Origin of the sequence: Myroides odoratimimus (assembly GCF_004337635.1) — a bacterium.
GTDB lineage: Bacteria > Bacteroidota > Bacteroidia > Flavobacteriales > Flavobacteriaceae > Flavobacterium > Flavobacterium odoratimimum.
In genome coordinates, this window is the sequence record NZ_CP037427.1 from 1,856,616 (window position 1) to 1,971,958 (window position 115,343).

General features: G+C 34.3%; 89 protein-coding genes, 2 tRNA genes, 3 rRNA genes and 1 pseudogene (2 of these 95 cut by a window edge). 63 read left to right on the forward strand and 32 right to left on the reverse strand.

The window, feature by feature from the left end; translation table 11 throughout:
- From rsgA to E0Z07_RS08545, 4 genes are all read left to right on the forward strand, one after another.
- Nucleotides 1-326, forward strand: the final stretch of a protein-coding gene (gene rsgA / locus E0Z07_RS08530; protein ID WP_006257232.1) for a ribosome small subunit-dependent GTPase A. Its footprint begins 640 nt before the window's first position; only the last 326 of its 966 coding nucleotides appear in the window; its start codon lies beyond the left edge, outside the window; its stop codon occupies nt 324-326.
- 83 nt (nt 327-409) lie between these two features.
- The gene (locus tag E0Z07_RS08535; protein WP_006257231.1) at nt 410-2,308 is read left to right on the forward strand and encodes a DUF3858 domain-containing protein; all 1,899 of its coding nucleotides are present in this window, start codon (nt 410-412) and stop codon (nt 2,306-2,308) included.
- Between the two features lie 5 nt (nt 2,309-2,313).
- Nucleotides 2,314-4,293 (forward strand): DUF3857 domain-containing protein, encoded by a 1,980-nt coding sequence (locus tag E0Z07_RS08540; RefSeq protein ID WP_006257230.1) that lies wholly within the window; start codon nt 2,314-2,316, stop codon nt 4,291-4,293.
- A gap of 151 nt (nt 4,294-4,444) precedes the next feature.
- Nucleotides 4,445-6,412: a hypothetical protein gene (locus E0Z07_RS08545; protein ID WP_006257229.1), complete on the forward strand. Its 1,968-nt coding sequence runs from the start codon at nt 4,445-4,447 to the stop codon at nt 6,410-6,412.
- 84 nt (nt 6,413-6,496) lie between these two features.
- On the opposite strand, the gene E0Z07_RS08550 is transcribed toward E0Z07_RS08545, so the two are convergent.
- From E0Z07_RS08550 to E0Z07_RS08565, 4 genes are read right to left on the reverse strand one after another with little or no spacing between them, the layout of a single operon-like run.
- Entirely contained in the window at nt 6,497-9,307 is a 2,811-nt protein-coding gene (locus E0Z07_RS08550; protein ID WP_006257228.1) for a M16 family metallopeptidase, read from the reverse strand.
- Nucleotides 9,307-10,512, reverse strand: coding sequence for a DUF4929 family protein (locus tag E0Z07_RS08555; protein WP_006257227.1), 1,206 nt, complete (start codon nt 10,510-10,512; stop codon nt 9,307-9,309). The genes E0Z07_RS08550 and E0Z07_RS08555 overlap by 1 nt, the downstream gene beginning before the upstream one ends.
- Before the next feature lie 10 nt (nt 10,513-10,522).
- Nucleotides 10,523-11,890, reverse strand: a complete 1,368-nt coding sequence (locus E0Z07_RS08560) for a RagB/SusD family nutrient uptake outer membrane protein (protein ID WP_006257226.1) — start codon at nt 11,888-11,890, stop codon at nt 10,523-10,525.
- Nucleotides 11,890-14,910 (reverse strand): SusC/RagA family TonB-linked outer membrane protein, encoded by a 3,021-nt coding sequence (locus E0Z07_RS08565; protein WP_006260565.1) that lies wholly within the window; start codon nt 14,908-14,910, stop codon nt 11,890-11,892. Before E0Z07_RS08565 ends, E0Z07_RS08560 begins: the two co-directional genes overlap by 1 nt.
- 639 nt (nt 14,911-15,549) lie before the next feature.
- Here E0Z07_RS08565 and E0Z07_RS08570 point away from each other — a divergent pair.
- Nucleotides 15,550-15,903: a hypothetical protein gene (locus E0Z07_RS08570; protein WP_006257224.1), complete on the forward strand. Its 354-nt coding sequence runs from the start codon at nt 15,550-15,552 to the stop codon at nt 15,901-15,903.
- A gap of 737 nt (nt 15,904-16,640) precedes the next feature.
- Here the strand turns inward: E0Z07_RS08570 and E0Z07_RS08575 are convergent.
- Together E0Z07_RS08575 and E0Z07_RS08580 are read right to left on the reverse strand one after the other, a co-directional pair.
- Complete coding sequence (locus E0Z07_RS08575; protein ID WP_006257223.1) at nt 16,641-17,141, reverse strand: hypothetical protein; 501 nt, start codon at nt 17,139-17,141, stop codon at nt 16,641-16,643.
- A 228-nt stretch (nt 17,142-17,369) separates the two neighbouring features.
- The gene (locus E0Z07_RS08580; protein WP_006257222.1) at nt 17,370-18,701 is read right to left on the reverse strand and encodes a metal-dependent hydrolase family protein; all 1,332 of its coding nucleotides are present in this window, start codon (nt 18,699-18,701) and stop codon (nt 17,370-17,372) included.
- Between the two features lie 198 nt (nt 18,702-18,899).
- Between E0Z07_RS08580 and dtd the strand changes: the two genes are divergently transcribed.
- From dtd to E0Z07_RS08620, 8 genes are all read left to right on the forward strand, one after another.
- Entirely contained in the window at nt 18,900-19,352 is a 453-nt protein-coding gene (gene dtd, locus E0Z07_RS08585; RefSeq protein ID WP_006257221.1) for a D-aminoacyl-tRNA deacylase, read from the forward strand.
- Nucleotides 19,352-19,555 (forward strand): hypothetical protein, encoded by a 204-nt coding sequence (locus E0Z07_RS08590; RefSeq protein WP_006257220.1) that lies wholly within the window; start codon nt 19,352-19,354, stop codon nt 19,553-19,555. The genes dtd and E0Z07_RS08590 overlap by 1 nt, the downstream gene beginning before the upstream one ends.
- Before the next feature lie 2 nt (nt 19,556-19,557).
- Nucleotides 19,558-19,884 (forward strand): nucleotide pyrophosphohydrolase, encoded by a 327-nt coding sequence (locus tag E0Z07_RS08595; protein WP_006257219.1) that lies wholly within the window; start codon nt 19,558-19,560, stop codon nt 19,882-19,884.
- Between the two features lie 7 nt (nt 19,885-19,891).
- On the forward strand, nt 19,892-21,118 hold the full coding sequence (locus E0Z07_RS08600; RefSeq protein ID WP_006257218.1) for a 3-phosphoshikimate 1-carboxyvinyltransferase: 1,227 nt from the start codon (nt 19,892-19,894) through the stop codon (nt 21,116-21,118).
- A gap of 135 nt (nt 21,119-21,253) precedes the next feature.
- Nucleotides 21,254-22,303: a tRNA preQ1(34) S-adenosylmethionine ribosyltransferase-isomerase QueA gene (gene queA / locus E0Z07_RS08605; protein WP_006257217.1), complete on the forward strand. Its 1,050-nt coding sequence runs from the start codon at nt 21,254-21,256 to the stop codon at nt 22,301-22,303.
- A 153-nt stretch (nt 22,304-22,456) separates the two neighbouring features.
- Nucleotides 22,457-23,734 carry a kynureninase gene (gene kynU / locus E0Z07_RS08610; RefSeq protein WP_006260566.1) on the forward strand — a complete coding sequence of 426 codons (1,278 nt, stop codon included), beginning with the start codon at nt 22,457-22,459 and terminating at the stop codon, nt 23,732-23,734.
- Nucleotides 23,735-23,866: 132 nt separating this feature from the next.
- A complete protein-coding gene (locus E0Z07_RS08615; RefSeq protein ID WP_006257215.1) occupies nt 23,867-24,952 on the forward strand; it encodes an agmatinase family protein in 1,086 nt (361 codons plus the stop codon).
- A 305-nt stretch (nt 24,953-25,257) separates the two neighbouring features.
- A complete protein-coding gene (locus E0Z07_RS08620; RefSeq protein WP_006260568.1) occupies nt 25,258-26,592 on the forward strand; it encodes an FAD-dependent oxidoreductase in 1,335 nt (444 codons plus the stop codon).
- Between the two features lie 44 nt (nt 26,593-26,636).
- Here E0Z07_RS08620 and E0Z07_RS08625 read toward each other — a convergent pair whose 3' ends face one another.
- The gene (locus E0Z07_RS08625; RefSeq protein ID WP_006260569.1) at nt 26,637-28,169 is read right to left on the reverse strand and encodes a helicase HerA-like domain-containing protein; all 1,533 of its coding nucleotides are present in this window, start codon (nt 28,167-28,169) and stop codon (nt 26,637-26,639) included.
- A gap of 339 nt (nt 28,170-28,508) precedes the next feature.
- Here E0Z07_RS08625 and E0Z07_RS08630 point away from each other — a divergent pair, with 339 nt between their 5' ends.
- From E0Z07_RS08630 to E0Z07_RS08670, 8 genes are all read left to right on the forward strand, one after another.
- Nucleotides 28,509-29,348, forward strand: coding sequence for a MotA/TolQ/ExbB proton channel family protein (locus tag E0Z07_RS08630; protein ID WP_006257212.1), 840 nt, complete (start codon nt 28,509-28,511; stop codon nt 29,346-29,348).
- Nucleotides 29,349-29,429: 81 nt separating this feature from the next.
- A complete protein-coding gene (locus E0Z07_RS08635; protein WP_006257211.1) occupies nt 29,430-30,059 on the forward strand; it encodes an ExbD/TolR family protein in 630 nt (209 codons plus the stop codon).
- A gap of 18 nt (nt 30,060-30,077) precedes the next feature.
- Nucleotides 30,078-30,617 (forward strand): ExbD/TolR family protein, encoded by a 540-nt coding sequence (locus E0Z07_RS08640; protein WP_006257210.1) that lies wholly within the window; start codon nt 30,078-30,080, stop codon nt 30,615-30,617.
- 23 nt (nt 30,618-30,640) lie between these two features.
- Nucleotides 30,641-31,495 (forward strand): energy transducer TonB, encoded by an 855-nt coding sequence (locus E0Z07_RS08645; RefSeq protein WP_006257209.1) that lies wholly within the window; start codon nt 30,641-30,643, stop codon nt 31,493-31,495.
- A gap of 334 nt (nt 31,496-31,829) precedes the next feature.
- Complete coding sequence (locus E0Z07_RS08655) at nt 31,830-32,786, forward strand: PstS family phosphate ABC transporter substrate-binding protein (protein WP_006260571.1); 957 nt, start codon at nt 31,830-31,832, stop codon at nt 32,784-32,786.
- A 34-nt stretch (nt 32,787-32,820) separates the two neighbouring features.
- Nucleotides 32,821-34,476 carry a tetratricopeptide repeat protein gene (locus E0Z07_RS08660; RefSeq protein ID WP_006257207.1) on the forward strand — a complete coding sequence of 552 codons (1,656 nt, stop codon included), beginning with the start codon at nt 32,821-32,823 and terminating at the stop codon, nt 34,474-34,476.
- Nucleotides 34,477-34,592: 116 nt separating this feature from the next.
- Nucleotides 34,593-35,225, forward strand: a complete 633-nt coding sequence (locus tag E0Z07_RS08665; RefSeq protein WP_006257206.1) for a 7-carboxy-7-deazaguanine synthase QueE — start codon at nt 34,593-34,595, stop codon at nt 35,223-35,225.
- Between the two features lie 39 nt (nt 35,226-35,264).
- Nucleotides 35,265-35,669: a DUF2059 domain-containing protein gene (locus tag E0Z07_RS08670; RefSeq protein ID WP_006257205.1), complete on the forward strand. Its 405-nt coding sequence runs from the start codon at nt 35,265-35,267 to the stop codon at nt 35,667-35,669.
- 47 nt (nt 35,670-35,716) lie between these two features.
- Here the strand turns inward: E0Z07_RS08670 and E0Z07_RS08675 are convergent, their stop codons facing one another.
- A complete protein-coding gene (locus E0Z07_RS08675) occupies nt 35,717-36,427 on the reverse strand; it encodes a class I SAM-dependent methyltransferase (RefSeq protein ID WP_006257204.1) in 711 nt (236 codons plus the stop codon).
- A gap of 63 nt (nt 36,428-36,490) precedes the next feature.
- Here E0Z07_RS08675 and E0Z07_RS08680 point away from each other — a divergent pair, with 63 nt between their 5' ends.
- Nucleotides 36,491-36,988 (forward strand): YkgJ family cysteine cluster protein, encoded by a 498-nt coding sequence (locus tag E0Z07_RS08680; protein WP_006257203.1) that lies wholly within the window; start codon nt 36,491-36,493, stop codon nt 36,986-36,988.
- A 3-nt stretch (nt 36,989-36,991) separates the two neighbouring features.
- Here E0Z07_RS08680 and E0Z07_RS08685 read toward each other — a convergent pair whose 3' ends face one another.
- The 7 genes from E0Z07_RS08685 to E0Z07_RS08715 all read right to left on the reverse strand — a co-directional run bounded on the left by E0Z07_RS08685 (nt 36,992) and on the right by E0Z07_RS08715 (nt 48,427).
- Nucleotides 36,992-37,198 (reverse strand): hypothetical protein, encoded by a 207-nt coding sequence (locus E0Z07_RS08685; protein WP_006257202.1) that lies wholly within the window; start codon nt 37,196-37,198, stop codon nt 36,992-36,994.
- A gap of 110 nt (nt 37,199-37,308) precedes the next feature.
- Nucleotides 37,309-38,070 (reverse strand): LytR/AlgR family response regulator transcription factor, encoded by a 762-nt coding sequence (locus tag E0Z07_RS08690; protein ID WP_006260572.1) that lies wholly within the window; start codon nt 38,068-38,070, stop codon nt 37,309-37,311.
- 137 nt (nt 38,071-38,207) lie between these two features.
- Nucleotides 38,208-39,536 (reverse strand): RagB/SusD family nutrient uptake outer membrane protein, encoded by a 1,329-nt coding sequence (locus E0Z07_RS08695; RefSeq protein ID WP_006260573.1) that lies wholly within the window; start codon nt 39,534-39,536, stop codon nt 38,208-38,210.
- Between the two features lie 13 nt (nt 39,537-39,549).
- On the reverse strand, nt 39,550-42,909 hold the full coding sequence (locus tag E0Z07_RS08700) for a SusC/RagA family TonB-linked outer membrane protein (protein WP_006260574.1): 3,360 nt from the start codon (nt 42,907-42,909) through the stop codon (nt 39,550-39,552).
- 33 nt (nt 42,910-42,942) lie between these two features.
- A complete protein-coding gene (locus tag E0Z07_RS08705) occupies nt 42,943-45,534 on the reverse strand; it encodes a zinc-dependent metalloprotease (protein ID WP_039328893.1) in 2,592 nt (863 codons plus the stop codon).
- A gap of 105 nt (nt 45,535-45,639) precedes the next feature.
- Nucleotides 45,640-47,151: a histidine kinase gene (locus E0Z07_RS08710; protein WP_006260576.1), complete on the reverse strand. Its 1,512-nt coding sequence runs from the start codon at nt 47,149-47,151 to the stop codon at nt 45,640-45,642.
- Nucleotides 47,152-47,209: 58 nt separating this feature from the next.
- On the reverse strand, nt 47,210-48,427 hold the full coding sequence (locus E0Z07_RS08715) for an exo-beta-N-acetylmuramidase NamZ family protein (RefSeq protein ID WP_006260577.1): 1,218 nt from the start codon (nt 48,425-48,427) through the stop codon (nt 47,210-47,212).
- Between the two features lie 7 nt (nt 48,428-48,434).
- Between E0Z07_RS08715 and E0Z07_RS08720 the strand changes: the two genes are divergently transcribed.
- Complete coding sequence (locus tag E0Z07_RS08720) at nt 48,435-49,670, forward strand: ABC transporter permease (protein WP_016650225.1); 1,236 nt, start codon at nt 48,435-48,437, stop codon at nt 49,668-49,670.
- Nucleotides 49,671-50,120: 450 nt separating this feature from the next.
- On the forward strand, nt 50,121-50,612 hold the full coding sequence (locus tag E0Z07_RS08725; RefSeq protein ID WP_006260579.1) for a hypothetical protein: 492 nt from the start codon (nt 50,121-50,123) through the stop codon (nt 50,610-50,612).
- A gap of 233 nt (nt 50,613-50,845) precedes the next feature.
- On the opposite strand, the gene E0Z07_RS08730 is transcribed toward E0Z07_RS08725, so the two are convergent.
- Both E0Z07_RS08730 and E0Z07_RS08735 read right to left on the reverse strand, forming a co-directional pair.
- A complete protein-coding gene (locus E0Z07_RS08730) occupies nt 50,846-51,457 on the reverse strand; it encodes a DJ-1/PfpI family protein (protein ID WP_006260580.1) in 612 nt (203 codons plus the stop codon).
- 102 nt (nt 51,458-51,559) lie between these two features.
- A complete protein-coding gene (locus E0Z07_RS08735) occupies nt 51,560-52,564 on the reverse strand; it encodes a GlxA family transcriptional regulator (RefSeq protein WP_036496596.1) in 1,005 nt (334 codons plus the stop codon).
- 270 nt (nt 52,565-52,834) lie between these two features.
- On the opposite strand from E0Z07_RS08735, the gene E0Z07_RS08740 reads away from it, so the two are divergent.
- The 11 genes from E0Z07_RS08740 (at nt 52,835) to E0Z07_RS08790 (ending at nt 70,403) form a co-directional block, all read left to right on the forward strand.
- The gene (locus E0Z07_RS08740; RefSeq protein WP_006260582.1) at nt 52,835-55,663 is read left to right on the forward strand and encodes a TonB-dependent receptor; all 2,829 of its coding nucleotides are present in this window, start codon (nt 52,835-52,837) and stop codon (nt 55,661-55,663) included.
- A 12-nt stretch (nt 55,664-55,675) separates the two neighbouring features.
- A complete protein-coding gene (locus E0Z07_RS08745; RefSeq protein ID WP_006260583.1) occupies nt 55,676-56,899 on the forward strand; it encodes a DUF4876 domain-containing protein in 1,224 nt (407 codons plus the stop codon).
- 10 nt (nt 56,900-56,909) lie between these two features.
- Nucleotides 56,910-58,439 carry a DUF6850 family outer membrane beta-barrel protein gene (locus E0Z07_RS08750; RefSeq protein WP_131540565.1) on the forward strand — a complete coding sequence of 510 codons (1,530 nt, stop codon included), beginning with the start codon at nt 56,910-56,912 and terminating at the stop codon, nt 58,437-58,439.
- A gap of 202 nt (nt 58,440-58,641) precedes the next feature.
- Complete coding sequence (locus E0Z07_RS08755) at nt 58,642-59,637, forward strand: IS110 family RNA-guided transposase (protein ID WP_006258619.1); 996 nt, start codon at nt 58,642-58,644, stop codon at nt 59,635-59,637.
- 164 nt (nt 59,638-59,801) lie between these two features.
- Complete coding sequence (locus E0Z07_RS08760) at nt 59,802-60,932, forward strand: cytochrome-c peroxidase (protein WP_006260585.1); 1,131 nt, start codon at nt 59,802-59,804, stop codon at nt 60,930-60,932.
- A 305-nt stretch (nt 60,933-61,237) separates the two neighbouring features.
- Complete coding sequence (locus E0Z07_RS08765) at nt 61,238-63,979, forward strand: TonB-dependent receptor (RefSeq protein WP_006260586.1); 2,742 nt, start codon at nt 61,238-61,240, stop codon at nt 63,977-63,979.
- A 4-nt stretch (nt 63,980-63,983) separates the two neighbouring features.
- On the forward strand, nt 63,984-65,216 hold the full coding sequence (locus E0Z07_RS08770; protein ID WP_006260587.1) for a DUF4876 domain-containing protein: 1,233 nt from the start codon (nt 63,984-63,986) through the stop codon (nt 65,214-65,216).
- A gap of 12 nt (nt 65,217-65,228) precedes the next feature.
- Nucleotides 65,229-66,758: a DUF6850 family outer membrane beta-barrel protein gene (locus tag E0Z07_RS08775; RefSeq protein WP_006260588.1), complete on the forward strand. Its 1,530-nt coding sequence runs from the start codon at nt 65,229-65,231 to the stop codon at nt 66,756-66,758.
- 28 nt (nt 66,759-66,786) lie between these two features.
- Nucleotides 66,787-67,932 carry a cytochrome-c peroxidase gene (locus E0Z07_RS08780; RefSeq protein ID WP_006257183.1) on the forward strand — a complete coding sequence of 382 codons (1,146 nt, stop codon included), beginning with the start codon at nt 66,787-66,789 and terminating at the stop codon, nt 67,930-67,932.
- Nucleotides 67,933-68,175: 243 nt separating this feature from the next.
- On the forward strand, nt 68,176-69,921 hold the full coding sequence (locus E0Z07_RS08785) for a nuclease-related domain-containing DEAD/DEAH box helicase (protein WP_006266396.1): 1,746 nt from the start codon (nt 68,176-68,178) through the stop codon (nt 69,919-69,921).
- Nucleotides 69,922-69,968: 47 nt separating this feature from the next.
- The gene (locus E0Z07_RS08790; protein ID WP_006262895.1) at nt 69,969-70,403 is read left to right on the forward strand and encodes an FKBP-type peptidyl-prolyl cis-trans isomerase; all 435 of its coding nucleotides are present in this window, start codon (nt 69,969-69,971) and stop codon (nt 70,401-70,403) included.
- A gap of 224 nt (nt 70,404-70,627) precedes the next feature.
- Here the strand turns inward: E0Z07_RS08790 and E0Z07_RS08795 are convergent, their stop codons facing one another.
- Nucleotides 70,628-71,503 carry a helix-turn-helix domain-containing protein gene (locus E0Z07_RS08795; RefSeq protein ID WP_006257180.1) on the reverse strand — a complete coding sequence of 292 codons (876 nt, stop codon included), beginning with the start codon at nt 71,501-71,503 and terminating at the stop codon, nt 70,628-70,630.
- A gap of 525 nt (nt 71,504-72,028) precedes the next feature.
- Here E0Z07_RS08795 and E0Z07_RS08800 point away from each other — a divergent pair.
- On the forward strand, nt 72,029-72,343 hold the full coding sequence (locus E0Z07_RS08800) for a winged helix-turn-helix transcriptional regulator (protein ID WP_006257179.1): 315 nt from the start codon (nt 72,029-72,031) through the stop codon (nt 72,341-72,343).
- Here the strand turns inward: E0Z07_RS08800 and E0Z07_RS08805 are convergent.
- Nucleotides 72,329-72,856 (reverse strand): GNAT family N-acetyltransferase, encoded by a 528-nt coding sequence (locus E0Z07_RS08805; RefSeq protein ID WP_131540566.1) that lies wholly within the window; start codon nt 72,854-72,856, stop codon nt 72,329-72,331. The genes E0Z07_RS08800 and E0Z07_RS08805 overlap by 15 nt on opposite strands.
- 264 nt (nt 72,857-73,120) lie before the next feature.
- On the opposite strand from E0Z07_RS08805, the gene brnQ reads away from it, so the two are divergent.
- Nucleotides 73,121-74,446 carry a branched-chain amino acid transport system II carrier protein gene (gene brnQ / locus E0Z07_RS08810; RefSeq protein WP_006257177.1) on the forward strand — a complete coding sequence of 442 codons (1,326 nt, stop codon included), beginning with the start codon at nt 73,121-73,123 and terminating at the stop codon, nt 74,444-74,446.
- Nucleotides 74,447-74,501: 55 nt separating this feature from the next.
- On the opposite strand, the gene E0Z07_RS08815 is transcribed toward brnQ, so the two are convergent.
- Nucleotides 74,502-75,443, reverse strand: a complete 942-nt coding sequence (locus E0Z07_RS08815; RefSeq protein ID WP_006257176.1) for an MBL fold metallo-hydrolase — start codon at nt 75,441-75,443, stop codon at nt 74,502-74,504.
- 110 nt (nt 75,444-75,553) lie between these two features.
- Entirely contained in the window at nt 75,554-75,895 is a 342-nt protein-coding gene (locus E0Z07_RS08820) for a cupin domain-containing protein (RefSeq protein WP_131541085.1), read from the reverse strand.
- Nucleotides 75,896-76,072: 177 nt separating this feature from the next.
- On the opposite strand from E0Z07_RS08820, the gene E0Z07_RS08825 reads away from it, so the two are divergent.
- The 10 genes and pseudogenes from E0Z07_RS08825 to E0Z07_RS08870 all read left to right on the forward strand — a co-directional run bounded on the left by E0Z07_RS08825 (nt 76,073) and on the right by E0Z07_RS08870 (nt 85,961).
- Nucleotides 76,073-77,068, forward strand: a complete 996-nt coding sequence (locus E0Z07_RS08825; protein ID WP_006266400.1) for an LLM class flavin-dependent oxidoreductase — start codon at nt 76,073-76,075, stop codon at nt 77,066-77,068.
- Nucleotides 77,069-77,117: 49 nt separating this feature from the next.
- Entirely contained in the window at nt 77,118-77,660 is a 543-nt protein-coding gene (locus tag E0Z07_RS08830) for a hypothetical protein (protein ID WP_131540567.1), read from the forward strand.
- Between the two features lie 1,104 nt (nt 77,661-78,764).
- A 16S ribosomal RNA gene (locus tag E0Z07_RS08835) occupies nt 78,765-80,282 on the forward strand.
- Between the two features lie 80 nt (nt 80,283-80,362).
- Nucleotides 80,363-80,436: transfer RNA gene (locus tag E0Z07_RS08840), tRNA-Ile, on the forward strand.
- Between the two features lie 91 nt (nt 80,437-80,527).
- Nucleotides 80,528-80,601: transfer RNA gene (locus E0Z07_RS08845), tRNA-Ala, on the forward strand.
- 119 nt (nt 80,602-80,720) lie between these two features.
- A 23S ribosomal RNA gene (locus tag E0Z07_RS08850) occupies nt 80,721-83,614 on the forward strand.
- A gap of 111 nt (nt 83,615-83,725) precedes the next feature.
- Nucleotides 83,726-83,835 (forward strand): 5S ribosomal RNA (gene rrf / locus E0Z07_RS08855).
- The 16S, 23S and 5S rRNA genes sit together here with 2 tRNA genes alongside, the layout of an rRNA operon.
- Before the next feature lie 155 nt (nt 83,836-83,990).
- Nucleotides 83,991-84,848 (forward strand): annotated as a pseudogene (locus E0Z07_RS08860) (TraB/GumN family protein).
- An 80-nt stretch (nt 84,849-84,928) separates the two neighbouring features.
- Complete coding sequence (locus tag E0Z07_RS08865) at nt 84,929-85,369, forward strand: RNA polymerase sigma factor (protein WP_233446029.1); 441 nt, start codon at nt 84,929-84,931, stop codon at nt 85,367-85,369.
- On the forward strand, nt 85,356-85,961 hold the full coding sequence (locus E0Z07_RS08870) for a hypothetical protein (protein ID WP_131540569.1): 606 nt from the start codon (nt 85,356-85,358) through the stop codon (nt 85,959-85,961). Before E0Z07_RS08865 ends, E0Z07_RS08870 begins: the two co-directional genes overlap by 14 nt.
- A gap of 40 nt (nt 85,962-86,001) precedes the next feature.
- Here E0Z07_RS08870 and E0Z07_RS08875 read toward each other — a convergent pair whose 3' ends face one another.
- From E0Z07_RS08875 to E0Z07_RS08885, 3 genes are all read right to left on the reverse strand, one after another.
- On the reverse strand, nt 86,002-87,954 hold the full coding sequence (locus tag E0Z07_RS08875) for a heavy metal translocating P-type ATPase (protein WP_131540570.1): 1,953 nt from the start codon (nt 87,952-87,954) through the stop codon (nt 86,002-86,004).
- Nucleotides 87,955-88,049: 95 nt separating this feature from the next.
- Complete coding sequence (locus E0Z07_RS08880; RefSeq protein ID WP_006257167.1) at nt 88,050-89,372, reverse strand: MATE family efflux transporter; 1,323 nt, start codon at nt 89,370-89,372, stop codon at nt 88,050-88,052.
- Nucleotides 89,373-89,484: 112 nt separating this feature from the next.
- The gene (locus tag E0Z07_RS08885; RefSeq protein WP_006257166.1) at nt 89,485-90,195 is read right to left on the reverse strand and encodes an OmpW/AlkL family protein; all 711 of its coding nucleotides are present in this window, start codon (nt 90,193-90,195) and stop codon (nt 89,485-89,487) included.
- Nucleotides 90,196-90,423: 228 nt separating this feature from the next.
- Here E0Z07_RS08885 and E0Z07_RS08890 point away from each other — a divergent pair, with 228 nt between their 5' ends.
- Entirely contained in the window at nt 90,424-90,780 is a 357-nt protein-coding gene (locus E0Z07_RS08890; protein WP_006262905.1) for a CoA-binding protein, read from the forward strand.
- A 46-nt stretch (nt 90,781-90,826) separates the two neighbouring features.
- Here E0Z07_RS08890 and E0Z07_RS08895 read toward each other — a convergent pair whose 3' ends face one another.
- Nucleotides 90,827-92,329 carry a sodium:solute symporter gene (locus tag E0Z07_RS08895; RefSeq protein WP_131540571.1) on the reverse strand — a complete coding sequence of 501 codons (1,503 nt, stop codon included), beginning with the start codon at nt 92,327-92,329 and terminating at the stop codon, nt 90,827-90,829.
- 166 nt (nt 92,330-92,495) lie between these two features.
- Here E0Z07_RS08895 and recR point away from each other — a divergent pair, with 166 nt between their 5' ends.
- From recR to E0Z07_RS08940, 9 genes are all read left to right on the forward strand, one after another.
- On the forward strand, nt 92,496-93,116 hold the full coding sequence (gene recR, locus E0Z07_RS08900; protein WP_006257163.1) for a recombination mediator RecR: 621 nt from the start codon (nt 92,496-92,498) through the stop codon (nt 93,114-93,116).
- Nucleotides 93,117-93,717: 601 nt separating this feature from the next.
- The gene (locus tag E0Z07_RS08905) at nt 93,718-93,951 is read left to right on the forward strand and encodes a FeoA family protein (protein ID WP_006257162.1); all 234 of its coding nucleotides are present in this window, start codon (nt 93,718-93,720) and stop codon (nt 93,949-93,951) included.
- A gap of 24 nt (nt 93,952-93,975) precedes the next feature.
- Complete coding sequence (gene feoB / locus E0Z07_RS08910) at nt 93,976-96,153, forward strand: ferrous iron transport protein B (RefSeq protein ID WP_131540572.1); 2,178 nt, start codon at nt 93,976-93,978, stop codon at nt 96,151-96,153.
- A 266-nt stretch (nt 96,154-96,419) separates the two neighbouring features.
- Nucleotides 96,420-96,950, forward strand: a complete 531-nt coding sequence (locus E0Z07_RS08915; protein ID WP_006257160.1) for a hypothetical protein — start codon at nt 96,420-96,422, stop codon at nt 96,948-96,950.
- Nucleotides 96,951-97,377: 427 nt separating this feature from the next.
- The gene (locus tag E0Z07_RS08920) at nt 97,378-97,878 is read left to right on the forward strand and encodes a hypothetical protein (RefSeq protein WP_006257159.1); all 501 of its coding nucleotides are present in this window, start codon (nt 97,378-97,380) and stop codon (nt 97,876-97,878) included.
- Between the two features lie 45 nt (nt 97,879-97,923).
- Complete coding sequence (locus tag E0Z07_RS08925) at nt 97,924-98,430, forward strand: hypothetical protein (RefSeq protein WP_006257158.1); 507 nt, start codon at nt 97,924-97,926, stop codon at nt 98,428-98,430.
- Nucleotides 98,420-99,367 (forward strand): DUF6175 family protein, encoded by a 948-nt coding sequence (locus tag E0Z07_RS08930; protein ID WP_006266410.1) that lies wholly within the window; start codon nt 98,420-98,422, stop codon nt 99,365-99,367. The genes E0Z07_RS08925 and E0Z07_RS08930 overlap by 11 nt, the downstream gene beginning before the upstream one ends.
- A gap of 8 nt (nt 99,368-99,375) precedes the next feature.
- On the forward strand, nt 99,376-100,311 hold the full coding sequence (locus tag E0Z07_RS08935) for a hypothetical protein (protein WP_131540573.1): 936 nt from the start codon (nt 99,376-99,378) through the stop codon (nt 100,309-100,311).
- Between the two features lie 21 nt (nt 100,312-100,332).
- Complete coding sequence (locus tag E0Z07_RS08940; RefSeq protein WP_006257155.1) at nt 100,333-101,724, forward strand: hypothetical protein; 1,392 nt, start codon at nt 100,333-100,335, stop codon at nt 101,722-101,724.
- Nucleotides 101,725-101,807: 83 nt separating this feature from the next.
- Here E0Z07_RS08940 and E0Z07_RS08945 read toward each other — a convergent pair whose 3' ends face one another.
- Together E0Z07_RS08945 and E0Z07_RS08950 are read right to left on the reverse strand one after the other, a co-directional pair.
- Nucleotides 101,808-102,473: a SanA/YdcF family protein gene (locus tag E0Z07_RS08945; protein WP_006257154.1), complete on the reverse strand. Its 666-nt coding sequence runs from the start codon at nt 102,471-102,473 to the stop codon at nt 101,808-101,810.
- Nucleotides 102,474-102,525: 52 nt separating this feature from the next.
- Nucleotides 102,526-103,773: a DEAD/DEAH box helicase gene (locus tag E0Z07_RS08950; protein ID WP_006257153.1), complete on the reverse strand. Its 1,248-nt coding sequence runs from the start codon at nt 103,771-103,773 to the stop codon at nt 102,526-102,528.
- 202 nt (nt 103,774-103,975) lie between these two features.
- On the opposite strand from E0Z07_RS08950, the gene E0Z07_RS08955 reads away from it, so the two are divergent.
- Entirely contained in the window at nt 103,976-104,575 is a 600-nt protein-coding gene (locus E0Z07_RS08955; RefSeq protein ID WP_006260605.1) for a hypothetical protein, read from the forward strand.
- Nucleotides 104,576-105,057: 482 nt separating this feature from the next.
- On the opposite strand, the gene scpA is transcribed toward E0Z07_RS08955, so the two are convergent.
- Genes scpA through udk form a run of 4 tightly spaced genes read right to left on the reverse strand, consistent with a single transcriptional unit; the run spans nt 105,058 to nt 109,533 of the window.
- Complete coding sequence (gene scpA / locus E0Z07_RS08965; protein WP_016649853.1) at nt 105,058-107,187, reverse strand: methylmalonyl-CoA mutase; 2,130 nt, start codon at nt 107,185-107,187, stop codon at nt 105,058-105,060.
- Nucleotides 107,188-107,190: 3 nt separating this feature from the next.
- Nucleotides 107,191-108,561: a methylmalonyl-CoA mutase subunit beta gene (locus E0Z07_RS08970; RefSeq protein WP_016649852.1), complete on the reverse strand. Its 1,371-nt coding sequence runs from the start codon at nt 108,559-108,561 to the stop codon at nt 107,191-107,193.
- 22 nt (nt 108,562-108,583) lie between these two features.
- Nucleotides 108,584-108,907 carry an FtsB family cell division protein gene (locus E0Z07_RS08975; protein ID WP_006257148.1) on the reverse strand — a complete coding sequence of 108 codons (324 nt, stop codon included), beginning with the start codon at nt 108,905-108,907 and terminating at the stop codon, nt 108,584-108,586.
- Nucleotides 108,908-108,924: 17 nt separating this feature from the next.
- Nucleotides 108,925-109,533 (reverse strand): uridine kinase, encoded by a 609-nt coding sequence (udk, locus tag E0Z07_RS08980; protein ID WP_006257147.1) that lies wholly within the window; start codon nt 109,531-109,533, stop codon nt 108,925-108,927.
- A gap of 800 nt (nt 109,534-110,333) precedes the next feature.
- Here udk and E0Z07_RS08985 point away from each other — a divergent pair.
- The 5 genes from E0Z07_RS08985 to E0Z07_RS09005 all read left to right on the forward strand — a co-directional run bounded on the left by E0Z07_RS08985 (nt 110,334) and on the right by E0Z07_RS09005 (nt 114,967).
- Complete coding sequence (locus tag E0Z07_RS08985; protein ID WP_006260609.1) at nt 110,334-111,161, forward strand: siderophore-interacting protein; 828 nt, start codon at nt 110,334-110,336, stop codon at nt 111,159-111,161.
- Nucleotides 111,162-111,208: 47 nt separating this feature from the next.
- On the forward strand, nt 111,209-111,673 hold the full coding sequence (locus E0Z07_RS08990) for a hypothetical protein (RefSeq protein WP_225581509.1): 465 nt from the start codon (nt 111,209-111,211) through the stop codon (nt 111,671-111,673).
- 475 nt (nt 111,674-112,148) lie between these two features.
- Nucleotides 112,149-113,468 (forward strand): aspartate kinase, encoded by a 1,320-nt coding sequence (locus E0Z07_RS08995; protein ID WP_006260611.1) that lies wholly within the window; start codon nt 112,149-112,151, stop codon nt 113,466-113,468.
- 12 nt (nt 113,469-113,480) lie between these two features.
- A complete protein-coding gene (gene lysA / locus E0Z07_RS09000) occupies nt 113,481-114,647 on the forward strand; it encodes a diaminopimelate decarboxylase (RefSeq protein ID WP_006260612.1) in 1,167 nt (388 codons plus the stop codon).
- 83 nt (nt 114,648-114,730) lie between these two features.
- On the forward strand, nt 114,731-114,967 hold the full coding sequence (locus E0Z07_RS09005; protein WP_006257142.1) for a hypothetical protein: 237 nt from the start codon (nt 114,731-114,733) through the stop codon (nt 114,965-114,967).
- Nucleotides 114,968-115,045: 78 nt separating this feature from the next.
- On the opposite strand, the gene E0Z07_RS09010 is transcribed toward E0Z07_RS09005, so the two are convergent.
- A protein-coding gene (locus E0Z07_RS09010) for a hypothetical protein (protein WP_006257141.1) crosses the window boundary here: on the reverse strand, nt 115,046-115,343 show its 3' portion. 182 nt of this gene lie beyond the right edge of the window; 298 of the gene's 480 nt are visible here — the last part of the coding sequence; its start codon lies beyond the right edge, outside the window; its stop codon occupies nt 115,046-115,048.

Here is a 115,343-nt window from a genome sequence, read left to right on the forward strand (position 1 = left end):
GACAGCATACTACGACATTCGCAGAGATGTTTGACTTATCATTTGATGCTAAGATTATTGATACTCCAGGTGTTAGAGGATTTGGTGTGGTAGATATGGAACCACAAGAAGTAGGTGACTATTTTCCTGAGTTTTTTGCTTTAAAGGATCAGTGTAAGTTTAATAATTGCTTGCATAGAGAGGAGCCATACTGTGCTGTAAAGGACGCATTGGATAGAGATGAATTAGCTTGGTCTAGGTATAAGACTTATATTCAGATTCTAGACGGAGAAGAAGAACATTATCGAACAGATATATATAAAGATGGAAAGAACCAAGACGAATAGTCTTGGTTTTTTGTTTTTATTTTGTATTTTATTAAGTTTTTTTTAACGTATATTGCGTGGTATAATTTAATAACTAAAAGAGAATGAAAACTAAGTATCTATTGCTATTTTTATTCATATACTTTTCTGCTTTATCACAAGATAACTACAATGTATCTAAGATAGAGCAAGATTTTATAGATAATGCATATACAGTCATAAATGAGAATATTGTAGACTTACAAATTTTTTCTATTGATAAATATACAATCAAGACAAGGAAGGTCGTAACTGTTTTCTCTGAGAAAGGTCTTAGTAGCCTTGATTTTAGTGAGATTTATGGAAGAAGTAATAAGATAAAACAGATTCAAGTTACTCAACTAGATGCTCAAGGTAAAATAGTTAAAGTATTCAAACAAAAAGATTTTAAAGACTATTCACTTAGTCAAGGAATGGCTATTACTGATATAAGGGTTCTTACTTTTGAGTTTAGACCAGTTCAGTATCCTGTAATATTTATATATGAGAGTGAAATAGAATCTCGTAACACTGCTTTTTTGCCAAAGTGGCAACCTATACAATATTTTTCTGAGTCGATTTTACTTTCTACTTTTTCTATAGAGAACAGTAGTGGTATTGTCAGTACTCCCTTGCTATACAATCCTGACTTTACGAAGATTACTAAAGTTGATCAAGGAAATAAAGTTACCTATACTCTCAAAGATTTTAAGGCAGTGACAAGTGAGAGTAATATGCCAAGTTCTAATAAGCTTTTGCCAAGTGTAGTTGTTACTTTAGGACAGGTCTCACTAGAGGGAATAAAAGGAGAGTTTACTAATTGGGAACAATTGGGTAATTGGTATTATCACAATTTTATTAAAGGAACAGAAGCTTTAACTCCGGAGACAATTAAGAAGGTAAATGAACTGACAGCAAATTTCACAGATGATATGGCTAAAGCTAAGGTACTTTATGAATATATGCAGAGCCATACACGTTATATCAGTGTACAGTTAGGAGTAGGAGGTTGGAAACCTATGTTAGCTAATGATGTTAAGAGATTAAATTATGGAGACTGTAAAGGGCTTAGTAACTATTATCGTGCCTTATTAAAAGTAGTAGGAATAGAGAGTTATCCAGTGGTGGTCTATGGTTCATCTAGTTCAATAGATATAAGAGAAGAGTCAGTTTGCCTTCAAGGCAATCATATGATTATAGCTATTCCTCTTAAGCAAGGCGGTTATCAATGGGTGGAGTGTACTAATAATCAACTGCCTTTTGGGTATATAGCTGGCTTCACAGATGATCGTCAGGTATTAGTAGTGAAGGAGAACGATAGTGAAATCGTGAAAACTAAGGCGTATACTAGAGACGAAAGCACACAGATCAGTAAAGGAATTTATTCTCTTAAAGTTAATGGAGATATAGAAGTTGCTTTAGATATTACATCTAAAGGAGGGCAGTTTGATAATAGAGTAGAGATGTATTATGCCAATTCCAGAGATAGGGAAAAGTATTATAAGCAAAGATTCTCTTCTTTTAATATTAATGAGTTTAAGGAGATTAATCTAAGTATTGATAATAATACAACATCGTTTGATGAGAAGTTCTCCTTTACAGGTGCTAAGTATGCAACTAAATTAGGAAATAGATTAGTGTTTTCTATTAACGGATGGAATGTAAGTAATAGTAATTTAAGTAATAGTAAGAATAGAAAACAACCATTGTATATCAGTTCTTCTTGGAAGGATGAGGATGTAGTAGAACTAGAGATTCCTGAAGGATATGTAGTGGACAATCTTCCCGAAAATGTCAATCTAAATACTAAGTATGGTGACTATAAAGTGACTTATCAGGTGCGAGACCAGAAGATATATTACACTCGTTTAAGCAGTGCAAATGAAGGATTATTTACTGTAGAAGATTATGATTTATATCGCAAGTATAAAGAAGAGATTCAAAAAAATGACCAAGCAAAAATAGTGTTGAAATTAAACCAATAAGGGTTATGAGAAAAGTATTACAGTTTACCATCAGTTGTTTAATTTGTGTGTGTACATATACTACACAGGCGCAGAACTTTTTAGGAAAAGTCACTGTTGAAGAATTACAAGAGACAGTAGATAAAATTGATCCAGAGGCTGAAGCTGCTGTTCTTAATGAGTATGGACGTGTATATTTTGATTATATTCCTAATGTTGGATTTAAGTTGGTTAGAGAAGTAAGTCGTAAACTTAAGATATATAAGAAAGAAGGACTGTCTTTGGCAGATTTTCAAGTTTCTTATTATATTGGGAATAAAGTGCTTGAGTCTGTGCGTATAAACGATGTATATACTTATAACTTGGTTGATGGAAAAGTACAACGAACTAAGATAAAGTCAAGCGCTATCTTTGACGAAAAACAAGACGAGAATTGGAAAACAAAGAAAGTCGTTGTACCAGACGTACGTGAAGGCTCTATAGTAGAGTATAGTTATACTGTGACTAGTGACTATTTTAGTTACATTCCCTCATGGGATTTTCAGAGAAGTATCCCTATTCATAGTACTGTATATGAGATTAAGATACCTGAATATTTTATTTATACTTCTAGAATAATGGGTGAAGCTAAAATCGATTCAAAGAAAACATCGGAGAAGAAGAGACTTTATCTTTCTAATGATAGAGGACCACAAGCACCATATTTTGAGTATACAGAATCTACAGGTATTTATAGTACAAGCAACGTAAGTTCATTAAAAGAGGAACCTTTTGTATCTAATATAGACAATTATCGATCTAGTCTTAAACACGATTTGTCAATTATTCGTTTTCCTAACGAGAAACCGAAGAATATATCGCTTAATGAAGGTGATTTAGTGAAGTCTATCTATGAGAATTCTTCTTTTTCAGGGCAGTTTAAGATGGATAAACCACTGAGTAAATTAATCAACTTAGAAGAGTATAAGAATCTAGATAATAAAGCGAAAATAGAGAAAGTATTAGCAAAAACTAAAGACATAATCTCATGGAATAAGAAGAATGGTTATTATTCAGAAGATTTAAAGAAAGCTTTAGAACAAAAGACGGGTAACTATGCTGATGTTAACTTTACTCTACTTACGATGTTGCGTTACGTAGGGATAGAAGCATATCCTATCTTAGTTAGTTCTATAGAGAATGGTATTAGTATATCACTACAGAAAACTTCTTATAACAGAGTGATTGTAGGAGCCATGTTAGATGGACAGGTTATTCTATTAGATGCTACAGAGAAGTACGGTAGCTTAAATGTGATTAGAGTAAATAATCTAAATTGGAAGGGACTAATGATACAGGACAAGGATAAATTTAAGGAAATCGATATGATACCTAATTTTTATTCTGTTACTTCGGAGAATTATACATTAAGTATTAATGAAAATGGAGTAACTATAGGAAGAGGAACAGAGCAATATAGAGATTATTCTGCATTATGGCTTCGAAAAGATATGGAAGGTAAAGGTGATGATGCGATAACTAAGATTTTTGAAGAAAGTTTTGACAATGTTGAGGTGGGAAATATAAATGTACAAGAGAAAGAGAATTCATTAATGCCCTTATCTGTAAGATTTGGTATGTCTAAGAAAGATGGATGTACAGTAATAGGAAATGAGCTATATGTCAAGCCGAGCATATTTTATAATTATAGAACGAATCCTTTTACTGCAAAAGAGAGAAAACTTCCTATTAATTTTATTTATCCTTTAATTTATATCTATAAATTCTCAGTAATTATACCACAAGGATATGAGATAGAATATTTACCAGAAGCATTAGATTTAAAAGATGATGAAATAGAGTTGGGGTTAGATTATAAAATACAGAAAGAAAACAATAACGTTACTTTCATTATACAATTTACAAGAGGAAGTTTTATAGAAGCAAAGAACTATTCTAAAGTGCAAACATTCTACACAAAGATGTTTGAAAAGTTAGAAGACCAAATAATATTTAAAAAGAAGTAAATTAAAACCAAGACGAGTAGTCTTGGTTTTTTTTATGTATTTAAAGTAGTAGTCTGATTAATTAAGAATCTTTTTGGTGTAAGTCCTCTTGCTATGTTGTATAATTGTGGTAAATTTTGACTTTATAATTACTACCACAAAAAATAAGATAATGAATAAAATAGCCTGTTTTTTATTTGTATTAATATGTTGTCTACAGACACCTTCTTATGGACAAGATTTCTTAGGAAAAGTAAAGCCAGCTGAATTAGCAGAGCTAAGTAATACCTCTTTCGTTAAGGATAAAGCGGTCATACTACAAGAAGAAGTTAGAGTAGATTTTGAATATTCTGATGAATATGGTTTTAGAGTGAATGAGACTGTATCACGTAAAATCAAATTATATGATGAGGTAGCTAAGGAAAAGTTGAAGTTCGTGGTTCCTTATGCACCTAAAGGATACGCAAGAGAGGATATGACTATTAATGTATCTAATATATATCGATTGGTAGATGGTCAAGTGGTAAAACAGAAATCTCCAAAACAAAATCTAATTGATGAAGATAAAGGTAATTGGAGAGAGAAGGGAGTGAGTTATAATGATGCGAAAGCAGGAGATATTATAGAGTATTCGTATATTAAATCTACAAACTATATAGATGAGTTACCAGAGTGGTATATACAGAGTGATATGCCTAAAGAAAGCGCCAGTTATAAAGTAGTAGTACCAGAGTACTTTTTATATAGCATCATAAAAAAAGGAGATATAAAACTAACAGAACAAGAGTATAATAGAAGAGTCTCTTTTCGTGGGGTGAATGGCTTTATGATTAAGTCTGAAATCAATGCTATAGAAAAAACGTATAAAGCACAATTAGTACCTTCTTTTATTGTAGAGCCTTATCTAGATAATCCTGCGAACTATATTTCAACAGTGCGCTTTGATTTACAACAAGTACAGTTCCCAGGTAATTCTGCGGAAAAAGTAATGCAAACGGAGAAAGAGTTTTATGCTGACTTACTTAAAAATAGAGGGTTTGGTAAAGAATTAAAACAAGATAAGTTTCTTAAAAAAGAAATTAACCTAGAAGAATATAAGGGACTAAGTATAGAAGCTCAGATTTCAAAACTATTAAATGTAGTACAGAGTCGAGTAACATGGAATCAAGAATATGGACTTTTCACACAGAATGGTATCAAAACTACTTTCTATAAAGGGACTGGAAATAGTGCTGATGTGAACTTACTATTGACAGCCATGCTAAGATATGTTGGTATAAAAGCTAATCCAGTATTATTGAGTACTAGAAGTAATGGTGTGAAAACCGCTTGGCAACGCAACTATTATAACCATATTATTACTGCTATAGAAGCTGATAATAGTATTTATTTAGTAGATGCTACGAATAAGTATACGACTCTTAATATATTATCATTAGATGATTTAAATGGTACAGGTACTATACTATACGACACTGGGGCTATTATTAAAGTGAATCTAATGCCTCAGTTCATTTCTAGTAAAGAAGTGAAGTATCAGATCACTCCTAATTTGAATGGAAGTATTTCAGGTCAGATTATAGAGAACTATAAAAACTATCGTGCTCTAGAGTTTAGAAATATGTATGATGGTAGTGAATGGAGATTTGGGAAGTGGTACGAGAGTCAGTACGTAGGGATGAATGTAAGTAGTACACGTGTGTATAATGGTGATAATAATGAGAAGGATGTAAGAGCAGTATTCTCGTTCAGTAAGCAGAATGGTGTATTGTTTCTTAATGATAAGTATATTATTAATCCATTTCAGTTCTACCCATTGTATTCTAATCCATTTAAAAACGAATATAGAAACAATCCTATTTACATAGGGTATCCAGAGTTAGACAATTATCTAATGGGCATAGTGATTCCAGAAGGGTATAAAGTAAGTACTCTACCTCAAAACTTTACTTTAAAAAGTGAGCAGACAGGTCTAGAAGTACAAACTAAGTTTGAGGTAAAAGACAATCAAGTACTGTGTAGTTTGATTTTTATTAAAGCTAAAGGAGTGATTGATTCAAAAGACTATGACAGCGTGAGAAATGTGTATACTCAATTATTAGAACAGTTAAAAGCACAAGTTACCTTAGAGAAGAAATAAAAATAAGGCTACCTGATTCAGGTAGCCTTATTCAATTATTATTAGTAAAGAGAAAATAAAGTGGAGCAATAACCACTTGTTATTTTACTGAGGAGTGAGTATAAATACTCCGTAAGTAGAGGTGTTAAATATAGATTTTGAAATCTCTTTAATGTCTTCAGGAGTGATGCTATTTAGTATTGCATCATAATTATTAAAGTCTTCAAGAGAACCAAAGTTTAATAGAGTTTCTCTAAGTTTTTCTACCCATTGGAATGTACTCGTATCTGTTAGATGTAAGCGTTTATTATTTAGAATGGTCAATTTCATTTGTTCTAGTTCTGTTTTAGAAATACTTTGTGTTTGAAGTGAATGAATAACTTCTTTAGCTAAGGTCTCTAATTTATCTATATCATCTAAAGAGGTAGAGAAGAATAAACTAACAGAAGTTCTAGGCTCAGGGTAAACTTCTACGTCTAGAGCGGAATAAGGAGAATATACTAATCCTTCTTTTTCTCTCGATAGTGTTAAGAACTGGTTGTTAAACATCTCTCTCACGATATGAGCCATCATGCTCTCTTTTAGAGTAGGTTTAATTGTTCCATTGAATACTATTGTGACATCAGGTCTTTCGATATCACTACTCGTTAGTGTAGCTCGTGTTATTTCTTCTTTTACGAATGCCTTAGATGAATTAGCACCGTTTTTATCTACTTGCTTTGGAGTATTATTTAAAGCACCGAAGTAAGCGATCGCCTTCTTCTTGATATCATCTGTATCAAAATTCCCTGCGATAAGTACATACACTTCTTCTAGATTAGCAAATGATTGATTGTATAAAGTAAAGAAACTATCTAGATTAACTTTCTTCCAGTCTTCTATCGTTGTGAGCTCTTCAGAGAATAAACTACCTTCTTTTTTATATTCTTCTATTTGATGTCCTATTTTGATAGCAGGATTATCTAATAAAGAAGAAGACTTAGTAGTTGTATCTATAGAAGAGACACTTTCCTCTATATATTCTTTAAAATCCTGTTGAGGTGTGATATAGTCATATAACTTTCTATACGTCCATTCAAAAAGGTCTTTGCTATTTCCTTTTCGCGAAGAAGTATTGATAATGCTAGCATCCTTATTTATACTCACGAGTGTAGATATCTCTCTATCAGATCCCGCTTGCATATATCCGTCATTAGTAAAGCCGTGTATCCAAGAAGAGTCTATAAAATATCCAGCATCTTGATAATATTTTTGTTCAGATGTAGGTATTTGATTTAGCCCATTTCTTGTGAACAAAGTCATGATATAATTATCATCTGTTGCCTTTGTTGGTTTAATACCTATGCGTAGCCCATTCGCTAATGTTAGTTCTGTAAGGTTGATATCCGCATATAGCTGTTCTTTTACAGCTATATCAGTTGTTGCTTTTTGTATAGGAGGCATTGTTCTCCAGTGGAAAGAACCACGTGGTCTTTCGTGCGTCTTCTTTTGTTTAGTAGATTTGAATACTAATGTTTTTGTACTTCCTTCATTCCAATACTTGTTTAGTTCATCAGCAGAGTCTATGGAGAACAAACTATCATTATATGTAAGTAGATATAGGTTCTCTTGATCAGTAGACCATGTGTTACTGTGTTTGCTTTCTATATCCTTTGTGGTGATAGTAGGAAGTAATTCAGTTAGTAAAGCATGTCTATCTATCGAAGATAAGTAGTGGCTATTCACTACGACCTGATCAACATAAGCATTGGTGATATAAGCAATGTCTTCGTCTTCAGAAGGAACAGAATGGTTCAGTAGATGTTGCTTATAATGTTCAAGCTCTTTTTTGTGAATACCTTTTACAGACATTGTGTTTACTGTACTAGCTACTAAACTTATGCGGTTCTGTAATTCTTCTACTGTCTTAGCCTGTATTTCTATGGCATTTTCATTTTTATTAGGTAGATACCATAGACTGTGAGCAGTAGCAGTGCTTTTGCTCATAGACAGTTTCTTATTGATCCATTGTTTATAGATTTGTTCTATAAGTTGTTGTCTGTAATCTTCTTTAGAAGCTAAGAAAGGCGCTTCTGTAAAGCGAACTATTTCTAATTTATTAGAATTTATAGTCGCATTGCTCTGCTTTTCTAATAAGTTAGTATAGACAGGGCTAAAAGTGTTTTCGCTTTGTTTTCTATCTAGATTCGACTGCCCTTTAAAAGAACTGAAGTATTTGTTTATTTGCTCTATAGCATCTTTAGTATTCACCTTACCTACGATGATTATAGTAGCTAGAGCAGGATTATACCATCGTTTATAGAATGCTCTAAGCTTTACAGGATCTAGATTTAGAATCTCTTTTTCAGTAGCGATAGGCAATCTATCTAAGTGAGGAGTACCTTCTAGTTTTTTGCGGTTAAATAAAGGCTCTGTACCAAAGTCTTTAATCTCTTGGATAACGATTCTTCGTTCTTTTTCTATTCCCTCATTATGGAGATGTGACTTCCCTAAGAAGTTAGCTAGTATATTTATTGCTAAATCCTGTTGTTTGATATCTAAGAGAGACAGATCATATACGGTGCGCTCATAAGTAGTATAAGCATTGATATCTCTCCCAAACTGATAGCCTAAACGCTGTAATGTATCAATAGCTTGTCTACCTGGGAAGTCATCACTACCATTAAAGATCATGTGTTCTAAGAAATGAGCAAATCCTTTCTCATCATCGCGTTCTTGTAGTGATCCTACATTTAAGACTAGACGATATTCTGTCTTCTGTTGAGGTATAGGATGGATGATATAGTTTAGCCCATTGTCTAATGTTCCATAAATTGCTTTTTCTGCTTTAGGCAATGGAGAAAAAGTACCTTGCCCTACTACAAGCAGAGGGCAAAGTACTAAAGCAAAGAAATATAGTATTTGAGTACGTTTCATTATTTTAATTTGTATTCTGTTTTAACTTGGATATATCCATCAGCATTGTTATGAATGAATATAAACTCAAAAGTAAACTTACTATCTGTCAGTTTAGCTTTTGATTCTTTCCAAGTATAATTGTCATAATCGTCTTCTATTATTTGATCTACATTGATATGATGTGCAGGGTTAATAGAACCTCCCATTTCATAGTTTTCAGTAGCCATTAAATCTCCTGCATCTAGTAGTTTTTTAAACCTATCCCAAGCAGAATATTTAAACTCAAAAGGTACAGCTAGATATTCATCATTATATAAGTTCTTTAGTGTTGATATAAAAGATACTTCTTTAGTATTAATATCTATGGCGATATGGTTAAGTGTCACCTCAAATGACTCTGTAGAAGTACGTGTTAATCCTACAGATTTCATTACTTCTTTGTTTTGTGGAGGAGCATCAGGTCCAGGGTTATTCCAAAACTCTAAATCATCAATAGTTAAGTCTCTAAACATTTTGTAGAAATAAGCCTCCAGTCCCATAGCATTAGAGGTCATTTTAAGAACAGGTTTATCTGTTGTGGCTAATTCGCTTAGTGTTATTATCGTCTTACCTGTTAGAATAGTAGTATAAGGTAGGTTAAATACTTCTTGTACGCCCCCTCCAGGATATTTAACCTCTGTAGTGACATTTATTTCTCCTAGTAGAGGGTATAAATCCAATCCTTTTTCTTTATAACCGTCTAATAAAGCAATCTGTTCTTTCGTTAGCTCATCTATAACACTCAAGGGTAATACTGTAAAAACAAGAGGTTTTTCTAAAGGAATAGTTGTATTGTTTTCTACTAAATTTAGTTTTATTCTTTTTGCTTCAGTGATAGTACGAGCTGTTTTACTTTTAAGTGTAATTACTGCTTTCTTCTCACCTGGAGCAAAGGTGATAGTTTGATTCTTTAATTCTAAAATATCTTTGCCTTGCTCTTGATTATCTTCCAGACCAAAAGTTAAAGTGATGGTCTGATGTGTTTTTTTAACTAGTAATACTTCTATGGAGATCTCATCTTCCCCATTGTTTTTTAGCACCGTGTTTTGGGTAGATAGATGAACTTTATTTTCACCTAAGTATTCTTTAGTAACCCCATCATCTTTACTACAGCTACTTAAAGATAGTGTAGTTAGGAGTAGTATAGTGAATGACTTTACTATATGTTTAAAACTTGTTTTCATCTTACTTTGTTTATTTGAATGAAGGCCAGCCTTTGTTTTGTTGAGCATTGTTATTATATCTCAATTCATTCATGGGTATTGGCCATGTCCAGCGATAGTCATTAGGTTCTATCTTGATAATGATAGTATTGCTATCTTCTTTTTTTCGTTCTATGGGTGTATTCCATCGTTTTAGATCAAAGAAGTTGTTCTTTTCTCCAATGAACTCTTTTTGTTTTTCGAAGTGAAGTTTATGACGTAGTTCTTGTTGACTAGGCGTATCTTCTATGTTAGGCTGATTAATAGCAGATAAGAATGTATTGAGAACTTCTTTTGCTTGTGCTAATTTATTTTGTTCTAAAAGACTCTCTGCTAAGATGAAATATGCCTCTGTACTGCGTATCATCACCACATCTCTAGGGTCTTTATCTAGTTGTGACCTTTTGTATTTACCTAGAAGAGAACGCTCTATTTTGTCCTCAGCAGTCGCTTTCATACTGTGTTTATATTGAGATATGGTATATCTAATATCGTCCAAGTCAAAATTATAATCTTCATTGATGTAAAGTAGATCCCCTTGGTTATCTTCGTAATATAAGTAGTGATTAGGATTATCTAGGTTGTTGTATAACCAGTAGATATTAGTATTATCTGAAGCCCAAATATTGCGATAATCCTCTGTTGAGGTTGGAAGTTTAGCTCCATCATTTACAAGTTTTTGTGCAATAGCTTCTGCTTTTGCATACTCTTTCTCATACATAGCGACCCTTGCCTGTAGTATCCTGATCCCTTTCTCTTTGATAAAGTAGTTTTGATGTTTACCAGATTGCTGTATTAAATCTAGACCTTCAGATAAGTATGTTTTGATTAGTTTAAGAGACTCTTCTTGAGTTAGTCTAGCTTTTTCTTCTACGATTAATTTATCTTTAGCGATAATACCTAAAGCTGTAGGGTTATAACGTTCAGAGAATAGTTGTAATAAATCGAAGTAATTATAAGCTTTTAAGACTAAAGCAGAACCTTTAATGTACTGCCAAACAGGGTCCTGACTATTGAAGTTGTGATCTGATTCTAATAGTACGTTTAGGTGGACGATGGCATCATAGTGATTATTCCATATCGAACTACTATTAATCGATAAGGTTGTTTCATCCCATTTATAAGTGAGGCTACTTCCTTTTAGATAATTAATTAGATAGGATGGCTGTAGATCTTCTGTATATAAAGTATAATCTTTAGGTTGTATAGGTGTAGCTTTATATGCCTGTGATAGTACTCCATAAGCTTTGATAGGTGAATTGATAATATCATTTCCAGAAATTTCGTTCTCAGATTTATTTTCTAGACTGCATCCCCATAGAGAACTAAATACAAATAAGTAGAATATTTTTTTAATCATTAGAAAGTAGCATTAAGAGAGAAAGTTAATATTGGCTGTAATACATCATTTAGAGAACCTCTATCTGTCTGAAAACGGTATGTGTAGATATTATCTGCTTGTACACTTAGCTGTAGGGATTTAAAATACTTATTGATAAAGTTATTATTGCCTAAGTTGTAACTAAGTTGTATGTAATTTAGCTTGATAAAGTCTGTTTTATATATTGTTCTATTATTAGCAAAGCTTTGAGAATAATCTTCTGCATTGCTTGGTAGTTTTTTGATAGGATAAACCTTATCTTCATCTCCTACTTCAAACCAGCTATCTTGTAACTGTCCCTCTATGGCATTTAAATGAGATTTGCTATAGTCTCTCACATAAGACTGATCATACATTTTCTTACCACCGAAATTATAGTTGATATTTATATTTAATGCCCAATTTCTATAAGTGAAGTAGTTGTTGAAAAAGCCGTTATAAGGAGCTATACTGTAGCCAATACGTCTGAAGTGATTTGCATTTTTTGGCTGATTTAGATCTATTACATGACCATCATTATCTATGTATTCTGGTACTCCTGTTAATGGATGTATACCATTAGTTTGCAGCCCATAGATGATACCTAGAGGTTTGCCTACTTCGTATTCTGGTATTACAGATTCTTCTGTTAGATATATTCTATCTGTACCATAAAGTGATTTTACCTTATTGGCGTTATAGGATAAGGAAAGAGAAGTATTCCATCTAAAATCTTTTAGCCTGATAGCATCTCCACTTAACATAAATTCTATCCCTCTATTTTCTAGTTCTCCTATATTTTTAGTAAATGTATTAAACCCATTACTCATGGCTATAGGCATAGATAGTATAGCATCTTTTGTTGTGTTTTGATAGAAGTTAACTAATAGACTTAGTCTTTCAAAGAAGCCGAAATCTACGGAGTAGTTTATAGAGTGAGTTTGTTGAGGTTTTAAATCTTTATTAGGTATTCCTTGTAGCACTAATAATCTATAGTCTCCATAGAATGTATTAGGATTGCTAAAAGTAGACTCTATATCTCTTATTGAGATTCCTGTCATACTTGCTGTATATCCTAATGAGGCTTTAAATTTCAAATCAGTTAGTATATTTTGATTCTTGAAAAAATCATAGTGAATAGGAGACCATCCTATTCCTGTAGACCATGCATCATTCCATCGTTTACTTGAAGGTAAAAGGGAAGAACCATCTCTTTTGAAACTTCCATATACATCATAAGTTCCTTTATAAGTATATCCCAACGCAGTTCCAAAACCAAGTTGTGTATTCTTTATTTTGCTTCCTGAGTTTTTAGGAGCATAATCACCTGTTAAAGAGTTGTTGATACCCGATAGACTACTGATTTCATCATCTATTCCATGACCTTCACCCCCAATAACTTTTGTATTCGTAGTATAGTAATCCATATTTACTCCTAAGAAAATATCATGGTCGCCTAATTGTTTTTGGTAATTAGCACGTAGATTATATGTAAAATCGAAGTTCTTGCTATCAGAGTCAGATATAAAGCCTTTGGCATTGTTAGGCTTTTGCTTTTGACTATAGGCAGTACTAAGGATTCTTTTATAAGTTTCGCTTAATGAATAGTCTGCACCTATTACCCCTGCTATGTTTAATTCGGGCAATATATCCCATTGCATTACCATGGAACTGCTAAATCTTTTACTAGTCTGTTTTTGTTTGTATTGATTGATTAAGTCAGCATAAGAGCGATCTGAATAACTCGTTAGTTTTGTCGAATGCTTTGTTTCATAAGGATTAAGCATAAAGGCTAATGAAGTAGGATCATTATCCATTCCATTTTCAGTATTGGTAGTCGAAAGCCCAAAACTATTGTTAAGAGATAAGGTTAGATTAGGAGCTAATATATAATCTAAATTAGCACGTGCGGTTATTTGATTGATATCATTACCAGGTATACGACCACCTTGTTTACTGTAATTCAGCGAGTAGAAATAAGAGTTTTTTTCGGTACCACCTCTTACACTAAGGTTATGAGATTGGAAATAATTAGGCTTTACTAATTCTTTAAACCAATCTGTATTAATTCTTCTTAAGGAGTCTAATTTGTGTTCTCCTTCTTGTAGTTTCTGACTTAGAAGAGGACTGTTCTGATATGTAGTATTGATATATTCAGATGAGTATAGATATCCTGGAGTAGCAGGATTTTGCATTCTGCGTTCGAATGCTAATTTCTCATCAGTATTCATCATATTAGCCGTTCTTTCCCCTCTCATTGTTATTCCTTGTTTCATAGCATAACTAATAATCGGTTTACCGTCAAAACCTCTTTTAGAGGTTAATTCGATAACTCCATTAGCTGCCTTAATACCATATAGAGCGGTAGCAGGGGCATCCTTTAATACCTTGATAGTGGAGAAGTCATTAGGATTAAGAGTCATAAAAGTCTCTGTCGAAATCACAATTCCGTCCATTATAAATAGTGGCTCATTGGCATTTCCTTGATAGTTGAAAGAAGAATTACCACGTAGTCTTATCTCTGGTTTTTTGCCCAATTCTCCAGAGTAAGTAACAGTAAGACCAGCTACTTGTCCTTCTAATAACTTAGCTATATTCAACTCTGAGCGTTGACTCAGTTGTGTCATGTCTACTGTGATTACAGAACCTGTACTATTACGAATGTCGATATCATTGATATTAGTCGATTTTCGGATGATCAGTTCATCTAATTGTTTTGTAGTGGGTAGTAGATAGATTGTTTGACTTCCCTTTTTTAATTTCATTTCTAGATTTTCATAGCCTTCATGGCTGATGATAACAGAAGAGTGATAGAGCTCAGGAATTTGGAACTCTCCTTTTTCATTAGTGAAAAAGGTATCTCCTGAGGCTAGTACAGTGATTATAGCTGTATCTAATCCTTTTTTAGTTTCTAGATCTAAAATCTTACCTGTGAATACAGGCTCTTGTGCATAGACTCCAATTGCACAAAATAAACTGATTACGAGAGTAGTAATAGTTCGTAGTGGAGTAAGTAGCATAATGGTGTGTTATAATTAAGACTAATTCTAAATTAAAGTGCAAAAGTAAAGAGTTTTTTTACTTTTCAAAATGAATAATGACTTTATTTAGATTAGTTATGTATTAAAAAACTACAATAAGCGAGTTTTTTACAAGGTAAGCTTAGTTATACTATAGGTTTTTTGTTTACTTATTTTACTGTTTATTAGGTGTTTATTTTTTTTTGAGATTAGGTTTATTGCTTTTTATGTGTTGTTTTTTATTTAGAATTATTTCTTATAATGTAGAAATTCTTAAGGTTAGAATGATGTCTAAATAGGATGTGATTATTTAGAATACAGCTCTTGAGTAGCTCGAAGGTTTGTAGTGGTATGTTAGGTATATGTGAATGATAGAAACTATTTGAGTATATAGTGAGTCCGTTATTTTAGCCCAAAAAACGGACTCACTACGGACTCATAACGGACTCACTACGGACTTAGGTAGAACGAAAGTAACACGAATTCAGTAGAAAGATACATGAGTTTGAATTGTTAATTTCGTAAATAATGTGTTTTTTATTTTGTTAAAATAAAGTTTTATTTGTTTTATTTTTGCTCTTTTTGATTTGAAGCTATCTATTGTGTTTAGGTAGTGTGTTATGTTTAAAATTAGAATATATGGGAATGATTAGTTGCTCTAAACATGGATTAAGTGGTATCCTATCTTGTATGGGGCAAGACTTAGTAGATAAAATACAATTAGGAGAAGAGGTGCTATCTACAAGTCTGTGCAAGATAAAAGTAGTGATGCATATCGATATAGAGGATAAACTAGAATTTAGTTATGTCTTAAGTCTAGAGACAAAGGATAGATTAAAATTAGCAGATAGATATGAGATTAGTAAAGACGAAGATTTAACTTCTTTAGATAGTCTTTATAAGTCATTAGGCGTTATCTGTGTAAGGTGCTTTGCAGAGTACCAGTATAAAGATGCTTTTAAAGGTTTTTTAATAGGAGCAGAGGTTCTATAATATCTAAATGCGTTTAAAGTAGAGACACAATATTTTGTGTGTCACCCAAACTATGTTACCCCTATACAGATTATGAACAGTTGAGATAACACAAGTGTAAAGGTTAGAATGTATGATTACAATATCTGAATGCGTTTAAAGTAGAGACACAATATTTTGTGTGTCACCCAAACTATGTTACCCCTATACAGATTATGAACAGTTGAGATAACACAAGTGTAAAGGTTAGAATGTATGATTACAATATCTGAATGCGTTTAAAGTAGAGACACAATATCTTGTGTGTCACCCAAACTATGTCACCCCATACAGATTATGGACAGTGAAGATAATACAAGTATACAGGTTAGAATGTATGATTACAATATCTGAATGCGTTTAAAGTAGAGACACAATATCTTGTGTGTCACCCAAACTATGTCACCCCTATACAGATTATGAACAGTTGAGATAACACAAGTATAAAGGTTAGAATGTATGATTACAATATCTGAATGCGTTTAAAGTAGAGACACAATATCTTGTGTGTCACCCAAACTATGTCACCCCATACAGATTATGGACAGTGGAGATAATACAAGTATAGAGCTTGTTGTATGTGTTTTCATACAGAGGGAAGAGATGTAATACCTTGTGTGTTTCCTCTAATCAATGTCACGGATTACGGCATCCGCGACAACATGAATTGAGGCTGTAGGTGAACTGTACAGATATATTTGTTTGGTTTAGAAAACAGCTTATTTTTTAAGCTTTTTGTATTCTCTAATTAAACCTTTAAGTTCTCGATTAGATGTTACATCAACGTCTTTATCAGATAAGAAATGTCTGAATGTGAAATGGCTTCTATAGTTCTTTGATACTATTTCTTGATCAATAATAAATAAGTCATTTCTCAATTGTTGTTTTTCAGTTTCGATATTTTCTAAGTCAATAAACTTTTCTTTATAATCTCTTCTAAAAGTAGATGTACTAAAAGGAATAGAATTAAGAATCTGCATTTGTTTTTTAGACTTTAAGTCTAAAGTAGAGATAATCTTGATTGCGAGTGCATCTATTTCTATTTTAGTTAAAGAGTCTATTTTCTCAGGCAAGTAAGATTTTGTTTTTTTAATCGGCTTTACTTTGCTTGACTGTTTAGTTACAGTTTTTTTTGAAGTTGATAAAGGAGCATGACCCGTTCCGAAGCATTTATCACAAAAAGGGTCTAAGCCTTCACAAGAGCAAATTTCTGTTCTCATATTTTTGAATTACATTTTAATTTAAGGAGGCTTGATAGTAGCCTTGTTATTTTACAGTACTGATTTATTATAAAGAAGTAAGTCATGTAGGTCGTAAAATAACTGCGCAAAGATAATTGAATTTTTATAGCCTTAGTGAGGTTAAAATTAGAATGGGCAACAATGGGCTATAACTAAAACAAAAAAAGACTGCTTATTAGGCAGTCTTCTTATAGTATAATGATATTCTTATTTCTTCGTATTGATGGTGTTTTTATAGATTTTACCACCTTTCATGATTAAGATAAAGTTCTTCTCAGGATTAGCTATAAGAGATAAATCTTTTAGAGGATCTCCATCTACAAGTAGTAAGTCTGCATAAGCATTTTCTTCTACTACACCTAATTTGCCAGGGTATGGACTGCGCAATCCTGATAACTGAAGTAACTCTCCGTTATCTTGAGTAACCATTTTTAGGATTTCAGCATTAGTGAACCATTTTTGTAAACGCAGGATATAGTCATTTTGCTCTTTGTTTAATTCTGGTTCGAATAAGAAGTCAGTACCCCAAGCTAGTTTTACTCCTAGTTGTTTGGCTAATGGCCATACTTTGTCTTGTCCTTCTAGTACAGGTTTGCGTTTTTCTTTGCGTTGCGCATCCATATTATCGTTGTTGTCCATTAGGTTCTGTAGACTTAACCAAATGTTCTTCTCAGCCATTATCTTTAGAGTCTCTTCATCTAGCATTTGTCCATGTTCGATAGACTTCACACCAGCTTCTATAGCGCGTTGTACGGCTCTAGGAGTATAAGCGTGTACCATCACATAAGTACCCCAGTCTTCCGCTGCATCTACAGCTGCCTTGATTTCGTCAAAAGTATATTGTGTAACATCGATAGGATCATAAGCAGAAGAGGTTCCTCCACCTGCCATTACTTTGATTTGACTAGCACCGAAGCGTAGGTTCTCTCTAGTAGCAGTAAGTACTTCGTCACGGCCATCTGCTATAAATGTAGCCCCCATTTCTTCTGCACGAGAAGGCTTCCCAAAGTAGCGTCTAGAGCGCTCATTAGGAGTTCTAAAGTCTCCGTGTCCTGCAGTCTGACTAATAGTAGCACCTGAAGGCCAAATACGTGGGCCTGCAGTCTTATCTGCATCAATAGCTGCTTTTAAAGGAAATATAGGGCCACCTGCATCTCTAACGCTAGTGAAACCGCGCATAAGCATGCTGTGCGCTCCTACAGCTACATTTTGCATTAAGCTTTCAGGAGTTGCATTAGGAGACATCATTTGTTCCATAGTCAAAGCTCCGAATACCATGTGTACGTGTACATCGATTAATCCTGGCATAAGTGTTTTTCCATTGCCATTGATTTTAGTTACATCTTTGCCTTTAACAGAAATAGAAGAAGGGCTTATCTTCTCTATTTTTTGATCAGAGACTAAGACATTCATTGGCGCAGTAAGGGCTGCAGTCTTGTGGTCTAGGATTCTTACATTCTCAATAAGGACTTGTTTGGTCTGAGCAAATGTGATAGAAGTACTAACAACAAAAAGTGCTATTATGGATTTTAATTTCATAAAATAAGGAAAATTAGAAGATTGTTCTGTGTACAAATTATATAGCCTCTAAGTTATTATAAAAGTAGCTTTCTGCCTAATAATATTTTATGAAGTAGTTGATTCTACTTTATTGTTAGAAATTAATCTAATGAAATGAAGGTAGAACTTTAGAAAGTTTTTAAGTTTGTAAGTAATAGAATAAAAAAGAACAAAGAGATGAAAGTAGTAATCCAGCGTGTGACAAAGGCTTCTGTGACTGTAGAAGGTAGTGTAGTTGGTAATATAGGACAAGGACTTTTAGTTTTAGTAGGGGTAGAGGATATTGATACAAAACTAGATATAGAATGGTTATCAGGTAAGATTGTGAATTTGCGTATTTTCGAAGATGAGAATGGAGTGATGAATAAGTCTGTAAAAGAAGTAGATGGTGAGGTATTATTAGTAAGTCAATTCACTTTACATGCTTCTACGAAAAAAGGAAATAGACCTTCTTATATTAAGGCGTCTAAGCCAGACTTTGCTATACCTATGTATGAGAAGTTTATAGATAAGTTAGAAAATGATTTAGGTAAACGTATACAAACAGGTAAATTCGGAGCGGATATGAAAGTAGAATTGCTAAATGATGGACCTGTAACAATCGTAATAGATAGTCAAAATAAAGAATAATGAATAGTTTAGTAAAGTTTAGTTTATTCACGGTTATCTATGTGATGATGACGTGGTTCTTAACAGATGAGGTCGGTTGTGCTTTTTCAGGTGATGAGCAGTGTTTAATTAGTTTTGTGGTAAAGTATATTATCTTTATCGCACTGATGTTCGTTTATGACAAATGGGTAAAAGGAAGAATTTTTAAAACAAAAAATAAGTAATTATGAATATTCAAGATGCACAGTTAGCAGTTGATAATTGGATTAAGGAACACGGTGTTCGTTATTTTAACGAATTGACGAATATGGCTCAGCTTACAGAAGAAGTAGGAGAGGTAGCTCGTATCATCGCTAGAAGATATGGAGAGCAATCTGAAAAAGAAAGTGATAAGAACAAAGATTTAGGTGAGGAGCTAGCAGATGTAGTATTCGTAGTGATGTGTCTAGCGAATCAGACTGGTGTGAATCTACAAGAGGCATTTGATAAAAAGATGGACTTGAAAACAAAGAGAGATCACGACCGTCACCACAATAATGAAAAATTAAAATAGAGAATACGTGAATATTAAGCTGTTAAAAAGTAAAGTAGAGCATGACAAGACGCTTGTTATCTCTGGTAGTAAATCCGAAAGCAATAGATTATTAATATTGCAAGAGTTGTTTCCATCTTTAACGATAGGGAATGTATCTGATTCTGATGATGTATGTGCCATGCAAGGTGCATTAGCATCTACGGGTGATGTAGTAGATATACATCACGCGGGGACTACTATGCGATTTTTGACAGCTTATTATTCGTTGTGTAGTACTCGTGAGCTTACTCTGACAGGGAGTAGTCGTATGCAAGAAAGACCTATCGGTGTACTAGTGGAAGCACTAAGACAGTTAGGGGCTGATATCACATATAGTAAGAAAGAGGGATATCCTCCACTTCATATAAAAGGCCAAATCGCAATAGGAGGTAAGGTAGAATTACCTGCGGATGTGAGTAGTCAGTATATCACAGCACTATTATTAGTAGGGACTAGGTTAAAGAATGGAATAGAATTACACTTGGTAGGTAATATTACTTCTCGTCCTTATATAGAGATGACTCTACAGCTATTAAGCCAATTAGGAGTGGAGAGCTCTTTTAATGGGAACATCATTAGTGTAAAACCTTTAGTCAAGGCTAGTACAGAACAGTTTACAGTAGAATCAGATTGGTCATCTGCCTCTTACTTCTATTCTTTTGTAGCACTGTCACCTATAGGAACGACTATGCAACTGAAGAGTTATAAAGAGGATAGCTTACAAGGAGATAGTCAAGTAAGTCAACTGTATACTATACTAGGTGTAGAGACTACATACTTAGAAGACTATACCATAAAATTAGAAAAAGTAAGAGAGACAGACTTTGAGTTTAAAGCAGATTTGATAGAGACTCCTGATTTGGCACAGACTATAGCTGTGACTTGTTTTGGTTTAGGCATTCGTTGTGAAATGACTGGGCTACATACTTTAAAAATAAAAGAGACAGATCGCTTAGTGGCTTTACAGAATGAGCTAACTAAATTAGGTGGTGTGGTTGATATCACAGAAGAATCTATTGTTGTTCACCCTTCTAAAGGGATGAGAGAAGGAATAGAGATTGAAACTTATCAAGACCATAGAATGGCTATGGCTTTTGCTCCATTATCTCTGAAAGGAGAGGTTACTATTTTAGAAGCAGAGGTTGTAACTAAATCATTTATAAATTACTGGGATTGTTTGGCTGAAATCGGTGTAAATATTGTTAAAAAATAGAGCTGTAAAATTAAATATGGCTAAATACTTGACAACCCCTACTCTGAGGTTGTATATTTGTACTCAATTTGGACATCTATACTCTTAGATTTTCCAAATTAGTTTAGTATTATTTTCTAACAAAACACATATTCAATGAAGTTATCAAACTTTAATTTTGATTTGCCTGAAGAATTATTGGCAGAGTTTCCAGCAGAGAACAGAGATGAGGCACGCCTAATGGTAGTAGATCGTAAAACTGGGACGATAGAGCACAAATTATTCAAGGATTTAATTGACTATTTTGACGAGGGAGATGTGATGGTGTTAAATAACACGAAAGTATTTCCTGCACGTTTATACGGTAATAAAGAAAAAACAGGTGCGAGAATTGAAGTATTCTTGTTACGTGAGTTAAATGCTGAACAACGTTTATGGGATGTATTAGTAGACCCAGCTCGTAAAATACGTATCGGTAATAAATTATACTTCGGAGATGATGATTCATTAGTAGCTGAAGTAATTGATAATACAACTTCTAGAGGGAGAACTTTACGTTTCTTATACGATGGTTCTTACGAAGAGTTTAGATTTAAATTACAAGAATTAGGAGAAACTCCGATTCCTAAGTACATTAATCGTGAAGTAGTGCCAGAAGATGCTGAGCGTTACCAAACTATCTATGCTACTGAAGAAGGAGCTGTAGCTGCACCAACAGCAGGATTACACTTCTCTAAACACTTATTAAAACGTTTAGAGATAAAAGGTGTTGAATTTGCTAATGTAACATTACATATCGGTTTAGGTACTTTCAACCCAGTAGAGGTAGAAGATTTATCTAAACACAAGATGGATTCAGAAGAGATGTTTGTGAATCAAGAAGCTTGTGATATTGTAAACGCAGCTAAAGAGAGAAAGAATAGAGTATGTGCTATCGGTACAACAAGTATGCGTGCATTAGAAAGTTCTGTTTCTTCTAGTCAAACGTTAAACCCATTCGTGGGATGGACAAATAAATTTATTTTCCCTCCTTATGATTTCAGTATCGCTGATTGTATGGTGACTAACTTCCACATGCCTAAGTCAACATTATTAATGATGATCTCTGCGTTCTGTGGACATGACTTAATGATGAAAGCTTATAAAGAAGCTGTAGAAGAGAAATATAAATTCTACTCTTACGGAGACGCAATGTTGATTCTGTAATAGATCAATCAGAATAAATTAGAAAGCCTTTGAGATTCTCAAAGGCTTTTTTTATGAATAGCACGAGTGGACTTTTATCTTATGTTTAGGAGCTTATTTGTATAAAAAGAACTAAATTTACAGTTAATACTTAATCAGAAATACTCCTATATAATGAGTTTTGAAAATACACTTGCTTATGCAAAGAGCTTAGATGAAAAAGATCCTTTAGCTAAGTACAGAGATGAGTTTAACTTTCCAGAGGTGAATGGAAAACAGGTTATATATTTTACAGGTAATTCGCTGGGACTACAACCCAAAAGAGCTGTAGAGTATGTCAATGAGGTTATGAATGATTGGGGGGCTTTAGCAGTAGAGGGGCATTTCTACGCAGAGAAACCTTGGTGGGATTACCACGAACGTTTAAGTGAACCATTGAGTAGAATAGTAGGAGCGAAGTCGTCAGAAATTACGGTGATGAATACATTGACTGTTAATCTTCACTTATTGATGACTACTTTTTATCGTCCTACTGCTAGTAAGTATAAGATTATATGTGAGGAAAAAGCATTTCCGAGTGATCAATATCTGATACAGTCTCAGGTAAGATTACATGGGCTAGATCCTAAAGAGGCTATTATAGAGTTAAAGAAAAGACCAGGAGAACATAACTTTAGACTAGAGGATATATTAGAAAAGATAGATGAAGTAGGAGAAGAGGTTGCTTTAGTGTTAATAGGAGGACTTAACTATTATACAGGTCAAGTGTTCGATATTCAAACTATCACAGCCCATGCGCATCAATATGGAGCTAAGGTAGGTTGGGATTTAGCTCATGCTGCTGGTAATATAGAGTTGAAGTTGCACGAGTGGAATGTAGATTTCGCTGCATGGTGTAGTTATAAATATATGAATGCTGGACCAGGTAGTGCATCAGGCTGTTTCATTCATGAACGTTACCATACAGATAAAGATTTAGTAAGATTAGCTGGATGGTGGGGACATAATAAAGAACGTCGTTTCTTAATGGAGAAAAAATTTGATGCAGTAGAGAGTGCACATGGATGGCAAATTAGTAATCCTTCTATTCTTAGCTTAGCTCCCTATTTAGCATCTATAGAGATGTTCGATGAAGTGGGTATGGAGGCTTTGATAACAAAACAAAGAAAGATTACTGCTTATCTTGAATTTGTAATGGAAGATGTAGCTAAAGCTGTTAATGCTAATTATGAGTTAATTACGCCTAAGGAAGAAAGTGAGAGAGGAAGCCAACTTTCTGTATTTCTTCATGGAAAAGGTAAAGATTTGTTTTCGTATTTAATGAATGAAGGAGTAATCGTAGACTGGAGAGAACCTAATGTAGTTAGGTTAGCACCAGTGCCATTTTATACTTCTTATGAAGATATATATCGTTTCGGAGAGATTCTAAAAAAGGCAGATAGTCTTTTTTAGATTATTAGTATGATAGATTACTGTATTCGTGTAGTAGAGAAAAATAAGGAATGAATAGTTATTTAATAGAATTTAATTTGCCTGATTTGTCTATCATTTAAATTAAATTACATTTGCAAAAAATAAAATACGATGTCAACTAAACAAAATAAGATAGATAATTTCGATCCATCTCAGCCAGGATTAGCAGATGCGACGATATATGGATTACCTTTTACAGCTGAGGAGAGTGAGATTATAGTGGTACCAGCACCATGGGAAGTAACAGTAAGTTACGGAGCAGGAGCATCAGAAGGACCAGAAGCTATATTAGAAGCCTCTTATCAAGTAGACTTATTACACCAACAATATCCTGATTTATGGAAGCTAGGTATCTATATAGATGAGGCTCCAGAACATTGGGCTGTAGAAAGTGCAAAATATAAAGAAATGGCTCAGCCAATCATTGAAGCACTTGAGAATGGTGAGAATATTGCAGACTTACCAGAATTACAAAAAGATTTAGATACAATTAATGCAGTATGTGATAAATTTCACAAAGAAGTAGAAGAGAAAGTATCTTACTGGATGGCAAAAGGAAAACGCGTAGTATTATTAGGAGGAGATCACAGTACTCCATTTGGATATTACAATGCTTTAGCAAAACATCACGATGCTTTTGGTATTTTACACTTTGATGCACATATGGATTTAAGAGATGCTTATGAAGGGTTTACTTACTCTCACGCATCTATTATGTTCAATACATTAAAATTACCTCAAGTAAAGACAATTGTGCAAGTAGGTATTCGTGATTTCTGTGAACAAGAAGTTGCAACAGTAGTAGAAGCAGATGGAAGAGTGTTGGTGCATACTGATGCAGATTTGAAGAAAGATGAATTTGAAGGAATGAGTTGGAAAGATAAATGTGATCAAATCATCGCTTCATTACCTGAGAAAGTAGCGATTAGTTTTGATATTGATGCTTTATTAGCTTGGTATTGTCCAAATACAGGAACACCAGTACCAGGAGGATTAACTTATGAGCAAGCAACTTATATGATTACTCGTTTATCAGAATCTAATAAGTTAATTATAGGAATGGATTTAGTAGAGGTAGCGCCAGGAGAAGATGATTGGGATGGAAATGTAGGGGCTAGATTATTGTTCCATATGTGTGGAGCATTTGCAAAATCACAAGGCTTAGCAGTAGGACAAAAAATAGAGTTTAAGAAATAAACAAAAATAAAGAGTCTCACGAGACTCTTTATTTTTTTATAGGTTTGTCACAAAAGAATATATTATACAAAGAAAGTATAGTAGCAGCAAATAGTAATATAGAGACTAAGATATGTTCTATATTAAATACGATGTAAAAGAGATACCACCCTGTTAAAAGAAGTATCACTAGGATCCAAATTAAATCTTTCATAGGGAATCTGTTAGTTGTGTTGTTGCTTAAATGTACAGAGAATATTAGAGTTAAAATATAAGTAATCAAAGGATATGTATTTTAATTTGTTAAAAATAAATTAGTTAGCGTAATGGTAAAAGATATCTCGATAGTTGGTAGTGGATTGGTTGGTGTAGTGTTGGCAATCAGCTTAAAAAAGAAAGGCTATACGGTTACAGTATACGATAAGAGTGAGGATATTCGAAATATAGACTTTAGAGGAAGATCTATTAATCTAGCTTTATCAGATAGAGGATGGAGGATATTAAAAGAATTGGGTATAGAAGATGAAGTAAGAGAACTTGGTATTCCCATGTCCGAAAGAGCAATTCATACAGAAGAGGGGGATATTAAATACCAGCCTTATAGTATAAAAGGAAACTCTATATGGGCAATATCCAGAGGAGGACTAAATAAGGAGTTGATTTCTATTGCAGAGAAAGAAGGTGTATTATTTAAGTTTGATACTCCGATATGGGATGTTAATTTGAAAAAAGGAATTCTATATACAGCAGAAAAAGAAAGTGATCAGTGGAATGAAATTAGAACGGATTTGATCTTTGGTGCTGATGGAGCGTATTCTAGGGTTAGAGCTAAAATGCAAAAACAAAGTAGATTTGAGTACCAACAATCATATCTACATTTAGGATATAAGGAACTTCGTATAGAAGCAATGCCTAATGGAGAACATCAGTTATCTAAGAACGCATTTCATATTTGGCCAAGAAAAGACTTTATGTTTATTGCTTTGGCGAATGTTGATGGTTCTTTTACTTGCACATTATTTATGCCTTATGATGGAGATGTGTCTTTTGAGACAATCAATTCAGATGCTGAAATAAATCAGTTTTTTACTACTTACTTTAAGGATGTAGATGCTTTGATACCAAATTATTTAGAACAATTTAAAGAGAACCCAGTGAATTCATTGGTAACAATGAAGTGTTATCCTTGGGTATCTGAAGATAAGGTCGCTCTTATCGGTGATGCCGCGCATGCAGTAGTGCCTTTTTATGGGCAAGGATTAAATGCTGGATTAGAAGATGTGTATGTTCTTAACCAAATAATAAGCCAAGGAGAAAATGATAGTTGGCTGGGTATCTTGAAAAAATATCAAGAAGAAAGAAAACCTAATGGAGATGCTATAGCAGAACTGTCTTATCGAAATTTTAAGGAGATGAGTGAAGATACAGCAGATGATATGTTCTTGTTACGTAAGAAAATTGAAGGCAAGTTTGCTGAGGTATACCCTGAGTTATGGTTGCCTTTATATGATAGAGTAACTTTTAGTACAGAAAGCTATGTTTCTGCTTTAGCAGAAGGAGATAGGCAAACTCATATAATGGATCAAGTGATGTTGATGGACAATATCGAAGATAAATGGGATAGTGATGAAGTAATGAATAAGATAAAGTCTCTTCTATAATATAAAGAAGAAGGGTATATACAATTGCATATACCCTTTTTTATTTATTTGCGTTTACCCTTAGAGTTTCCTCCAGATAATATTTTATTTAAGATACCAAAAGCGGCTCTTATAAAAGTAGCACTAGTTACAACTTTAATAATTCCTTTTGTAACATCACTATTTCCTTGTTGTGTTTTAGTAGTACTTGTTTTTGTTTCTTTTACTTTTTGCTCTTCTTGTTTTAGAGCCTCTAGTTTAGCAGTTAGTATCTCATAAGCACTTTCTCTATCAAAATACTCATTGTACTTTTTAGCAAGAGAAGATTTGGTTATGAGGTCATTTATTTCTTGATCAGATAAGATATCCATTCTACTCATAGGTGCACGCATAGTACATACTGCAAGTGGGGTGGGGATACCTTTTTCGTTTAGAGCAGTTACTAAAGCTTCTCCTGTTCCCATAGAAGTAATAATCTCATCCGTCTTATAATATTCTGTAGAAGGGAAGTTTTCTGCAGCAGTTTTTATTGCTTTGCGATCTTTTTCTGTGAATGCGCGTAGTGCATGTTGTATTTTTAGACCTAGTTGTGCTAGTACACCATTCGGAATATCAGTAGGATTCTGTGTGATAAAGTAAATTCCTATTCCTTTAGAACGAATTAACTTAACGATGGTTTCAATCTGATTTAATAGTGTTTTACTTGCTTCGTTAAATATTAAGTGCGCTTCATCTATGAAGATTACTAGTTCTGGTTGTCCACTATCCCCTTGTTCTGGCATCTGAGAATAGACTTGCGCCAGTAGGTTTAGCATAAAAGTAGAGAAAAGTTTAGGCTTATCTTGTATGTCTGTTAGACGAAGAATGTTTACATATCCATACCCATTCTCGTCAATACGCATTAAATCCTGTATATCAAAAGAAGGTTCTGCAAAGAATATATCTGCTCCTTGCTGTTCTAATTCTATTATCTTTCGAATAATAGCCCCAGTTGAAGCTGCAGAAATACGACCATATTCTGCTTCTATTTCTTCTTTTCCTTCGTTAGTTAAGTATTGAAGTGTCTTTTTAAAGTCTTTTAAATCAAGTAAAGGAAGTTGTTTGTCATCACAGTATTTAAACACAAGAGAGACGATACCAGACTGAGTTTCATTTAAATCTAGTATTCTACTGAATAAGATTGGACCAAATTCAGTTATGGTAGCTCTAAGTCTTACGCCATTTTGTTGCGAAATTGATAATAGCTCCACAGGGAATCCAGAAGGGGTAAAAGGCAAGTTCATCCTAGAATGTCTGTCTTTTATAAAGTCATTTTCTACACCACTCATCGCTATACCACTAAAGTCACCTTTAATGTCCATCATTAAAACAGGTATACCTTTAGCAGAAAGTTGTTCAGATAATACTTGTATTGTTTTGGTTTTACCAGTACCCGTTGCCCCCGCTATAAGTCCATGTCTATTAATGGTTTTGAGTGGAATATTGATAAAGTGATCGGCTAGAATCTCACCTTCTAATTTTGCTGCACCTATAGTAATATAATCTCCTTTAAAAGAATAGCCTTGTTGGAGATTAGTGCTGAAGTTTTCTTTATTCATAGTTGTCATTTTGTAAAAAACATCTTTAAACTTTAACAAAGATAATGTATTCGCAAAATAAATTATATATAAATTTGAAATGTTAAATTTGAAGGTAATGTAAAAAATGCTTTAGTTTATTTCATTTAGAGTTGTTATCTTTACCTTAGCTTAACATTTCCTTTTAATACGGGGTGTTAAATTTCCTCTGTGTTAAATCAAGAAAGAAAGAGTTGAAAAAAATCATTATAAATTTTTTTATTTGATCTAAAAACATAAATTTGCGACTCTCATTAGTTTTAAAAGAGAAAATAAGTAATAAGTAATAATTGAAAAAAAAAGAATTAAATTTTTAAAAAGATGACAAAAGTATCAAACGAATCAGTTGAGAAAAAAGGATCTAGTTCAGGAGCAAGCAGAGTAATTGCATCACTAGCAGTAGTATTTTGTATTGTATTTGGTTACATTATCTGGAAATTTGTAATGGGTAACCCAGCTAACTTTGAAAACGGTGATCCAGAAAACGGACATCCACTACCAGGAAACTTCATGGGAATGGTTTATAAAGGAGGAATTGTAGTAGCGGCGTTAATTGGATTATTAACAATGACTGTAGTTTTCTCAATAGAGAGATTCTTTGTAATTTCTAAAGCATCAGGAAAAGGTAACGTAGGTAAATTCGTACAAGACTTACAAGGAAACATCAATGCTGGAAGAATCAGCGAGGCTATGGATGCATGTGACGCTCAACAAGGGTCAGTAGCTAACGTAGTAAAGGCTGGATTAATCAAGTATGAAGAAATGAAAAAAGAAGGATTCAATAGCGAAGAAGCTACTGAAGCAATTCAAAAAGAAATCGAAGAGGCTACTACATTAGAGATGCCAATGTTAGAAAGAAACATGATCGTATTAGCTACATTAGTATCTATTGGTACGTTAGTAGGATTATTAGGTACAGTAACAGGGATGATTAAAGCGTTCTCAGCTTTAGCAACTTCTGGTACTCCTGACTCAGCAGCATTAGCAACAGGTATTTCTGAGGCGTTAGTATGTACTGCAACAGGTATTGGTACTTCTACATTAGCTATTGTTATGTATAACTCATTTACAACTAAAATTGATAGATTAACTTATTCAATTGACGAAGCAGGATTTGCTATTACTCAATCTTACAGAAGATTCAAAGGTTTAGTAAAGTAATTAGAATAAGTAAATAATAATAATACTAAGCCTGTGTAGACTTAGAATCAATACAGGTTTAGTTTATAAAAAACACTATCAATGGCAAAAGGTAAAATGAAAAAGAAAAGTATGAGAGTGGATATGACCGCAATGTGTGACGTGTCATTCCTACTTTTGACTTTCTTCGTATTGACTTCTACTGCTAAAATGCCAGAACCATTACCTGTGGATACTCCATCTTCAACAGTACAAACTAAATTACCAGAGGTTAATTTAGCTACAGTTACTATCGGAGGTGAAGAAGGATCAGAAAAGGTTTTCTTTGGGGTTTTAGGTAGAGAGGATCGTATCGCAACTCTTGAAAAAATGGGAGAGCGCTACAATATAGAATTTAATGATGAAGAGAAAAAGACTTTTTCATTCTTAGAAGGTGTTGGTACACCAATGCAAGATTTGAAAAGTTTCTTAAATCTTCCGCCAGATGTTAGAAATAAAGTTACTTCAAACCAACCTGGGATTCCTACAGATTCTGTAAATAACCAATTAAAGGATTGGGTTCAGACAGCTCGTGTTGTAGCTAAAGACTTGAACAATAAAGTTCTTGAAGTAGCGATCAAAGCAGATGCAACTGTAAACTATCCAAAAGTGAAAAGTGTTATGGATGTTATGCAGGAGCAACGTCTAAACAAATTCTACTTGGTGACAGGTCTAAGAAATGAGGATTTTTAATCATTAAACAAACTGTAAATGGCTGAATTAAATACAGGTGGAGGCGACAAGGATAAAAAAGTAAGAAGTAAAAAGCAGAATGCTGGAGTGGATTTAACTGCGATGGTGGATCTTGCTTTCTTATTGATTACTTTCTTTATGTTGACTACATCAATGAATAAACCGCAGTCGATGAACTTAGCTATGCCAGACAAGTCTGAAGAAGCAAAGAAAGAAGATAAAACGAAAGTAGATGAGAATCGTACGATGACTGTCTTAATCGGTGCGGATAATAAAATAAAATGGTATATGGGAATGCCTCATGAACCATTAGTGGGACCTACAGATAGTTCATACGGTCAAAACGGGATAAGAAAAGTAATTATGGAGAATACCAAAAAAGCTTTGGCTTATTCTCAAAATCCTGAAGATGGCTTAATTGTAATTATCAAAGCTAGTGAGAAATCAAATTATCGTAATCTAGTAGATATCTTAGACGAAATGGCAATTACAGGTACTAAAACTTATGCTATCGTTGATATCTCTGATAAGGATTTAGAGTTCTTAGGTGAGAAATAGTTAACGTCTAAATAATAAAAGAAATGTCAAAATTAAATATCTTTAAAAAAGATTGGATTGATATTGTTTTCGAAGGACGTAACAAATCTTACGGAGCTTATCAATTAAGATCAGAAAACCCAAAGGTTACTACAGTAGCTTTGTTTGCTGGTATGGCTCTTTTTGGAATAGCAATAGCTTCTCCAATGTTGATAGACATGGCAAAAGGTACTTTTGGAGTTAAAAATGTGGAGAAATACGATGTGCCTTTAGAAATTAAAGAGATCGATCTTCCACCGCCGGTAGAGGAATTACCTCCACCACCAGAAGATGTTCCACCACCACCTCCACCACCAGTAGAGGAAGTGAAGAACGTGAATGATACTAAAAAATTCGTTGAACCAGAAGTAGCGAAGAAAGAGGAAGTAACAGAAAAGTTAACTACTCAAGAAGATCTTAAGGATGCAGATCCTGGAGTGAAAGATGCTAAAGGGGATAAGGAAAAAGGAGAAATCAAAACGGGAGAAGGTACAGGTGAAGCTGATAAAGATAAAAAGCAAGAAGTATCTGGAGATGGAGACCCTAATAAGGTATTCGTAGCAGTACAAGTTAGAGCAGAATATCCTGGTGGTATGGCAGCTTTCAACAAGCAATTTATCAGTAGATTCAGAACACCAGATATCGACTCAGGAGTGAAGAGAATCCAGGTTATCGTTCAGTTTATTGTTGAGATAGATGGTTCATTAACAGATATTAAAGTTGCTCGTGACCCAGGTTACGGTGCTGGTAAAGAAGCAGTACGTGTACTTAAATCTATGCCAAAATGGAAACCTGCTATTCAAAACAATAGAAGTGTTAGATCACAATTTACATTACCAATTACTATCCAAGTACAATAGGTATGTTTAAAAATAAATTTCAACAGAAATCGCTAGTACAGCGATTTCTGTTTGTTTTCGGACTATGCTTCTTTTTACTTTATTTAGGATTAGGTTGCATGTTTTTGTTTTGGGATAATATGCCTATAGCCCTTGAATACACACATAGAATGCTTTTTGGAGGACTATTAATTGTGTATGGAGTATTTAGATTTATAAGACTTTGGAATCAAGAATGATTCTTAAAATATGAAGCCGCTTTTAGCGGCTTTCTTTTTTGTTCAAATCTTAACAATGGAAGTTATTTGTTTTTTCTATCTTTATGGAATAAGATTTTTTAGATACTACTTATTAAATGATAAAAAGAAGTTTTAGAGTTTTAAGCTATGTTTTGGCTTTTACTGCATTTTCAGTTGTTTTCATACAGTGTAAAAAGAAAGAAGTACAATCTACTCAAAGTAATGTTGAGATAGATTATAAAGCATTAGATGAAACACCAGTTTCTGGTTATACACGTATTCTTGTTGATGAATCAGTTTATCCAATAGCGAATGAAGTGAATGAAATATTTATGTATGAGTATAACAGAGTAAAGGTTGATTTGGTTAGAAAATCAGAAGGTGAAGTATTGAATATGCTAATGAATGATTCTATTCGTGTAGCTGTATTACCTCGTAAACTTACAGATAAAGAAGTTGAACACTTTAAAGGTAGAGTAAAACCTAAGATGACTCATTTTGCAACAGATGCAATAGTTTTTGTAACAAGTAAGGTTTTTAATGACAGTATTATTGATTATGAGCAGGTGTTAAGTAATTTGCAAAAACCTAATTCTGAACAAAGAGGTAATCATATACTTGTATTTGATAATGTTAACTCTAGTATAGTTTCAACTTTCAAAGAAAAGGCTAATGTAAAAGAGTTCGCGAAGGACTATGCATACTTTGGTGGTGATACTGAAAGTGTGATTGATTATGTTAGTAAGAATTCTGATGCGATAGGTGTTATTGGATTGAATTGGCTTACTCAGCCAACTGTAGAATTAGAAGAGAAACTAGCTCAATTAAAAGTACTATCAGTTAAGAATGTTAAGGATGGTAAGTATTATAAGCCATCACAAAATAATATCGCGGAAGGTACCTATCCATTAATTAGGGATCTTTATGTGGTAGATATTCAAGGGAAGTCTGGTTTGGGTGTTGGATATGCTTCTTATATCGCTGGATATAAAGGACAGAGAATTGTTTTAAAATCAAATCTAGTACCATTTAAAGTTCCTCCTAGAGAATTAAACGTGAGAAAGGAAATATAAGAAAAATCGTTAAATCAAATTATATATCTAGATTATGAATAAAAGAAATCTAAAATCATTACTTGCAATAGCTCTAATTAGTGCGACTAGCTTTGCTCAAGACTTAGAAACAGCAAAGAAGGCTATTCAGGATGAACAATATGATAAAGCAAAGGCTATTTTAAAGTCTTTAGTTGAAAGTAAACCTAATGATGGTAAGAACTACTATTATCTAGGGGATGTGTTCTTACTAGAAGATGAAGTAGAATCTGCTCGCTCTTATTTTGAGAAGGGTATAGCAATTAAGAGTAAAGGTTTTCTTAATTACATTGGATTAGGACAGTTAGCCTTGGAAGAAAACAATGTATCCTTAGCGAAGGAGAATTTTGATAAAGCTTTAAGTAGTATTCGAAAAAAGGATTATGATGAAAAGTTATTAGTTGCTTCAGCTTATATTTCTTCAGAGAATAAATTACCAAAAGAAGCGATAGCAATAGCTCAAGATGTTATTAATGCTGATTATACTAATGCAAATGCTTACAATATCTTAGGTAAGGCTTATTTGGCTGAAAATAATTTTAATGAGGCTTTTTCTGCATTTAGAAACGCGATATCTTATGATGAGTCACTGCTAGATGCTAAATTACAATTGGCTATCATCACTAAAAGAGGTCGTGGTTTTGCTGAGGCTATAAAAGCATGTGAAGAGATTTTAGCTGTTAATCCAAAGTATGCTCCTGCATTAAGAGAAATTGCTGATAGTTACTATTTATGGTCTGTTCAGGATAGTTCTAAAAAAGAGGAAAATATGGTTAAAGCTGAAGAGTATTTTCAAAAGTATATCAGTGCATCAGATAACTCTCTTGAGGCAAGAATGAAGTATGCTGATTTTCTTTTGGTAACAGGAGAGTACACAAAATTAGAAAGCTTAGCTAATTCTCTTAAGAATGAAGAAGGAGTGAATAATCGTATTTTTAGATACTTAGGTTATGCTGGATACCATAATGCTAATTATGCTGTAGCTGTAGAAGGTTTAGAAAAGTATATTTCAAAAGCGAAAAAAACTATTGGTAGAGATCATCTATATTTAGGTGTTAGTTACTTGAATATCGCTAAGGAGAACAATGGATATTATGCTAAAGGCATAGAAAGTTTAAAACAAGCTATCAAAGTAGATCCAGAAGTAGCAGAAGAATTCCATGCATTAGGCCTAGAATTATTCAGAAAGAATAACCTAAAAGAAGCTATTGATGTATTTGTGATTTCAGGAGGTATTAAAGGACAAAGTAACTATGTGTACGATAATTATTACGCAGGATATTGTTATTATGTATTAGGAAGAGATGATGAGAGTGGGAATAATGAACAATCTTTGAAAGAAGCTGATAAATATTTTGCAATAGCTATTGAAGGTGATGTAAAGTTAGCTGAAGCTTATTTCTTTAAAGCTAGAACTAACCGTCTTATTAAAGGCGATGAGGCTTATAAAAAAGTATATGAAGCGTATTCTGGCTTTATAAAACAGCTTACAGAAGCAGGTGATTTAGATAAAGCCGATAATAAAGACAGAGTAATAGAAGCATATACTTCATTAGCAACTTATCATGCAAATCAAGAAGAGAATACAGAATCTATTAAGTTCTTTAATAAAGTATTAGAGTTAGATCCTCAAAATGAGTTTGCAAAAAACACTATTAAAGCATTACAATAATTAGAATATTAAATATCAAGAAAACTCAATTGTTATTTTACAGTTGAGTTTTTTTTGTTATTGCTTATTAGAATGTTATTATCGTTTATCTTTGCTGTCTTAATGTAAAAAGTAAAATGACGAAAGATTACGATAAAGAAGCATTAGATGAAGGGAGAATATTACCTCTAATGGAAGAGTTTTATACTATTCAAGGTGAAGGATTTTATTCTGGTCATGCAGCGTATTTTATTAGATTAGGTGGGTGTGATGTTGGATGTCATTGGTGTGATGTAAAAGAGAGTTGGGACGCTGAATTACATCCTTTAACTGATGTTCAACAGATAGTGTCACGTGCTGGTAAAGAAGCTAATTTAGCTGTTATAACAGGAGGAGAGCCTTTGATGTATAACTTAGATGTAATTACAGCCGAATTAAAGAAAGCGGGTCTACAAACGAATATTGAAACGTCTGGTGCTTATGATTTAACAGGTGATTTTGATTGGATATGTTTATCTCCTAAAAAGAATAAATTACCAACTCAAAGTGTGTATGACGCAGCAAATGAATTAAAAGTAGTGATATACAATAAGCATGACTTCATTTTTGCAGAAGAGCAAGCAGCAAGAGTTAATAAAGATGCACTGTTGTTATTACAAGTGGAGTGGAGTAAACGCGCTGAGATGAATCCTCTTATTGTTGATTATGTAAAGAAAAACCCTAAGTGGAAAATTTCTGTTCAAACACATAAATATTTGGATATTCCTTAAATAGCTTTAAATTTACAAGAAGGTTTAAAAATAAAAACTATGAGAAAAATAATACTTGCTTTTGCAATGGTATTAGTAGCTCAGTTTTCTTTTGCACAAGATGCATTTAAAGCTGATACTAAAAAGTATATGGATTTGAGCGGACAATTAAAGACGTTTGAATTGTTAACTAAAGAATTGTCATTAAATGTAGAGGAAACTAAACGTGCAGATTTTGAAAAAGAATTAAAAGCAAGCATGGTTGTTTTAGTAGATAAGATGGCAGAGATGTATATGACAGAATTTAGTCATGAGGATGTTAAGCAACTTATACAGTTTTATGAGTCTCCAGTAGGTAAAAAACTTAGTGATAAGAGTGAAGTGCTTTTTGAAAAAGGTCAAAAAGTTGGTGAGGAGTGGGCAGTAGGACTACAAGGTATTATGATGAAGTATATGCAAGAATAATAAAAAAAGCTCTGTGTGAAAACATAGAGCTTTTTTTATTGTTCGATTTATTGAATACTTAGTCTTGCTAGATAATCATAGTTATCACCTTCTGTAATAAGTTCGCATTCTAGTCCATTGCTATGAGCAGCGTTTTGGAGTGTGTTATAATCAAGATAAAGCCATTCAAGGGGATCATCAATTTCTCCTTTGTATTCAACAGTAAAGGTTAATTCTCCATAATAATCTTTATTTTCCATTGGTATCCATTTACCTCCATCTTCGTCTTCATCAAACATATAGATTAAATCAGAACTATCAATTAGTATTTGCCCACCAGGGTTTAATAAAGATTTTAAATGCTGTAGATACTTAGTTGTATTTATTAATCTTCCGAAGATACCTGTACCGTTCATTAATAGTAGAATGGTATCGAATTTTTCGTTTGTTAAATCTAGTAAATTTTGAACTGATGTATTTTTGATTCCTCTTAGTTTACAAGCTTCTATAGAGTTAGGAGAAATATCTATAGCTTTTACATCAGCTCCTTTTTCTTGTAGATAAAAAGAGTGAGTACCAGCCCCACATCCTACGTCAAGTATTCTTCCTTTAGCTAGGTTAAGAGCCTTCTGTTCGATCTTTGGCATCTCTTTATAACTTCTAAATAGATAAGCAATATCCATTTCTTCTGCTTCAGAGATATCTGTTTCGGTGATTACATTCTGTGGATGATTATTTGTCTGAAAATCTAAAATAGCTTTTCCTAAAAGGTCTTTCATTATTTAATCTTTCTTTTAAAATTAAAGTAGAGTTGTTGTAATTTTGTATCCAAAAGAATACAAATGGATAAAACACTTTCACAACTTCCCAAGTTGGCCAAAGATAAGCATAATGAAAATAAAAAGTATTTTGATAAACTAAAAAAGAAAGCACCTAAAGATTTAGATTATCAAATGCAAGAAATACATGACAATGTGTTTAAGAAAACAGATTGTTTGAGTTGTGCTAATTGTTGTAAAACAACTGGACCTCTTTTTACGAATGCGGATATAGAACGTATCGCTAAGCATTTAAAAATGAAACCTCAGCAATTTATAGATAAATACCTATATATCGATGAGGATCGTGATTATGTCTTACAGAGTCTCCCTTGTACATTTTTAGATAATGAAAATTACTGTATGATATATGAAGTTCGACCTAAAGCATGTCGTGAATATCCTCACACAGATAGAAAGAAGTTTAATCAGATATCTAATCTTACACTTAAAAATGTAGCGATATGTCCTGCTGCTTATGAAGTAGTAGAGGAGATGAAGAGACGAATTATATTAAAATAAGTATTAGATGAAGAAGTGCTCTTCTTCTAATGCTTTCAAGTTTTCTTCTGTGATGTCTTCTACTTGTTCAGTAAAATACTCTAGAAGTTCTAAGATTTTGTTTTTTAGTTTTTCAAAAAAAGCTACAGCATTTTCTAAATAACCTTTTATAGCGTTAAACATATCTAATATCGTATCAACAAAGTTGATTAAGCGCTCACCTAAATCCATATTTTTTTAGTTTATGTTATTGTGTTATCTCAAATATAACAATTATAAGTACTGAGTTATCTTAAAAGTATTAGAAAATTTAGCCTTTATAATAATGAGTGTATGAATAATTAACTCAACCAAGTTTTAAGATCTAGTATTTGGTTTTTACTTACTAAAATAGGAGACTCATCTTCAGGGTTTGGAGTAATCTTAAGTTCTATTTTTTGACTATTATGTTTAATAATATCAGCTACTGATTTTATATTAATGATATACTTTCTATTTATTTTGAAGAAGGTTTTACTATCTAGTTTACTAATAATATCTTTTATTGTATCATCATAGATGTATGAATTGTTATCAAAAGTATACAGGAATAAATGTTTACCAGAAGCAACAAAGTACGCTATTTGATCTTTTTCTATAGACTTTAGTTTATGTCCATTATTTACTAGAAAACGTTCTTTGATTGAAGAATCATTCCCATTTTCTATTTTAGCTAAACTATCTAATGTTGGAGCAATCTCAAATTGTTTACTAATCTCTTTAAACTTAATTAGAGCATCATCTAATTCTTCACTAGTAAATGGTTTCAGTATGTAGTCAATCGTGAACTGCTTAAACACTTGTATAGCATAAGAATCATAAGCAGTAATAAAGATAATAGGTGTTTTTATCTCTATATGTTCGAATATTTCTAAACTCTTTCCATCACCTAAATGGATATCCATGAAAATCAAATCAACTTTATTTGCTAAAAAGAAGGCAGTAGCTTCCTTTACAGATGATAAGATAACTATATCATCTATAGAAAGGTGCTCTTGTTTTAAAAGCAAAGAATGTAAGTAATTTGAAGCTAAGCTTTCGTCTTCTACTATAGCAATTTTCATGTGGTGATAAATTTGTACAAAAGTATAAAATATAATTTATACTTAGCAAGTAGAGCTTTAGGCTATAAGAACGGATGGAGGATATTAAAAAAGCCACTCATATCGAGTGGCTTTTTTGGTTATGAGTCTGGCGAAGACTATAGATTTGGGTTGTTTTCTCTTGCTTCTAATGGGAAAGGCAACGTATATCTCAAATCATTTTCAGTTAAAATAAACGTGTCTTCTCCAAATTTATGAATGATTTGCTTTTGATGTAAACGTCTTAAGTCAAACCATCTGTGACCTTCTAAAGCGAACTCTTTATTTCTTTCTTCAAGTATAAAAGAGATAAAGCCTTTTTGATCTAAACCAGAAAGTTGCTGTATTACCTTTGCAGCAGCTTCTGGCTTATATCTACTAACTATCAATTTCTCAATTGCGCTTTTCGCTTCAGATAATCTATTTAAATGACCTAATGCTTCAGCTTTAATCATATATAATTCAGCAGTACGGAATGAAGCTTTCATTTCAGCTGTCCCCGTTTTTTTGCTAATGTAAGATCCTTTTGCAAGTTCGAAAGAAGCATTAAAGCGAAGATCATTTTCTCTATCAAAAAGATTGTAAAGCTCATCAGAAAGTAATGCTGTAGGCTTTAATTCAGAATCAAGGCCTTCTTCTAAAGCTAATATTGATTCTACTGATTTAAAACTAGCAACAGACGTTTTAGGATCTTTATTTAAGTCCTCTAATGTACTTTTGTATTGTAAAGCTTTATCTACACTTATAAGAGCTGCTTCGTATTCTTTTTGATATAGATTTACTTTTGCTTCTAAAGCGTATATTGCGGCTACTGTGAAACGATAATTTTGCCCTGCTTCATAAATAGTTACTTTTAGATGCTTTTTAGCATTGTCAATATCTGAATGAATCTGAGCATAAACTTCTGCCATAGTCGATTTCTTTTTGCGCTCTTCAATATCATGTTCAAGATATATTACGATTGCCAAATCCGTTGAAGCAGTAGCTTTGTTATATGGTTTTGCATATAAATTTACAAGGTCAAAATATGCTAAAGCTCTTAACCCGTAAGCTTCTCCTAACAACTGTTCTTTTTGATCTCCAGCTTGCATGGTATTTACTCCATTATTAATCAAATCATTTGTATAGAAGATTGATTTATAAAACTGTGAGTAACCAAAGCTCTTAGTTTGTTTATGAGGATTAACATCTTGGAATGAGTAGATGTCTTTTACAGAAATAAAGTTTGTTGATCCCTCATCCATAACTATCCTTACTTCATCAGTACGGAAATTACTAGTTGATTTATGTTTAGGATAGTTGAAGTATGCTGTAGTCATCAGCTTTCTGTAATCCTCAGTTGTCTTAGGTATGATTTTTCCTTCTGGTTCTATATCTAAAAAGCTATCACAACTAACAGTTGTTAACCCAAAGAATAAACTACTAAGTATTAATATTAATTTTTTCATGATTAGTCTGTTTTTAGAAAGTAACGTTTAACCCTAAAGTGAACGACTTTTGAATAGGTTGAGTATAAATATTACCATAAGTCTCTGGATCGAAATAGCCATTGTAATTCGTTCCAAATACAAATAAGTTACGTCCTTCAACTGTAAAACGTACATTGTCTATTCTCATCTTTTTTAATAGATCCTTTGGTAGAGTATATCCTAAACGAATACTACTGATTCGGATATAACTAATTTCTTTAGTCCAAATGTCTAAATGTTTATATGAACTTCCATGATCACCTCCATCAAACCATTTTGCTAACATCCAGTTGTCATTATCTGTGTAGTTCCCATTATAATCATTTCCAATAATTCCAGGTAATGTTGCATTAGGGTTATTAGGGGTCCAGGTATTTAATAGATCAGTAGTATAATTTCTTCCTGGGTCTACTTTAGCCATATTGTATGAAGGTGTTGCTTGCACAGTTTGTTTTAAGTTAAAGGCAGCAGACACTGTTAGATCAAAATTTTTGATTCTTACTGTGTTGATAAGACCTCCAGTAAATTTAGGATCTCTATCACCAGCATAAGTGAATAAGTCTCTATATTCTTCATTTGTTAAACTTGATTGAACCATATAACCTGGCATAAAGTCAGCCATAGGGTCACTTAATTTAAAGAACTCAGTTCCGCTTACTTTAGCACCATCTTTCCAGAATAATAAGTTCCCTTTATCATCAAAACCAGCTGTTTTAATAACGAAAGCAGAGTTAACAGGTAATCCTTCTCTTGATGGTAACGTTTCAGTATCGAATACTTGTATTTTGTCTACTTTACTCTTGTTACGAGCGAAGTTGAATGTAGTTGTCCAAGAGAAGTCTGGTGTAGAGATATTTCTAGTTGTAATAGCAATCTCATATCCTTTATTTGTTACTTGAGCCCAGTTCATATTTGTCCACTCAAATCCAGTCTCTAAAGGAAGTGCTCTTAAACCGATTAAGTCTGTACTTTTTCTGTTATAAGCATCTACAGCTATCGATATTCTATTGTTGAATAACCCTAAATCAAAACCAAAGTTTGTATTCGTTGTTTTCTCCCAACGCAATGTTCCATTTGGAGCTGAACTAATTTGAATTGTGCTTTCTGGATAACCAGGTAAGATAGTAGATGTACTATAGTCTCCAATTAAGAAAGGAGAAGTAGTTCTATCAATATTACCTTGTAGTCCATATGATGCACGTAAGCGAAGATTACTTATAAAATCTAAGTTTTCCATAAACTTCTCTCTAGTTACATCCCAAGATCCAGATACAGCCCATAGTGGAACATATCTATATTTAGGGTCAACACCGAATAAGTTAGATCCATCAGCACGTACACTTCCGAATACTGTATATTTTCTATTGAAGGTATAAGAAGCAGTAGCAAAGAAAGAAGCATATGCATTTTCATTTCTTGTTTTTTTGTACGTTTCATATAACTTTTGTGTAGCATCAACGTTTCCTTCTGGGAAGATAATAGGTTTAGTGGTTAGGGTATGAGCATCATATCCAAATCCTTTAGATCTAATAATTGTATTATCTGTTTTTCTGATTTCCATACCAGCCATTACATCTACTTCATGCATATCGTTGAAGATTGCATTATAAGTAGCCTGTGTTTTCCAGTTGTATTGGAAACTATCATCATTAAAGTTCTCTATAATACCTCCATCAGGTAAGAAGTATTTAAATTCCTTAGCATTACTATCCCAATACCTAGTTCCTTCTCTGAATTTACGCGTAGAGTATGTTTCTTTACCTAAATATTTTTCAGTATCGTTTTTATCTAATTGAAGACCTAATTGAGATGTTAATTTTAAGTCATTTAATATTTGATACTCTAAATCAAATACTGCTTTAAATGATTTATTTATTAATTCATAACTTGTATTTGCTCTTTCTTCTGCAAAGTTAAAAGGTACATATCTATCACTGAACCCACTGATATCTTTATCATACATATAACTTCCATCTTCGTTATATGGAGATAAGTATGGATTAGCATTTCTAGAATAATTTACAGGATTGATACTTGAATCAATATCTGTTACGAAGTTTTTCTTTTTAGATTGTGTACCGAATAAACCAATACCAACTTTAAGTTTATCACTTACTTGGTAATTGTTTTTTAAAGTAATATTATAACGTTCAAAACCAGTACCTATAGTTGTCCCTTCTTCGTTAAAGTATCCAAGAGAAAAGTAATAATCAGACACATCATTACCACCAGATAAGCTTAAACCATACTGTTGGTTGAATGTAGGGCGAAATACTTCTTTTCCCCAGTCTGTGTTAGTTTTTCTAAGATTATTTATAGAAGCTTGAGTAGCTGATGATAATGCATCAAAGCCACCATTTCTATACATATCTAATTCATTGCTTCCATTCAAGATACGCATTACTTCACCTTGATTAGATCGATCGTTATAGATATCAGATCTACCTGCTAACATTAATTCAAAGTCAACTTTTTGATCTGAGTTCATTAAGTTCAATTTCTTGAAATCAGGTCTCTCATTCACAAAGGTATTAGCAGTGAAGTTTACTTTCATCTCACCTTTTTTACCTTTTTTAGTAGTGATTAAGATTACTCCATTAGCAGCTCTAGCACCATAGATAGCAGTAGCAGAAGCATCTTTTAGAATCGTAATGTCTTGTATATCGTCTGGGTTTAATCCTGCAATAGAGAAGTTTTGTAGCTGATCGATATTATCTTTATCATTAAAGTTAGGTACGTCATTACCTTCTAGTGGCATACCATCTAGTACCCATAATGGATCTTGTGGTCCATTTAATGAAGCCGTACCACGTATTCTAATCTTAGCAGGAGCTCCAGGAGACCCTGTTTGATTTACTACTGACATACCAGCTACTTGTCCAGCTAACATCTGATCCACACTAGCTACACCATTTTGGTTGATTTCAGCCATACTCACTTGAGCCACTGATGATGTAAGTTTTCTTTTTTCGATTGTTTGGTATCCTGTGATAACCACTTCGTTTAAAATATCAGGATCAGCACCTAAAGTCACTACATAATGACCTTTAGTATTTAAAGTGATTAATTTAGATTCATATCCGATAAAACTGATACGAATGCTTTTAGTATCCTGTGGTACTTCTAAGGTAAAGTTACCATCAAAATCAGTCATAGTACCAATACTAGTACTTTCTACGATACCTGCTTGTGATGTAGCATTAGACACTGTCTGTGTCTCTACAATTACTGAGGCACCAGGTAATCCTAGCTTGTCCACGCTATCTTGGACAAGACCAGTGATCACTCTTTTCTCTTGCGCGAAGGCAAGAGAAATAGTAAGGAGTGAGAAAAGGAGAAAAAGTTTTTTCATGTTTCCTTTAATAAAATTGGGGTTAGTTTATTTCTATAGATTTAAAGCTTCGTTTATTCTATTGATTAGATCAGCATAGTGTGCACGAGTAGCTTTATCTCCGTTATTTTTCTTTTTATTCAGAATGTTTTTGATGTTCATTAATTCACTTTTCTTGTAAGAAGTAACTTCTGATACTCGCTTCATTACAGTGTAATTAATGTTTCTCAACTTGTTATCCTCTTCTACATGATTACATAGAGTAGGGAACTGAAGAGAGTGCGCAGTTAGTAAACCTTTTTTACTAGTCTTTTCGAATAGCTTGTTTACATCTATGATTAGAGCATCCACATAGTTCTTTTGAGTCATACGCTCTAGGATAGATAAACTCTTTCCTTTTTTTGTGGGTGCAAAAATCTCACTATTAAGCATTGAAAACAAATCATTTATCGTAAAGTTTTTCTCTTTACCTAATTCTACTTGTTGTACTTCATTTTCTAATAGGCGCAATAAACGCTCATCCATTAGGGTGTAGTACAGAGTAGAATATTGTAGTTCTCTAGCTAACGAATATGGTGAGTATTCGAATGGACCTACAGGAGAGTCTTTTAAGCTATATGTGTTTTCTACTACTTCATTAAAGAACAACCATGTTGGAATCTGTAAAGCATTTTTAGCCAAATACTCTACTGCTCTTTTTTGTTTCTCGTAAGGGACAGGCTCGTATGCTTTTTTGTTGTTTCCGTATACTGCATGGTTTAAATAAACCCCTCCGATATTGTTTAACACATGTTGATTATACATTTGCCATTGTCCTATAGCTCCCATGTATAATTTACCAGCTTCATAGTAATCCTCTCCTTCTTCGTATGTCCAAGGAATAATATTATCTACTACTATTTTTAAATTCTTTAATCCGTATTCACTAGCTTTCATAGCATCATCTCCTAGATCTTCTGATTGAGAACGAGGATCTACGATGTTTAGTGAACTTTGTTGCTCTCCATAGAAATACATAGGATCATCCTGATGATCTTCTATCATTTTGCGAAGTGCAGTTTTTTCTTCTTCTTGATTTGGATACCAACGGTAACCCCACTCGATAGCATATTTGTCATATAGACCGATCTGCGGAGTGATAGCAGTTACACCATCCTCTGGTTGTGCTACATAGTTATAACGAGCATAATCCATAATAGATGGAGCAGTACCTCCCATTTTATCAGTGAATTCTTTTGAACGTAGAGAATCCACAGGGAATGCATAAGAAGAACCCATATTGTGTTTTAGACCAAAAGTGTGTCCAACCTCATGAGATGATACGAAGCGTATAGCTTCTCCCATATGTTCATCAGTGAACTTATTTGCTCTAGCCTTAGGATCAATAGGACCTGTCTGTATACGCATCCAGCTATGTACAGAAGTCATTACATTATGCCACCAGATGATATCAGATTCGATAATCTCTCCACTACGAGGATCTATTACAGATGGTCCCATGGCATTAGATTTAGGAGATGCAGCATACGTTATTACAGAATAGCGTACATCATCGATATCAAAATCTTTATCTTCTTCAGTAGGTTCTTTAGCAATAATTGCATTCTTAAAACCAGCTTTTTCGAATGCTACTTGCCAATCGTGTACCCCTGCTATAATTTTAGCTCTCCATTGGGGTGGAGTAGCAGGGTCTATATAGTATACGATTGGTTTTTTAGGCTCTACTAGTTCACCTCTTAAATATTTTTCTACATCTTCTTCTTTTGGTTCCATGCGCCACTTCGTGATGAACTCTTGTTCTTTCATTTTGTGTTGCGCATCACTGAAGAACCAATGTTTCTCTGTGAAGTAACCTACTCTTTTATCAGCTATACGTGGTTGCATCGGTTTCTCTGATAGTAATACGATATTACTCGTTACTCCTAAAGATACAGGTAAGTCTCCAGAACCTTCATTAACACTTGTTGTTAATAGGGATTTAACTACGATATTCTCAGGGAATGTCTTTACTCCCTCTATATAAGATAAGTTTGTTTTAATAGACGTAGGAAGACCTAGTCCATTTAATACATCATTAAAACTTTTTTGATTTCCGTCAAAAACTTTATTTACTTTAATTACAGTAGCTGTAGAGTCTGGACTTTGAGCTTCAATGTCGAATACTTCTAGTACTGATTCTATAAAGTTTGTTTTTACTGATTTAGTAATTGCATCATCAGCTGGAGAAGAAACTCTTGGGGTGATTGTTTTAACCCATACTTTTTTTGCAATGGTATCTTTGTGAAACGTAATCAGTTTATTCTCATAGTTCATACCAGTATTTGCACCAGCATCATTCACTTCTAAAGGAACCTGAGATAATTTATTAACAATTAAAAATTGACGGTTTAGTAAGCTGTCTGGGATTTCAAAATAGATATCAGTTTTTACCTGAATCGTATTAAACATCCCTTTAGTATAGACTCCCTTTTTGATTAGGTCAGCATAGTTATTTTTTTTACTATCTGTTGAGTCTTTTTCTGTGGTTACTGTTTTTTCAGTTTTTGGGGTGTTCTTTTTCTTAGCAGCATAGGCTGGTGGTACCTGTGCCAGGCAGTAAGAAAATATTAAAGCACTGATACTTAGTTTAACCGTGTTTTTATCCATTGTTATGTTAAGTTATTATTAAGTCACTATAAAACTAACTGACTTACCTCTATGCTTAAAATTTTTGGGAGTGAATGGATGGAATAGGGGAGTGAGTGGATAACTTTAACATTTGATCAAAGGCAAAATGCAAATAAATTTACCTTCTTCACATTTTGTCTCGTATCCGATAACGTTATAATAGTTATAGATTGAATCTAAGTATTTTAGACCAAAAAGCTCACTCTCTGAAGTAGTCTTTTTAGGTTGATAATTATTCGTGATAATTACTTCATCATCATGGATTAATATCTCTATAAATAAAGGATGTTCTGTAGTAGCTATATTGTGTTTAAGCGCATTTTCTACACAGATTTGTAATCCTAAAAACGGGATTTTTTGATGTGATTTCTCTGTTCTTTGATCGAGTAAATCAAAGTGTAATTCTTTCGTAAATCTAGTTTTCTGTAGCGTGATATACTTTTCTATAAACTCTACTTCATTCTCTATGTCTACAATGTTTTCTGCAGGAGGTGTTATTAAGTAACGGTAAGTTTTACTTAAATTTAATGTAAACTTCTGTGCTGTTTTAGGCTCTAGCTCTATGAGCATATAGAGAGAGTTCAACGAATTAAATAAGAAATGAGGATTGATCTGATTCTTTAATTGTTGCAATTGAATTAAAGCTTTCTCTTTGCTAATCTTCTCATTTTCTACAGCTAATAACTCTTTCTCTAGATAGGCTTTCTTATTCGCCATACTGAAGATATAAAACAGAGAGAATAGAATAGTTACAGTTGTCAGAAAGATAAGAATCGTATTGCGTCTGATCGGTTTGATATTATCATCTACGTTAAACTTTGGAAAGTTGACTGTAATATAACCAGAGAAGTTTTCGGATTTAAAAGGACTGATAAACCGGAATACTTCTAAGTTTAAGTACTCAGAGTTAACGATAGGAGGATTAGCAGGATCTGTTTTTCGGACGGTATCTTGAGCAGAGAAGTTACTAAGCTCAAATACATTTTTACCCATCAGACTATCTTCTGGATGGTAAATGCATAGCCCGTCTTTAGTGAATATATAAGCGTAGTTCGGTGTCGTCACATCTATATTCGTTAGGTATTTATGGTATAGTGCCATATCTACTACGATACCGTAGATGAGTCGTTCGTTATTGGCGATAGGCGTACTGTGATACATCAGCCAGTATTGGAAACCATTTTGTTCTACAAAAGTGTTTTTATGAGAATGATCAGGGTTCGCTAAGATTATTTTATTGAATATATTATCCTTATCTATCTCTCTATCCCTTCCTATATGAGCCTCTATAATCTCATTGTTCTGATTTACTCTGAAGTACCAGTTTAGAGAGACTACACCATCTAGGTTATACATCTGATTAAGCGTCTCATACTTTAGAGAAAGTTGACCTATCGGAGTGTTTTTAGTGATATAGTCTAGAGAGTTTAGATGACGATCTATTTTATTAAACTCTAGTTCTAACGAACGTAACTTCTGATAAAAGTTTTTAGAAGTGATATACTTATAAGTGTCTTCATTGCTCTGATTAATAGAAGAACTCAACATATATATAGCACCTATCGTAATCATTAGAATAACGATTCCGATTGCCATAAAGGTTTTGCGCGATATAAATATTTTGTTCTTCAATGTTTTTGTTGAAGTTTATAAGTTAGTTGTGATATAGTAAATAAGGCTGACGTGTAATCTTAAATTTATCTAACCCACTTTGCCATGATTGACGAATTTCTTTCTCTGTTTTACCAGCTGTGATTTGCGCTTTTAAGTCAGCAGTACCTGCTAGTTTTATAAAGAAGTTAGTAAAGAATTTATCTTTATTCGTAGAGCTATTGTATGCTTTTAACAACCATTTTAGTTCTATTTTAGACACCTTATGCTCTTTAGACAAATTCTCTCCATAGCACAGCTTACCATTGTTCATAGGGTCTTTAGCACCAGCGTTAGGCTTAGGAGTGAATTGGTAAGGCATTTTCGTTAAGAAAGGCGAACCATATACCTGAAACTGTAAGTCTGTCCCTCTACCAGAGCTAACATTAGTCCCCTCGAAGAAGCATAAACTAGCATATAGATTTATAGCCTGATCATTAGGTAGATTAGGTGAAGGTGCTACGGGTAGTGAGTAGCTCATCTGTCTAGTATAGTTATCTACAGAGATTACAGTCAGGTCACACTGTACTCCATTCGCTAACCATTTCTCTCCATTGATCATTTTAGCATATTCTCCTATTGTCATTCCATGCATCGCAGGAATAGGGTGCATCCCTACGAAGCTTTTATTCTTCATATCTAGTGTAGGACCATCTATAATCGCGATATTAGGATTAGGTCTGTCTAATACGATCACAGGGATGTTCTGTTCTGCACACGCTTCCATTAGATAGTGTAGAGAAGAAATATAAGTATAGAATCTCGCTCCTACATCCTGTAAATCAAATAACATAATATCTATGTTTTTTAATTGATCAGCAGAAGGTTTTTTATTATTCCCATATAGAGAAATGATAGGTAAGCCTGTCTTCATATCCTTGCCATCTTTTACTAGTTCACCAGCATCAGCTGTACCTCTAAAGCCGTGCTCAGGAGCGTAGATTTTCTTTACATTCACTTTGTTTTCTAATAAGAAGTCCACTGTAGAGGTATAAGAACCATCAGCATTCTTAATCACTCCTGTTTGGTTAGTCAGTACTCCTACATTTTTGCCTTTTACTAATTCAAAGTAAGCAGATAATCGTTCGGCTCCTACTGAGATAGTATTGTTATTATCATGTGTATTAGAGGTGTTTTTTGCATAAGTATTAAAATTAACACTTAGTGCTAATAGACAGACTAAGAATAATAATGTATTTTTGAAACTTGAATTCGATATCATATTTATTTTGAAATTAGAATATTTTATAACTAAACGACTTGTCACTACTAAGAACTATAAAAGTAGTGTATCCGCACCAATTATTAAAATTGCAATTACAGCTATTGCATTAGGCATGATCATGATGCTTATCTCTGTTGCAACAGGTTTAGGATTGAAATACAAAATTAGAGATAAAATTTCAGCTTTTAGCGGTCATATCGTAATAACTAATTATGATAGTAATGTTACAGATATTACACTTAAGCCGATAGATGTAAGTGTAGTACAGTCTGATGATATTAAGAATATAGAAGGAGTAAAGAAAATACAGTCTTATGCCTCTAAGGCTGGTATTATAAGAACAGAGGATTCTTTTGAGGGAATTATTTATAAAGGAGTAGACTCTCTTTATGATTTAAACGAGATTAAGGATTACCTAGTAGAAGGGAGATTGCCGAAGTCGGCTGATGGAATGAGTAATGAAGTACTACTGTCTCAATATATAGCAGATAGAATGCACTTTAAAGTAGGGGATAAAATCACGACTTACTTTATGAAAGAATGGGGAAATAAGATTCCAAATGTTCGCCAGTTTGAGATCGTAGGGATATATAATTCGGCATTACAGCAGTTCGATGCAAATATTGTAATAGGTGATATAAAGCATGTACAGCGCCTGAATAGATGGAAGGCAAATGAGGTAGGAGGATTTGAGGTAGTTTTAAATAGCTTTGATCAGATTGAACAAAAAGGGCAAGAGTTCTATGTGAATTTACCTTCTACTGTAGACAGTAAGACTATTGTAGACAAGTATAGCAATGTATTTGGTTGGATAGATATGTTTGACTTTAATATAAAGATTATCATTATTATTATGATTGCGGTAGCGTCTATTAATATGATAGTAGCTTTATTAGTACTAATACTAGAGCGTACACAGATGATCGGAATATTAAAAGCCATGGGTGCTGATAACTGGACGATTAGAAAAGTGTTTTTATACAATGCGACTTACCTAATAGTAAAAGGATTACTTTATGGTAATCTTATAGGATTAGGATTATTGTATATACAACAGTATTTTGGTTTGATTAAGTTAGACTCTACAGCATATTATGTGAGAGAAGCCCCTGTCTTGATTCGATTTAGCGATGTGCTTTTATTAAATTTAGGAGTAGTAGTCATTGCATTTTTAGTATTGCTTATCCCATCGTATATGATTACTAAGATTAGCCCTATAAAAGCGATTCGTTACGATTAATAATAAGGATTTTTAAAATATATACATAGCCTCTAGTACTTCTATTGCAGAAGTATTAGAGGCTATTTTACTTTTGGAGTGAGTGCATTTTGTTTTGGGGTAAGTCCGTAGTGAGTCCGTTATGAGTCCGTAGTGAGTCCGTTTTTTTGACTTAAATAACGGAGATACTATGGATATATATTAGTTGTACTTAGAAGTCATTAAAAAGAAGATAGTAAGGTAGGTAGTGAAAGAGTAATAGTATGTCTATAAAGAGTTTGTGTTAAGAAGGAGAAGTGTTTTATTTTTTTGTTTTCGTTTTTATTTTAGAAAATGATTGTTTTTTTTATTAAAAAATAAGTTTTATGTTGGTGTTTTTAGAGTTCGATAATTCGGTTTGTTACTAGAATTAAGGTTGTTCTATAAGGGATGAACATAAGATAGATATGAATTTAAAAGAAAAGAAAACCTATGAGTGGAATCATGGACATGATTAAAAAGTTTTTTATTGGATCTGAAGAAGATAATAAAGAAACGAAATTAAAGATGAAGTCTTTTTTAAGACAAGCACTTAATCGAGACGATGTAGAAGAGTATACAATAGTGTATGGTAAGACTAGTAAGCATTCTAATTATATAGTAGCGAGTCGTACTACCTATTATAGCTATATGGTCGCTTTTAACAAGGGAACAGGAGAGATTATTATCGTACCTATAGACTCTGAATTAACTACCTATGGAGATCCTATCTTTGTTACGAATATGAATTTAAAGAAAGCTAAATTGATCATGTTAGGTGTTGTGTTCTCTTTTTCTTTTAATGATAAGAGTACTATAGAATTTGAAGTACTAGAGGTTAATACAAAAATAGTGAATTTCACTGGAGGTTATGAATTACCTATTTCTCAAAAAGAAGAAGCGAAGTTGTTTAAACAGTTCTTTAAGAATAAGTTTAATTGTTAGAAAGATTGTAGAAGGGAATCTATTGTTGAGTAGATTATTGATTTACAGAATTATGTCTTAGATGTACAAATCAATACTGCTAAAATTAATGGGTATATTCTAGAAGAAAATTAGAAACTGTAAGGCAGTCATTTTAATTCGACTGTTATCATGATTGTTTTATTGTTCATGACTGGATTCGTTTTTTTGATAAGCTATAAAAGGCGACTTAGTAATTAAGTCGCCTTTTGGTTTTATGATTTGTATTCAAATAATTGGGTGATCGTTTGACCTATTTCTTCACCAAGCTGTTTGCTGACTAAGTATAGAGCACCATCTATACCTGCTGTGATACCTGCAGTAGTCAATACAGTATCTTGATCTACATAGCGCACACCCGTTATTACTTTAGCTTTAGGGGTAGCTTGTTTAAGAGCCTCTAGTGCCATAAAGTGTGTCGTTATCTCTAAGCCATCGAATACATCCGTATTACTCATCAGTAGACTACCTGTACAGACTGTAAATAACATTGCACCTTGCTGATGTTGATTTATGATCCAAGAAGTATAGGTATTCTGAAAATACTCGTCTTGTAGATAGTTCATGACGATGTCAGGGTTAGCTCCTGGTAACACTATGATATCAGGTGTAGGACAATCTTCGAAGCTGTATTGTGGTACTATTTGCGTAGTATTCGCTTCTGTTTTGACCACTTCTTTCGTAGCAGAGACTAAGTAATGATTATAACTGTTGGGTTTAAGTACATTCGCTTTGACGAATACATCTAATGGACCATTTAGATCAAGTACTTCTACTTGATCAAAAATGATAAAGGCTACATTAAGGGGGCGGTTTGTTGTTGTCATATTTTACTGTTGATAAAAGGCAATAGGAGATCTGTCGAAGGTTGGCTTCGATATCGGTATTGTCTTAGGTTATTCGTGATTATTTAGTTGGGTAACTAAATGCTAAAGGTTAATTCTCGTAGATTGGAAAACACTTCTATAATGAGTAGGAGTGACTTTGACTAGTTTGACAAATGCTTTTCTAAATACATGATCAGAAGTATATCCTACTTGAGTAGCTATTTCTACTATAGAGTAAGTTGTAGATTCTAATAAACGCTTAGCATATTCTATTCTCACACAGTCATTAAAAGCACCTGGAGTCATTCCTGTTTCTTTCTTAAATACCCTAGAAAAGTTGCGTTCACTCATATAGACATGATCTGCAAGTTCTGCAATAGTCACTGCTTGCTGAGTTAGATGATCTGTGATATACTGTTTTACTTTTCTAACTAAAGGAGTTAGTTCTATATCAGTGGGTATTAATGTACTATAGAGTTCTTGTGTGTTTGTTCTTTTTAGATTTACTACTAGATATCGTGATACATCAGAGGCTAGGGTATATCCATTGTCCTCTTCTATTAAGGCTAGAGCTAAGTCTATACCAGAAGTAATTCCTCCAGAAGTATAGATATTGTCATCTTTGATATAAAAGTGATCATAGGTCAGTCGAATAGAAGGGTAAGTATCTTGAAGCACTTTAGCATATTGCCAGTGTGTAGTTACTTTTTTATTGGTTAATAATCCTGTTTTGGCTAGTAAAAAAGCTCCTATACAGATAGAACCTATACGCTTTACAGTAGGTTGTATTCCCTTTATCCAATGCAATACAGCAGGATCATAGTCATGCGTTAGGTCTGCCTTAGACCCAGCGATGAGTAACGTATCTAATGGAATATGTTGGTCATAAATGGTATAATCACACTGTACACTAATGCCTGCACTAGTAAGTACACTTTTGTCTACTGTTCCAGAGATTAAGTGGATTTGATATTGAGTAAGTGCGGATGTAGCTGTGCGAACCATGATTTGATTAGCAGTATTGAATACATCACTCGGCCCTGCGAAGTCCAGTAGCTGTACTTGAGGTAATAATAGAAATCCGATATGATGTAGTGGGGTATTCATACTGCTATCATGTTTAATGATAAGACAAAGGTAAGAAGGCTTTATGATGTATAAATGACACATAACGTACTTTTTCTGCCATAATTGAAGATATATTAAGGAATGAGTCATTGTTTTATTTAGATTGATTTGAGTTTAAATGTTAATTTTTGTCAGTTAAAAGCTTGTTTGACTGTATTTTGAGTTTTGTTATTTAAATTACTTCTAAATAATATTGTTTAGAATGATTTTAGATTATACATTTGTCCCATAAAACATAATACAGTCGTGATGCTCAAACACTTTACTATTATCACACGACCAACCCAACTAACTATTATTATCTTATCGTTATTCATTCACTTTCTCAGTTATGGGCAGAATACTCGTTCTCCTATCTCTATCAAAGTGCAGAATGAGTATGGAATGGCTATTCCTACAGCGGTGGTGATGCTAAAAAGTGATAAGGAGTCTGTCTTAGAACTTACCAATGAGGCAGGTGAAGTAACTTTTAAACTAGTACCTGATAACTATCTTTTAGAAGTACAGCACATCAGTTATTCTTTTTACAGTCAAAAGCTAAATACCTTAACGCACAATAACCTTACAGTTGTCTTAAAAGCTGAAACGAATCAATTAGAAGAAGTCGTGATTACAGCTAAGGAAGGAACGGGACTTACGAGTACTTCTGTGATTAATAGAAGAGCTATGCAACATCTACAGCCTTCTAGTTTTACTGACTTAATGGAATTAATACCTGGGGGTAGAGCACAAGATCCGTACCTAGGCGGTGTCAATAAAATACAGCTGAGAGAAGTAGGTAGAGTAAGCTCTAATATAGGGGGTGTTGGAAATAAACAATATGACACTTCTTCTCTTGGGACTTTATTTGTAGTAGATGGAGCCCAACTGAACTCGGGTGCAAACCTTCAGTATACTTATGGCTATATGGATAATGTTTCGTCAGGTGTTAATAAGAATATCAATATTAGCTCAGGTGTTGATATGCGTACAATATCAACAGACCAAATAGAGAAAGTAGAAATCATAAGAGGAATCCCTTCTGTAGAATATGGTAACCTTACTTCTGGTGTAGTAAAGATCACGAAGAAGAGTGGATATTCTAAATGGCAAGCACGTTTTAAAGCAGATGGATATAGTAAACTATTTGCGGTTAATAAAGGTTTTGAATCTAAGGATAGTAGCTTTAAGGTAAATGTAGGGTTAGATTATCTAAATGCTAAACCAGAACCTCGCAATGATTTAGAGAGTTATAAGCGTGTGACAGGTACTGTACGTGTGAGTAAGGATAAGAATTTAAACAATGGAGGATTGTTCTCTTGGGTATCTAACCTAAGTTATACAGGGTCTATAGATGACGCTAAGTCTGATCCAGATATTGACCTGACAGGTGCGAATAAATATAAAGTGGATAATCAGTTCTATAGTCTGAGTAATATAGTGACTTATGAGAGTAGAAATGAATCTTTCTTTAGAAGTATAGAATTACAGACTACGTTTAATCAACGTTTCGATAAGATTAACCAGACAAAGTTTGTACAGCTAGAGGCAGCTACAGCACTACCACTTTCTACTGTGGATGGTGAGTACGATGGTTTTTTTCCTACGGCTAATTATATTGCAGAGAGTGTAGTAGATGGTAAGCCACTAGATATCTTCGCTAAGGTAGTGAGTGCATTTCGTTATAAGATGTCTGCTATTTCTACAGATATACGTGCTGGTATTGATTGGCAGTATAGTAAGAATAACGGTAGAGGTCAGGTCTATGATATCTATAAGCCTTTAGATCCTAAATCTACTTATAGAAATAGAGCATATAAGGATATTCCTGCTTATGTAACGACGGCTTTGTTTGCAGAGCATATTTCTTCTGCGAAATTTGGACAACACGGTCTAACATTAGCATTAGGTGCGAGAGGATCTATTATGCAAAACTTGTCTAATGATTTCACTATGAGTGGAAAGATGTATATCGATCCACGTGTGAATGTACAATGGACATTGCCCTCTTTTGTAGTAGCGAATAAGGAAGCAAAAGTAGACTTAACGTTAGGATGGGGACAGCAGAGATTATTCCCTGACCTAAATCTTCTTTATCCTGAGAAATATTATAGAGACGTTCAGCAGTTAAACTATTTTCACAGTAATCCTGATTATCGTACAGTTAATTATAAAACGAGCGTTTTTGACCCACAGAACAAAGCATTGACTCCTGCCTTAAACAATAAGCTAGAGGCTAGGTTAGATTTGAATTGGGGTTTTCATCAGCTGACTTTTACGGTGTTTAAAGAAAGAATGAGCAACGGGTTTAGAACGATGAACCAGTATGGAATCTTTGATTATAAGAGATATGATACTTCTAGTATAGATCATGATCATATCACAAGTGTACCGAATAAAGAGGATCTTCCTTATGAACAATTTAATGAAAACTTCTTATACAATTTCTCTCGTAATGGTAGTAGAACAGATAAGGAAGGAATAGAGTTTCAGTATAGTTCTAATAGAATTCCTGTTATTAATACTCGTGTTACAATTAATGGGGCATGGTTTAGAACTAAACAGGGCAATAGTTTGCCAACTTATAGACGTGGTAACTCTAATGCAAATGTGAATGGTAAGCCTTATCCGTACCTAGGACTATACGATGAAATGGAACCTAAGAGCAAATACGAACAGCTAAATAGTAATCTATTATTAGATACCTATATCCCTAAACTAGATTTACAATTCTCTACTTCATTTCAGTTTAACTGGTACTACTTAGCAAAGAATGAACCGATGAATGGAATGCCTAGCTACTATGTAGGAGTAGATGGAGAATTACGACCTTATGATGCAGAAGAGGCAAAGGGAACATTATTAGAACAATTAGTAATCCCACAACATAGCAATGCAGATAAATCTAGGAGAACACCTATGCTGATGGATGTGAACTTAAAGCTATCTAAGAGTTTTAGAAACAAGCAGATCACAGTGTCTATGTTCGCTAATAAGTTATTTACCTACTATGCTCCATATTCTGTGAATGGGACTAAGGTAAATAGAAAGGGACTAAGAGACCCTTACTTCGGAATGGAAATAAATTTTAATCTATAAATACTTATAAAAATGATAAAACGACTTTTACAATCATTATGCTTACTACTAGTGGTATTAGGTTTTAATGCTTGTTCTTCTGATGACAATAGCAATATGACAGGGGATGAGCAGACTTTCGTAACATTCTGGATTAATGATCCTCAAGGTGCGAAGATAGAAGAGATAAAACAGATGACTATCAAGTTGACAGAACTAAACTCTAATAAGAAAACAGAGTTAGTATATGAAGGAGATAAGAAAATACAGAAAGCACTTCCTACAGGTACTTATGATATCACAGTAGAAGGTGTAATCACACATAAGGTAAATGGTGTAGTAGAGGAGAGTAAAGTAGGTAACTTTATTAAAGGTGTAGTGATCTCGGGTAGAGAAATGACTAAGGCTATCGATATCGTATTTAAAACAAGTAGTACAGGTTTTGTAATAGAAGAGGTATTTTTCGCAGGGACTAAGACACCACAAGGACTTCAGTATACAGATGACCAATACTTCAAAATAACAAATAACTCTGATGAGGTATTGTATTTAGACGGAATGTTATTTGTACAATCTAAGTTTATGACAAACGATAAGCAAGATTATACACCTAATATTATGAGTGAGGCATTGTCTGCTGGAGCTATTTTACAGTTCCCAGGTAAAGGAAAAGACCACCCAGTAGAGCCAGGCAAATCGGTAATCTTTGCAGAGAATGCTATTAACCATAAAGAATTTAACAGCAACTCAATTGATTTGACTAACGCAGAGTTTCAGAATTTTAGAGATGGAGTACATGATGCAGTAGGGTTAAAAGCTGCTAAAATGATTACGATTCACGATGAATTAGTGATTAATATTCAAGGAAGTTATGCTTATGCTTTAGTAAAAATGCCTGAGGGAATGACAACGGAGAAGTTAGTAGTAGATAATATATATGATTATGAGTACGAAATGATATTCGGAGGAGAAGTATATCCAAGTGTAGATTCTGCTATTAAAATTCCAAACTCATGGATAGTAGATGCTGTAAACTTAGGTATTGCAGATGAGTATATGTGGAATGTAACATCTCCATCAGTAGATATGGGATATACTTATATCACACAGCATGTAGGGGATGAAGGAAGATATGGTAAGGCTGTAAGAAGAAATGTAATAGGTAAAAATGCAGCAGGGAACAATGTTCTAAAAGATACTAATAATTCGACAGTTGACTTTGCACCTGCAGTAAGACCGTCATTATTTAAATATTAATTAGTGTAGTATGAAGCACTTTCATTTTGGGTTATGTTTCTTGTCATTGTTGAGTACTGTATTGGGATATGGTCAGCAGTCAGATTCATTGGCAATAAAAGTAAAGGAGAAGCAAGATGTAATACGTCATTTTGAAGAACCTATTTATGTCAATCCATCTCACTATTTAGACTATAGAAAGTACAGTTTAACTTCTTTCGAAATCGCAAAGCAGAATAGTAAGAATGAAACAACTTTAGCTCAAGAGGGCAAAAACAGAGATGATTTGTCTTTTCAAGCTGAAGCTTACCATAAATTAGATAAGCATAGTGCTGTGTGGGGCAGTGCTACTTATCAACAGGGTAAGCGTAGAGATGTAATGTGGAATGAGAGTGCAGATTACGACTTAATATTTCCGTATGTGGTAGCTGATAGCGTAGGAGGAGATATTAAGTATGAAGATTATCACATCGAAGGTGGTTATGCCCAACGATTAGGAAAGTACAATATCGGTATCTCTGGTTTTTATAAAGCGAAGATGGAATACCGTAATATAGACCCTAGACCTAAGAACCTCTCTGCTCGATTAGGAGGGAATATAGGGGTGAGTAGAGTATTTAAGGAGCTTTTTACTATAGGGGTAAATACCTCAATAGAGAAATATACACAGAAACACAAGATGGACTTTTATAGTCCTACTGGATTTCCTGTGATATATGAGATGAGTGGAATGGGAAACTTCAATAATCTATTGAAAGGAAAAAGAAGAGAGGCTTATTATGATGGTTGGAGGTATGGCACTTCTCTACAAGTATATGATACTTCTCAGAAGAAGTGGTTTGCCACAGTGGGAATGAATATTTTTAGTTTTGAGAAGTTACTACCTGATTTTTATGATCTGCAAGTTTCTAAAATTAAAGAGGTAGAACACTTTTTGTCTATAGGGAAGCTATTTGATGTACAGGCTACTCAGTTAGGTGTTCGCTTAGATGGGAACATGAAGACGAGAAAGGGTACAGAGAATTTGTTTGTCAATGTGAGCGTTACAAACTATTTAAAGATAGGGCAAGAAGAACAATATAAATACGAGAATAAGAGTCTTAGATTAAGTGGAGTATTTAAGTATGAAACTTTAAATAGTGTGTATAGTATCTTACCGTATATAGGAATATCTCAAGAGGTAGAGCGTTATAAAAAGCCTTATACTAAAACAGATATTCAGTATACCTATATAGGAGCAGATTTGCAATGGATGTACACATTTAAAGATAGAAGCCTATTGACAGTAACGTCTAATTGGAAGGTAAGACAAACTGCTAAAGAAAAGGCTGCTTTTAATTATGGAAATAGCAATGCTATAAATCAAATGCTACTTGATAACTATGCTGTTCAGATCGCAGAGTATTGGGAAGGAAGCTTTAAGGTTCGTTATGATTTTGCTTTGCCGAAAGTAATAGATGTATTTGTAGGTGGAGAGTATTATTTCCAAAACTATAAGCAGTTTCAAAACAACAGTAGTGTGATGATGAGTTTAGGAATTACCTTTAGATTTGCTAACTGAGAATATGATAATATTGTAGAGAATAAATAAAACAACCTAATCAACAAAGTGAACCAGACGAATTACAAGGATAACGCCCTAAAATTCGAGTAGGACTTTGTTGATTTTACTAAAGAGTATCAGACTAGTAATTAAGACGTCGAGGTCTAGTATTAAGGTTTAGATGATATTTTAGTAACAGGTTGCCTTAAATAATTATCATATGGACAAATTTACACAATTTATCGGAATAGATATTTCCAAAGATTATTTTGATGTAGCTATTTATGTAGATGCTAATTCTTGTAAACACAATCAGTTTGAAAACACTAAAACGGGAGTTGATCAATTTATGAAGTGGATGAAAAGCGAAGGATGTTGTGTAGAGGAAACATTGATATGTATGGAGCATACAGGTATTTATAAAAATATTTTAGTAGATATTTTGCTTTCAAAGAATTGTAATCTATGGGTAGAAATGGCTTATAGAATTATAAGAAGTAGTGGAATACAAAGAGGAAAGAATGACAAGATAGATTCTAAAAGGATAGCATTGTATGCTAAGAAAAATCAAGAAGAAGCGAAGCTCTTTAAAGCATCAAAGGCTGTATTGAATAAGATTCAGGCTCTATTGGGACAGCGAGAGATGAGTATAGCTCATAAGACAGCTATAGAAGTAAGAACCAACGAATTTAAGGGGTTTAATGATGAACTGTACAAGGTTTTGTCTAAAAATGATAAGGCTATTATCAAGGCTTTAGAGAACGCTATAAAGGTGATTGAAGAACAGTTAAATACTCTTATTAGAGAAAATCAAGAGGTATCTGAGATATTTGATTGTGTGATTTCTGTAAGAGGTGTTGGAGATATTACAGCGATGTTTTTAATATGTTATACCAATGCGTTTACATCATTTGAAGACTCTCGACAATTAGCATCTTATTGTGGTGTTGTCCCTTTTGAATATACTTCAGGTAAAAGTGTAAGAGGCAAAGCTAAAGTACACTTTATGGCTAATAAAAAGCTTAAAAAACTTTTACATCTCTGTGCTTTATCAGCTGTTAGATGGGACCCAGAGATAAGGGCTTATTACGAGAGGAAAGTTGGAGAAGGTAAGCATAAGATGCTTGTTTTAAACAATGTTAGAAACAAGCTTGTACAGCGTATATGTTCTTGTGTTAGGAATAAAAAAGCTTATGAGGTACGACAAGTAGCATAAACATCATACATTGAATTAGAAACAAAAATAGAGGATAATACGGATATAATCCTCAGGTTAGATATGCCTTGTTTTATTGAGTTATTCTCAAAAATAAGGTGTAAAATATATTAATAATGATTTGCTTTTATCATAGTAATCGTTTTAAAAGAGAGAGAAGATAGATGAAAAAAAAGATAGGTGTTATTATTGGGGCGGTTTTACTATTCATAGGATACACTAATTTCGAAGTAAGATCAGTTTCTGAATACACAGAGATTACGGATCAATATAAAAGACCTATAAGCTATTGGCCTAGTCCGATAATAGATAAGAGTGTAGAATGGAAAGAGTTTGGGGCAATAGAGGTAGATACATTATACTATGAGACACAAGATTTGCCAGAAGTGGTATTAGGTAAGGCACTGTTCTTTGACCCTAAGTTATCAAAGTCTAATCAGATATCTTGTAGCTCTTGTCACGATCCTGAAATGGGATGGACAGACCATAGACAGGTATCACTGGGGAATGATCATTTATTAGGAGCTAGGAATACTCCTTCTTTATACAATATTGCTGAGCGTAGTTCTTTCTTTTGGGATGGTAGAGCATTAACGTTAGAAGAGCAAGCGATGGGACCTTTATCTGCTCATCACGAAATGGATATGGATGTCAAATCACTACCTGCGAAGTTAAGCAAGTATAAAGAGTACAAACCCTTGTTTAAAGAAACTTACGGAGATGATAAAGTGACTTATGAAAGAATAGTGGGTGCAATAGCTACTTTTCAAAAGACAATCAAAAGTCAGCCTAGTCGTTTCGATAAGTTTATACAAGGGGAGTATCAGTACCTAACAGAACAAGAGATATATGGAATGCACTTATTTAGAACTAAGGCAGGATGTATGAATTGTCATCATGGGAAATATCTTACTGATGAGTCTTTTCACAATATAGGGTTGACATATTATAAGAGAGAGTACGAAGATTTAGGACTGTACTTACATACCAAAAAAGCAGAAGATGTAGGGAAATTTAAAACTCCTTCTTTAAGAGATCTATTAGTGACTAAGCCATGGATGCATAATGGGTTAATGGATGACTTAGAAGGAATAGTGAATCTGTATAATAGTGGGATGCACATGATAGATCCTACAGAGGAAGAGAAAGCATTAGATCCGCTCTTTCCTCTAACAGATCCACTGATGAAACCATTAAAATTAAATGAGAAAGAAATAAAAGCTATTGTAGCATTTTTAGAATCAATGTCAGGAAGTTACTATAAAATGGAACGTCCTATATTTCCAACGAAGTAACGCTTATTTACTTTAATTAAATGTAAAAGGCTTCTTTAGAGTTAGTTCTAAAGAAGCCTTTTTATATTATTAGTAGTATAAAGTATACTATTTATATCGAAGTAACTTATAATGTGCTGATGAATTGTATGTAATATTATGTTTTATTTGATGATTGTGTTTAATTATTGTATAAAATAAAGATTTAAACTTATTTACATTCATTCTTAAATAGATATATAGAATTAATTTGAATCAAGTCTAAATAACTTGGAAGATATAGGTTTTGTTGACTACTTTTGGCATCCGATTAATTAAGTTATTCAATGACACGCTTATATCAAGTTATTCAAGTTCTACTTGTTACTTTCACAGTCTTGTTCTGTTCTTCTATTTTTGCACAATCTTCTAAGTTGCAATTGAAGATCGTATTGCAAGATGCTCAAAATAAAGATATTAATAATGCTAGTATTCAGGTAACTGGAACAAAAGAGTCACAATTAAAGGTTAGTGATGATCAAGGTATTGCTATTTTTGATTTGAAAGCTGATACTTATACTGTTGAAGTATTTCATATTGGCTATGGAAGTTCTTCTACTGTAGTTAATTTACTTCAAAGTCAGACATTACCTATTACGTTGACAGCATCTTCTAATATATTAGAAGAAATGGTTATTACTGCTACAGAGAGTAAGGGACTTACTTCTACTTCTGTGATTAATCGTCAAGCGATGGAACATTTACAACCATCAAGCTTTGCTGATTTAATGGAATTATTACCAGGAGGGCAAGCAAAGGATCCTAAACTTACGGTAGCGAATGCTGCTTTAATTAGAGAGAATAACCCAGGAGAGAAATATGCAACAGGTGCATTAGGAGTACAGTTTATGGTAGACGATAATATTATCAATACTAATGCGGATATGCAGGTATCTGTAGGAGGAGCTAAGACTTCTCATATAGGAGTGGATATGCGTAGTTTGGCAACTAATGATATCGAAAGTGTTGAGGTTATTCGCGGTATACCTACAGCTGCCTATGGAGATTTGAGTTCAGGTCTGATTAAGATAAATAGAAAGATAGGGTATACACCACTACAAGCTCGTTTTAAAGTAGATGGTTTTAGCAAACTGTATTATGTAGGGAAAGGAATAGATACTAAGACAGGATGGAAACTGAATGCAAGTGTAGATTTCTTGGATGCTAAGAACGATCCTACAGATGTCCTTCAGAACTATAAGAGAGTATCATCATCATTGAGATCAGATAGAACATTTGTAGTAGGAGGATATGATCTGAGTTGGAAAGCAAATTTTGATTATAGTGGTACTGTTGATAACGATAAGTTTGATCCAGATACAGGTTATGATAGAACAGATAGTTATAAGAATAAAAAGCAGTACTTTTCATTAGGTAACAATCTAAAACTTGACTTTGGCAAAGAAGCTTTATTCAAGAATATAACCTTGAATGCTTATGTATCTCAAGGAATAGAAGATATTAAGGAGACTATCTTTATACAGCAGAATGGACGTGTAGCTATTCCTGTTGGAAATGAAACAGGAGAAAATGAAGGTGTATTTTTACCAACATCATACATAGCAACATCTAAGACAGAAGGCCGTCCTTTAAATATCAACACAAAGTTACAGTCAGAATTAGGTTTTTCTACTTTTGGGATTAAACATCATGGAGAAGTAGGGATGGACTTTAGATACTCAAAGAATAATGGTAGAGGAGAGTTATTCGATCCTTTATTACCTCCTTCTGTAGGGACTATGAAACGTCCTCGCCCTTTTAACGAAGTACCAGCTTCTCAGATATTAGCTGCTTATATAGGTGATCGTATGGAATATGACTTAGGTCAACATCACTTACAATTATATGCAGGAGTTAGAATGTCTAAATTATTAGGTGTTGGAAAAGAGTTTAGCATTAGTGATAGGGTATTTGCAGAGCCACGTGTCAACTTCCAATGGGGACTTCCTAAGCTAAAGATGGGACAGGAATATCTAAAGACTGATATTACAGTAGGATATGGAGAACTGTATAAACAACCTACTTTAGCTCTTCTATATCCACAAGATCGTTACTTCGATATGGTGCAAGTAAGTTACCTAGATCCTAAGACAGATAATGCATACGCACAGTTCTATACTTACAGAATGCCTTTGGCTAACCATAGTTTGATAGGCGCGAAGAATACGAAGAAAGAGATTCGTTTAGATTTAGAATATAAAAAACACAAGTTTTATATCACCTACTTCGATGAGAAGATGACAACAGGATTTAGAGATATGACTCAGTTTATGGGGTTTGAATATAAGCGATATGAGTCTAAAGATATAGTGTGGAATGATGAGTTAGGCAAGCCAGATTTAGATCAATCCCCATATTCATACAGACAAGACATGATGCAGTATACACATACTGAAAATGGAAGTTCAACATTAAAAGAAGGAATAGAGTTTGGATATTCTTCACCTCGTTTTGAAGGGATTAATACTCGTATTACTTTAAATGGAGCATGGTTTAAAACGACGTATTCTAATAGTGCTTCTATTCTTTGGAGACCTGGTATCTCTGTAAATGGACAACAGTATTTATACACAGGTATTTATGCAGATGATAATGGGAATAGAAGATCATCTCTAGTGTACAATGTAGTTGTAGACACTTATTTGCCTAGCTTAGATATGAATATATCTGCCTCTTTACAGGGAGATGTGTTTAGAAGAAACCTAAACCTAAATAGAGTTGCTGCTCCTTATGCATATATGGGAATAGATAATGTAGTTCATCCTTATACAGAAGAAAGTGCAAATGATCCATTACTACAACATCTAGTTAGACCTGTTTCTAAGACAGATGGTATGGAGGAGAGAAGACCATTTACATTTAATGCTAATTTTAAAATATCAAAGAGAATATATAAATCAGTAAAGGCATCCATGTTCGTTAATCGATTATTCACACACTATTCTTCATATACATATAATGGAGTGAATGTAAATAGAAAAGATGATAGCGGACCTTACTTTGGAATGGAAATAAACTTCAATATTTAAGACAATGAGATTAAAGCATATATTTTTATACGGATTGATGATGACAATGAGCTTATTAATGAGCTCGTGTTTGACAGATGATAATGCGCTTGGAAGTAATCAGAATTCGACTGTTTCTATGGCATTTAAAGTAGAAGGTATTAAAGAAATAAAAGAATTAGAAGTAGAGTTTGTTGAAGTTAATACAGGTTTACGAATAGTGGAGAAAGCAGTAGGTTCTCCTTATTTCTCTGTCGCTCTACCTGTGGGATCTTATAGAATGTCAGCAGAAGGAATAGGTGTCCTAGAAGATAAAGAAGAAGTAGGATTAGGTAGTAAAAGCGAAATGCTAGACGTGACCGATCAGATAGTAAATATGACAATTAATTTATTTGTCAAACAACTTAACGATGACTTTATCTTTGAAGAAATATTCTTTGCTGGATTACAAACTACAGAATTAAAAACATACCAAACAGGTAAATACTTTAAACTAGTTAACAATACAGATAGAGTGCTTTATGCAGATGGATTATTGATCGCTCAATCGGAGTTTTTGACGACTAGAGATAATAAAGAAACACCAGATGTATTAAACGAAGCTTTTGTTTTACAATCTGTAATGATGTTACCAGGTAACGGTACCCAGTACCCAGTAGAGCCAGGAGATTTTATTGTAATAGCAGATAATGCTCAGAATCATAACTTAGCCAATGTACCAGGGGCTGATTTATCTAATGCTGACTTTGAATTTCCTATTACTGAAAACCCTAAGAATGTACAACCAGATAATCCTAATGTACCTAATGTGATGATGATTTATACGAAGTTAAACTTTAGTATGTTCGCTATGCATGATCGTGGACAGACAGGATATATCGTAGCTCGTTTTCCTAAAGGAGAGAATGTGGATACTTGGCTAGCTAATTATAAGTTTGATTATAGCTATTTGACAGCTGCAGGTAAAGAACAAAAGTTCAGCAGATATAAAATGCCTAATACATGGGTTATTGATGCTGTTAATGGAAGTATTCCTGATAAGTTTGAACGTCTAGTGACTGCTCCTTCTTTAGATAGCGGCTACTCATACTGTGCAACTTCAGAATCTGATAAAGCGCGTTATGGAAAGACTATCAGAAGAAAAGTCTTAGGACCTAATGAGCAAGGTCGCAATGTGTATAAGGATACTAATAATTCTTCAGATGATTTTATTCCTCAGTCAGAGATGTCTCTAAAAGACGGAATACATCATAAATAAAATAGGAGTACATTGAGAAATACATATATAAATATAGTTGGAATAATTAGTGTATTGTTTTGTGCTGAGGTTCAAGCTCAGGATAGAACAGATTCTAATTTATACGAGAGTAGACTAGCTCAACGGGATATGAATATCGTATTCGGACAAGACTTTTTTGCTAATCGTGCTTTCATGACATCGTATAGTCCTTTGTCTTTTTCTGAATTAAGTTTGAATTATCTATCAGATAGTAAGGATGCTTATTTAATCCAGGATGGAGATGGCTTAGATGCCTTTAAGGTAAATACTTCTTCTTATCAACGATTAAAGAATAATACTGTCCTATGGGGAAGCGCTTCTTATAATACTCAGAAGCAAAAGAATATGAAGTGGAATGAGAATCTTGACAGACATATCCTAGGACCTTATGTGTTAGGTGATTCTATAGGAGGTACCATGAAGCAAGAGATTTATCAATTTGCAGGAGGGATGGCTAAACAGTTTGATAAGTGGACAGTAGGAGGAGAAGTTAGTTATATGGCTAAAAGTGGATATAGAGAAGTAGACCCAAGACCTAAGAATACCTCTTCAGATTTAAATTTGCGCATTGGAGTAAACTATAATGTTTATAAGGACTACGAATTAGGAGTGTATGCAAATTGGAATAAATATACTCAGAATAGTACAATTAAGTTTGTCAGTCTATTAGGGAAGCCCATAGCGTATCACCTGACAGGTTTAGGAGCTTATAATTATTACTTTAGTTCTGCTGTAGATATGAAGATGATTTATGAGGGAACAGGATATGAGGTAGGAGGAACTATAGCTAAGAATAAAGGTAAGGACTTTTTGATACAAGGTTCGTTTGGGCAGTTTGATATTGAGAAGAACTTTGGAAGTAGTCCTTCAAAAGAAATGTCTGTACTTAAAACTAAAAAATATACAATAGGAGGAATTAAATATATTGATCTAGATGAACATCGTTTAGGAGCAAAAGTTAATTACTTACTAAGTGAATCAAGAGGAATTGAGTCTTTTTATTCTAAAACAGAAAAGTTAGAGAGAAAGATAGGAGAGCAAGATCTGTATAAGTTTGTAAGAAGTGATGTGTATACGTCTTTATTTTATCAATATAGTACAGATGTTAGTAGATTAGTAGTTTCACCTTCTTTCACAGTAGAACAGACAGAAGAAAAGAGAAGAGATACTCAGGCTAGACAGCGATTCACATATTTACATTATGGATTAGAAGTTGATTATATGCGACAATTGAATCAATCTAATATCATAACAGTAAGCCCTTATTTTAGAGTGCGTAATCTTAAGGAGGATACTGTGAATTTGGTAACATCGTATAAGAGCCCTGCTATGACAGAATGGGTACAACATGATTTAGCGATTCAGACTGCTAATTATCAGACTTATGGTATTACAGCCAGATATGATGTGAAGGTTAGTAATATACCAGCCATGTTTGCTCAGATTCAGTATGAACAGACAAAGTATAATATAAACAAAACAAATAACTATATAGGAATGTCTCTAGGAGTTATTTTCTAAGCAGTTATTAACTAACAACAAATAAACAATGAAAAAGGTAGTTATTTTATTATCTGGATTCTTAGCTTTTGGATTATTTAGTTTTAGTCCAAAGTTTGTAGGATTCTTAGGAAGCGACAACCCTGAGTATCAAAAAATAATAGAAAGCTATAAGCAGCCTATTTCACAATGGCCGGCACCAACTATAGATGAAGGTGTGGAATGGAGTGAGATGGGAAGTATTAAACGTGATAACGACTATTTTACAGAACAAGCGAAACCTGAAGTAATTTTAGGTCGTATGTTATTCTTTGATCCTAAATTGTCAAAGTCTAATCAGATATCGTGTAGTTCATGTCATGATCCTGAATTAGGATGGACAGATAGACGTATGGTGGGACTTGGACATGATCACTTAAAAGGAGCACGTAATACCCCTTCGTTATATAATACTGCAGAGCGTACTTCTTATTTTTGGGACGGTAGAGCTAATAGTTTAGAAGAACAGGCTAATGGACCATTATCTGCTCATAACGAAATGGCAATGGACGTAGTAGATTTACCTGCCAAATTGAGTAAAGTACAAGGGTATAAACCTTATTTTAAAGAAGCTTTCGGTGATGAGAAGATTACCTATGACCGTATTGTAGGAGCAATTGCTACGTTTCAAAAGACAATTAAGAGTCAACCTAGTCGAGTAGATGCTTTTATAGACGGTAAATATAAAGCGCTTAATGACCAAGAAATTTATGGTATGCATTTGTTTAGAACGAAAGGTAGATGTATGAATTGTCATCATGGGCAGTACTTGACAGATGAGTCTTTTCACAATATTGGATTGACTTACTATAAACGCAAGTTTGAAGATCTCGGTAGATATGAAGTAACGAAAGATCCTAATGATGTAGGGAAGTTTAAAACTCCTGGTTTAAGAGATCTTTTAAACACTAGACCTTGGATGCATAATGGATTATTTGACGATCTGGAAGGAATCGTTAATATGTACAACAGTGGTATGCACATGATAGATCCTACTGCTGAACAAAAAGCGAAAGATCCTTTATATCCTGTGACAGATCCTTTAATGAAACCTCTAGAGTTAACGAAAGAAGAAACAAAAGCGATAGTAGCATTCTTAGAGTCTCTATCTGGAAGTAGATTTAAGATGAGAAGACCTGAGTTTCCAACAGAATAATATATTTATAAACGACTATTTATTTCTAAATAGTCGTTTATTTTTTGAATGATATCTTATGACATTCTCTAGGTCTATTTTTGCAATAGAATAATGAAGATGAAGAGGGAGTTTTTCATAATTTAAATGTAAATGTTATAGAAGGATAAGCTATTTTTAGTTTATCCTTTTTTAATTGTAGAATATAGAGTAGAGTTGAGGTAAAAGACGTAATTTAGATGTTCATCAAAAAAATGTAGAGTCATGGCTTTAAAGATTTATCCGGAGTACCCTCTAGATGAGCTCGAGCAACTTTTTATAAATGGGAACAAGGTTCCTTATGGAGAGTTTTTAATATATGGAGATATTGTAGAATCCCTGTCTAAAAGCCCTCATGATTGGTATGTATGGTATAGTATGAAACTTCCTTTTCATGATAACTCTAAGATAAAAAGGGCTAAAGCGGACGCTGAGCTTGACTTTATCATTGTTTCTAAATTTGGAATTATTGTCTTAGAAGTAAAAGGGGGGAATATTTTTGTTGACCAAGGACGTTTCTGTTTTAAGGATGGTAAGCGTAAGAAGTGGCTAAACCAAAACCCTTTTGAACAAGTGAAGGGATATAAATACACTTTGATGAATAAAGTGTTCCCTAGCTTTAAGCATATATTATTCTGTGAAGCAGTGGCCTTTCCAACTACTAAAATTGCTATTGAGAATACTATTTATGATAAGAATCTTATATTTAGTGACTACACTCGACGCAATAGATATAAGAATATAGAGAAATTTCTATTACATATCTATGATTATTCTAAGCAGAAATTAGAGAATACACACCCTATTAGATTTAATAATCTATCGAAAGCAGAATTGGATAATATTGTGAATACATTCAGTCCAATGATTCAGGATACCAATGTCTTCCAATCTAGAAATTCGTTAGAATGGCTAAAAGAACGAAACTTAGAGATACTGTACTCTCTTTCTGAAAACCCGCGTTTAATGATAGAAGGAGCGCCAGGTACAGGTAAGACTACTATGGCGATGGCGTATAGTGAGATGCAGGTGGGAAGACACGGTATTTATTTGTGCTGGAACTCTTTGTTATGTGCTTATAATGCACAGAGGTTTAAGGCGAGTAATGTTCGTATAGACTGCATTACATTCACACAGTTTGTGATGAAGTATTTACCTGGTGTTACTGAGCGTGATCTTTTATATATAGAACCAGAGAAATTTGCAGACTATATTAGAAAGACGATTACTCATTTAGAAGAAATAGATAAGCTTCCTAATTATGATTATATGATTGTAGACGAAGCACAAGATTTGTTTGATCGTAATCTTCACTTAATGATGCATAAGTTATGTGGTAATCATAATGGAATGAAACAAGGGAATATTATACTTCTTTATGATCTAGACCAAAGCTTCTCTCTTTTTGGACGTGATGTTTCTGATTATGCTTATTTCTTGAAAGAGTATTTTACTCATTTTAAATTACACAAAATACGACGAAGTGCACAGAAGTCACAGATTCGTCAGATTTCAGAACATATTCAAACGCATCCTGATGATTGGGATGAGGTGAGTGTGCATCAGAAAGAGTATGATGAAATTGAATTGCGTTCATTCTATGACCAAGTGACGATTAAAGAAGCAATGGAAGAAGTGATACGCAGTATTAATGACCCTAGTTCTTCATTAAACGCAGAGGATGTAATTGTGTTGGTACAAAGTAAAGTGTGGCAGAGACGTAATAACGTTGCTGATTTAATTCTAGAATTAGGAATGGAGGAGCTTACAGTTGAGAATCTTACATTAAAGCCTAAGAAACTCCAGTATACTACAGCAGTTAAGTTTAAAGGATTAGAACGTAAGAATGTTATTCTTGTAGTGGATAAACCGAATAAACTAACTCCTTATGAATGGTATGTGGGATGTACACGTGCTATGGATAACCTTAGTATTTGGCAATTACATACTTATAAAGAGCATGAAGGATAGAAATTATCTATTATTTTTGCAGGTAAGTTTAAAATAGAGTAATACTTATGAGTGTCGCAGAGTTATTAAAAAAAAGGAAAGAGCAGTTAGAACAGAAGAATAAAGAAGAAGGAGCTAAGTATTTAGAAGAATATGTAAAGAAGGACGGAGTGATCTTATTGCCCTCAGGTGTAGCTTATGAGATTATAGCATTAGGTGAAGGGGACAAAGTAGAACTTTCTGATCGCATAGAATGTCATTATCATGGTACTAATATCAATGGAGAAGTTTTTGATAGTTCTATTGCTAGAGGGAAGACCGCTTCTTTCAACCTGAGCAAATTAATTCTAGCCTATCAACAGGTTGTTCCATTATTGCCAATAGGCACTAAGTTTAGAATGGTCACACCTCCAGAATACGCTTATAGAGAAGAGCATATTAGTAAAGAGATTGGTCCCTATAGCACTCTTGTATTTGAAGTAGAATTAGTAAATAAACTTTAATAGTGACAAAACAAAAAGCCACCTTCTAAAAAGGTGGCTTTTTTAACAATAAAAAAGATTTAGGGCTACTATTCTTCATTTTTTTAGCTTGAAGATAAGCAATGTGTTTTTGCAGTTTTCTGCAATTGTAATTTTTAGTAAAGTTGTTTTCTATGTTCTTCCACAAAGTTAAGTTGAGTTATTCAATTGATTGTAAAACAATTCAAACATCTTTGTATCATTATTTAATTTTTGCGATATTGATTAGGAGTAAGTAAAGTATATTTCTTAAAAAAGCTAGAAAAATACGTTGGGTATTCAAATCCTAAACAATAGCCTATTTCAGCTACACTCCATGGTTTAGACTTTAGTAATTTTTGTGACTCTATTAATAGTCTCTCTTGGATACAGTCACTAGTACATTTTCCTATTGTTTTCTTTAAAGTATGATTGAGATGATTTACGTGTACATTCAGCACTTTTGCAAAATCATTAGGCGTTTTCAATTTGATTACTGTATTTGTTTTTTCAATCGGAAATTGCTTTTCTAATAATTCTAAGAATTTTGAACACAATCTTTGTGGTGCATTTACACTCTGGTCTACAGTATATGTCGCATTGAGCTTATTGCTTTGATGTATTATGATTTCAATATAGTTACGCATTAATTCGTATTTCTGCGCATACTTTTGATTGTTTTCTTCTTCAATTCTCTTAAATACATAAGAAATAAACTCATCTTGTTGTGGCGTTAAAAGGTAAATAGGATTCTCGTGTAAGTGGGCAAGAATGCTTTTTAATAAGTGACTTTTATAGCCTAAGAAGCTGCTGTTAAATAAACAGTAGTATCCTTCCGGTTTTTCTGATACTGGTTCGAATGTATAATGAGATACCGGGTTAGAAAAGAATAATGATGGACCTTCTAACTCAATCACTTTATTTCCATCAAAGAATTTACTCTTTGATTTTAAATAAGAAAGTTTGTAATAACTCCTTTTGTTATATGGAGATATTTTCTTTGTTTCGTCCCCTTGTTGAAAAATGATAAAATCATCTTTAGGTGGATTCTTAAATTCCACTATTTTAGTTGGAATTACGATCTTTGATGCTGTGCTTGTCATGATGTAGGTGATTTTTAATACGCAAACTCGGTTGGGGAGTGTGAGTTTTGTGTATTAGGTTTATACTAAGTCGTGTTTTTTAAATGGCTAATCATATTTAAATTTTATGTTAATAATATGTTGATGTTTTGTTAGTGTAAAATTAATAATATGAAATATATCAATGTTGTGTAAAAAGTGTTTTTTATTGTCTTTTTTACTTAAAATGAATTGATTATTATATTTATTGTGTTTTAAAATTGTTATTTATTCATTTGATTTGTGTATATGAGTATTTTATTTTTACGATTTATTACATATGATTGATTATAATTTAATATTTGAAACATATTATTTTGTAATTTATATGATAAAATAATAAAGCAAAAAATGAGACTTTTTTGACCATTTGCTTAGTCTGAAATGAGAAATTGTTGGAAGTGATGTTATATTTTAATATTCTGTAGTATTAAAAGAATATCAATTACACTAGTTTTTCCATTATAAAGGGAATTGTGTAGCTTTGTAACTAAATAAATATGAATTATGGTTAACAACGATGAGAAAACTACTAAGTGCCCAGCAGAAGAACTAATAAAAACGCTTGGTGGCAAATGGAAAGTTCATATCATTCATATTACAGAAGAGCAGCCTAGGAGGTTTAGAGATTATATGCGTTTATTAGAAGGTGCTAATAAACAATCTGTCTCTGTAGCTTTAAAAGAGTTGGAAGAGGATGGCTTCTTAATTAAGAGTATAATTAATCAAAAGCCATTGCATATTGAGTACTCTCTTACAGAGAGAGCTAGACTAGTGATACCAGTATTTGATAATTTGTATCATGCCCTACAGAGTAGATAAGATTTCTTTCTGGTAGAGTAACTTGTAGGTGTTGTTATCCAGTTCTTGTCTATCTATAAGTGAATAATTCATTTTTTCTAATAGCTTACGTGAGGATATATTACTCTCGTAGAGTTGTGCGATAAGGATTTTTGAAGGATATATTTGTTGCATGAAGAGTTCTATGCCATGTAGTAATTCTGTACCGTAACCTTTTTGCCAATAATCCTTATGTATAATGTACCCTATTTCTATTTTTTCTTCTTGCTCTCCGTATTTTATGAGTAGTACTTCTCCTATTATGTCAGTTTGGGAGTTATTGTTTAGAGAAATTTTATAGATTCCTAACCCTTGAGAGTAGAGGAGATCGTTTTTTGCATATTTATTTCTTAAAGCATCAGAATCCCAGTGATTTGCCCTAGATGGAATCCATTTCATTGTGTCAGGAGAGTTATGAATCTTTAATAGGTCATTTAAGTCTTCTCCTAATTGAATTGTTTCTATTTTTAAGTTATTGGTAGTAAAAAGAATCATTTTTTAGTTTTTTTTGTTTCTAATTCGGTTATTGGTGTTGTTTTTTTTAACATATTCTAGAAGGTGTTAAATTATCACTGAATCTAAATGAATATGGTGTAAAATATTGGTATGTATATATCTAAGCCGATTATTATTTTATATATTGTGCTCCTCTTAAGTAAAACTAAAGATATTGAATGTTATTTTTAAGTACAAATTTTAAGAAATTTTACTGATTTTACTATAGAATAAAACAAATGTTAACTACCTAAAATTTAATGAATGAATAAAAAATCCATCTTTGATGCAGTAACTATTGGTTTTGCATTGTTTGCCATGTTTTTTGGTGCTGGAAATATAATTTTGCCTCCTATTATTGGATTGTTTACAGAAGGTTCTTGGACCTCGGCTGTTACAGGGTTTTCTATCACCGCAATACTAGCACCCTTTTTAGGAATTGTTGCTGTATTGATTTCTGGAGACGAATTTACAGACTTAGGTAAACGGATCAATAGTACATTAGGATGGGTATTAGCTACAGCTATTATTCTTAGTATAGGACCATTGGTTGCTATTCCTCGTACAGCAGCAACAACCTTTGAGATAGGGGTATTATCTGTCTTTCCTGATTTTAGTGCAGTATGGTCTTCTGTTATTTTCTTTGGGATTACGTTGTTACTTTCGATATCTCCGTCTAAGGTAGTTAATATTATAGGTAAGTATTTGACACCTATGTTGTTAGTTCTTTTGGTAGCGATGGTAGTGATTGGTATAGTCAATCCTTTAGATACTTCTAAGTTAGTTAATACTTCTTATCCAGATCCATTTAGACTTGGATTTGCTGAGGGATATCAGACTATGGATGTATTAGCATCAGTGATTTATGCTGGTATTATCATCTCTGCAGTGAAGGCTGCTGGCTATGTGAGTTCTAAAGAGAAAACAAAGGTTACTTATATGTCAGGTGTTGTTGCTATCTCATGTTTATTATTCATATATGGTGGATTAGTATACTTAGGAGCAACCTCAGGTTACCCTATTACAGATGATTTAAAGAGAACAGAGTTATTGTTGCATATCTCTAATGGAGTATTAGGTAGTCAAGGGACTCTGGCATTATCATTATGTATAGCTTTAGCTTGTTTGACCACTGCGATTGCGTTAGTGTGTGCTACTGGTACCTTCTTCAGCCAATTAACGAAAGGAAAACTTAGTTATCAGTTTGTGGTTGTAGTTACTTGTATTTCTTCTGCAGTATTAGCAGTCAAAGGAGTGGATAGTATTATTGATTATGCAGCCCCATTTTTAGGAATCATATATCCTATTACATTGACATTGATCATTTATATGGTGGCTTTTGGTAAATCTGTGACTAGAAAAGCTCCTTTCGTTGGAGCAATCTTAACTACTACAGTTGTAGCATTGATTCAGTTTAGCTCTTTTATTGCTTTTAAATATGACTTTATAGAGTATTCTCAGTCATCTGCAGAATTTATTAAGTCATTGCCATTGAGTAGTTATGACGTACCTTGGTTGATTCCATCGTTAGTAGCATTCTTTCTTGTGTTTATTGTAGACAAGATGTTCTTTAAACAAAAATCAAATTAATGATAAGGATATAGTATATAACCAAAAAAGCCGTCTACGCAGACGGCTTTTTTGGTTATTGTAACTTTATTTTTTGCCCTTGTACAGGGAAGATATAGTTGATTTTAAATTCGTTTTGATTAGCTAATTCTTCTTTGATAGTATTTATAGCTGTCCCACTAGGTTTTAGATGTGTAATAACTATATTTAAATCTTTTAAGTTTTCTTTACCTACATGATTTGCTAGATTACCTAATTCCTCATTTAACAGTTTGGGTGTTAAGTGTCCGAATAGTTTATCTTCAGGTTGGCTATTTGGAAAAGATACTTCTATTAATATAGTCTTAAGGTTCTTATTAATGATTAGAGGTGCTATGTACTCCCAGATATAGTTAAGTTTAGTCGTTTTCTCTACTCTATCAGCTCCTGTATCTCCGAAGTAGAGTACATACTCATCATTATTTCTTACTAATATAGCTGAGCTTAACTGTGGATTTACATGACTAAGTTCAAATACTTCAGCAGATAGAGAAGTGTTCTCTATATTGAAGGATTGTGCAGGTTTTACTCTTGTATATTTGTATTTACCTAGTATAGGTTTTTCTCCTTCATTACCGAAGTTAGCCCATGAAGCATTAGTGAAATAGTTATTCTTAAAAATATCAATGACAAATGGTAACGCATATATAGGCTTAGAAGAATCCTCAGGAGAATTTATGATTAGTCCTGATAGATGATCCAGATGACCATGTGATATAAAATACCCTTTGATATAATCGCGTAGTATCGTACCATTATCTGCTGAGAATGTTTTTTCTTCGATTGCTTTATTGATACCACTATGTATAGTACCAGCATCTAGAGCGATATAGCTATTTGTGTTTTCTACTCCGATAAGATAAGACGATAAGTTGCTCTCATCTCCACCACCATAGACCCCTAATGGGATAATTTCTAGATTTTGTGCCAGACAGAATGTACTTGATAGTAACAGTATGCTAGATATTATTTTTTTCATTTTTTCTGATTTGTGCAAATTTACTGTACTTATAAGGATTCTTTGTTATCTAATAAGCAATATATTTTAGCAGGTATAGGCGTAGTAATACTTGTAGAAGATAACTATACTTAGTCCTTGATGACATTCATCACTCTTGTGACCTGATCAGATTTATGTAAGGTTAGTCGTACTATGCTATCCTCTAGAGCTGTTAGGTCATGTGGGATATTAGGTTCTAGCGCGATTAAGTGTCCCTCTTTTAAGTCATAAGGCTTTCCTTCCACCCCGAATGTTATCGCTCCTTTTACGATTTCCACGACTATAGGGAAGAATGTCTTATGTTCCTTCATCTCTTGTCCTTTTTTGAATACAATTCTGATTTCTTTAGAAAAGTCGTTATCCACAAGTATTTTGATAGCTGGTTTCTTCTCACCATACTCTATCTGCTCTAATAAGTTCTGTATGTGCATCATATTATTTAAGTAATGATTAGTGTTATAAATTTACGATTTTTTATTGGTATAAATTATTGTTTATAAGCTTATTAATAAGTTAATATAACTCATGATGTTAATTTTTTATAACAGCGAATAGCATTCTGTTTATTAATGTTATCTTGTGTCATATCATTTTAATTGAATTTTTATATGAATCATAATATACCATTCTCATTCTTAGATCTTGCGATTATAGGTGAGGATAAAACAACGACTGAAACTTTACAGAATGTTTTAAAAGTAGCACAACATATTGAAAAAGTTGGCTTTAATAGACTATGGTTGGCAGAACATCATAATATGCCCCATATAGCTTCTTCTGCCACTTCTGTTTTGATTGGATATTTGGCAGGAGGGACATCTACATTGAGAATAGGTTCAGGAGGAGTGATGTTGCCAAACCATCCATCTTTAGTCATTGCTGAACAGTTTGGAACCTTGGAGGCGTTATATCCAGGTAGAATAGACCTTGGATTAGGTAGGGCACCAGGTACCGATCAGGCTACAGCTCTTGCTTTGAGACGTAATGACGTACATGCAGCTAATTTTTTTCCACAACAGATAGAGGAGTTAAAGCGTTTTTTTAAAGTAAATGAAGGAGCTAAGGTAAGAGCATTTCCTGGTGAAGGATGTGATATACCGATGTGGATACTAGGATCTAGTACAGATAGTGCATATTTAGCAGCTGAGTTAGGTTTGCCGTATGCATTTGCAAGTCATTTTGCTCCAGATCATTTATTACAAGCAGCTAATATCTATAGAAAGAATTTTGTACCATCTGCACAATTAGATAAACCTTATTTTATGCCTTGTGTGAATGCAATAGTTGCAGATACGAATGAAAAGGCTGAACAACTAGCTACATCATTTTATAAAATGTTCTTAGGAATTATTAGAAATGATAGAAAACCTCTTCAGAGACCTTGTGAATCTATGGAGGGCAATTGGACAGACTATGAAGAGTTCATTGTAAAGCAAAAAACATTCTTCTCTTTTATAGGAGACAAAGAAAAAGTAAAAAGTGGTTTAACAGATTTCTTTAATACGATTGAGGTTGACGAGATTATGATCACTACTCCGATCTATGGAGTAGAGGAACGCTTAAGAAGTGTTGAATTGTTTTCAGAGATTATGAAAAACAAATAAAAGTTTTGTTCCTTTACAATCCTATAATATTTAAAATAACAGAATAACGATGATAAGAAGTATTGTTATAATGATGAGCTTATTTACTTTCTTTTTGATTTCTTGTAGTGAGTCTACAGTGCCAAAAGAAGTAAATATTGGTGATTTGGGGACGATTGAGGTTCCTAGTGAACTCTCTCTTGCCAAAAATCTGAATAAAGATGCCGTCCTTCAAATGGAAAACAAAAAGGATGATTTCTATGTAGTGATAGTGGAAGATAATAAGGTAGAGTTTAAAGAGATTGTTGAAGAGGTTTATGGCAATCCAGCTCCTAACTTTAAAGTTTATGCTGAATTAGCGAATTCTTCTATCGCTTCTAGTTTGAATTTAAAACAAGATACAGAACTAGAACAGACTAGTGTGAATGGACTACCTGCTTATTTGACTAGTTATGATGGAGATTTAAATGGGACTCTCGTTCATTATAAACTAGCTTGTATAGAAGGAAAAGATAGATACTATCAAATAGTGAGCTGGACTACTATGGTTAAAAAGAAGAAATATGAGAGCGTGATGACTTTAATGCTTGAATCCTTTAAAGAAAAGAAATAATTATAGAGTAAAGCTCTTGTCAGTACGCAAGAGCTTTTTTCATTAAAGAATGTATTACCCGCAGCCCTGGACTATATAGTCTAGGGCTTTTTTGTTACTATATTTTAAGCCCCCTCTTCAAGAGTGCGACAAGACCTCTTCAATATTGCTTCAAGAAAGAGGTGCTCAGGTAGAGTAATCTTGGAGAAATGTTGAAGCAGTGTTGAAGAAGTAGGTATGAAGGCTTGCTATTACTGGGATTGGGAAGTGTTTTGGTTTTAGAAAAATAATACTGGTAATATGCTTTACTTGTTGATATATAGTTGTTTGTGAGGGTAAGTGCTCAATGTGAGAATAAAAAAAGTGTGTTAGTTTTTCTTCAAAACAAGGATATAGCTACTTAATAATGAACTTTTCTTCAAAAAACACACACCTATATAAGTATAGAGGCTATAAAAAGGAGGATAAAACACCTCTATATAGGATAAAGTAACATTTAGAAATAGACAGAAAGGGCATAAGAAGGCATATTCTCAATTATTACATATATATAATAGAGTACAATATTAAGTACTGCTCTTTACGTATATATAGTATAGAGACGCCATAACGCTATAACCTTTAAAAAAAGATAAAAAAACTTTCACTCGTAAAAGGTGGTATAATAATGAGTTATGAAATAGTTTTCAAAAACCTTTAAAAAAAGGCAAAGATAAGTTTGGAAGTAAGGGAAAAGATACTACTTTTGCATCCGCATTAGAGAAGTGATAACGACTCTAGAGGCAGACGATCATAAACAAAAAGTGAAGCAAGAACGACTAAAAATAAGCTTTAAAAAATTTATAAAAATAAATTTGGATAAGTAAAAAATAAGGTGGTATCTTTGCAGTTCGCTTCAGTAAAAACGGGAGTTGAGCGAAAAAAATAAAGAAAAATATTTTCTAGAAAAGTTTTGTTAATTCGAAATAAGTTTTTACTTTTGCACTCGCTTTGAAAAACAAGTGAGACTTAGAAATAAGAAGACACGTTCATAAACATATTGGATTGACAGCATACAAATAAGAGAGTAAGGCAAATCGCTAAGATTTGGAATTATACTTTTTTAATTTACGAAATTAAAAATATACGATGAAGAGTTTGATCCTGGCTCAGGATGAACGCTAGCGGCAGGCCTAACACATGCAAGTCGAGGGGTAGAAGAAGCTTGCTTTTTTGAGACCGGCGCACGGGTGAGTAACGCGTATGCAACCTACCTTATACAGGGGAATAGCCCGAAGAAATTCGGATTAAAGCTCCATGGTTTATCGATATGGCATCGTATTGATAATAAAGATTTATCGGTATAAGATGGGCATGCGTATCATTAGCTAGTTGGTGTGGTAACGGCATACCAAGGCAACGATGATTAGGGGTCCTGAGAGGGAGATCCCCCACACTGGTACTGAGACACGGACCAGACTCCTACGGGAGGCAGCAGTGAGGAATATTGGTCAATGGAGGCAACTCTGAACCAGCCATGCCGCGTGCAGGATGACGGTCCTATGGATTGTAAACTGCTTTTGTACAGGAAGAAACCTCCCTACGAGTAGGGACTTGACGGTACTGTAAGAATAAGGATCGGCTAACTCCGTGCCAGCAGCCGCGGTAATACGGAGGATCCGAGCGTTATCCGGAATTATTGGGTTTAAAGGGTTCGTAGGCGGCTTTGTAAGTCAGTGGTGAAATTTCCTAGCTTAACTAGGACACTGCCATTGATACTGCAGAGCTTGAATAGTATGGAAGTAACTAGAATATGTAGTGTAGCGGTGAAATGCTTAGATATTACATGGAATACCAATTGCGAAGGCAGGTTACTACGTACTTATTGACGCTGATGAACGAAAGCGTGGGGAGCGAACAGGATTAGATACCCTGGTAGTCCACGCCGTAAACGATGGATACTAGCTGTTCGGTTTTCGGACTGAGTGGCTAAGCGAAAGTGATAAGTATCCCACCTGGGGAGTACGTTCGCAAGAATGAAACTCAAAGGAATTGACGGGGGCCCGCACAAGCGGTGGAGCATGTGGTTTAATTCGATGATACGCGAGGAACCTTACCAGGGCTTAAATGTAGATTGACAGATTTGGAAACAGATTTTTCTTCGGACAATTTACAAGGTGCTGCATGGTTGTCGTCAGCTCGTGCCGTGAGGTGTCAGGTTAAGTCCTATAACGAGCGCAACCCCTATTGTTAGTTACCAGCGCGTAGTGGCGGGGACTCTAGCAAGACTGCCGGTGCAAACCGTGAGGAAGGTGGGGATGACGTCAAATCATCACGGCCCTTACGTCCTGGGCTACACACGTGCTACAATGGCAAGTACAGAAAGCAGCTACCTGGCAACAGGATGCGAATCTCCAAAGCTTGTCTCAGTTCGGATTGGAGTCTGCAACTCGACTCTATGAAGCTGGAATCGCTAGTAATCGGATATCAGCCATGATCCGGTGAATACGTTCCCGGGCCTTGTACACACCGCCCGTCAAGCCATGGAAGCTGGGGGTACCTGAAGTCGGTGACCGCAAGGAGCTGCCTAGGGTAAAACTAGTAACTAGGGCTAAGTCGTAACAAGGTAGCCGTACCGGAAGGTGCGGCTGGAACACCTCCTTTCTAGAGAATAATTATAGAAGTATGATACTTTACTCTCGCTGTTAATACCAAAAATAGAATAAAAGAATTAAGTAATACAGAGTCTCGTAGCTCAGCTGGTTAGAGTACTACACTGATAATGTAGGGGTCGGCAGTTCGAGTCTGCCCGGGACTACTAAATTACTAATTCAAAGGAAATACTAGAGGTTAAACTAACCGCCCAAAAGTTACTGTTAACTGTAAGCTGTTAACCAAACACTAGATATGGGGGATTAGCTCAGCTGGCTAGAGCGCCTGCCTTGCACGCAGGAGGTCATCGGTTCGACTCCGATATTCTCCACTAGGCATAATTGCCACAAGTTCATTGACATATTGATAAAACTTAACTAACAAAACAGTTAGAAAGAATAAAAAAGATATAGAAATATATAGAAAGTACGATTCGAAAGAATTGTAAGCACATAAGCAAAATAAGGGCGTATGGGGAATGCCTAGGCTCTCAGAGGCGAAGAAGGACGTGATAAGCTGCGAAAAGCTACGGGGATTGGCACACACGAGTTGATCCGTAGATATCCGAATGGGGCAACCCAGTATGTTGAAGACATACTATCCAATATGGAGGCGAACCCGCTGAACTGAAACATCTAAGTAGGCGGAGGAGAAGAAAACAAAAGTGATTCCGTAAGTAGTGGCGAGCGAACGCGGAATAGCCCAAACCAAAGTTGTTACGGCAATTTTGGGGTTGTAGGACCACGAGATTTCTTGCGGATTTAATTAGAATTACCTGGAAAGGTAAACCGAAGAGGGTGATAGTCCCGTATAAGTAAGAGAAGATAAGAATAGTGGTATCCTGAGTAGGTCGGGGCACGTGAAACCTTGATTGAAACTGGCGGGACCATCCGCTAAGGCTAAATACTCCTGAGAGACCGATAGTGAACCAGTACCGTGAGGGAAAGGTGAAAAGAACCGTGAATAACGGAGTGAAACAGATCCTGAAACCATACGCCTACAAGCGGTCGGAGCCCCTTAGTGGGGTGACGGCGTGCCTTTTGCATAATGAGCCTACGAGTTACCGTTGCTGGCAAGGATAAGTGATTAAGTCATGGATCCGTAGCGAAAGCGAGTCTTAATAGGGCGCTTAAGTCAGTAGTGGTAGACGCGAAACCGTGTGATCTACCCATGGGCAGGTTGAAGTTTAGGTAACACTAAATGGAGGACCGAACCGTTTAACGCTGAAAAGTTTTCGGATGACCTGTGGGTAGGGGTGAAAGGCCAATCAAACTCGGAAATAGCTCGTACTCCCCGAAATGCATTTAGGTGCAGCGATGATCGATAGTTACTTAGAGGTAGAGCTACTGATTGGATGCGGGGGCTTCACCGCCTACCAATTCCTGACAAACTCCGAATGCTAAGTAATGATAGTCATCAGTGAGGGCATGGGTGCTAAGGTCCATGTCCGAGAGGGAAAGAACCCAGACCATCAGCTAAGGTCCCCAAATGTATGCTAAGTTGAAAAAACGCGGTTTGATTGCCCAGACAGCTAGGATGTTGGCTTGGAAGCAGCCATTCATTTAAAGAGTGCGTAACAGCTCACTAGTCGAGCGATCGAGCATGGATAATAATCGGGCATAAGTATACTACCGAAGCTATGGATTTGCGCATTTAGTTGCGTGAGTGGTAGGGGAGCATTCTAACGGCGCAGAAGGTGATTTGTGAGAATTGCTGGAGCTTTTAGAAAAGAAAATGTAGGCATAAGTAACGATAAGGGGTGCGAGAAACACCCCCGCCGTAAGACTAAGGTTTCCTCAGCTATGCTAATCAGCTGAGGGTTAGTCGGGACCTAAGGCACACCCGAAGGGGGACGTCGATGGCCAACGGGTTAATATTCCCGTACTACTAATAATTGTGATGGAGTGACACAGTGATGAAAGCACCGCGAACTGACGGAATAGTTCGTTGAAGCACGTACCTATAGGTTTGATAGTAAAATGCGTCAGACTTGGAGAAATGCGATAGTACTTTGAGTCTTCGGACAACGAGATAGTGTGCCTAAGGGCTGTCAAGAAAAGCTTCTAAACTTAGATTATTAGTACCCGTACCGTAAACCGACACAGGTAGTCGAGGAGAGTATCCTAAGGCGCTCGAGAGATTCATGGCTAAGGAACTAGGCAAAATAGACCTGTAACTTCGGGAGAAAGGTCGCCAGCGCAAGCTGGCCGCAGTGAAAAGGTCCAGGCGACTGTTTATCAAAAACACAGGGCTCTGCAAAATCGTAAGATGACGTATAGGGCCTGACACCTGCCCGGTGCTGGAAGGTTAAGAGGAGATGTTATCGATGAGTAATTGTTGAGAAGCATTGAATTGAAGCCCCAGTAAACGGCGGCCGTAACTATAACGGTCCTAAGGTAGCGAAATTCCTTGTCGGGTAAGTTCCGACCTGCACGAATGGTGTAACGATCTGGACACTGTCTCAGCCATGAGCTCGGTGAAATTGTAGTATCGGTGAAGATGCCGATTACCCGCAGTGGGACGAAAAGACCCTGTGCACCTTTACTATAGCTTAGTATTGTTCTTGGATAAGTGATGTGTAGGATAGGTGGGAGACTGTGAAATGGCGTCGCTAGGCGTTGTGGAGTCATTGTTGAAATACCACCCTTTGCTTATTTGAGATCTAACTCCCTTATTGGGGAGGACATTGCTTGGTGGGTAGTTTGACTGGGGTGGTCGCCTCCAAAAGAGTAACGGAGGCTTCTAAAGGTTCCCTCAGCACGCTTGGTAACCGTGCGTAGAGTGCAATGGTATAAGGGAGCTTGACTGAAAGACTAACAAGTCGAACAGGTACGAAAGTAGAGCATAGTGATCCGGTGGTTCCGCATGGAAGGGCCATCGCTCAAAGGATAAAAGGTACGCCGGGGATAACAGGCTGATCTCCCCCAAGAGCTCATATCGACGGGGGGGTTTGGCACCTCGATGTCGGCTCGTCACATCCTGGGGCTGGAGAAGGTCCCAAGGGTTGGGCTGTTCGCCCATTAAAGTGGCACGCGAGCTGGGTTCAGAACGTCGTGAGACAGTTCGGTCTCTATCTACTGTGGGCGTTAGAAATTTGAGTGGATCTGATTCTAGTACGAGAGGACCGAATTGGACCAACCTCTAGTGCATCTGTTGTCTCGCCAGGGGCATCGCAGAGTAGCTACGTTGGGAAGGGATAAGCGCTGAAAGCATATAAGTGCGAAACCCACCACAAGATGAGATTTCTTTAAAGGGTCGTTGGAGATTACAACGTTGATAGGCTATAGATGTAAAGACAGTAATGTCAAAGTCGAGTAGTACTAATAACCCGTAAGCTTATGTGAATCTCCCCTTGTTTAAATACAAGGGGAGGGCAACTTTCTAAAGTATAGTTAAGTTTAAAATATCAATATAGTTAAAAATATTAGTTACGCTCAATCGTGTAACAACCGATTTAAGGTGGTTATTGCAGCGGGGCTCACCTCTATCCATTTCGAACAGAGAAGTTAAGCCCGCTAGCGCAGATGGTACTGCTAACCAGTGGGAGAGTATGTCGCCGCCTTTCTTTATAGAATCCCCAATCTCGTATGAGGTTGGGGATTTTTTGTTTATATACTATTCTTTTTAAAAGAATTTATAAAATAGTAATCTTTTTTTGTAACGTTTCATTCTATTTTATACTTACTATGTATATTATAACCTTATAAATACTACATAATTATGAAGCGTGTATTTTCTTTTATTTTATTATTTGTTTTAGTTAGTATTCAGTGTATAGCCCAAGATATTAATATATCAGAGAAAAGCTTATTATGGGAAGTTTCTGGAAAGGGCTTGAACAAGCCTTCTTATGTTTTAGGTACATTTCACATTTTGTGTAAGGATGAATTAATTATTAGTGACAAAGTTCAAAAAGCTTTAGATAGCGCAGAGCAATTAGCTTTAGAGGTTAACTTTAGTGATCCTGTTGAATTGGCATATATGCAAAAAATGTTTGTTTCAGAGCAATCTTTATCTTCTCAATTGTCCCAGGAAGAGTTAGCTGAGTTTGGGGCTATTCTGAAGGAAGAATATAATTTAGAACTAGAGCAAGTAAATAACTTTTCAACTATAGCTTTGGTTGGATTAATGATGTCTAAGTTAGTGTCATGTGAAGTTAAAGGATATGATTTAGAACTTTTTGAAAAAGCATTGCAAGCTAATAAATCAATAATTGGTTTAGAACATTTCATTGATCAACAGAAAGTGATGGAAAGTATGTATTCCCCTAAAGAATTGGTTAATCAATTTAAAGAAGTTAACGCATATAAGGAGAATTATAACGAGATGAAGCAATCTTTCTTAGATTAGGATATTGAAGCATTGTATGAGTTTGGAACAGACCCTAAGTTTGTACCAATTGAGTTTAAGAAAGACTTATTAGATAATAGAAATATTAAATGGGTAGCTAAGATGCCAGAAATAATGAAGGAGAAGTCAACAGTATTTGCTGTAGGAAGCGCACATCTTGGTGGAGAGTATGGAGTTCTGAAGTTATTAGAAAAAGAAGGATATCAAGTAAAAGCTGTTTATAATTAGTTAAGGTGAGCAAGATTTTAGAACGAACTTTTCTAGATCAAATTGAAAAGCATAAAGGTATTTTATATAAAGTATCTAAGATGTATATGGATAACCAAGAGGATCAAAACGATTTGTATCAAGAAATTGTTTTACAATTGTGGAAGTCTTATACTCGTTTTCAAGGGCAGAGTCAATTCTCTACTTGGATGTATAGAGTGGCTTTAAATACAGCTATTACTTATTTTAAGAAAGCTAAGCAAGTAGTTGGACGAAATGAAGCTTTTGATGAGAAAATGAAAAGTATGCAATCAAGTGAAGTTGATATGGATATAGAAAGCCAAGTACACTATTTGTATAAGGCTATCTATTTATTAAATGACGTAGAGAAGGCACTCGTATTTTTGTATTTAGAAGGATTCTCTCATCAAGATATAGGAAGAAATCTTGGTATTTCTGAAGGAAATGCTAGGGTGAAGTTGAATAGAACTAAAAGTAAATTACAAGAAATTATTAAAAATCAAGGCTATGAATTTAGATGATTTAAAAAAATCGTGGCAGGAGCAGGAACTGCCTAATGATATAGTAGCTTCTCAAGAGCTTAATGAAAAAATAAGTCGCCTACCATTAGACAAGATAAGAGGGAATGTCAAAAAAGAGATTTGGATACAGGTTTTGAGTATTGTTTTTATAGCTTTTACTCCTCGTATGTTACATATAGATGATACTAGAATAGGAGGTTTTTATCTATTCTATGGAATATTTGTACTTATTACGGGATATTATATTTTGAAGATGTATCGCTTTTATAAAACATCTGCTTCTTTGGAATTAAACAGTAGAGACAGTGTATATGATAGCTATTATAATGTAAAGTTGTATATTCAAATGTATGAGAACTTTTGTTATTCTCTTATTCCTTTTGGTATTTTATTGCTTTTAGTAGTATCTCCTTCTTCTCAATTAGATCTTATTTTGCGAGGTGATTTACATGCTTTAAAGTATTTAGGAATAGTGTCTATTATTATGGTTGTTCTAATTTATTTTATTGCCAAGTATTGGATTAAAAAACTATATGGACAATACTTAAAACAGATAGAAGATACCTTAAATCAGTTTAAGGAACAAGAATAAAAAAATCCCGATAGTAATCGGGATTTTTGTTTGTATTAAGTTATATAAACTTCATTTTTTGAATTCTTACAGCATTAAGGATTGCTAGTAATGCGACACCTACATCTGCGAATACAGCTTCCCACATCGTAGCTACTCCACCTGCACCTAGTATAAGTACTATGACTTTAACCACTAAGGCTAGTGTAATATTCTGAATGACTATTTTACGTGTTTCTTTACCTATATGCATTGCAGTAGCAATCTTAGAAGGTTGGTCAGTCTGTATCACGACATCAGCTGTTTCTATAGCTGCATCACTTCCTAATCCTCCCATTGCAATACCTACATCACTTAGCGCAAGTACAGGTGCATCATTTATTCCATCTCCTACGAATGCGATAGACATATTAGGATGTTCTTTTTTAAGCTTTTCTACTTGCTCTACCTTACCTTCAGGTAGCAAACCTCCTAATGCTAGATCTATATTGGTTTCTTTGGCTACTTTTTGAGTGATAGTATTTTTATCACCGCTTAGCATTACAGTTTTCTTCACTCCAAGAGATTTCATCAGCTTGATTGCATCCTTAGAGTCAACTTTAATCTGATCAGCAATTGTTATATATCCACTGTATTCTTTATTTATAGCAACGATAACGATACTTTCTACGATATCATCTATCGCTGTTGGGTAATTAATGTTATAGTGCTTTAAAAGAGCTGTATTACCAACTAGTACTTCTTTGCCATCTACTTTACCCATTAATCCTTTTCCAGATATCTCATGTACCTCTTCTGCAGTTTTGGAAGTAGGATAAGCTTCTACAATTGCCTTCGCAATAGGGTGTGTAGATTGTTTTTCAATAGCAGACACAATATTAACGAATTCAGTTTGTTCAACAGTAGTTTCTACTTTTTGAACTTTAAAAACCCCTTCTGTTAGTGTCCCTGTTTTATCCATTACTACGATGTCTAATTTAGCCATTAGTTCTAAGTAATTTGATCCTTTAAACAAGATACCGTTTCTAGAAGCAGCCCCTATTCCTCCAAAGTATCCTAGCGGAACAGAGATAACTAAAGCACAAGGACAAGAAATTACTAAGAATACTAGTGCACGCTCTAACCATGTTTTAAACTCATATCCTTCTCCTAATACAAAATAAGGGATAATCGTCAAAGCTACAGCTAGAAAGAATACGATAGGAGTATATACTTTAGCAAATTTTCTAATATAAAGTTCTGTTGTAGCCTTTCGAGCACTTGCTTCCTGTACCATTTGAAGGATTTTAGCAAGAGAACTATCTTGATATAACTTTGTTGTTTTAACCTCGATTACATTCTGTAAGTTAATCATCCCAGTAAGAACAGTTTCTCCTTTCTCGTAAGTACTTGGCTTACTTTCACCTGTTAAGGCAGAAGTATTAAAGCTACCTTTGTCCGTTAATAGCTCTCCATCTAATGGAATCTTTTCACCTACTTTTACTTGGATAATCTCTCCGATACTTACTTGTTCTGGATTGACAACAGTGTATTCATTGTTTCTAAATACTGTTGCTTCATTAGGGCGTATGTCTAGTAGAGCCTTGATATTACCTTTAGCTTTATTTACAGCGCTCTCTTGGAATATTTCACCGATGGTATAGAATATCATTACAGCTACTCCTTCAGGGTATTCACCTATAAAGAAAGCACCTAGCGTAGCTACTCCCATTAATGAGAACTCATTAAAGAAATCTCCTTTGCCTCCTAACTTCACAGCTTCTTTTAGAACAGGGAATGCTACTGGTAGATAAGCGACGATATACCAAGATAACCTCAGTGTATTATTGTTGATAAACCAATCTGCTTTTATAATATTAGCAAGAAAGACTCCTATAAAAAACATAACTAAACTGAAGCCAACAAAGAGCTTCGTGTTTTCTCCTCCGTGGCTGTGGTCATGATCATGGTCGTGTCCATGATTATGATCACTATGGTTATGCGAGTGATTATGATTTGAATGTTCTTGACACATAATTTGATGATTTTTTGTTTTTGTTTAAAGCAAATGTACCACCTTATAATCATTATAAATAATGTCAAGCCATGTTTGCAATGCTGTTGCATTGCTTACTTATCTACGTAATTCTTTTTAAATAAGTACATTAAAGGGAAGCTACGACAGCACATCCACACTCCGAAAGCAATCCACACACTGTATAATTTGAAATCTAAATAATCAAACAGTAATAGAGTAGGGATGAACCCACAGAAGGTAGCAAACAGTAAATTATTGCGAAGTACTTTAGCATCTCCCATTCCCTTAAAGATTCCATCAAAGATATAAGCAAGAGAGTTGATAGGTTGCATAAAGAGAACTAACCAAAACACGCTTATAAATACCTTGATAACTTCAGGATCTTGATTGAAGAGTAAGCCGATTTGTCTATAAAAAATCGCACAGATAGCGATTAAGATCAGTGAAATAATAATAGCGTATTTACTGATACTCTTAGAGAGTGACCACATCGTCTGGTAGTTTTTTTCACCTGCTAGCCTTCCTGACATTGCATTACCAGCACTTGCATAGCCATCTATAAAGAAAGAGAAGAATAACCAGATATTCATCAGTATACTTTGTGCTGCGATGTAACTCTTGCCATAACCTGTGGCATAAGCATTAGCTAAATATATAGCTACATTAAGTGTTGCTGTACGAATAATAAAGTTAAAGCTCATAATGATTAATGGCTTTAGTGAAGGGTTAATCGTTCTTCTTACTTTTAGGTTAAAAGGAGTATGCTTAAAGAAGTAATAGAATGCCATAAGCAACATGATCGTCTGTGCAATCACACTAGCATAAGCTGCCCCTTTGATATGCATAGCGGGCAATATCCCCTCTATACCAAAGACAAAGTAGTACGTTAATACAACATTGATAATAGCTCCAGTTAAGCTACATTTCATTGCCCACATTGTATTCTGTAATCCCCTAAAAACCCCATATAGAGCGAAGGTAATTAGAGTAAGCGGAAATCCCCAAGCACGTATTAAGTAATATTCTTTAGCATAGGTTAGTAATAAGCCTTCTGCATTATAAGCGATAAAGATTTCGTGTACGAAGAAAGTAGTGAATATGAATAGCAGAACACTAAGACAAAAGTTAAACAGTATAGCCTGTGGTACTAGGGTCTTTACAGCGAATATTCTATTGGCTCCTAGATGTTGAGATACGGTAGCAGATATAGAAGTTTTAGTTTGTGCTACGATCCATATTATCGCAGATAGAAAAGAACCTACTAAGCCTACAGCACCTAATGCCTCTACACTATTTTCTTTTACATTACCGATGATGGCGATGTCAGTTAGAGAAATTAAAGACTCTGATACCCCTGCAAAAATAGCGGGTATAGCTAGTTTATTAATTTCTTTAAAACTGATTGTAGTTTGCATATCTTATTGTTTTCAATAAAGTTGCAAAGGTCGGTTAAATAATAGACAATAAAAAACCAGCCTCCTATGCAGTACATAGAAGGCTGGTAAAAAAAAATGTCTCATTAAATAATTAAAAACGCATTCCTACACCAAAACCAATTAACATTGGATCTAATTTTACTTTTGCAGGAATATTTAACTGATCAACACCTGTTACACCTGGAGCCACTAAGTTAGTAGCATCAACAGTAACATCTGTTTTTAAGAATAACTTTTTGAAGTCAACGTTGATAAAGAATTTCTCTGTTAAATCAATATCAAAACCGAATTGGTAACCCCAACCAAATTTGTTGTCATATTTTATATCTTTCGCTACACCAGATTTTTCGTTATAGAAAATAGTGTAGTTTACCCCAACCCCAACATAAGGTTTAAATACTTCACCAAATTTGTGGTGGTATTGGAACATTAATGTAGGAGGTAATAAGTATACACTTCCTAAATCTACGTTAGCTGTGCTAGGCCCTTGAGTAATTGGGTTGTCTAAACTTGACCCAATAGTTCCTACAGTATGTCTAGTAGTACCTAAGATTAACTCAGCAGCTAAGTTTTCTGTAAAGAAGTAAGTGAAATCTAATTCAGGAATAAAGTTGTTATTTACATCGATTTGTCCACCGATGATTCCGATATCTGCTCTGTTATGAGGAATAACACCTACTCCACGTAGACGCATTTGCCATTTATAATCTTGTTTCTCAGGTGCACTAGTCGTTTCTTGTGCGAATGTAGAACCGCTTACGAATAATGCAGCTCCTAAAATTGAAAGTAGTAACTTTTTCATAATTGAGATTTTAAATTTCTAGAGTAAAATTACTGTTAAATTTATATCTGAAATATGACTTTTATCATTTATATACTTTTTGTTGTAAAAAAAGTTTAAATATTAGCTAAATTTATAAAATATAATTTATTAAACTAAGTAGGTTAGCTTCTAAATATAATATGTTTTGATATATCTATGGTTTAATTTATGTATTTGTGTGATTAATCTGTTAAAAATATAAAAATTATGAAAACATTAGTTGTAGGTGCTTCTTTAAAAGAAGAAAGATATTCTAATAAGGCAATAAAGATGCTTAGAGAATATGGACATGAGGTGATAGCCCATGGACTTAGAGAAGGAATGGTAGAGGATGTCAATATCCATACTAAATGGTATACAGGAGGAGATATCGATACAGTGACCTTGTATCTTAATCCTGCAAGGCAAGTAGAGTATTATGAAGAGATTATAAAACTAAAGCCTAGACGTGTAATCTTTAATCCAGGTACGGAGAATAATGAGTTTGTTCAGAAACTATCTGATGCTGGTATTAAGTCTGAAGAAGCCTGTACATTAGTATTACTACGTACAGAGCAGTTCTAGGGATAAAACAATAAAGGTCTTATGAATGCATAAGACCTTTATTGTTTTAATTTATTTTATTTAATGCTTTGCTTTGACTAGTGGAGAGTAATAATAGTACTGTGATTAATCCATTGACAAGTATTAGCTCATTGTCAAAAACATATCCACCTAATAAAGTAGCAGAGTTGTTACTCAACCATAACGTTAAAAACGGCGCTAGTATACATATAATAGGTACTAACTTATCTTTGACAGTTCTATTATTAAATAGAATGGCGAAGGCAAACAGACCTAATAGTGGTCCGTATGTATAAGAGGCTATCTTGAAAATCATACTTACTACAGAGGCATCGTTAATAGTATTGAATAATATAATCACTAAGAACATTAATAAAGAGAACACTAGGTGTACTACCTTTCTCTTCCATACATTAGACGCATCGTCTTTCTTCTTATCCATGTGCAAGAAGTCTATACAGAATGAGGTAGTCAATGCCGTCAGAGCAGAGTCTGTAGTAGCAAATGTAGCCGCTGTCAACCCTAATAAGAATATGATAGCAGGTACTATATTTAGATAGTTAAAAGCAATCTCTGGGAATAGTAAATCCGTTCTAGGTTTACCAGTCGCTAGATCTAGTGGTACTTGGATGCCGTTCTTCTCTGCGTAGATGTATAATAATGCTCCTACACCTAAGAAGAATAGGTTAATCACCACAAAGATGGCTGTGAAAGAATACATATTCTTTTGTGCTTCTTTGATGTTTTTACAACTTAGATTTTTCTGCATAAGATCTTGATCTAATCCTACCATCGCTAGTGTTACAAATATTCCTCCTATAAACTGCTTTAAGAAATGGTATCTAGAAGAGATGAAATCCTCAAAGAAGAATATCTTAGAATAATTGCTGTTTTTTATGGTTTCGAAGGCTTCTACGGCCGATAGGTCTAGACTGTGACAGATAAAAATGATGGTGAATATAACAGAGGCAACTAAGAAGAAGGTCTGTAACGTATCTGTAACGATAATGGTTTTTAACCCACCTTTATAAGTATAAGCATAAATCAGTAATAGGGCGATCAGTACTGTAGCAAAGAAAGGTACTCCGAAATAATCGAATACATATCGCTGTAATACGATAACGACTAGGTATAGTCTAAATGCAGAACCAATCGTTCTACTCAACAAAAATATAGAAGCCGCAGACTTATAACTATAATGCCCAAGCTTCTTCTCTATATAGGTATAGATAGAGACTAGGTTATATTTATAATACAATGGAAGTAATACAGAGGCAGTTAATAAAAAACCGACAGCATTACCTAAAACAAATTGAAAATACTTAAACTGTTCACCGTTAGGCGAGCCTACCTCTCCTGGTACAGATATAAAGGTTACCCCTGATAAGGCTGTCCCTATCATCCCAAAAGCGACTAAATACCATTTAGCATTTTTATTAGCACTAAAGAATGCATCATTACTACTATCTTTTTTACTGATATAATGAGATATACCTATCAGTATTCCGAAGTAGATAATAATAATCGTGATAATGGTTATTGGAGTCATAATAAGTCAATTGTTTTATATGCTTAGAATCCAAAAGTAATTCTTTTTTAGAAATATCAACTATTGCTTTTATCGCTATGCATTATAGAATTAGGAGAATTCTTCAGTGTAGTAGTAGTTTAGAGGAGTAGAGTTATTTATTAGTTTATTTTTTATCTTTGCAGTTATGGAATTCCCGTCAAAATTATTAGAAAAAGCAGTCGAAGAAGTATCGCAATTGCCTGGGATAGGTAAGCGTACCGCATTACGACTAATGTTACATATATTAAAACAACCAGAGGAACAAACTCTACACTTAGCAGAAGCCCTATTAAAGCTTAGAAAAGATATTATCTTCTGCAAGAGTTGTTTTAATATATCAGATACAGAGCTATGTGATATCTGTGCTAACGAAGCACGCGATCACCAGACGATATGTGTCGTAGAAGATGTACGCGATGTAATGGCGTTAGAGAATACTCAGATATTTAAAGGAATATACCATGTGCTAGGAGGTAAGATTTCTCCTATAGATGGTATCGGACCTAGCCAATTAAATATCCAATCTCTAGTAGAAAAGGTAAAAGCAGGGGAGGTAAAAGAAATCATCTTTGCGTTGAGTTCTACCATGGAGGGAGATACGACCAACTTTTATATCTATAAACAGATAAAAGATACGGGTGTCATCACCTCTACTATCGCTAGAGGTATAGCAGTAGGGGATGAGTTAGAGTATGCAGATGAAGTGACCTTAGGTAGAAGTTTAGTACACCGTGTACCTTTTGAGAATGCATTTAAGGCTGTATAGTAGTACAATTTTTAAAAGTTAATCATAGAAGAGTAATTAGTAATTCATACCAATTACTCTTTTTTTATGGATTTAAGTCTGAGATACACGTTGTCTCGTTTAGAAAAGTTTTTTTAGAGCATAGATACATTGAGATTAGTAAGTAATAATATACTTTATCCTAACTTTATATAGGTTGTTTTGTAGATCATAAGATTATAAAAACAAGTGTACAGTTAAAAGCAGGATTATAAACAAGATCTGTACAGCTATAGTAGGACGTGACCCTATTTTTTAGGCAGTGGTCGCATAGTGGTCGGCTTGTGGTCGCATAATGGTCGCATAGTTTTGGCTATTTTTAATGCGACCACTATGCGATCATTACCCTATAAGTATGGCATAATATAGAGTAGCTTTGTAATGATCTGTATAATGGCAGAGTAATAAATTGTATTATAATAAGATAGTATGTAAGGCTTGTTTATGATAGCTGTATTGGCTTTCTAGCTTATAAATAGACTCATAACCTTAAATTAGAATGTTTTTATATAGAGGTTTTAACACTAAATTAATTATTAGGCTTGTCTAATTTTGTAATTTTACACATCTAAAGAAAATTGTAATGAATTTATCAGAACTAGCTAAAGGAGAAAAAGCTACTATACAAGGTATAAAGCGAGGATGTCCTGTGGAGGTACATCAGCGTTTCTTAGACTTAGGGTTTGTTCCTGGTGCTGAAATATATATCCATAATATCAGCCCACTAAAGGATCCTGTAGCTTATTCTATCTATAATACTATCATTTCGTTGAGAAAAGAGGATGCAGAGATGGTATTAGTGACTTTAGCTAATTAAATTATAAAAGAAGGGAAAAAAATTATGGCGCAATCAGCCTGTGATATTTGTGATCTTAATGCAACAGCAGAATTAAAAAAACTAGGGGAGTCATCTGGTAAGTTTGATTATACTATCGCTCTAGCAGGAAATCCAAATACAGGTAAGAGTACAATCTTCAATGCTCTTACTGGTTTAAAACAACATACTGGAAACTGGCCAGGTAAAACAGTTACACGTGCAGAAGGAAACTTTCAGTTTAAGGATAGTAAGTATAAGATAATAGATCTTCCGGGTACATATTCACTAATGTCTACTTCTGAAGATGAAGAGGTAGCACGAGATTTTATTTTATTTGGTCGTCCTGATGTCACTGTAGTAGTGGTAGATGCTGGTCGACTAGAACGTCATCTTAGCTTAGTAGTACAGATACAGGAGATTACGAATAAGGTGGTGGTGTGTCTGAATCTGATGGATGAGGCTCAACGCCATGGTGTAGAAATAGACGTGAGAGGGTTATCTCGTGATCTAGGAGTACCTGTGATCCCTACTTCTGCGAGAAGAAAAGAAGGTATCACAGACTTATTAGTAGCAATAGATCAAGTAGCTACAGGTAAATATGTGCCTGAGCATAAGACAATATCTGGTATATCTGGAGAATCTCGTGAGGCAGTACAGCAGGTAGCTTCTAAGTTATTAGCTATAGATGCGGATTTGCCTAGTCCGTCATGGCTAGCGATGAGATTGATACAACAAGATGCTACTATTCAGTCTGCTTTAGTGAATCAAACTTTATCTACTAAAGTCAATAATGAAAATATAAAAGAGGTTATAACGTTAGCAGCTCATTATCATGAGAAGCTAGGATTAGACTATTCTGATAATGTGGCTGGGGCTATCTTCACTCAAGTATCGAAGACAGTGAAGAGCACTGTAAAATCAGATATGAATCAGCGTGCGTTCAGAGTAGACCGTATGATCGATAATGTAGTGACGAGTAAGCGATTTGGCTTTCCTATTATGTTATTGATGCTCGGAGGTATTCTATGGCTGACTATTATCGGGTCTAACTATCCATCTAGTGCATTATCAACATTGTTATTAGAAGAGTTATACCCTATATTAAAGAGTGGAGCAGAGAGTCTTCATTTTCCATGGTGGTTATCAGGGTTTTTAGTAGATGGAGTATATCTAGCTACAGCTTGGGTTATAGCAGTAATGTTACCACCTATGGCTATATTCTTCCCTCTGTTTACCTTATTAGAAGATTTTGGATATCTACCAAGAGTAGCATTTAACCTAGATCGACTTTTTAAAGGGGCAGGAGCACATGGTAAGCAAGCTTTGACAATGAGTATGGGCTTTGGGTGTAATGCTGCTGGAGTGGTCTCTACTCGTATTATTAACAGCCCTAGAGAAAAACTAATTGCTATCATTACGAATAACTTTTCGCTGTGTAATGGTCGTTGGCCTACACAGATATTGATGGCAAGTATCTTTATCGGAGCCTTAGTACCATCGTATTTGTCTAATACTATCTCTACGCTTGCAGTAGTGGGAATCGTGGTATTAGGAATAGGATTTACATTCTTTACTTCATGGATGCTGTCTAAGACTATGCTAAAAGGGCAGGCTTCTTTCTTTACCTTAGAATTGCCTCCTTATAGACCTCCGAGAGTATTACAGACGATCTATACATCATTAATTGATAGAACACTTATTGTATTATGGAGAGCTATTGTTTTTGCAGCACCTGCAGGGGCAGTTATTTGGTTGATCTGTAATATTGATATTGGAGATAAGAGTATAGCATTATGGACTATACAAGGTTTAGATCCTATCGGTATCTTCTTAGGGTTAAATGGAGTTATTCTATTAGCTTATATCGTAGCTATTCCTGCTAATGAGATTGTTATTCCTACGGTATTAATGTTGACTGCTATGGTATTAGGAGATGCTTCTATAGGTGAAGGCGCTGGTGTGATGTTTGAGGTATCGGATGGAGAGATAGCGACTATCTTACATATGGCAGGGTGGACTACATTGACAGGAGTGAACTTGATGCTGTTTAGTTTACTGCACAATCCATGTAGTACTACGATATATACGATCTATAAAGAAACGAATAGTGTGAAGTGGACTACTGTAGCTTCATTATTACCAGTTCTTTTTGGAGTTATTGTGTGTTTTGTCGTAGCGCAGTTATGGTATTTATTTACCTAATTTAGTAAGAGTATAATTATATTTATTATAGTATCCCCTTCTTCATTTGATATGGAGAAGGGGATTTTCTTTATATGATTATAGAATTACTTTATTATTGGGCGAATCACGAGATTATATGATGGATAATATAGGTTCTCTTAGTGTAAGTACATATTTTATGTGAATTAACTCTTTATGTTTGTCACCTTGTATGCGAATTGTTTTATTTGACTAATGATCTTTATAGAGATAGAGGTCATTTTTTAATTTTAAAAAAATGAGCTATGAGACGAGTTTTAGTATTAGGAGCATTGCTAGTCTTTACTAGTATATATGCGCAATCACCTAAGAATAGTAAACAGACAGATTATGAAGTAAGTGCTTCGGAGTTATTAGATAAAGGAGAGTATTACAAACTAACAGAAAGTCAAAGGACTAAGATTATAGAACGAAAGCGTACTATCGGTAGAGAGTTTGAAGCGATAGGACGTGACCGTTCACTGTCAGGTAGAGAAAAAGGTTTAAAAAAGAGAGAGTTAGCAAGGAGTTTTAGACAGGATATTTATATTATCCTTAATGACTCTCAGAAGGTGAAGTGGGATAAGGCATCTCATCATAAGTATCAAAATAAAAGCTATAAGAATGATATAGAGCACCAGTTAGATATGTTAGAGATAGAGTATGAAAGAGATATTAAAAATATCGAAATCATCTATAAGGACAATGATTCTAAAAGAAAGATAGCAAAGAATAATAGAAAAGCAGAGTATAAACAACAGAAAGCGATACTTAAGAGACAAAAAGATAAGCTATAGCATCGCTTTGTTAAGTGAGTAAGGTATAGGATACCCCCTAATAGACAATATGTTTGTTAGGGGGTATTTGTTTTTAATATATAGCTAAAAAATGTGCATAATGTACATGAATAATGTGCTGATTAGTCTGTATTGAGATTTTTATTATTCATCTGTTTAATTATGTAATGAAGTAAATCAAATATTTAGTAGATATTCTTCTTAGTTGTTTTGTATAATATAGTTGAATAATACAAGGAAAGAGGTGAATAGTTATATGGTTTACTCATAAAAAATATTCTTTCACCCATTTGATTATGGTTTTATTGGCTTTGATACGATGTGTTTGAATAGTATAAGTGTTTTTTGTAATTTATTTATTTATATGGTATAAATTTGTGTTAAAAATATAAGATAAAATATTTGTATAATATAAAGTTTTGAAAAAATGAATAGATATCTACTTGTTTTAGTATGTGCAGTATTAACTTTTTCTGCTCATATAAGTTTCGCTTCTAATCCTAAAAAAGAAGCAGCTCAATGGAAATATGATATTGAGTGTGCAGGTACAGGAAGTGAAGGAACATTCTTAGTAAAGATATGGACGTATAGTAATAAGGCTGTAATTCCTAATGAAGAAGCTAAGAAAAATGCTGTACATGGAGTTTTGTTTCGTGGTTTTGCAGCGAATGGAGTAGGGTGTGTTTCTCAACGTCCTCTTATAAAAGATGCTTCAGTTCAACATGAAAAAGCAGATTACTTCAATACTTTCTTTGGTAAAGAAAGTCCTTATTTAAAATATGCTTCTATTTCTTCTTCAGTTCCAGAAGTAATCAAGGTAAGTAAAAAAGAATACAAAGTAGGATATGTGGTATCTGTATCTAAAGATTTATTACGTAAAGACTTAGAAGTAGCAGGTATCGTTAAGAGTTTATCTGCTGGATTCTAATCAACTTATATGTACGCTGGTACTACTAATTAAAAAAATAATAGGATGATCAATAAAGTAATTCGGTTATCCGTACTATCTCTAATACTCTTAGTTCTGTCGTGTAAAAGCAAGCCTACTAATACTATGGCTAGCTTCTATACTGGTAAGACAGTAGAGTGTGTGAGTGCAGATATGTACGGTAATGAAGTAGTACAAGTATATGCTACTGGTAAGAATAGGAGTGCGGTTATCGCTGAAGCTAAAGAGATGGCTATAAAAACAGTAATGTTTCAGGGAATCGTAACGGATAAAAGAGAGTGTTCTGTAAAACCTATCGTAACTGAGCCTAATGCTGAAGAGAAGTATAAAAAGTACTTCGACAAATTCTTTAAAAAAGGAGGTAAGAATAGAAAGTATACCTCTGTAAAGAGAGCAGCATTTCAAAGTAATGTGGTTAAACACGGAATCAGTTATGAATCTTATAGTGTAGAGGTAACTGTAGCTCGCAAAGAGATAATTAAAAAACTTGAAAAAGATAAAATTGTAAAAATAAAAAGCTATGAAAAATAAATTTTTGACTATTTGTCTATGCCTTTTGAGTGTAGGAATGTTTGCACAAGCTAAGAAACCATCTTTAATGGTGGTTCCTTCTGACTCATGGTGTACAAAGAATAGAGTAATGGAAGTATATTATAACCAAGGGGTAGAAGAATATATTCCAGATTATAAATTAGCACTTTTACATTCTGATTTGATGAATGTAATTTCTAAGATTAATATTCTAATGGCAGATAGAGGATTCCCTCTTAAAGACTTATCTGCAACGATGAAAGCTATTAATAAAACTAATGCTGAGAATAACTTGATTACAAGTAAAGCTTCTGGTGCAGCATTAGCAGAAAGCCCATTAGATAGAGTAAGACGTACAGCTAAGTCTGATATTATATTAGAAGTAGATTGGACTATCAATGCTACGGGACCTAAGAAGTCTATTACTTATAACTTAAGAGCTTTAGATGCTTATACAAGTAAACAAGTAGCAGGTGCTCAAGGTACTGGAGCACCATCTTTCTCAGCTGATGTAGCTGTATTATTAGAAGAAGCTGTATTAGTGAATATGGACAGTTTCGTTAATCAGTTACAAGCTCACTTCGATGACTTATTAACAAACGGAAGAGAGGTAACACTAGATATTTTAGTATTTGACAATGGATCAGGTGTTGACTTAGAGACTGAATTTGATGGAACTGAGTTAACAGAGGTTATTGATAACTGGTTAGCAGAGAAAACAGTTAATCACCGTTTTAGTAAAGCAGATGCTACAGAGACAATGACTTTATATGAGAGTGTACGTATTCCACTTTATAAAGCTAATGGTATGGCTCAGGACACTGATGGTTTTGCTCGTGAGTTAAGAACTTTCTTAAAGAAAGCACCATATAATTTAGAAGCTAAATTAATCAACAGAGGATTAGGAAGAGCTGCTTTAGTCATCGGAGAGAAATAAGAAGTACAATGAATAGAGTTATAGGAAAAGTATCTGTAGCCTTATTGTTATTCACAAGTTTGTTTACGTATGGACAAACGGATAAATGTGAGATATCATTAATGGCTTCTATACCAGAGCAGACAGATGGTTTGTACTCTGGAGCCGAGGGGCAACTAAAGACTAAGTTAAAAAGTATAGTTGCAGCTAATGGATTAGGTTCTTCAGATGGTTATGCTCAGTTTGCTATTACACCTGAGTTTAATGTAGTAGAAAAGAATATACTACCTGGCCCACCCAGATCTTTTGTATTAGACTTAGAGATGAATTTGTTTATTGGTGATTCTTTTGGACAAAAAGTATTTGCATCAACTTCAGTAAACTTAAAAGGAGTAGGTGAGAGTGAAACTAAGGCTTATATCAATGCATTTAAAAAGCTAAATGCAAAGAATAAGGATATAGTTGCTTTTATAGAAGATAGTAAGAAGAAGATTATAGCATACTATGATGGTAACTATACTACAATTATCAAGAAAGCAGAAAGCTTAGCTAACCAAAAAAACTTTGAAGAAGCGATGTTTTTATTAACAGCGATTCCAGAGTGTAGTAAAGGTTATGATGCAGGTATGAAAGCTGCTGAAAAAGTTTATCAGTTGTATGTAGATCATGCTTGTATGGAAAACTTTAATAAGGCTAAGGCTGCATGGAATGCACAGCAAGATGCTTATGGAGCACATGAAGCTGGTCAATACTTAGTAACTATTTTCCCAGAATCTAAGTGTTATTCAGCTGCGATAGCTTTACAACGCGAGATGAAGGCACAGGTAAAAGCTGATCTAGACTTTGAAATTAAAATGTACAATGATGCAGTAAGTTTAGAGCAACAAAGAATCGAGGCATGGAAAGCTGTTGGTACTGCATTTGCTAAAAGAAAAGGAGACACTTATGTTGTCTTAAGAAGATAATACTCAAAAAAAAATACTAATATGAATAAAATAACATTTATGATTACTGCTTCATTAGTAGTATCATCAATTGCAGCTTTTGCTCAAGATAAAAAACAAGTAGCTGATGACTATATGCGTAGTTCATTATATACTATCATCGTGGATGACCACGGTATTAATGGAAATGGAAACTTAAAAGGACAAATCATTAAAGAGACATTCTTTAAAACACCTCTTCCAGAGAAGTTTAATGACCATAACTTAGATAAGTCTTTACGTTCTTTTAAACCTAGTCAATATCCAGTAACAGAAGCAGAGATTGCTGCTGTTGGAGGAAAAGAAGACTCTGGTAAGAAAAAAGGTGGGTTAGGTAAGTCTCTAGGTAAATTCGGTAAGAGTGTAGCTAGTGATAACACTGCAGGTGTGGTAGATACTACTAGTACTGATAAAGTAACAGCTCAATTTATCAAGTTCTTAGCTCAGAATAATGTTGGAGATAAGTTAGTTGCTAAATGGTTTAATGCAGGTAAATATGATGCGTCTACTCAATCTCCTTATAATATGGAGCTGATCAAAGAACGTGGATTATACAATGCTTCTGTATTTGATAAAGATATTGCTGATAAATCAACTAGAGGTAAAGCAATGTTAGAAGATGCAGGAGAGAACTTAATTTCTAATACATTCGTAGTAGGAGTACGTTTTAACTATATTAGTAAAGAAGAAATGGCTAGACAATTGTCAGCTACGACTGCTGCTGTTACTGGATTAATTGGAGGTAAAGCAGCTGCGACTACTAACTCTGCGGTACAATCAGGAGCTTCTGTTGCAGGTAAAGGATATGTGGTAAAAGCGACAGCATTCTTATTCCAATTAGATTGGACTGAGGAAGCCGCAGCTACATTCTATACAAAATACTACAATGCAAACAGCGCTGATCAGTTTATCAAATCTGGATTGTTTAAATTAAAATTAGTAGGAACAGAAACTGCTTGGGCAGATATTCAATCTACTACTTTCTCTAAAGTTTCTGAAAAAGAATTGGTAGAGCGTGCCGCTGTTCGTTCTATTGATAATGTAATTGCTAAATTACAGAAGAAATATGAGCCTTTCCGTACTAAAACTCCTCTTGCTACAACTGAGTCTGAGATTACAGCATTCATTGGTATGAAAGAAGATGTAGAGGCTGGTGATAAATTTGAAGTATTAGAGAAAACTGAAGATCCAGAAACTAAGGTTACAAAATATAAAAGAGTTACAGTTATTAAAGCTGAGAAAAATAAAATATGGGATAACCGATTCGAGGCTGATGTAGAACAAGCTGAGAATGCTGCAAATAATGCAGGTGAAGTACAAAAGATTAAAGCTACTTCATTCTCTGGTAACGCTAAGAACATTTACCCAGGTATGTTAATTAGACAAATTAATTAACATTCGAGTATTTTGTTAATATTTTTTTGCGCACAAAGTCCCTGATCTTTCAGGGGCTTTGTTTTTATAGAAAGAGCTCAAGGTTATTTATCTTGAGCTCTTTCTTGTATTATACCTTCTCCTATTTGAACAGGAGCTCCTAGGTGTTTAGGTTTTTTATTGATTAGGTTATCTAATAATACCTTTACTCTAGCGAACTTTTCTCTAAGCATGGTTTTAAAACCAAAGTTACGAGAGACATCTTGCGCATTATAAGCAACTGTTTTAAGATCAAGATGGTTAGCTATGTAGACAGCTCTTTCATTGTGAAAGGGTTGAGAGATAATTGTAAAACTATCTTGTCCAAAGATAGCTTGCATTCGATAGACAGAGTCTAATGTACGTAGTCCTGCATAATCTAGGTATATCTTTTCTTTAGGAACACCTTGTTCTATAAGGGCTTGTTCCATATCTTTAGGTTCGTTATAGTCATTGCGACTGTGGTCTCCACTCACTACGATATAATCTATTTTGCCTGCTTTATAGAGAGCTGCTGTAGCTTCTATTCTATAGGTGAAGTAGTAGTTTACATAGCCTCCTGCAAGTAATTTAGTAGTTCCGAGTACCATACCCACTTTGTTATGAGGTATTTCATGAACAGAGCTGTACAGTTGTTCTTTGGTAGTATTAGTTACTCTATAGTTTGCAAACCATATAAGGAATAAGGCGAGTAGTGCTAAGTAGAAAGTGTATTTAAAGATCTTTTTCATAGTTGTATAATAGCAATTGTTAAGATCAAATATAAAGCAAAAAACGTTAGTACTAATACCAACGTTTTTTATTCTTTTTTGAGTTTTCTGATTTACGAGAATTGCTCTGACCAGGTTTTTTTCTATAATCTTTTTTAGGAGTTTGACCATCTTTAGTAGTAGTCTCTTTCCAAGGGAAAGGATGATCCGTAACAATCTTTGGTTGTAATCTACCGAACTTACAAATAGCCTCCCAATAGGTCTTCTCAGATTTATCACAGAAAGAGATAGCTACTCCATCATTACCAGCTCTACCAGTACGCCCGATACGGTGTACAAAGGTTTCTGGGATATTCGGTAAGTCATAGTTAATTACAACAGGTAGATTATCTATATCGATACCACGAGCAGCTATATCAGTAGCTACTAGTACTTTTGTTTCTTTGTTTTTAAAGCTATCTAAAGCAGCTTGTCTAGCTGTTTGTGACATATCTCCATGGAATGGCTCAGCATTGACACCGTTCTTTTTAAGTGATTCTACTACAGTATCAGCACCAGCCTTTGTACGAGTGAATACAAGTACATCAGATAACTTTTCGTTACGGATGATATGGTATAATAGCTTTTTCTTGTCTCCTTTCTCTACGAAGTACACTTTTTGTTTAACAGATTGTGCAGTTGAAGAAATAGGATCTACTGCTACATATTCTGGTTTTTGTAAGAATTCATGGGCTAACTCTCTAATAGGGAGTGGCATGGTAGCAGAGAATAATAAGGTCTGTCTATTAGAAGGAGTAAGTTGTATTAACTTTTTGACATCATCAATGAATCCCATATCTAACATTAAGTCTGCTTCATCTAATACTAAAAAGTGTAGATGATCTAGATCTAAGTGTTTTTGTTTATATAAGTCCAATAGACGACCAGGAGTACCAATAATCACATCTGCACCTTTGTTTAATTGTTCTATTTGGGGCTTGATAGACATACCTCCATATAGTGTGATATACGTCACATTAGTATACTTAGCGTATTTTTCGAAGTTATCGCCTATCTGAACAGCTAGTTCACGAGTAGGAGTAACGATCAGTACTTTAGCTTTCTTTGCTTTTTTAGTATTTCCAAGTTTGTGTAAATAGTGAATAATAGGCATTGCAAAGGCAGCTGTTTTACCTGTACCAGTCTGTGCACATCCTATCAAATCCTTTTCAGCTAAGATAAAAGGGATTGCTTTTTGTTGAATAGGAGTAGGTTCTTTGTAACCTAGCTCATCTATGGCACGTAATATATTCTTATTTAATTGTAAGTCTTCGAATGTCATATACTTCATCTATTTATGGATACAAAGGTACTTTATTTTATTTTTATTACACGAAGTGCTATTGATAAGCTTTTTTCTTTTTGCATTGTATGTAGAGGAATGCTCTTTATTGTCAGTATGTATAGTAACTAGTCTATTTTCTAAGCATCTATTTTTCGTATTAATAAAAAAATGATTAAATTGTAATGTAAATTACTTTATTATGGTCAGACAACTTGAAAAAATATACTATCCTGCAGCAATTATTATGATTGTCATAGTTATCTATGCTGCTATTCAGGATATGATTTATCTTTTATTATTTATACCTGTATTACTACTTTTAGCAATGATTAAGGTCTACACCACTAATCAACGTTTAAAATATGCAGGGATAACTACAACTGCTAAAATAATACAATATGAATCATACCTAAACTTCGATGAAGACCTAGCTACTAGCCGTAGAGGAGATGTGAAAAAAGAGATTCTTATCGTGGAGTTCACTACTAAGGACAACAAAATAGTGCGTGGTAAACCTATGCAGTATAAATTGAATAAACCAGAACTAGAAGATACTGACTTCGAGTATCCTTATAATGAAAAATACATAGCTCTACGAGACTATAACCCTGTAGGAGAAGAGTTCGATATTACTTACGATAGAGATAGACCTGATACTTTTACAGCAAAACAGTTTGTAATGGAAGATTTAGGATGGATGCTTAAGTTTATCTATATCTTAAGTGTTATCGTAGTGATATGCTTAGTATCTGTATTGATAGAATATAGTGTAGTAGATACTATAAAAGGTCTTTTCTAAAGAAGGTAATCAGGGAGACAATCTATTAGTACTGTAAAGTCTAACTACTAGTATTATAATTTATTTTATGAAAGACTTATTCTACGCTGTAGTTTATGTACTATTATTCTACTTCCTTGTTATCGTTAGTTTTATACTTGGTCTTAGTGTCTTTGTTGAGGCATCAGGTATACTTTTTTGTTTATTGCTTACATTAGTGGTAAGTGTTGTTATTCTAACCCTATATAAACTTAACAAAAAGTACCTCGTTTATAGTCTGGCAAAAGTATCAATGAAAAAAAGATGGTTGTGGATAGCTGTATTATTATCTCCATTTATAGTTGCAATTATTTTGGCTATAATACAGTATAAAATTTTAGTCATACTGATATATACAAGTCCATTGTTTATCACGAATATAGTTTTTATTCGGATGAATTATAAAAAAGTAAAAGCTCTTCAGAATCACTGAAGAGCTTTTACTTTTTATAACCATATGATGATTACATATCATTACCTAATAGTATTTCTAACATTGTAATTGCTGCATCACTGATTTTAGTACCAGGGCCAAATACAGCTACTGCGCCAGCATCGAATAAGAATTGGTAATCTTGAGCAGGAATAACCCCACCTACGATAACCATAATATCATCTCTACCGTATTTCTTTAACTCCTCTATTACTTGAGGAACTAACGTTTTATGACCTGCAGCTAGAGAAGAAACTCCTAATGCGTGTACATCATTTTCTACAGCTTGTTTAGCAGCTTCTGCAGGCGTTTGGAATAACGGACCTATATCCACATCAAATCCAACGTCAGCATAACCAGTAGCAACTACCTTAGCTCCACGGTCATGACCATCTTGCCCCATCTTCGCAATCATAATACGAGGACGACGACCTTCTACTTCAGCGAATTTATCAGCTAGTTCACGAGCTTTCTTAAAGCTCTTATCATCTTTTATTTCTTTGCTATACACACCACTTACAGATTGGATTTGTGCTTTAAATCTTCCGAATACGCTTTCTAACGCGTCACTTATCTCTCCTAATGTAGCTCTATGTGTAGCAGCTTCTACTGCTAGAGCTAGTAGGTTACCTTCTCCAGTCTTAGCTGATTGTGTTAATGCAGCTAGTGCTTCAGCTACTTTAGTATTATCACGAGTAGCTTTAATATGGTTTAGACGATCTATCTGAGCCTTGCGCACAGTCTGATTATCTACTTCCAAGATATGTAATGGATCTTCTTTTTCAAGACGATACTTATTTACTCCTACGATAACATCTTGTCCACTATCAATACGAGCTTGTTTACGAGCAGCTGCTTCTTCTATACGAAGTTTAGGAATACCTGCTTCGATAGCCTTAGTCATCCCACCTAACTCTTCTACTTCTTCTATCAGCGCCCACGCTTTCTCAGCGATCTCTTGTGTAAGACTCTCTACATAATAACTACCTGCCCAAGGATCTACTGTTTTACATATTTTAGTCTCTTCTTGTAAGAATATCTGTGTATTACGAGCAATACGCGCAGAGAAATCTGTTGGTAAGGCGATAGCCTCATCTAGCGCATTCGTGTGTAGAGACTGTGTCCCACCGAACGCAGCCGCAGCAGCTTCTATAGCAGTACGAGCCACATTGTTAAACGGGTCTTGCTCTGTAAGACTCCATCCAGAGGTCTGACAGTGTGTACGCAGAGCTAGTGATTTATCAGATTTAGGTTCGAACTGTTTTAGCAACTTAGCCCATAGCATACGACCTGCACGCATCTTAGCGATTTCCATGAAGTGGTTCATTCCTATCGCCCAGAAGAATGACAGTCGAGGAGCGAAGTCATCTATCTTCATACCAGCATTAAGTCCAGTACGGATATATTCTAGTCCATCTGCCAAGGTATAAGCTAACTCAATATCTGCTGTAGCACCTGCCTCTTGCATATGATATCCAGAGATAGAGATAGAGTTAAACTTCGGCATATGAGTACTCGTGTAGTCAAAGATGTCAGCGATGATCTTCATAGAAGGAGTAGGAGGGTAGATATACGTATTACGCACCATAAACTCTTTTAGAATATCATTCTGTATCGTACCTGACAATAGTCTCTTATCTACTCCTTGTTCCATAGCAGCTACAATGTAGAAAGCCAGAACAGGAAGCACAGCTCCGTTCATCGTCATAGATACAGACATCTCACCTAGAGGTATCTGATCGAATAAGATCTTCATATCCTCTACGCTATCTATCGCTACTCCAGCTTTACCTACATCACCTACTACGCGCTCGTGATCCGAGTCATACCCACGGTGAGTAGCTAAGTCGAAGGCTACAGATAGTCCTTTTTGTCCAGCAGCCAAGTTACGTCTGTAGAATGCATTACTCTCTTCCGCAGTAGAGAATCCCGCATACTGACGTATAGTCCATGGGCGGCGTACGTACATGGTAGCATAAGGACCACGTAAGTTAGGCGCAAACCCTGCTCCGAAGCCTATGTGTTCTACTTTATCTAAGTCAGCTTCACTGTAGACTTTATTTATATCGATACCTTCAGCAGTAGTGAAGTCAGATGCTTCTGACTGTGTTCTAACTGTTGAGGTATTTATAGTCAAATGTTGTAAGTCCTTTCTTTTCATGCCTTATTGTTTAGTTGATTTTTCTTCCTCTAATCTATTTTGTTCATAGCTTTCTGCCAGTCGTTTCTCTATAATCGGAACGATAAGCGTCTTACGAGGATTCTGTTTAACAAAAGGGAATAACTCAAGGTCGTGACTCATCACATCTTGAGGATTAGGATACTTATTAGTACCTAATAGGACTTCTTTACCATTGTTGAAAAGCTCTTGTTCTTTTTGAGCACTTTCATTTATTTTTTTCTGGATTGTCCCTTCGATTAGAGAAGTGATTAATCCATCTGCTTTTTCTATTGATTTAAACAGCTCTAATGCTTTCTCAGCTAGTTGAGCAGTAAGTGATTCGATATAGTATGCCCCTTCAGCAGGATTGTCCACTGCATCGAAATAACTTTCTTTTTTTAAGATTAAGAGTTGGTTACGAGATATACGATCACCGAATTCATTCTCTTTGTGATAGATAGCATCATAAGCTAAGTTACTAACTAAGTCAGCACCTCCTAATACAGCACTCATACACTCCGTAGTAGTACGTAGCATATTCACATTATAGTCATATAATGTTTTGTTTCGTTTAGTAGGGATAGCGATGATGTGTATCTTCGTATCTGTGTTGTATTCTTTAGTTACTAGCTCTGCTAGTAAGCGAAGTGCACGTAGTTTTGCTATTTCGAAGAAATAGTTAGTCCCTACAGCCGTTTCTATATAAATAGGAGTATTCTTTAACTTTATTCTGTTTAGGTACTCATTTAGATGAGCTAGTGCGTATGCTAACTGCTGTGTCATATTAGCACCAGCATTTTGGTACACAGTAGCATCTACATGAATAGCTACATTATTAGCTATACCTACACACTCATTTAGATTACTTAGGTCGCTGTTCAGGTTAGTGTACCAGTTACCATCAGTTGTTAGTTGGTGTATAGGGTCTAATAAGATTGTTATCTTATATCCATTGCTAGTAGCATATGTAGATAACTTTCTAGTATATGCAGTATCTAGGAAGTTAAATACGAAGAAGTATTGGTGCGTTTTTGGTAGTGCAGTTAATAATTCTGTAGCATCTATAGAAGGATTGTCTATCGTGAAGTAGATCACTTCAGCTCCTCTATTAAGTGTATCAAGCGTCTTTGCTATTGATCTCTCAATATCAAAAACGTATACCCTCTGTACAATGTTAAAATGAGAGGTACTAGTCGGTACAGGAATCGGACGGTGATCAGCATCATTGTGATAGAATGGCTTTACCTTAATTCCCTCTAAACTTTCCCAAACAAGTGTTTCATTGTAGTCAGCGCCTTTTAACTCAAACTGTATTTGGTTTTTCCACGCCTTAGAAGAAACTTTTTCAAATTCTTCGAATAATTGGTTAGTCATAATTTTTGGTTGGTAGTGAAACTTATTGTGCAGACAGTGTGTCAAACTCTATAATAAAGACATCTTCATTCTCCCGCTTCATATAATAATTTTCACGAGCATATTTTTCTGTAGCGTCTCCACTTTTTAGACCTTTGATAGCCTGTCTATCTTTTGCTATTTCGTTTTCGAAGTACTTCTTATTGTCCTCCAGCTTGTTAATCTCTTGATCTATAACCCGCTGTTCTAATAAAGAAGAACTGTCAAAAAATATTATCCAAATTACAAATAAAAGACCTACTAAAAAAAAAGGATTTTTTAGTAGGCTTACATATTTATAATTTTTTAGGGTCTCAACTATTTTCATAGCCTAAAGATAGTAAATTAACCGATTTTTTCATTAATAACTGTACGAACAATATCGATAGCAACAGTATTATAGGTATCATTAGGGATAATGATGTCTGCGAATGCCTTAGAAGGCTCGATAAACTGGTCGTGCATCGGCTTTAAAGTTGTCTGATATCTGTTTACCACTTCCATCATATCTCTACCTCTATCAGCTATATCTCTCTTTAATCTTCTAATCAGACGCTCATCAGAATCTGCGTGAACGAATATCTTAATGTCACACATATCGCGTAGCTCTGGATGACATAGAATAAGAATACCTTCTACGATCATTACTTTACGAGGGTGAGTTAAGATATAATCATCAGTACGATTGTGTTTCACGAACGAGTAAACAGGTTGGTTAATACTGTTTCCTTCTTTTAATTCTTTTAGGTGTTTTACCAATAATTCAAAGTCAATTGAACGAGGGTGGTCAAAGTTAATTAACGTTCTTTCTTCTAACGAAAGATTATCAGTCGCCTTGTAGTATGAATCTTGTGATATAACTCCAACTTCAGTTTCCGGTAGTTCATTTATAATTTGTTGAACTACTGTAGTTTTACCACTTCCAGTACCTCCTGCAATTCCTATAATAAGCATGTTATAATATATTTTTAGCAAAAGTATAAATTAATAATCTTGCATAGAAACATTTTTTATCGATTCACTGTTTTTTGGCTTTTATTATCAAAAGTTTAATAAGCTTCTCTGTGCTGATTCAGACTACTTATATTGATCTGTTTTCTAAAAAAAAGATATTGTTTTTTTATTTTCACCTCCTTTTTTAGCTTTAAAATCTTCTTTTTATAGAATGTATACTCTCTTTTTTTTCTATAAAGTAGTTTTTAGCGGTCAATATGATTGTTTTTCAAAATAAAGGATATACTTTTTTTTAAGTATATTTTTTGTTAATTGATTGATTTGTAGTTGTTTGGTTTGTTTTTGTGTTTTTTTACTGTATTGATTATATGTTGCTTAACCCTTGTAAAATATAGGATTGTATAGAGATTGCTCGACAATACATGGACAATAAGCCGAGTTTAGTGGAGCTGAGGTGTTGTTTGTCGAAGGAGTGATCTTTTAATATCCTAGTATTCTCCTCTAAGGATTATATAAAGGATACGAAATGGAAAATAGAAGTAATTATAAGGTAGTATAGTAATGTCATTAAGGATAGGGATAGAAAAAAAGAAAAATAGATCAGAAGGGGAGTCAGCGTGTATGCTGATGTTAGTAATAATAGGAGGATACTGGTAGTACTTCCATATTAGAATTAATTGGACAATAAGTGGTTAGTATTGGATAAAATACTGATTTAACTAGCTGTTTATATTGAATCTAAATAAAAAAGTTATATTTGTGTGATTTAAAGAAATAGAACCAAAGAATAAAACAACAATATGGCAAAGAAAGGTAACATACAGCGCAAAGTATTTACATTAAAGAATAGAGAGTATATCACGCCACATTATATACGTATTACATTAAGTGGTAATGATGTAGCAGATTTTAAGAATACAACGATAGGGGTAAATAATAAGATATTTATCGCTCCAGAAGGATGTGCTGAGGTACACTTACCAGAGTTTGACTTCGAGAAAGGGGCATGGAAGCCTCAAGAGGAATCAATCAAACCTTATGTACGTACTTATACACATAGAGGGATAGATTTAGAAAAGAATGAGTTATACATTGATTTCGTAGCACATGGTGATGAAGGGCCAGCTTCTAACTGGGCTATTAATGCAGAGATCGGTGATCCGCTAGGTGTAGCTATGGGATGTGATCCTAGTGAGTTATATCCTGAGGCAGCATGGTATATACTAGTAGGAGATGGTACAGCTATACCAGTATTAGGAGCTATATTAGAGTCTCTACCTGTAGATGCTAGAGTGAATGCTGTGATAGAAGTAGAAAGTGCAGAGGATATACAAGAACTACCTACTCATGCAGAGTCTAAAATCGAATGGCTGATCAACCCTACTTCTGGGCAAAATTCTGAACTGGCGAAGAAAGCAAAAGAAATCATAGCAGAGCACAGTGATGAGATGTCTAAGTTCGGATATGTAGCGGCTGAGTTTGATACAGTAAAAGAATTGAGAAACTACCTTCGAAAAGAATTAAACTGGACTAAGGATGAGTTATACGCTTATTCTTATTGGAAGTTTGGTAAGGCAGAGTCTGCTTCTGAAGCGGACCGTAGAGCTGAAAAAGCGAGCTTAGAATAATCAATTTTTGATAGAAATACTTCATCTTTGTTGTCTTAAAAAATAGAATGATGAAAAGAAGTGTTGTGGTAATATTACTTTCTTTATTAGGTGTGTGTTTCTCACAGTGTAAGGATAGTAAAGAAGTAGAGCAGACTATAGAAGTGCCTACTCCATCAGAACAAAGTAGTATAACTCCTACTGAAGAAGGAGTAGAGGAGAAAGAGGTGCTATATGGTACTTATGCAGGAAAGTTTCCTTGGACTGAGGAAGGAGAAGATATGGAGGTACTCCAAGTATCTGCTCAGATCAAAGAAGGTAATAAGTATGTGTATAGAGTCATTAGCTCCACAGGTACACATCATGAAGAGGGAGAGTGGGAGCTAGAGCAAGATAGACTGTACCTGAGAGAAGATGAGTATAGTGCTGCACATGCTTTCTTAGTAAAAGAAGGCAAATTATACTTTCTAGATAGTGAAGGAGATGTGGTGAATGAGCATGAATCTGGAGATTATATATTAGTGAAGAAATAAAATAGTTTTCCATAAATTGAACAAGAAGAGATGATACGATATTATTGTATTGTCTCTTTTTTTTGTTTTAAAGAGGATACTACTTTATTAACTAAGAATAAGGTTATTCTTTTTAGTTATCTCTTATATGAGAATAGAGAAGAGATATTGTGGTAAGATTTTTTAAAACAGAGGTGATTAAGCTTTACAGTTTATTTAAAAAAGTTGTTTTAAAGTGTTGGTTATTAAATAAAGTGTTTATATTTGTCCCAAATCAATGAAGAAAATGTTTATATCAATTATAAAGAAGGGAAAGAAACAGTACTTACGTCCGACGTCGTGAGCAGCTTTCCTATGGATATGAACTAAAGATATACTAAAGGGGCTTGTCATCACGACAAGCCCCTTTTTTTGGTTTATGGTCAGAGGGTATTACAGAATAGTATAGTTTTTGATCTGAGTAAAGAGAATACATTTAATAACAAATTAATTTTATATGAAAGTTTTAAAATTTGGAGGTACTTCAGTAGGAAGCCCAGAAAGGATGCAACAGTTGTTGCCGATTATTCATTCGCAGCAAAGCGATCGTCATTTAGTAGTCTTATCTGCTGTGTCAGGTACTACTAATGCCTTAGTAGGAATAGCAGAAGCGTATACTAATGGCAAAAAGGAGGATGCAAAGAAACAAATCGATAACCTATATGCTACTTATAAAACTTTCATAAAGCAATTATTTAAAACAGAGGAGGGTCTGCGGATGGCGACAGAAGTAATAGATCACCACTTTAATTTGTTAGAGTCTTTTAGCAATGATCTATTTACTGCGATAGAAGAAAGAATAGCATTAGCACAAGGAGAGTTACTATCTACTACGCTATTTCACTTTTACTTAAAAGAGATTGGGGTAAGCTCTGTATTACTTCCAGCACTTGATTTTATGCGTATCGATGAAGAACAAGAACCTAATCTTGACTATATCCGTACTCAAGCAAGTGCTCTATTAGCACAGTATCCTAAAGATACCTTATTTATTACACAAGGGTATATCTGTCGCAATGCTTTTGGTGAAATAGACAACCTTAGAAGAGGTGGGTCTGATTATACAGCTTCTCTAATAGGAGCAGTGTTACAAGCAGAAGAGATACAGATCTGGACAGATATAGACGGATTCCATAATAACGATCCTCGTTATGTACCGAATACCAAGCCTATTGCTAATCTGAGCTTTGATGAGGCAGCAGAGTTGGCTTATTTTGGGGCAAAGATTCTACACCCACAGAGTGTATTCCCTGCGAAGAGATTTAATGTACCTGTACGATTATTAGATACGATGGAGTTAAGTGCACCAGGTACTTTAATCTCAGATAACTGCCAGAATGATGATCAGATCGTGGCGATAGCGGCTAAGGATGGTATTACGGCTATACGTATTCACTCTTCGCGTATGTTATTAGCATACGGTTTTTTAAGACGAGTATTCGAAGTATTCGAACGATATAAAACGCCGATAGATATGATCACTACTTCTGAGGTAGCTGTATCACTAACCATAGATAATACGCAGTATCTAAAAGAGATTATAGAAGAGCTAAACTTCTTCGGTCATGTAGAGGTAGATACAGATCAGGCTATCATCTGTATCGTAGGAGATTTTAGAAATAATAAATTAGGGCATGCTACTATCGTCTCTGAAGCAGTGAAGCACTTGCCTATCCGTATGATATCGTATGGTGGAAGTGAGCATAATATATCTATTTTAGTTCCAGCTAGTCAGAAGTTAGAAGCATTGAGATCATTACACAGTAGATTATTTTAAACAAGGAATAGGATGACAAGAGAGATAATACAAGAATTAGAAGGAGTAGAGACTCCTTTATATTACTACGATTTACCACTTTTAAGAGAAACACTATCTGTCGCTAAGAGTGCAGCAGATCGTTTTGGTTATCATATTCACTATGCTATAAAGGCTAATAATAATCCGCGTATCTTAAGAGAGATTAGTGCTCACGGCTTCGGTGCAGACTGTGTGAGTGGGCTAGAGATAGAGCGCTCTATAGCAGAAGGCTTCTCTCCATCAGATATCGTGTTCGCAGGAGTAGGTAAGACAGATAGAGAGATATTAATCGGGTTAGAGAATCAGATTATGTCGTTTAATATAGAGTCTGTACAAGAGCTACAAGTGATAGGTGATTTGGCTACTAAGCATCAGCTAAAAGGGCGTATCGCCTTGCGTATAAACCCTAATGTTGATGCAAAGACGCATCACTATATCACTACGGGATTAGATGAGAATAAGTTTGGTATCATGATGCATGAGTTAATGAACTGTATCGAGATCATCAATAAGAATGAATATTTAGAATTAATAGGATTGCACTTCCACGTGGGATCGCAGATCACGGACCTGAATGTGTTCAAACGTCTATGTCTAAAAGTAAATGAATGGAATACTTGGTTCTATGAGAGAGGACATGATGTACCTGTGTTAAACTTAGGTGGAGGATTAGGGATTAATTATAGCGAACCTGATGAAGAAGCTATTGTTAACTTTTCTAATTTCTTCTATTTGTTCCACGAGTTTCTAGACGTGAGACCACATCAACAAATTCACTTTGAACTAGGGCGTTCTATCATTGCGAATAGTGGGACTCTGATCAGTAGAGTGTTATATATAAAGGAAGGACTGAAGAAGAACTTTGCTATTCTAGATGCAGGTATGACAGAGTTATTAAGACCTGCCTTATACCAAGCGTATCACAAGGTAGAATTGCTATCTGATAAATATGCGGATGAGGTGACTAACGAAACAGAAGTGAAGTATGATGTAGTAGGGCCGATCTGTGAGAGTAGTGACTGTTTTGGCAAAGATGTTTTACTTCCAAAATTAAAAAGAGGAGACCTAATCGCTATTCGTTCTGCAGGAGCTTATGGAGAGGTGATGTCATCGCGTTATAACTTGAGACAAGAGTTAGAATATTTTTTCAAAGAATAACATTAAAATAGTTTCATATTAAGAATAGTTTGTTAAATTTGAGTTCGAACAATAGAAAGTTATAAATTTAAAAAAGAGTAATAATGACATTAGGAGACATTGATGTAGCAGGAGAAATAATTGATTTAAATTTTCAATTATTAAGAACACAGATTTTATTAGAAGAAGTTTTAAAGCACAATGCAGAAACAATGAAATTGCCTTCACCAGAAGCAATGAATGAAATCAATGAGTTCGCTTTGAAATCTATTCAACAAAAATTCCCAAATATGAATATTGGAAGAAAAGAAGATGAGCCTCAAGCAGAGCAAGCTGAATAAGCTAAATAATACAAAAAAAGTCATACTACTAGTATGACTTTTTTATTATAGTTAATTGAGGTAATGTATGTCTATATATTATAAGCAGTAATCAGCTCCCCAGTCTTGGTGACCTCTGTCTTTCCAGCATTGGTAACTTTCTTTAATACCAAGTACTCTAAAAGTGTCTTTTTTCTTCTCCACAGTCATGATTACTTTCAAAGCTTTTAACGAATCATCATTGATCCCATCTTCTAATAAAGAAAGGGTAAATTTATTAGGATCTGTTGTCGTTGCTTTCGTGATGATATAAGTGTAATTGCCTTCTGCAGCCATATCTTCTGGTGCATATTCTTGCATGATCTTTTCGATAGAGTTTAAATTCTGCTCTATAATA

What these genes read in the sequence shown, in the direction of transcription:
- E0Z07_RS08535 (WP_006257231.1), top strand. Translation starts at nt 410, where the DNA reads ATGAAAACTAAGTATCTATTGCTATTTTTATTCATATACTTTTCTGCT.
- E0Z07_RS08540 (WP_006257230.1), top strand. Translation starts at nt 2,314, where the DNA reads ATGAGAAAAGTATTACAGTTTACCATCAGTTGTTTAATTTGTGTGTGT.
- E0Z07_RS08545 (WP_006257229.1), top strand. Translation starts at nt 4,445, where the DNA reads ATGAATAAAATAGCCTGTTTTTTATTTGTATTAATATGTTGTCTACAG.
- E0Z07_RS08550 (WP_006257228.1), bottom strand. Translation starts at nt 9,307, where the DNA reads ATGAAACGTACTCAAATACTATATTTCTTTGCTTTAGTACTTTGCCCT.
- E0Z07_RS08555 (WP_006257227.1), bottom strand. Translation starts at nt 10,512, where the DNA reads ATGAAAACAAGTTTTAAACATATAGTAAAGTCATTCACTATACTACTC.
- E0Z07_RS08560 (WP_006257226.1), bottom strand. Translation starts at nt 11,890, where the DNA reads ATGATTAAAAAAATATTCTACTTATTTGTATTTAGTTCTCTATGGGGA.
- E0Z07_RS08565 (WP_006260565.1), bottom strand. Translation starts at nt 14,910, where the DNA reads ATGCTACTTACTCCACTACGAACTATTACTACTCTCGTAATCAGTTTA.
- E0Z07_RS08570 (WP_006257224.1), top strand. Translation starts at nt 15,550, where the DNA reads ATGGGAATGATTAGTTGCTCTAAACATGGATTAAGTGGTATCCTATCT.
- E0Z07_RS08575 (WP_006257223.1), bottom strand. Translation starts at nt 17,141, where the DNA reads ATGAGAACAGAAATTTGCTCTTGTGAAGGCTTAGACCCTTTTTGTGAT.
- E0Z07_RS08580 (WP_006257222.1), bottom strand. Translation starts at nt 18,701, where the DNA reads ATGAAATTAAAATCCATAATAGCACTTTTTGTTGTTAGTACTTCTATC.
- dtd (WP_006257221.1), top strand. Translation starts at nt 18,900, where the DNA reads ATGAAAGTAGTAATCCAGCGTGTGACAAAGGCTTCTGTGACTGTAGAA.
- E0Z07_RS08590 (WP_006257220.1), top strand. Translation starts at nt 19,352, where the DNA reads ATGAATAGTTTAGTAAAGTTTAGTTTATTCACGGTTATCTATGTGATG.
- E0Z07_RS08595 (WP_006257219.1), top strand. Translation starts at nt 19,558, where the DNA reads ATGAATATTCAAGATGCACAGTTAGCAGTTGATAATTGGATTAAGGAA.
- queA (WP_006257217.1), top strand. Translation starts at nt 21,254, where the DNA reads ATGAAGTTATCAAACTTTAATTTTGATTTGCCTGAAGAATTATTGGCA.
- kynU (WP_006260566.1), top strand. Translation starts at nt 22,457, where the DNA reads ATGAGTTTTGAAAATACACTTGCTTATGCAAAGAGCTTAGATGAAAAA.
- E0Z07_RS08615 (WP_006257215.1), top strand. Translation starts at nt 23,867, where the DNA reads ATGTCAACTAAACAAAATAAGATAGATAATTTCGATCCATCTCAGCCA.
- E0Z07_RS08620 (WP_006260568.1), top strand. Translation starts at nt 25,258, where the DNA reads ATGGTAAAAGATATCTCGATAGTTGGTAGTGGATTGGTTGGTGTAGTG.
- E0Z07_RS08625 (WP_006260569.1), bottom strand. Translation starts at nt 28,169, where the DNA reads ATGAATAAAGAAAACTTCAGCACTAATCTCCAACAAGGCTATTCTTTT.
- E0Z07_RS08630 (WP_006257212.1), top strand. Translation starts at nt 28,509, where the DNA reads ATGACAAAAGTATCAAACGAATCAGTTGAGAAAAAAGGATCTAGTTCA.
- E0Z07_RS08635 (WP_006257211.1), top strand. Translation starts at nt 29,430, where the DNA reads ATGGCAAAAGGTAAAATGAAAAAGAAAAGTATGAGAGTGGATATGACC.
- E0Z07_RS08640 (WP_006257210.1), top strand. Translation starts at nt 30,078, where the DNA reads ATGGCTGAATTAAATACAGGTGGAGGCGACAAGGATAAAAAAGTAAGA.
- E0Z07_RS08645 (WP_006257209.1), top strand. Translation starts at nt 30,641, where the DNA reads ATGTCAAAATTAAATATCTTTAAAAAAGATTGGATTGATATTGTTTTC.
- E0Z07_RS08655 (WP_006260571.1), top strand. Translation starts at nt 31,830, where the DNA reads ATGATAAAAAGAAGTTTTAGAGTTTTAAGCTATGTTTTGGCTTTTACT.
- E0Z07_RS08660 (WP_006257207.1), top strand. Translation starts at nt 32,821, where the DNA reads ATGAATAAAAGAAATCTAAAATCATTACTTGCAATAGCTCTAATTAGT.
- E0Z07_RS08665 (WP_006257206.1), top strand. Translation starts at nt 34,593, where the DNA reads ATGACGAAAGATTACGATAAAGAAGCATTAGATGAAGGGAGAATATTA.
- E0Z07_RS08670 (WP_006257205.1), top strand. Translation starts at nt 35,265, where the DNA reads ATGAGAAAAATAATACTTGCTTTTGCAATGGTATTAGTAGCTCAGTTT.
- E0Z07_RS08675 (WP_006257204.1), bottom strand. Translation starts at nt 36,427, where the DNA reads ATGAAAGACCTTTTAGGAAAAGCTATTTTAGATTTTCAGACAAATAAT.
- E0Z07_RS08680 (WP_006257203.1), top strand. Translation starts at nt 36,491, where the DNA reads ATGGATAAAACACTTTCACAACTTCCCAAGTTGGCCAAAGATAAGCAT.
- E0Z07_RS08685 (WP_006257202.1), bottom strand. Translation starts at nt 37,198, where the DNA reads ATGGATTTAGGTGAGCGCTTAATCAACTTTGTTGATACGATATTAGAT.
- E0Z07_RS08690 (WP_006260572.1), bottom strand. Translation starts at nt 38,070, where the DNA reads ATGAAAATTGCTATAGTAGAAGACGAAAGCTTAGCTTCAAATTACTTA.
- E0Z07_RS08695 (WP_006260573.1), bottom strand. Translation starts at nt 39,536, where the DNA reads ATGAAAAAATTAATATTAATACTTAGTAGTTTATTCTTTGGGTTAACA.
- E0Z07_RS08700 (WP_006260574.1), bottom strand. Translation starts at nt 42,909, where the DNA reads ATGAAAAAACTTTTTCTCCTTTTCTCACTCCTTACTATTTCTCTTGCC.
- E0Z07_RS08705 (WP_039328893.1), bottom strand. Translation starts at nt 45,534, where the DNA reads ATGGATAAAAACACGGTTAAACTAAGTATCAGTGCTTTAATATTTTCT.
- E0Z07_RS08710 (WP_006260576.1), bottom strand. Translation starts at nt 47,151, where the DNA reads ATGGCAATCGGAATCGTTATTCTAATGATTACGATAGGTGCTATATAT.
- E0Z07_RS08715 (WP_006260577.1), bottom strand. Translation starts at nt 48,427, where the DNA reads ATGATATCGAATTCAAGTTTCAAAAATACATTATTATTCTTAGTCTGT.
- E0Z07_RS08725 (WP_006260579.1), top strand. Translation starts at nt 50,121, where the DNA reads ATGAGTGGAATCATGGACATGATTAAAAAGTTTTTTATTGGATCTGAA.
- E0Z07_RS08730 (WP_006260580.1), bottom strand. Translation starts at nt 51,457, where the DNA reads ATGACAACAACAAACCGCCCCCTTAATGTAGCCTTTATCATTTTTGAT.
- E0Z07_RS08735 (WP_036496596.1), bottom strand. Translation starts at nt 52,564, where the DNA reads ATGAATACCCCACTACATCATATCGGATTTCTATTATTACCTCAAGTA.
- E0Z07_RS08740 (WP_006260582.1), top strand. Translation starts at nt 52,835, where the DNA reads ATGCTCAAACACTTTACTATTATCACACGACCAACCCAACTAACTATT.
- E0Z07_RS08745 (WP_006260583.1), top strand. Translation starts at nt 55,676, where the DNA reads ATGATAAAACGACTTTTACAATCATTATGCTTACTACTAGTGGTATTA.
- E0Z07_RS08750 (WP_131540565.1), top strand. Translation starts at nt 56,910, where the DNA reads ATGAAGCACTTTCATTTTGGGTTATGTTTCTTGTCATTGTTGAGTACT.
- E0Z07_RS08755 (WP_006258619.1), top strand. Translation starts at nt 58,642, where the DNA reads ATGGACAAATTTACACAATTTATCGGAATAGATATTTCCAAAGATTAT.
- E0Z07_RS08760 (WP_006260585.1), top strand. Translation starts at nt 59,802, where the DNA reads ATGAAAAAAAAGATAGGTGTTATTATTGGGGCGGTTTTACTATTCATA.
- E0Z07_RS08765 (WP_006260586.1), top strand. Translation starts at nt 61,238, where the DNA reads ATGACACGCTTATATCAAGTTATTCAAGTTCTACTTGTTACTTTCACA.
- E0Z07_RS08770 (WP_006260587.1), top strand. Translation starts at nt 63,984, where the DNA reads ATGAGATTAAAGCATATATTTTTATACGGATTGATGATGACAATGAGC.
- E0Z07_RS08780 (WP_006257183.1), top strand. Translation starts at nt 66,787, where the DNA reads ATGAAAAAGGTAGTTATTTTATTATCTGGATTCTTAGCTTTTGGATTA.
- E0Z07_RS08785 (WP_006266396.1), top strand. Translation starts at nt 68,176, where the DNA reads ATGGCTTTAAAGATTTATCCGGAGTACCCTCTAGATGAGCTCGAGCAA.
- E0Z07_RS08790 (WP_006262895.1), top strand. Translation starts at nt 69,969, where the DNA reads ATGAGTGTCGCAGAGTTATTAAAAAAAAGGAAAGAGCAGTTAGAACAG.
- E0Z07_RS08795 (WP_006257180.1), bottom strand. Translation starts at nt 71,503, where the DNA reads ATGACAAGCACAGCATCAAAGATCGTAATTCCAACTAAAATAGTGGAA.
- E0Z07_RS08800 (WP_006257179.1), top strand. Translation starts at nt 72,029, where the DNA reads ATGGTTAACAACGATGAGAAAACTACTAAGTGCCCAGCAGAAGAACTA.
- E0Z07_RS08805 (WP_131540566.1), bottom strand. Translation starts at nt 72,856, where the DNA reads ATGATTCTTTTTACTACCAATAACTTAAAAATAGAAACAATTCAATTA.
- brnQ (WP_006257177.1), top strand. Translation starts at nt 73,121, where the DNA reads ATGAATAAAAAATCCATCTTTGATGCAGTAACTATTGGTTTTGCATTG.
- E0Z07_RS08815 (WP_006257176.1), bottom strand. Translation starts at nt 75,443, where the DNA reads ATGAAAAAAATAATATCTAGCATACTGTTACTATCAAGTACATTCTGT.
- E0Z07_RS08820 (WP_131541085.1), bottom strand. Translation starts at nt 75,895, where the DNA reads ATGCACATACAGAACTTATTAGAGCAGATAGAGTATGGTGAGAAGAAA.
- E0Z07_RS08825 (WP_006266400.1), top strand. Translation starts at nt 76,073, where the DNA reads ATGAATCATAATATACCATTCTCATTCTTAGATCTTGCGATTATAGGT.
- E0Z07_RS08830 (WP_131540567.1), top strand. Translation starts at nt 77,118, where the DNA reads ATGATAAGAAGTATTGTTATAATGATGAGCTTATTTACTTTCTTTTTG.
- E0Z07_RS08865 (WP_233446029.1), top strand. Translation starts at nt 84,929, where the DNA reads ATGTATATGGATAACCAAGAGGATCAAAACGATTTGTATCAAGAAATT.
- E0Z07_RS08870 (WP_131540569.1), top strand. Translation starts at nt 85,356, where the DNA reads ATGAATTTAGATGATTTAAAAAAATCGTGGCAGGAGCAGGAACTGCCT.
- E0Z07_RS08875 (WP_131540570.1), bottom strand. Translation starts at nt 87,954, where the DNA reads ATGTGTCAAGAACATTCAAATCATAATCACTCGCATAACCATAGTGAT.
- E0Z07_RS08880 (WP_006257167.1), bottom strand. Translation starts at nt 89,372, where the DNA reads ATGCAAACTACAATCAGTTTTAAAGAAATTAATAAACTAGCTATACCC.
- E0Z07_RS08885 (WP_006257166.1), bottom strand. Translation starts at nt 90,195, where the DNA reads ATGAAAAAGTTACTACTTTCAATTTTAGGAGCTGCATTATTCGTAAGC.
- E0Z07_RS08890 (WP_006262905.1), top strand. Translation starts at nt 90,424, where the DNA reads ATGAAAACATTAGTTGTAGGTGCTTCTTTAAAAGAAGAAAGATATTCT.
- E0Z07_RS08895 (WP_131540571.1), bottom strand. Translation starts at nt 92,329, where the DNA reads ATGACTCCAATAACCATTATCACGATTATTATTATCTACTTCGGAATA.
- recR (WP_006257163.1), top strand. Translation starts at nt 92,496, where the DNA reads ATGGAATTCCCGTCAAAATTATTAGAAAAAGCAGTCGAAGAAGTATCG.
- E0Z07_RS08905 (WP_006257162.1), top strand. Translation starts at nt 93,718, where the DNA reads ATGAATTTATCAGAACTAGCTAAAGGAGAAAAAGCTACTATACAAGGT.
- feoB (WP_131540572.1), top strand. Translation starts at nt 93,976, where the DNA reads ATGGCGCAATCAGCCTGTGATATTTGTGATCTTAATGCAACAGCAGAA.
- E0Z07_RS08915 (WP_006257160.1), top strand. Translation starts at nt 96,420, where the DNA reads ATGAGACGAGTTTTAGTATTAGGAGCATTGCTAGTCTTTACTAGTATA.
- E0Z07_RS08920 (WP_006257159.1), top strand. Translation starts at nt 97,378, where the DNA reads ATGAATAGATATCTACTTGTTTTAGTATGTGCAGTATTAACTTTTTCT.
- E0Z07_RS08925 (WP_006257158.1), top strand. Translation starts at nt 97,924, where the DNA reads ATGATCAATAAAGTAATTCGGTTATCCGTACTATCTCTAATACTCTTA.
- E0Z07_RS08930 (WP_006266410.1), top strand. Translation starts at nt 98,420, where the DNA reads ATGAAAAATAAATTTTTGACTATTTGTCTATGCCTTTTGAGTGTAGGA.
- E0Z07_RS08935 (WP_131540573.1), top strand. Translation starts at nt 99,376, where the DNA reads ATGAATAGAGTTATAGGAAAAGTATCTGTAGCCTTATTGTTATTCACA.
- E0Z07_RS08940 (WP_006257155.1), top strand. Translation starts at nt 100,333, where the DNA reads ATGAATAAAATAACATTTATGATTACTGCTTCATTAGTAGTATCATCA.
- E0Z07_RS08945 (WP_006257154.1), bottom strand. Translation starts at nt 102,473, where the DNA reads ATGAAAAAGATCTTTAAATACACTTTCTACTTAGCACTACTCGCCTTA.
- E0Z07_RS08950 (WP_006257153.1), bottom strand. Translation starts at nt 103,773, where the DNA reads ATGACATTCGAAGACTTACAATTAAATAAGAATATATTACGTGCCATA.
- E0Z07_RS08955 (WP_006260605.1), top strand. Translation starts at nt 103,976, where the DNA reads ATGGTCAGACAACTTGAAAAAATATACTATCCTGCAGCAATTATTATG.
- scpA (WP_016649853.1), bottom strand. Translation starts at nt 107,187, where the DNA reads ATGAAAAGAAAGGACTTACAACATTTGACTATAAATACCTCAACAGTT.
- E0Z07_RS08970 (WP_016649852.1), bottom strand. Translation starts at nt 108,561, where the DNA reads ATGACTAACCAATTATTCGAAGAATTTGAAAAAGTTTCTTCTAAGGCG.
- E0Z07_RS08975 (WP_006257148.1), bottom strand. Translation starts at nt 108,907, where the DNA reads ATGAAAATAGTTGAGACCCTAAAAAATTATAAATATGTAAGCCTACTA.
- udk (WP_006257147.1), bottom strand. Translation starts at nt 109,533, where the DNA reads ATGCTTATTATAGGAATTGCAGGAGGTACTGGAAGTGGTAAAACTACA.
- E0Z07_RS08985 (WP_006260609.1), top strand. Translation starts at nt 110,334, where the DNA reads ATGGCAAAGAAAGGTAACATACAGCGCAAAGTATTTACATTAAAGAAT.
- E0Z07_RS08990 (WP_225581509.1), top strand. Translation starts at nt 111,209, where the DNA reads ATGATGAAAAGAAGTGTTGTGGTAATATTACTTTCTTTATTAGGTGTG.
- E0Z07_RS08995 (WP_006260611.1), top strand. Translation starts at nt 112,149, where the DNA reads ATGAAAGTTTTAAAATTTGGAGGTACTTCAGTAGGAAGCCCAGAAAGG.
- lysA (WP_006260612.1), top strand. Translation starts at nt 113,481, where the DNA reads ATGACAAGAGAGATAATACAAGAATTAGAAGGAGTAGAGACTCCTTTA.
- E0Z07_RS09005 (WP_006257142.1), top strand. Translation starts at nt 114,731, where the DNA reads ATGACATTAGGAGACATTGATGTAGCAGGAGAAATAATTGATTTAAAT.